A 110,853-nucleotide genomic window follows, 5' to 3' on the forward strand; every position below is an offset into this window, starting at 1 on the left:
TTCGACAACGGCGACCTGAATGCCGAAGGCAAGAAGGTTGTGGTGATCGGCGGCGGGGATACCGCGATGGACTGCGTGCGGACCTCGATCCGCCAGGGTGCGACATCGGTCAAATGCCTCTACCGCCGTGACCGTGCTAACATGCCTGGCTCGCAGCGCGAGACCCAGAACGCCGAGGAAGAAGGCGTGATCTTTGAGTGGCTGTCGGCGCCCAAGGGCTTTACCGATGAGGGCGGCAAGGTGGCCGGCGTGATGGTGCAGAAGATGCGCCTGGGCCAGCCGGATGCCTCGGGCCGCCAGGCGCCGGAAGTGATCGAAGGCGCGGACTACATTGAGGAGGCCGATCTGGTTATTAAGGCCTTGGGCTTTGAGCCGGAAGAGCTGCCCGTGCTGTGGAACCAGCCGGAGCTGCCGGTGACCCGCTGGGGCACCGTCAAGGCGGCGTTCAAGACCGGCGCCACCGAGCTGGGCGGCGTCTATGCAGTGGGTGACATCGTGCGTGGCGCGTCGCTGGTGGTCTGGGCGATCAAGGACGGCCGCGATTGCGCGGAAGCGATCCTGGAGAACTTCAACAGCAAGGCCGCGGTGGCGGCGGAATAACCCGGCACCCCCTGTACATCGTCTGTGCACCCCTTGTGCACCGGCGGAGCAGCGACGAACCGCAGCAAGGTCAGCATTGCTGACCCAGCCAGCAGAAGGAAGATGGACATGAGCGAATTGCAGGGACAATGCATGTGCGGCGCGGTGACTGTCACCGCCACGCCCGCGCGCGCCTCCATTTCCGCCTGCCACTGCGAGATGTGCCAGCGCTGGGCCAGCGGCCCGTTCCTGAGCTTTCAGGCGGCCAGCGGTTACGCCGCGCTGGGTCCGGTGCAGACCTATGAGTCCTCGGGCTGGGCTGAGCGGGCGTTCTGCGGCAAATGCGGATCGGCGCTGTGGTACCGGATGACCACAGGAGAACATAAGGGCCAGACGCAGATGTCGGCTGGCCTGTTTGAAAACGCAGGCGGCAATGAATTGCGCCTGGAACTTTACATCGACAAAAAGCCAGCGGGTTACGCCTTCGACAGCAGCAGCCGGAAGCTGACCGGCGCTGACGTGATCGAGATGTTTGCCCCCTCCGTAGAAGGAACCAGCCAATGACCAAATATGATGCCGATTGGGTGCGCGCCGAGGAAGCCAAGCGCAAGTGGATGGCTGAAAACGGCCTGTATTCCGAGGAGGAAGAGCATTCCTCTTGCGGTGTGGGACTGGTGGTCTCCGTTGACGGCAAGAAAAGCCGCAGGGTGGTTGAGGCCGGCATCGATGCGCTGAAGGCGATCTGGCACCGCGGCGCGGTGGATGCCGATGGCAAGACCGGCGATGGCGCCGGTATCCATGTGCAGATCCCGGTTCCGTTCTTTTACGACCAGATCCGCCGCACCGGCCACGAGCCGCGCCAGGATGAGCTGATGGCGGTGGGCCAGGTGTTTCTGCCGCGCACCGATTTCGGCGCCCAGGAACGCTGCCGGACCATCATGGAAACCGAAGTTCTGCGCATGGGGTATTCCATCTATGGCTGGCGTCATGTGCCTGTGGACGTGACCTGCCTGGGTGAAAAGGCCAACGCGACCCGCCCCGAGATCGAGCAGATCCTGATCTCCAACGCCAAGGGCGTGGACGAGGAAACCTTTGAGCGCGAGCTGTATGTGATCCGCCGCCGGGTTGAGAAGGCGGCCAATGCCGCAGCGATTTCGGGCCTGTATATTGCCTCGCTGTCCTGCCGGTCGATCATCTACAAGGGCATGATGCTGGCCGAGCAGGTGGCGGTATTCTACCCCGACCTGATGGATGCGCGGTTCGAGAGCGCCTTTGCGATCTATCACCAGCGCTATTCCACCAACACCTTCCCGCAGTGGTGGCTGGCGCAGCCATTCCGGATGCTGGCCCATAACGGTGAGATCAACACGCTGAAGGGCAACCTGAACTGGATGAAGAGCCATGAAATCCGCATGGCGTCGGCGACCTTTGGCGACCATGCCGAAGACATCAAGCCGATCGTGCCGGGCGGCGCGTCGGACTCGGCGGCTCTGGATGGTGTGTTCGAAGTTCTGGTGCGTGCGGGCCGGTCGGCGCCGATGGCAAAAACCATGCTGGTGCCGGAAAGCTGGTCCAAGCAGGCGGTGGAGCTGCCGCAGGCCTGGCGCGACATGTATTCCTACTGCAACTCGGTGATGGAACCCTGGGACGGACCCGCGGCGCTGGCGATGACCGATGGCCGCTGGGTCTGTGCCGGCCTGGACCGCAACGGTCTGCGCCCGATGCGCTATGTGGTGACCGGCGACGGGCTGGTGATTGCCGGCTCCGAAGCAGGCATGGTTCCGATCGACGAGGCAAACGTGGTCGAGAAGGGCGCGCTGGGTCCGGGCCAGATGCTGGCTGTCGACATGCAGAAGGGCAAGCTGTTCAACGACCAGCAGATCAAGGACAAACTATCCCGTGCGCTGCCGTTCGGCGATTGGGTCAAGCGGATTAACGATCTGGACACTACCCTGGCCAGCGCCACTGAGCAGCCGCTGTTCACCGGCGAAGAGCTGCGCCGCCGTCAGGTTGCCGCCGGCTATACCATCGAGGAGCTGGAGCAGATCCTGGCGCCGATGGCCGAGGACGGCAAGGAATCGCTGGCCTCGATGGGCGATGATACGCCGTCTGCGGTGCTGTCGAAGATGTACCGCCCGCTAAGCCACTTCTTCCGCCAGAACTTCAGCCAGGTGACCAACCCGCCGATCGACAGTTTGCGTGAATTCCGGGTGATGTCGCTGAAGACCCGCTTCGGCAACCTCAAGAACGTGCTGGACGAAGACAGCAGCCAGACCGAGATCATTGTGCTGGAGAGCCCCTTTGTCGGCAACGCCCAGTGGGACAAGCTGGTGGACCAGCTGAACGCGCCGCTGGCCGAGATCGACTGTTCCTTTGCGCCGGGCCGCGGGTCGCTGAGTGCAGCATTGGAGCGGATCCGGGCCGAGGCCGAAGAAGCCGTGCGCTCGGGCGCCGGCCATATCGTGCTGACCGACCAGTTTTCAGGCGCGGGCAAGGTGGCGATGCCGATGATCCTGGCGACCTCTGCCGTGCATTCGCATCTGACCCGCAAGGGGCTGCGTACCTTCTGTTCGCTGAATGTGCGGTCAGCTGAGTGCATTGACCCGCATTATTTTGCGGTGCTGATCGGCTGCGGTGCAACCGTGGTGAACGCCTATCTGGCCGAGGATTCGCTGGCTGACCGGATTGACCGCGGTCTGCTGGACGGCTCGCTGACCGAAAACGTTGCGCGTTACCGTGAAGCCATTGACCAGGGTCTGTTGAAGATCATGGCCAAGATGGGGATTTCGGTGGTGTCATCTTATCGCGGCGGTCTGAATTTTGAAGCCGTGGGCCTGTCGCGCGCCATGTGCGCCGAGTATTTCCCGGGCATGACCTCGCGCATTTCCGGCATCGGTGTGACCGGCATTCAGACCAAGGCGGAGGAGATCCACGCCAAGGCCTGGACCTCAGCCGAAGGCGTGCTGCCGATCGGTGGTTTCTACAAGGCGCGCAAGTCGGGTGAGACCCACGCCTGGGAAGCGACCTCGATGCATATGATGCAAATGGCCTGCAACAGAGCCTCATTCGAGCTGTGGAAACAGTATTCGGCCAAAATGCAGTCGAACCCGCCGATCCACCTGCGCGACTTGTTGCACATCAAACCGCTGGGCAATGCCGTACCGATTGAGGAGGTGGAATCGATCACCTCGATCCGCAAGCGGTTCGTGACACCTGGCATGTCGCTGGGGGCGCTGTCGCCCGAAGCGCATAAGACGCTGAACGTGGCGATGAACCGGATTGGCGCCAAGTCGGATTCGGGCGAGGGCGGCGAAGATCCGGCGCACTTCGTGCCGGAGCCAAACGGCGATAACCCCTCTGCGAAAATCAAGCAGGTGGCCTCGGGGCGCTTTGGTGTGACTGCTGAATACCTGAACCAGTGCGAAGAGCTGGAAATCAAAGTTGCCCAGGGTGCCAAGCCCGGCGAGGGCGGCCAGCTGCCGGGGATGAAGGTCACTGACCTTATTGCCCGCCTGCGCCACTCGACCAAGGGGGTGACTCTGATCTCGCCGCCGCCGCACCACGACATCTACTCGATCGAGGATCTGGCACAGCTGATCTACGACCTGAAGCAAATCAACCCGCGCTGCAAGGTGACGGTGAAGCTGGTGGCGTCCTCTGGCGTTGGCACAATTGCCGCCGGCGTGGCCAAGGCAAAGGCGGATGTGATTCTGATCTCGGGCCACAACGGCGGCACCGGGGCGTCGCCTGCGACCTCGATCAAATATGCGGGCCTGCCGTGGGAGATGGGCCTGACCGAAGCGCATCAGGTGCTGGCGATGAACAACCTGCGCGAGCGGGTGACGCTGCGCACCGACGGCGGATTGCGCACCGGGCGCGATATCGTGATGGCGGCAATGCTGGGGGCCGAGGAATACGGCATCGGCACCGCAGCGCTGATCGCGATGGGCTGCATCATGGTGCGCCAGTGCCAGTCCAACACCTGCCCTGTGGGGGTCTGCACCCAGGACGAAGCGCTGCGCGGCAAGTTCACCGGCAATGCCGACAAGGTGGTGAACCTGATCACCTTCTATGCGCAGGAAGTGCGGGAAATCCTTGCCTCCATCGGCGCGCGTAGCCTGGATGAGGTGATCGGTCGGGCGGATCTTCTGGCGCAGGTGTCGCGCGGTTCCGCCCATCTGGACGATCTGGATCTGAACCCGTTGCTGATCACCGTCGATGGCTCGGCCAACATCGTTTACAACCGCGACAAGGACCGCAATGCAGTGCCGGATACGCTGGATGCGGAGATTGTGCGCGACGCCGCCCGCTTCCTGCAGGATGGCGAGAAGATGCAGCTGTCTTATGCGGTGCAGAACACTCACCGCACCGTGGGCACCCGCACTTCCAGCCATATCGTGCGCAATTTCGGCATGCGGAACTCGTTCCAGCCGGATCATCTGACGGTGAAGCTGCAAGGTTCGGCCGGCCAGTCGCTGGGCGCATTTGCTGCACCGGGGCTGAAGCTGGAAGTGTCGGGTGATGCCAACGATTATGTAGGCAAGGGCTTGTCGGGCGGCACCATCGTGGTGCGCCCGCCGCAGGTCAGCCCGCTGAATGCGTCTGAAAACACCATTATCGGCAATACCGTTCTGTACGGCGCCACCGACGGCTACCTGTTTGCAGCCGGCCGCGCAGGCGAGCGGTTCGGCGTGCGGAACTCGGGTGCCTCGGTTGTGATCGAGGGCTGCGGTGCCTGCGGCTGTGAATACATGACCGGCGGTGTGGCCGTGATCTTGGGCACAATCGGCGCCAACTTTGGTGCGGGCATGACCGGCGGCATGGCCTATCTTTATGATCCCGACGGCAAGGCTGAAACCATGATGAACATGGAATCGCTGGTCACCTGCCCGGTCACCGTGGCGCATTGGGAGGGTGAGCTGAAAACCCTGATCGCCCGCCATCTGGAGGAAACCGGCAGCCGCAAGGCCGCAGAGATCCTGCAGCATTGGGACATCGAAAAGGCAAACTTTCTGCAGGTCTGCCCGAAAGAGATGCTTGGCAAGCTGGCACATCCGGTGATGCAGGAACAGGCGGCCGTTCCGGCGGAATAAGCCAAGTTAGAGGCTGGTAATTGGACCCCGCAGGCAAATGCTTGCGGGGTTTTCTTTTTGGCGGTTGGTTACCGGGGGCATGCTGGCCTATAGAGGGGCATGGCAAAGGCAGTTGCGAAAAAGAAGAAAGCCAAGAGCAGTAAGAAGGCGGTAAAGCTGAAGGTCCAGCCCCTTCGCTGGCTGCGGCGCTGGCTGTTGCGGGCGGTGCTGGCTGCGGCGGCGGGATTCGTCTTCCTCATCCTGTTGTTTTCGGTGGTGAACCCGCCGATCACCCACACCATCTGGGCAGAACAGCGCCGCTTGGGTGAGGTGGACCGGATTTGGGTGCCGCTGGAGGAGATCGCTCCGGTTCTGGCGCGCTCGGTGGTGGCCGCCGAGGATGCGCAGTTCTGCCGTCACTGGGGGTTCGATGCCCGCGCTATCCAGGCGGCGATTGAGGCAGGCGGTGCCCGCGGCGGTTCTACCATTTCGCAGCAGGTGGTCAAAAACGTGTTCCTGTGGCAAGGCCGCAGCTGGCCGCGCAAGGTGCTGGAGACGCTGCTGACTCCGGCGGTGGAGATTGTCTGGAGCAAACGGCGGATTCTTGAGGTTTACCTGAACGTCTCCGAAATGGACGAGGGCGTGTTTGGCGCCGAAGCTGCGGCGCGCAAATACTTCGGTGTTGGCCCGGATCAGTTGAGTGCACGTCAGGCAGCGCTGATTGCCGCTGTGCTGCCCAATCCCAAGGACCGCTCTGCCCGCCGGCCCAGCGGTTTCGTGCAGCGCCGTGCCGCACAGATCGCCGATGGGGCGGCCACCATTCGCGCAGACGGGCGGGCGGCCTGTTTCGAGGATTGAATCTTTCCTGCTGGCGGGGCATTGCTGGGCCATCCGCTGTAAGTTTTTTGGAGACCCTCTGTAGCCATGGCGCGCCTTTATCACGTTCCCCTGTCCCCGTTTTGCCGCAAGGTGCGGTTGTCATTGGCGGAAAAGAAAATTGAGGTGGAATTGGTCGAGGAGCGCTATTGGGAGCAGGATGCTGATTTCCTGCGCCGGAACCCGGCGGCAAAGATCCCGGTGATCCGCCTGGATGGCAAGATGATGGCCGAAAGCGCGGCGATCTGCGAATACCTGGAAGAAACCCGGCCTGAGCCATGCCTAATGCCCCGCGATGCCGAAGGCCGCTATGAGATGCGCCGGCTGGTCAGCTGGTTCGATGACAAATTCCACAGCGAAGTGACGTCGAAGCTGCTGTATGAGCGGGTGAACAAGAAGATCACCGGTGAGGGCTATCCTGACAGCCGCAATGTGAAAGCCGGCGCCAAGGCGATCAAATACCATCTGGATTACATGGCCTGGCTGCTGGACCACCGGCGCTGGCTGGCGGGCGATATGATGACGCTGGCGGATTTTGCCGCGGCTGCGCATCTGTCGTCGCTGGATTATATCTCGGATGTGGACTGGAACCGCTCGGCGGTGGTCAAGGACTGGTACGCCAAGATCAAGTCGCGGCCTGCTTTCCGGTCGATCCTGGCGGATCAGGTGCCGGGGTTCCGGCCGCCGCCGCATTACACTGATCTGGATTTCTGATATCAACGGGGCAAGGGGCGCTGCCCCTCTTGGGCCTTTGGCCCAATTCACCCCGGGGTATTTGGGACCAGAAAGAAGATGACTGCAGCGCTGAAAGAACGGCTGGTGGCACAGGCACTGGCCGAGGGGTTTGTCTCCTGCCGGGTCTGCCGTCCGTGGGACGTGCCGCAGGTGCCCGGGCGCCTGCGGGCGTTTTTGGACGCCGGGTATCACGGGCAGATGGGCTGGATGGCGGAGCGCAGCCATTGGCGGGGCGACCCGGCGCTGCTGTGGCCGGATGCGCGGTCGGTGATCATGCTGGCGGAGAGCTATACGCCGGACGAGGACCCGATGGCAGTGGTGGGCCAGGCCGACCGCGGAGCAGTCTCAGTCTATGCCCGTAACAAGGATTATCACGGCCTGGTCAAGAAACGGCTGAAGCGGCTGGCGCGCTGGCTGATTGCGGAGGCAGGGGAGGACTGCGAGGTCAAGGTTTTTGTTGATACCGCGCCAGTGCCTGAGAAGGCGCTGGGGATGGCGGCTGGACTGGGCTGGCAGGGAAAGCACAGCAATCTGGTGAGCCGCGATTGGGGGAATTGGGCTTTTCTAGGCTCTGTTTTCACCACAATTGAGCTGCCTGCCGATGACTCTGAGCGGGACCGCTGCGGGTCCTGCCGGGCCTGTTTGGACAGCTGTCCGACGGATGCTTTTCCGGCCCCCTATCAGGTTGATGCGCGGCGCTGCATTTCCTACCTCACCATTGAGCACAAGGGGCCGGTGGATGAAGAGCTGCGCGGAAAACTGGGCAACCGGATATATGGCTGCGATGACTGTCTGGCGGCCTGCCCCTGGAACAAGTTTGCGGTGGCGGCGAGTGACATGCGCTATGCTGCGCGCGATGAGCTGAAGGCGCCAAAACTGGCGGAGCTGGCGGTTCTGGACGACGCGGCTTTCCGGGCAGTGTTTTCCGGCTCACCGATTAAGCGGATTGGGCGGGACCGGTTTGTGCGCAATGTGCTCTATGCCATCGGCAATTCCGGCCAGCCGGACCTTCAGGACGTGGCACGCGGGCTGGCGGAGGACCCCGATCCGGCAGTTGCGGACGCGGCGCGATGGGCAGTTCAGCAGCTTTCGTGACGCAAACAGGATGGACGCGGCGCAAATAGGCGTTAGACCCTGTCCGGCGAACAGAAGCGGAGAGGACCGGGCATGACGCTGCTCTTGGGTGTGGATACGGGCGGAACCTATACCGATGCGGTGCTGATCCGCGACGAGAAAGAGGTAATCGCCTCGGCCAAGTCGCTGACTACGCGGCAGGATCTGGCGATTGGCGTTGGCGGTGCGATCCGGGCGGTGCTGGAACAGTCGGGAGTTCAGCCGGAGGAGGTGTCGCTGGCGGCGCTGTCCACCACCTTGGCCACCAATGCGCTGGTCGAGGGCCAGGGCGGCCGTGTGGCGCTGATCTATATTGGTTTTGCCGAGAGCGATCTGGACCGGCACGGATTGAAGGATGCCTTGAAAGGGGATCCGGCGCTTGTGCTTGCCGGCGGGCACACCCATGCGGGCAGCGAGGCGGCACCCTTGGACGTGGAGGCATTGGAGATGTTCCTGCGCACCGAGGGTCAGGGGGTAACCGGCTTTGCGGTTGCCGGGGTTTTTGCCACCCGCAATCCAGCGCATGAGATTGAGGCGGCGCGGATCATTCACGAGATGACCGGGGCGCCCGCCACCTGTTCGCACCAGCTATCGGCCAAGTTGAACGGGCCTAAGCGGGCGGTGACCGCGGTGCTGAACGCGCGGCTTATAGGGATGATCGACCGGCTGATCGGGCGGGCGCAGGACACGTTGCGCGATCTGGGTATCAAGGCGCCGATGATGGTCGTGCGCGGCGACGGCGCGCTGATGAGCGGCGGGCAGGCACGGGAGCGGCCGATTGAGACCATCCTGTCCGGCCCGGCGGCCTCAATCGTCGGCGCGCGCTGGATGACCGGGGCGGATCATGCGCTGGTGAGCGACATTGGCGGCACCACAACGGATGTGGCGCTGATCAAGGATGGCAAGCCGGCGATTGATCCGGCGGGGGCCCGGGTTGGCGAATTCCGCACCATGGTCGAGGCGGTGGCGATGCGCACCACCGGCCTGGGCGGCGACAGCCAGGTGCATTTGAACACCAGCGGCCTGGCGGGCGGGCTGACCTTGGGGCCGCGCCGGGTGGTGCCGGTGTCATTGATTGCCACGGATGCGCCTGAGGTGGTGCACGCCGCGCTGGATGAGCAGCTGCGCAACAGCACAGTGGGCGAGTATGACGGCCGGTTTGTGCGGGCGGTGCCGGGGGTGCCGGTTGCGGGTCTGAGCGAGCGCGAAGCCGGGCTGCTGGGACGCATCGGGATGCAGGTGCATCCTCTGGGCCAAATACTGCGTACCCGGATGGAGCACGGCTCCTTGAACCGGTTGGTGGACCGCGGGCTGGTGCAGGTCTCTGGCGTGTCTCCCTCGGATGCGAGCCACGTTCTGGGCCGGGTGCACGCCTGGGACCGCGAGGCGGCGGAGAAAGCGCTGACACTGTTTGCCCGCCGCAGGGTTGGCAGCGGTGATATGGTGGCACAGGATGCAGGAGCGTTGGCGCAGATGATCATTGCTCAGTTGACCGAGCAAACCGCTTTGACCTTGTTAGAGTCTGCTTTTGCCGAAGAAGCGGAAAGCTTTGGCCTGCCGGAGAAAGAGCTGGCCCGGCATGTGCTGCTGCAAAAGGGGCTGGCCCGGCACCGTGGCCTGTTGGCGCTTGATGCTGTGCTGAATGTGGATGTTGTCGGGCTTGGCGCCTCTGCCCCAAGCTATTACCCGGCGGTGGCGGAGCGGCTGCATTGCAATATGATCCTGCCGGAACATGCCGGGGTCGCCAATGCCATTGGTGCCGTGGTGGGCCGCGTCACTATGCGGCGCAGCGGCACCGTAACCTCGCCCGCTGAGGGCAAGTACCGGGTTCATTTGGAGAGCGGGCCGGCGGATTATCCGGAGTCCAGAGAAGCGCTGGAGGCGCTGGAGACGGCCCTGACGCAAGAGGCCCGCGGTGCGGCGGAAGAGGCCGGTGCCGAGGATATTCACGTGCATGTGGAGCGGGATATCCGCACAGCACAGGTGGAATCGCGGGAGGTCTTTGTTGAGGGTACGCTGACGGTGGAAGCCAGCGGACGGCCGCGGGTGGCGGCCGATTAGGCCAGCTTTAGAAATGCGGGTTTTCCATGAAAACCCGCTGCCGCCGGCGGGGATATTTTAGGCCAGAAGAAGCGCTGGGGCCTGGAATGGCCTCGATTTGAAAAGCCCCGCCGTACTGGGCGGGGCTGAATACTGGCTTGTTAGAGCCTATTCTGCGGCGGCGTTCCGTTTCGGGAGCACCCAATCGGGACGCGCGAAATGACAGGTGTAGCCGTTGGGCAGGCGCTGCAGGTAGTCCTGGTGCTCGGGCTCGGCTTCCCAGAAATCACCCGCGGGCTCGACTTCTGTCACCACCTTGCCGGGCCAGAGGCCGGAGGCGTTCACATCGGCGATGGTGTCCTCGGCCACGGCTTTTTGCGTCTCGTCGACGTAGTAGATGGCCGAGCGGTAGCTCATCCCCAAATCGTTGCCCTGGCGGTTCAGCGTGGTCGGGTCGTGGATCTGGAAGAAAAGCTCCAGCATCTCCCGGAAGGAGATGACGGCGGGGTCGAAGGTGATCTCGATCCCCTCGGCATGGGTGCCGTGATTGCGATAGGTAGCATTGGGCACATCGCCGCCGGTGTAGCCGACGCGGGTGCTGATGACGCCGGGGCGCTTGCGGATCAGTTCCTGCATGCCCCAGAAACAGCCGCCTGCCAGGACGGCGCGTTCGGTGGTGCTCAATTCACGACCTCCACTTGGTTGATGTAGGCGCCATAGCCCTCGGCCTCCATATCGTCCAGATGGACAAAGCGCAGCGAGGCGGAGTTGATGCAATAGCGCAGGCCGCCGCGGTCCATTGGGCCATCTGGGAAGACATGGCCAAGGTGGCTGTCGCCATGAGTGGAGCGGACTTCGGTGCGGATCATTCCGAGGGTGCGGTCCTCCAGTTCCTGCACATGTGCGGTCTCAATGGGTTTGGTGAAGCTGGGCCAGCCGCAGCCGCTCTCGTATTTATCCGAGGAGGCAAACAGCGGCTCGCCCGAGACGATGTCGACGTAAATGCCAGGCTCCTTGTTACTCAGCAGCTTGCCTGTGCCGGGGCGTTCTGTTCCCGCGTTCTGGGTCACATAGAACTCTTCCTCGGAGAGGGCGGCAATGGCGTCCGGATTTTTAGTGTATTTGGTCATGGTGTCCTCCCGCCTGTTTACTTGTCGCAGAACATGGGGTGTGAGGGCGCAAATGCAATGCCCTGTTACAGGCGGCTCGCAAAGCCGTGTGCGGCGGCGGGTTTGGTCAGGCGGTGAAGGCGCCGGCCAGATCTCCGGGCAGGTCGAACTCTGTCAGCACCCGGGCGCGGGCCTCAGGCGACATCTTGCGGGCGGTTTTTTCGACAATGCGCTGGACCTTGTCCGCCGGGTGTTTAGCGGCAAAGGGGGCAAAGTACCACTTCAGGAAGACAAAACAGATGATGTCCTCCAGAGCCTGCACCTGATCGTCGCGCTTGATGCCTTCCTTGCGCAGCATCCTTGCGGCGGCGTTTGCATCGTCTGCGCCATAACCTGCCTCCTGCATCAGGGCAGAGACCACCTGGGCGTGGTGTTCGGCTTCGGCTTTGCGCCAGGCGAGATAGCCGGCGCGGCCTTCAGGATAGCTGCTGCGCTGCAGCTTCCAGCGCTCCACATGCTGGCCGCGGGCGGCAATTTGCAGCGCGTCGGAGGCATCGGGGAACAGGCGCATCTGCTGTTCGCTCATACGCTGGCCATAAAGCAGCGCGGCAGGCTGGCCGTCCTCCAGGCTGGGATCCTGGGCATTGGCGGCGTCGATGGCGTCCAGAACCTGGGTCAATTGCGCGCTCATGCTGCGTCCTCCTGTTTAGTCATTGAGGGCCAGAATAATGCGGAAGCGCGGCGGGTTGCAACGGCCCGGCACGCCGTCAGGCGTGCCGGGCCCAAGGGGCAGCGACGGGCGTCAGCCCGGCTTTGCCGCGCGGGAGAGCGCCGATGGCGGCAGGGCGGGGCGGCGGGCAAGCTGAACCGCGAGAATGCCGCCGGTGACAATGGCCACCCCCAGCACATCGAGCGGGCCCAGTTTTTCACCCAGCAGCACGCTGGCGACGGCCACGCCGAACACCGGGTTGAGGAAGTGGAAGGTGGCAGCCCGCACCGCGCCGATGCGGTTCAGCAGCATAACCCAAATGAGGGTGGCCATCAGCCCCGGCACCACCGTGGTATAGGTAAAGGCCAGCGCCAGCCGCAGGGTGGGGCGGACGAAGATCTCCTCGGTCAGCGGGGCTGCTATAAACAGGATGACGGAGCCGATCAGCATCTGAAGCCCCACCACCATCATGAAATTGCCGCCTGAGGTGGCGCCGCGCAAAGCCAGCGTTGCAGTGGTCAGCGCCAGCACGCCGATCACGCAGAGGAACACTCCGAACAGGTCGACCCCGGCGCCAAGCCGCGTGCCCATGATCAGTGCCACGCCGAGGACGCCTGCCGCCAGCCCGGCATAGCCCAGGGGGCGCAGCCGTTCGCCGAACAGCGCCCAGCCCGCCAGCGCAACCAGCAGCGGCATGGTGGAGGCGATGATCGCGGCGAGCGAGGCCTCGATCCATTGCATGGCGACGAAATTCAAACCGAGGTACAGCGCGTTCTGGCAGATGCCGAAGATCACCGTGGCACGCCATTGGCCCGGCGTCAGCCGCCATGTCTGACCCATGGCGCGGGCGATGGCGACACCGATCAGGCCGGAGATCAGGAACCGCACGGCGAGGGAAAACAGCGGCGAGGCGTCTTGGACGATGATCCGGGCGGAGGTGAAAGCAGAGGACCACATCAAGGCAAAGGCCAGCCCCATGGCTATAGCGCGCGCATCCATTTTGAGTACCTTTCTCCCGGAGCGGACCTTCGGGGAATTGATAGAGGAGATCAAGCTGGGTTGAACCGGAATCAGCTGAGCTTGGCCATTAGGATCTGCCAGCTGGCGGCGCCAAAGGCGGCGGCAAAAAGGGCTTCAAACCCGCGGCGCAGGCGGATGTAGACCCGGCTGGCAGTGGTGCTGGAGAACAGAATGGCATAGCCGTGGAAGATCAGCGTACTTTGCACGGCGATGGCGGCGATTACCGTCAGCAGCGCTGATGGTTCAGTACCGGGCGGGATGCCGATGGCGTAAAGCGACCCAAAGAACAGCACCGCCTTGGGATTGGTCAGATGCAGGGCCAGCCCCTTTGCATAAGCCGCGCGCAAGGACCCGGCTGCAGAAACCTTGAGTTCCGGGTTTCCGGGGCGCAGCGCAGAACGGGCCGAGCGCAACGCGAGATACATCAGGTAGACTGCACCGAAATAGCGAACGCCCTCAAAAATCCAGGCATTGGCCAGCATCACTGCGCCGAGGCCAAAGGCTGCGGAAACGGACCAGATCAGCGAGCCGCTGCTGACGCCGGCGGCGACGGCCAGCCCGGCGGAGCGGCCGCGCTGCATGGCGGTGCCGGCGATGGTCAGCGTCGCGGGACCGGGGCTGGCACCGGCCAAGAGCGCGGCCCCTAGGATCAGGATAAGGTTCACGTCAGTCATGCAGCAGTCCTCCTCCGGTGTGACGGAAGGGTGCGCTTGACGGGGGCAATAGGCAAGCAACAACGCTGCGGCCGCGGGCGAAGCTTTTCCGCAGCCGGGAAACATCCGGGCAAAAGAAAAGGGCCGCCCGTGCGGGCAGCCCTGAAACCGTCCGGTTTGTCGCCGGTATCAGCCGTTCACGCTGTCTTTCAACGCCTTTGCGATGGTCATTTTCACAACCTTGTCAGCTTCTTTTGTGAACTTCTCGCCGGTGGCCGGGTTGCGCACTTCGCGCTCGGGGCGCTCGCGGCAATAGATCTTGCCGACGCCCGGCAGGGTCACGGCACCGCCGCCCGACACTTCGCGGGTGATCAGCGAGCAGACCGCTTCCAGAGCGGAACCTGCGACTTTTTTGTCGCTGCCCATTTCGTCAGCCAGAGCGGCAACAAGCTGGGTTTTGGTCATCGGTTTGGACATTCTTCGTCTCCTTAAACTGCCCGAACTCTAGGGCCTCATCGCCGGATATTATCGTTATGTTGTATGATAACACAACTTCTTGTGCGCGCCGGGCAGGCAAAAATAGGCATTTTTTCTAGGAAAACTGCAAAATTCAGCCTTAAAGGAAGGCCGTTTCATCGAACGAGCGCAACTTCCGGCTGTGCAGCCGCTCCAGAGGCATTCCGCGCAGCCGCTCCATTGCTCTTATGCCGATTTGCAGATGCCGTGCAACCTGTGTCCGGTAAAAGTCCGAGGCCATGCCCGGCAGCTTCAGCTCCCCATGCAGCGGTTTGTCGGAGACGCACAGAAGCGTGCCATAAGGCACCCGGAAGCGGTAGCCATTGGCGGCGATGGTGGCGCTTTCCATGTCCAGCGCGACGGCGCGGGACTGGGACAAGCGCTGCACCGGACCGGACTGGTCGCGCAATTCCCAGTTGCGGTTGTCGATGGTGGCGACGGTGCCGGTGCGCATGATCCGTTTGAGGTCAAAACCCTCGTATTCGGTGATCTCGGCCACGGCCTCTTCGAGTGCGACCTGGATTTCCGCCAGCGCCGGGATCGGTGTCCAGACCGGCAGATCGTCATCCAGCACGTGGTCTTCGCGCAAGTATCCATGCGCCAGCACAAAGTCTCCCAATGCCTGAGTGTTCCGAAGGCCTGCGCAATGGCCGACCATCAGCCAGGCATGCGGGCGCAGCACCGCGATATGATCGGTGGCGGTTTTGGCATTGGACGGGCCGACACCGATGTTGACCAAGGTGATGCCGCCTCCGTCTGCGCGTTTCAGGTGGTAGGTGGGCATCTGCGGCAGCTTGCCTATCACCGGTATTACGGCAGCGGGGTCAGTGATCTCGTGGTCGCCGGTGCTGACAAAGCTGGTATATCCGGAGTCCGGATCCGCCAGCTGGGCGCGGGCGTAGGCTTCAAATTCGGCGACATAGAATTGGTAATTGGTGAACAGCACGTGGTTCTGGAAATGCTCGGCGCTAGTGGCGGTGTAATGGCTGAGCCGGGCCAGCGAGTAGTCGATGCGCTGTGCGGTGAACAGCGCCAGCGGTCCGGTGCCATTAGGCGGCTGATAGGTGCCGTTGACGATATCGTCATTGGTGGTCGACAGATCCGGCACGTCAAATACGTCGCGCAGGGTGAACCCGGCTGCACCGTCCTGCGGCACTGTCAGGTCAGGACGCGAAGCAACTGCGAAATGCACTGGGATCGGAGTGTCAGAGACATCGATGGTCACTGGCTGGCCGTGGTTGCGAATGAGCAGGGTGATCTGCTGGATCAGGTAATTGCGGAACAGGTCCGGCCGCGTCACCGTGGTGGCATAGGTGCCGGGCGCAGAGACATGACCAAAGCTGAGGCGGCTGTCTACCTGGGCAAAACTCGTGGTGGAGAACCGGATCTCCGGGTAATAGGCGCGGATGCGCTGGTTGTCCGGCGCCCCGTCAGCCATCGCCCGGCTGAATTCCTCGCAGATGAAGCCGGTGGCCTGCCGGTAAAGCAACTCAAGCCGGTCCACCGCTTCGGTTGCGTCGTTGAACGTTTCGGTCGGCGGATGGCCGGGGTGTTTTGTTGTTATCATTGAGCAGGCTCGATTACCGGGATTTTCTGGAAAGTGCGCACATCGACTAGACCAAGGTCGGAAATTCTCAGCTCCGGGATCACGACCAGCGCCAGCAACGAGTGCTGCATATAGGCATTGTTCAGGCTGCAGCCGCAGGCCTCCATCGCTTCCATCATGACTTGCGCCTTGGCAGCCACCTCGGTTGCGGGGCTGTCGGACATCAGGCCGGCAATCGGCAGCTCGACCAGAGCCAGTTCCCTGCCGTCCTTGTAAAGGGTGATGCCGCCGCCCACTTGGGCCAGGCGGTTGGCCGCCAGCGCCATCTCGTGGCGGTCGGTGCCGACCACGATCATGTGGTGGCTGTCATGCGCCACGGTTGAGGCCATCGCCATCTTACCGGTGTAGCCGAAGCCCGAGACAAAGGCGTTGGTGACGCCGCCGGTGGCGCGGTGGCGTTCGACCAGCGCGATCTGGCAGACATCGCCCGCGCCCTCGACCAGCCCGTCCACAACCGGCAGTTCTGCCTGCAGCGCCTTGGTCGGGGCCTGGTTTTCGACCACGCCGATCACATTGGCGGTGACCGCATTGGCGCCCTCGGGTGCGGCAAGCTCAAAGTCTTTCGCCGTCAGTTCGTGACCCAGATGCACTGTGCCGCGGGCGCTGGCGGGCCAGGTGTAGTGCGGGCATTTGACCTTGATAGAGCCTGATTCCGCGACGATCTGCCCGCGCGCGACAACCAGTTCGATAGGCAATTCTCGCAAGTCGGAGGTCAGGATCACGTCAGCCCGGCGGCCAGGGGTGATCGAGCCGATCTCACGTTCCAGTCCGAAATGGGTGGCGGTATTGATGGTGGCCATCTGCAGCGCAATCACCGGATCGCAGCCGCAGGCAATCGCGTGGCGCACCACCCGGTTCATATGGCCGTCATTGACCAGGGTGCCGGAGTGGCAGTCGTCGGTGCAAAGGATGAAATTGCGCGGGTCCAGCCCCTTTTCCGTCACCGCAGTGATCTGGCTTTCTACGTCATACCAGGCCGAGCCCAGCCGCATCATCGACCGCATCCCCTGGCGGACACGTGCAATGGCGTCGGTCTCGCAGGTGCCCTCGTGGTCATCCGCCGGACCGCCTGCCACATAGGCGGCGAAATCAGGGCCGAGGTCTGGGGAGGCATAATGACCGCCCACTGTCTTGCCCGCGCGCTGAGTGGCGGCGATTTCAGCCAGCATCTTAGGGTCGGCATTGGCCACGCCGGGAAAATTCATCATCTCCCCCAGGCCGATGATGCCGGGCCAGTTCATTGCCTCCGCCACATCCTCGGCGGAGATTTCATAACCGGTGGTCTCCAGCCCAGGTGCCGAGGGCGCGCAGCTGGGCATCTGGGTGAAGATGCTAACGGGCTGCATCAGCGCCTCGTCATGCATATAGCGCACGCCGTCCAGACCCAGCACATTGGCAATCTCATGCGGGTCGGTGAACATCGAGGTGGTGCCGTGCGGGATCACCGCGCGGGCGAATTCCGCCGGGGTCAGCATACCGCTCTCGATATGCATATGGGCATCGCACAGGCCGGGGATCATGTAGCGGCCACGCGCCTCTATGATCTGCGTCTCCGGTCCGGTGCAATAAGAGGCATCCGGTCCGACATAGGCAATGCGGCCGGCCTTGATCGCAATATCATGGCCCGGCAGCTGCTCGCGGGTGTGGACATTGACCCAGATACCCTGCCGGATCACTGTATCCGCCGGCACGCGGCCGGCTGCGACGTCGATCAATTGAGGGGCGGAGTCGGGCCAGCTTGGAAAAATGTTTTCTGACATATTCCAATTGTTCCGATTGCGCGCGGGAAGGCAAGCGGATTGCTGGCTTTGCCATCAAAGCTTCATACGGGCGGTGGAAAGGCGCCGAGGGCTGACGGAATTGGCGTTGCCACCGGGCGGTTTGCGGGGAAGACTGGGCTCATGGATTATGAAACAATAGATGCGGACAGTTTCGGCCGCTCCCTGCGCGGGATCGGGATCAATCTGCTGGTGCGGGATGTTCCGGCAGAAATAACCTTTTTAGAGACTGTTTTTGATATGAGGGGCCATCAGGTAAGCAAGGATTTTGCTATCGTCACCTATGGCGGTCAGGTCTTTCAGCTGCACAGCGATGGCACCTATGCGGAAAATCCGCTGCTGGGGCTGCTGCCGGAAAACCCGCCGCGCGGGGCCGGGATTGAGATCCGCCTGTATGATACCGACCCGGATGAGGCTGTCGACCGGGCAGAGGCGGCGGGATTCACCATTCTGCAGGCGCCCGCGGACAAACCGCATGGCCTGCGGGAGGCCTATATCCTGTGTGAAAACGGCTACGCCTGGGTTCCAAGCCGGCCGAAAGGGTAAGCGGCGGGAATTCCTCCCCTTTCCACTGAAAGAACGCCGGTCCATGCTGGCGGTATCTTTTGGATGCCATGAGGGACCGCCGATGCACGCCATTGCCGACACAACCGCGCTGGTCGAGGAGGGAGTGCTAACCCCGGATCAGGCCCGCACCATCGAGGCGCGTTCACGCGAAGTGATGGTGTCACTGGCGGTGAATGCGATCCTGTGTTTCGGCATCATCGCCGCCACCGCCGGCTTTATCTTCTGGCTGGCCGATCCGCTGGCGGTGGCAGTGACCGGTATTCTGATGCTGGGCGGCGGGCTGGCGGTGCTGGCGCGCGGTCGCGAGATGCTGCGGATGTTTGGCAATTCCGCCACCCTGATCGGGGCAGGCATGCTGATGGGCGGCGCCGGGATTGAGCTGGTGGACAAATACGAGGATATCGCCGGTTGGCTGATGCTGCCTGCCGGCGCGCTGGTGGCAGCGATTTGTGTCTGGCGCTGGCGGCGCGGGGCCTGGTCGACGGGGTTTGTGCTGGGGGCGATCCTGCTGATGGGGTTGGCAATGCATCTGGCGGGTATTGAGCTGCTGCTGCAGCAATACGAGATCGGCTCGCCGCTGCGGAACCTGGCGCTGCTCTATTATGCCGCCGCGCTGGCCCTGGCTGGCTGGCAAGTGGATGTGCGCTTTGTCACTGCGCTGGCGATTGCGCCTTTTGCCCAGATGCTGGAGACCGGCACCGGCTATTTCCACGCGGCCTATGTGTTCTATTCGCCGGAATCGACGCTGACGATCCTGCAGATGGTGCTGCTGATCGTGCTTTGTGTCTGGGGCGCGTCCCGGCTGGCCGAGCGCGACGCCCGGCACCTGCGCATTCTGGCAATCCTGGGGTTTGTGGTGGCCAATCTCTGCGCACTGGTCGGCTCGCTTTGGGGCGACGTGGTGGGCGAAACTGTCTGGGGGCCGGGCCGTTACAGCGACGGTTACGAGGACTGGGAAGCCTATTCCGCGGCTCGCGATGCTTTCCGCGACAGCGCGCTGTTCATCTCCGAAAACGTCTATTCGGTGCTTTGGGCAGCGGTGCTGGCGGTGGTGATCTTCTGGGCGGCGCAGCGGCATCAGCGCGGACTGTTCAATGCGGCGCTGACCTTTGCTGCGATCCACGCCTATACCCAGATGTTCGAGTCCTTCGCGGATGAGCCGCTGGCCTATGTGATCGGCGGGCTGGCGGCGATTCCGCTGGCCTGGGGGTTGTGGCGTCTGAACCAATGGATGGCAGCCCAGCAGATCTAGCTGTTGCGAAGGCTGCGGGGCGTGGCGCCGAACTCGGCTTTGAAGGACCGGGTCAGGGCGCTGGGATCATTATACCCACTGCGCAGGGCAATCTCGGAGACACTCAAGTCAGTCTCCAATACAAGCTTTCTGGCTTGTATCAGCCGGAGCCGCCGGTAAACGGCCTGGGGAGTTGCACCAAGTTCCGCCTTCATCCTTGCCTCAAGGTCTTTTTGGCTGCGGCCAGCCTGGCGGGCGACCGCTGCAATTGGAAGCGGCGCCTCCAGGTTTGCTTGCATCATGGCAACTGCGCGGGCGACGGATTTGCTGCGGGCGAGGATCGGGTCCTGGGTTTCCGTGGCTTCGGGGCTCATGAACAGCATGGCCACTTCCAGCCGCAGCGCTGCCCCGTGATGCTCTCCGATCAGCTCCATCATGGTGTCAAAGGCTGCCAGGGCGCCGGTGCAGGTGATACGGTTGCCATCCATGACTTGCCGGGCACGCTCCGTCTGCACTTCGGGGAAAGTTTCGGTGAAACGGCTGAGTTCCTCCCAATGGATCGTTGCCCGTCGCCGGTCTAAAAGACCCGCCTCCGCCAGCAGCCAGGCGCCGGTGTCAAACCCTGCAATTACCTTATAGCGGTGCGCCGCAGATTTCAGCGCCCGGGCGGCAGTCACAGTGGCATGGCGCAGGAAGTCATAAGACGGCATCGCAATCAGCAGATCGCCGCTGCAATCACCCAATTTCCCATGCGCCCGCACCTCCATGCCCGAGGACGACACCGCAGGCCTGCCGTCCAGCGTGAGGAACCGCCAGGCATAGACCTGCCGCCCGGCAAAGGTATTGGCCGCGCGCAGCGGCTCAACCGTATTGGCCAGGCAATGGGCCGAAAAGGCGTCGAACAGCAGTACATCCAATTGCTGCGCCGCAGCGTTATCTTTTGCCCAACTTCGCATGATTTCTTCTAACTTTGCACGATGGGCGAGGGCAAGCCGCCTAATCTGGCTGGCAACAGATTTGCGAAGGGAGACCGCCATGCAGTTCGGGATGACTGAAGAACAGTCGATGATCGTCGAGACCACCCGCGCCTTTGTGGAAAAGGAGCTGTATCCGCATGAGGCAGAGATCGAGCGCACCGGTCATCTGGACATGGATGTGATCCGTGATGTGCAGAAAAAGGCGATGGAAGCGGGGCTTTATGCCGCCAACATGCCTGAGGAAGCAGGTGGTGCCGGCCTCGATACGCTGTCGTGGCTGATGTATGAAAAGGAACTGGGCCGCGCCAACTATGCGCTGCACTGGACCGGTGTTGCGCGCCCGTCAAACATCCTGCTGGCCGGTACGGATGAGCAGAAAGAGAAGTATCTCTACCCTTGCATGAAGGGAGAGAAATGGGATTGCCTGGCGATGACCGAGCCGGACGCGGGGTCCGACTTGCGCGGCATGAAAGCAACTGCGCGAAAGGACGGTGACGACTGGATCCTGAACGGTACCAAGCATTTCATTAGCCACGCCGATATTGCCGACTTTGCGATTTGCTTCATGGCAACCGGGGTGGAGGACACGTCGCGCGGGCCGAAGAAGAAAATCACCGCCTTCTTTGTCGACAAGGGCACGCCCGGTTTTGAGGTGCGCGACGGCTACGGCAACGTCAGCCACCGCGGCTACACCAATGCGGTGCTGGAATTCGACGACTGCCGCCTGCCGTCCTCGGCCATTCTGGGGGAGGTCGACAAGGGCTTTGAGGTGGCCAACACCTGGCTGGGCGCCACCCGCCTGCAAGTGGCCGCCACCTGCCTGGGGCGCGCCGAACGGGCGTTGCAGCACTCGATCGAATACGCCGCCGAGCGCAAGCAATTCGGTCAGCAGATCGGCAAGTTCCAGGGCATTTCCTTCAAGCTGGCCGACATGGCGCTGGAGCTGAAAGCGGCGAACCTGCTGACCTGGGAAGCCGGCTGGAAATTCGACCAGGGAACCGTCACCGAGAGCGACATGTCGATGGCCAAGCTGAAGGCGACCGAGATGCTGGCCATGGTTGCGGATGAAGCGATCCAGATCCACGGCGGCATGGGGCTGATGGACGAGCTGCCGCTGGAACGCATCTGGCGCGATGCGCGGGTCGAGCGTATCTGGGAAGGCACCAGTGAAATCCAACGGCACATTATCAGCCGCGAGATGCTGCGCGCCGTCGGAGGCTAATCCATGACCCAAGCCGGGAAACCTGTTGTGACCATTACCTACTGCACCGGCTGCAACTGGCTGCTGCGGGCAGGCTGGATGGCGCAGGAGCTGCTGCAGACCTTCCAGGACCGATTGGGCGGGGTGACACTGGTTCCCGGAGAAATGGGCGGGATCTTTGAGATCCATGTTGATAAGGAGCTGATCTGGGAACGCAAACGGGACGGCGGCTTTCCTGATGTGAAAGAGCTGAAGACCCGCGTGCGCGACCGGATTGACCCCGGCAGGGATCTGGGCCATCTCGACCGAAGCGCGGACGGGTAAGCCGGATGCCTCCGGCGGGGATATTTACGGCAAGAGGAAAAGGGCGGCCCGCAAGAGCCGCCCCGGTAAAGAGAGAGGCTCTCTTCCCCTTGCACGGCCATCGGCGTCCCCGCCTGTACCGCACAACTATTGAGTGTGATTCTGGTTAACCAAAGCTTACTTCCTCATGCGGGAAATATCCCCGCCGGAGGCTCCCGAACTCTCTACCAGCGGAACCGCTAGAAAATGACACGCGACCTTTCCCGCCTCTTCCGACCTAAAACCATTACTGTGATCGGCGGCGGCGCATGGTGCCGCCTGGTGATTGAGCAGTGTCAAAAGATGGGGTTTGAGGGCACCATCTGGCCCGTTCATCCCAAGGCCGAAGAGGTCGCGGGCCTGCCTGCGTTCAAGGACGTTGACAGCCTGCCGAAGGCGCCTGATGCGGCGTTCATCGGGGTGAACCGCTTTGCCACCATCGAGGTGGTGCGGGCGCTGTCGGCAAGCGGCGCGGGCGGTGCGGTCTGTTTTGCATCCGGCTTCTTGGAAGCCGCCGCTGAGGACGCCGAAGGGGCAGACTTGCAGGCGCAGCTGCTGGAAGCAGCTGGAGATATGCCTTTCCTTGGCCCCAACTGCTATGGTTTCATCAATTATCTGGACGGGGCGCTGCTGTGGCCGGACCAGCATGGCGGGGCGCGGGCAGAACGGGGTGTGGCGCTGGTCACTCAAAGCTCCAACATCGCCATCAACCTGACCATGCAGAAACGCGGCCTGCCGGTGGCCTATGTAGTGACGGCCGGCAACCAGGCACAGTCGGGCATCGCTGCCATCGGCGAAGCGCTGCTGGAAGACGACCGCGTCACAGCACTTGGCCTGCATATCGAAGGTTTTGGCGATTTGCGTGCGTTTGAGGCATTGGCGGCCAGAGCACGCGAATTGGGAAAGCCGATCGTTGCCCTTAAGGTCGGCAGATCCGCCGAGGCCCAGGCCGCGACTGTTTCTCATACCGCCTCGCTTGCGGGCGGTGACGCGGGTGCGGGGGCTTTGCTCTCACGCCTTGGCATTCCGCGTCTTTATGACTTGCCGTCCTTCCTGGAGACACTGAAATTGCTGCATGTGACGGGGCGGCTGCCTTCGAACCGCATTGCAACGATCAGCTGCTCCGGAGGGGAGGCTAGCCTGGCCGCGGACACCTGCCATGCGCGCAATGTCGTGTTCCCGCCCCTGAATGATCGCCAAAAGGCGGATTTGCGGGAAGCGCTGGGCCCGATGGTGGCGCTGGCAAACCCGCTCGACTACCACACTTATATCTGGCGGGATGCCGAGGCGATGACACAGGCATTCTCGGCAATGATGGATCCACAGCTGGCGATGACTATGCTGATCGTCGACTTCCCGCGCAATGACCGCTGCGATGCCTCGGATTGGGAATGCGCAATCCAAGCAGCGATTGGTTCGCGTGAGCGGACAGGAGCAAACGTTGGTCTGGTGGCGACGCTTCCCGAGTTGCTGCCGGAGGATGTTGCAACCCGTCTGATGGATGCTGGAGTGGTGCCTTTCGCTGGGCTTAGCGAGGCAATTGCTGCCTGCGAGGCCGCGAGCCTGCCATTGCAGGCAGCACCTTCACCGTTGTTGCTGCCAACCCCTGCGGTGGACCCTGATCTGGTGCCTGAAGTCGAGGCAAAGCGGCAGCTGGCAGACTATGGCCTGCGCATCCCGCGATCCAAACGGGCGGCCTCTGCCACCAATGCCCGCGCCGTTGCGGTGGATGTCGGCTTCCCGGTGGTGCTGAAGGGCGAAGGCGTTGCGCACAAGACCGAAGCAGGTGCTGTGGTGCTGAATCTGAACTCGGGGCAGGACGTGAGTGATGCCGCGTTCAACATGCCGGCCTCGTGCTTTCTGGTGGAAGAAATGGTAACCGGTGCGGTGGTTGAGCTTCTGATCGGGGTGGTCAAGGATCCAGCGCATGGGTTTGTCATGACTGTGGCGGCGGGCGGCACCCTGACCGAGTTGATGAAAGACAGTGCTTCCTTTCTGCTGCCAGCCTCGGATGCAGAGATCGAAGCTGCGCTCAACTCTTTGCGCATTGCCAAACTGCTGGACGGCTACCGGGGTGCCCCGGCAGCAGACAGGGAGGCGATTCTGCGCGCCATCCGCGCAGTCGAGGCCTATGTGATGGAAAACGCGCTGGGATTGGAAGAGATCGAGATCAACCCGCTTCTCTGCACGCCAGCTGATGCCGTTGCAGCAGATGCGCTGATGCGGCGGAAATACTGAGGCTTCGGCCTGAAACATGAGCGGTACTACCGTGCCAGGAGGAATTGATATGACCGACAGCCCCGTGAAAACCCGCCGTGATGGTGCCATACTGGAAGTGACACTGGACCGGCCAAAGGCAAATGCCATCGACCTTCAGACCAGCCGGGTGATGGGCGAGGTTTTCCGGGATTTCCGCGACGACCCTGACCTGCGGGTGGCGATCCTGACCGGCGGTGGAGAAAAGTTTTTCTGCCCGGGTTGGGACCTGAAAGCGGCGGCTGACGGCGATGCGGTGGATGGCGATTATGGCGTCGGCGGCTTTGGCGGCCTGCAGGAACTGCGCGACATGAACAAGCCGGTGATTGCCGCCGTGAATGGCATCGCCTGTGGCGGCGGGCTGGAGCTGGCGCTGTCAGCGGATGTGATCATCGCTGCCGATCACGCCACCTTTGCGTTGCCGGAAATCCGCTCCGGCACCGTCGCGGATGCGGCCAGTGTGAAACTGCCCAAACGCATTCCCTATCACATCGCAATGGAGCTGCTGCTTACGGGCCGTTGGTTTGACGCAGAAGAGGCCAACCGCTGGGGCCTGGTGAACGAGATCGTGACGGCGGACCAGCTGATGGACCGGGCCTGGGAGCTGGCGCGGCTGCTCGCCTCCGGCCCGCCGCTGGTCTATGCGGCAATCAAGGAGATCGTGCGCGACGCAGAAGATTCCAAATTCCAGGACGCGATGAACCGGGTTACGCAACGGCAGCTGAAGTCAGTGGATGTTCTCTATGGTTCCGAGGACAACCTGGAAGGCGCCCGCGCCTTTGCCGAAAAGCGCGATCCGGTCTGGAAGGGGCGCTGAGGCGGCGCCGCGCTTTGCGCGGCGTTTGGATCCCCGCCTGTCCAAAAGCAACATGGTAAAGGGGTGCTATACTTTTTGAAATCGCGCGATCAGGGCAGTGTCGTTCTTGTGCGCCCCCGTCGCGCGAGGTCCGTAGATGGGCAGTTCCGGCAGAGTAAGATTCTTGATCCAGTGCCCGCGCAGCAGCCGGCCGAAGGCTTCGGAAAACCCCGCCTTATCGTAGAACCGGGCATTCACCGACAAAGCAAACCAGGCATCGGGTGCGGCCACCCGCAACAGGGCGGGCAGGACTTCCGGGCCGAGGTGACCATGGGTGAAGGTGCCGGAAGAGACCACGCCGCGGTAGGACCCGCGCGGCACCGGGATGCCTTCCAGCAGATCGGCTTCGATCACGTCGCGGTAGGCATCCTTGCGCAAGGCTTCGGCCAGCATCGCGGCGCTTAGATCGGTGGCGTCGATAGGTTCTATTCCAATCGCCCGCAACGCTTGGCCGCACAGACCGGTGCCGGCACCGACGTCCAGCACCGGGCCGGCTCCGCCGGCGGCGGCAAAAACCTTGGCGGTCAACCCGGGCAGGAGGTAGCCCTGCCCGGCGGCGAAATCCTGGTCGTATGTGCTCGCCCAGTCCCTGTAAAGCCGTTTGGAATCGGCAGGTGTCTGCAGGGCGTAGGCGTTTGAAAGTCCCGGTTTCTGTTTATCCATGCGCGCCATGAAAAGGCTGATCGGGATTCGAATCAACCCTTGCACAGCAGGCGCGGTCAACGCATCTAGGAAGCATGAGGAAAACGCTGCTTTGTCTTGGATTTGGCTATACCGCCCGGGCGCTTGCGCCGCGCCTTCTGGTGCAGGGATGGCGGGTTATCGGCACTTCGCGCGAGGCTGTGGAGGCCGAAGGCGTGGAGATGATCACCTGGCCCGGGCAGGACGTTCCGCTGGACGGGGTCACCCATGTTCTAAGCTCGATAGGGCCGAACATGGCGGGTGACCCGGTGCTGGCCGCGATGGCTGGTCAAATCACTGCTGCACCCCGTCTGGAATGGGTGGGGTATCTGTCGACTACGGCAGTTTATGGCCACCACGACGGCGCCTGGGTGGATGAGGCCACGCCGGTGACGCCGTCAAGCGAGCGCGGCGACTGGCGCGCCCGGGCCGAGGCGCAATGGCAGGCCATCCCCGGTCTGCCGCTGCATATCTTCCGGCTGGCCGGTATCTATGGCCCCGGCCGCGGTCCCTTTGCCAAGCTGATGGCGGGCAAGGCGCGGCGGATCGTGAAGCAGGGCCAGGTGTTTTCCCGCATTCATGTCGATGACATCGCACGGGTTCTGGCGGCCTCCATCGCGCAGCCCAGCCCCGGCGCTATTTACAACGTCTGCGATGACGACCCCGCGCCGCCGCAGGATGTTTTGGGCCATGCGGCGGAGCTGCTGGGCCTGCCGGTGCCGGCCGAAGTGCCGTTTGACGAGGCCGGCATGACCCCTATGGCGCGCAGCTTTTATGGCGAGAACAAACGCGTCCGCAACCGCCGTATCAAGGAGGAGCTGGGGGTGGAGCTGTTCTACCCCACCTACCGCGAGGGTCTACGGGCGGTTCTGGAGGCCGAGGACATGGAGAGCTTTGTGCCGCCTGCGGAGCCGCCAGGGGTGTAGTTTTTTGCTTACCGCGGTTTCTCAAACACAAAAAGATATCCAGTTGAAAGTGTCCAAAGCCCAAGGGTTATGGCCAGAAGCAGCAGCCTAACTACATAAATAATCAGATTGGGTTGGTCTGTGATGGCTTCAATAAAGTTCCAGCCTTCAGAATTTTCGCTTTGAATGACAGACTGAACTTTTCCTTTAGAGCTGCCGAAAATCATCCCGAGTAAACCGCCGGCGAAGTTTACGCGGACAACCTTATTCACTTTCTGCATGTGAGAAATCCTTGAAATTTAACAAGAGCTTTCCTCGCATGGTTTAATTTGGCTTGCAACTTATGAATGCGCACATGGTGTAGTGTCCCGCATAAGTTTACGCCCGCTTCTCGCCAATTGTCGCGACGCCCAGCACCTCCAGCACTTTGGCCTCGATCTGCGGCGCGTTCATTGCGGCCACTTCATACATATCCGCAGGGCTGGCCTGGTCGATGAACGTATCGGGCAGCACCATCGAGCGGTACTTGAGGCCGCTGTCGAACACGCCTTCCTCGGCCAGAAGCTGTGCGACATGGGAGCCGAAACCGCCCACCGCGCCTTCCTCGATGGTGATCAGCGCCTCGTGGTCCGCGGCCAGCTGCAGGATCAGATTGCGGTCCAGCGGCTTGGCAAAGCGGGCGTCGGCAATTGTCGGGGTGATGCCCTTGGCAGAGAGTGCCTCGGCGGCTTTGCGGACCTCTCCCAGGCGGGTGCCAAAGGACAGGAGCGCCACGCGTTTGCCCTCCTGGATCATCCGGCCCTTGCCGATTTCCAGCACTTCCGGGGTCTCCGGCATCTCGACGCCTTCACCTTCGCCGCGAGGATAGCGGAAGGCGATGGGGCCGTCGTCATGGGCTGCTGCGGTGGCAACCATGTGCACCAGTTCCGCCTCGTCGGCGGCGGCCATCACCACCATGCCGGGCAGGTTGGCCATGAAGCCGATGTCGAAAGAGCCGGCGTGGGTTGCACCGTCGGCACCGACCAGCCCGGCGCGGTCGATGGCAAAGCGCACCGGCAGGCGCTGGATCGCCACGTCATGCACCACCTGGTCATAGCCGCGCTGCAGGAAGGTGGAATACATCGCGCAGAACGGCTTCATGCCGCCGGCGGCCAGTGCGGCGGCAAAGGTCACGCCGTGCTGTTCGGCGATGCCCACATCAAAAGTGCGCGAGGGGTAGCGTTCTGCCATCAGATTCAGACCGGTGCCGTCGGGCATCGCCGCGGTCACGGCGCAGATCTTGTCGTCCGCGGCTGCGAGCTTCACTAGTTCATTGCCGAACACCGAAGTATAGGAGGGCGCGTTGGAGGGCGCCTTTTTCTGCTCCCCCGTCACCATGTCGAATTTTGCGGTGGCGTGGCCCTTGTCGCGGGCAGCCTCGGCCGGGGCGTAACCCTTGCCCTTTTTGGTCAGCACATGGATCAGGATCGGGCCGGTGGCGCGGGCCTTGACCGTGCGCAGTACCGGCAGCAGCTGGTCCATGTCATGCCCGTCGATGGGACCGAGGTAGGAAAACCCCAAGGCTTCGAACAGAGTGCCGCCGACGGCCATGCCCTTGAGCATGTCCTTGGCCCGTTTGGCACCTTCGCGGAAGGGTTCGGGCAGCAGCGAGACGGCCCCCTTGGCCGCCGCTTTCAGCTCCTGGAAAGGCTCGCCGGCATAAAGCCGCGACAGGTAGGAGGACAGCGCGCCGACCGGCGGGGCGATCGACATTTCGTTGTCGTTCAGGATGACGATCAGCCGCTTGCCCAAATGGCCTGCGTTGTTCATCGCCTCAAACGCCATGCCGGCCGACATCGAGCCGTCGCCGATCACCGCGATGGCGTCGCCGTTGCCCTCGGGGATTACACCGCCCAGATCGCGCGCCACGGCAAAACCAAGCGCGGCGCTGATCGAGGTGGAGCTGTGGGCGGCACCAAACGGGTCATAGGGCGACTCGGAACGTTTGGTGAAACCGCTGAGGCCGTCCTTCATCCGCAGGGTGCGTATACGGTCGCGGCGCCCGGTCAGGATCTTATGCGGGTAGCACTGATGGGAGACGTCCCAGATCACCTTGTCGCGCGGGGTGTCAAAGACTGCGTGCAGGGCGGTGGTCAGCTCCACCACACCCAGGCCTGCGCCCAGATGGCCGCCGGTGACGGAAACCGCAGCAATGGTTTCCTGCCGCAGTTCCTGCGCCACTTGCACCAGTTGCGCATCCGTCAGCCCCTTCAGATCCGCGGGGCGGGTAATCTGGTCCAGAAGCGGGGTCTTGGGCCGGTCGGACATGGTGTCTCCTTGGGCTGCGCCGGGCAGGGGTGCCGGGGCGTGGCGCGCGGGGTTAGCTGTCGCGCGCAATAACGAAACGCGCGGCTTCCTTCAAGGTTGCTGCATCCTCACCATAAGGCGACAGCGCGGTGCAGGCCTCGTCGCACAAGGACTGTGCGCGGGCTTTTGCCTCTGCCAGACCAAGCAGCGAGACAAAGGTTGCCTTGCCGGCATCGGCATCCTTGCGCACGGCCTTGCCGACCTTGGCGGCATCGCCTTCCACATCCAGGATGTCGTCGGCGATTTGGAAGGCAAGGCCAAGGGCGCGTGCGAATTGCCGCAACGGCGCAGGGTCTTCGCCCGCCAGCACCGCGCCGGCAGTGGCGGACCATTCGATCAGGCAGCCGGTCTTGCGGCTCTGCAGCCTGGTGATCTGCTCCAGCGTCAGCGGCGCGTCGGCGGTCTCTGCCGCAATGTCCAGCATCTGGCCCGACACCATGCCGTCTTTGCCAGAGGACTGCGCCAGGCCGCGGATCAGGGTCAGGGCGTGGGAGCCAGCCTTGGGATCTGCCAGCAGCTCAAAGGCAAAGGCCTGCAGGCTGTCGCCGGCAAGAACTGCCATCGCCTCATCCCATTTCTTGTGCACAGTAGGCTGACCGCGGCGCAGACCGTCATCGTCCATGCATGGCAGGTCGTCATGTACCAGCGAATAAGCGTGGATGCATTCAATAGCGAGCGCTGCCTCAAGGGCAGCTTCAGCCGGGACGCCGTGCAGACGGCTGCTTTCCAGCACCAGAAAGCCGCGCAGCATCTTGCCGCCGGTGATGGCGTAGCGCATCGCGGCGTGCAGCTCGTCGCTGCCTGCCAGCCGCATTTCCATATGTGCGGTGATGCTGGCCTGTGCGTTCTTCAATGCATCTGCAAAGGGGCGCGTTCGGGCGTCTGCTGCGACGGTCATGGCTTAGCCGGCATCCAGCGGCTGGGTGCCCTTGGGGGTGCCGTTGGCGTCCAGAGTGATCGCGGCGACCTTTTCCTCGGCGCGTTTCAGCTCATCCTCGCAGCGTTTCTTCAGCGCGGCACCGCGTTCGTAAAGCGCGATCGAGGCATCCAGCGCCACGTCGCCGCGCTCAAGCTGGTCCACCACGCCTTCCAGCTCACGCATTGCCTGTTCAAAGCTCATCTGGTCTACGGGGGTCTCAGTCATGCCGGTGCCTTTATCAATTCTTCCACATGCGCGCGCGTTGCGGCGGCCAGCGCGTTCAGATCATATCCGCCTTCCAAAGTCGAGACGATACGGCCCTGGCACAGCTCACTTGCCAGTTTGCACAGCTCGGCGGTGATCCAGGCGAAATCTTCTGTTGCCCAGTTCAGGCTGGCAAGCGGATCGTCCTGATGGGCGTCAAAGCCTGCCGAGATGATGATCAACTCTGGCTTGAAGGCACGCAGGCGCGGGAAGGCCTGGCCTTCATAGGCTGCCTGCATTTCAGCGCGGCCCGAACCCGGTGCCAGCGGCATGTTGAGGATATTGCCATGCGCACCGTCCTCCTCCGGGCGGCCCGAGCCGGGCCACAGCGGCATCTGCTGGCTGGTGACCGCCAGCGCACGCGCCTCGTCCCACAGCAGATCCTGTGTGCCGTTGCCGTGATGGACGTCGAAATCCACCACCGCGACGCGTTTCAGCCCGTGATGATCCAGCGCGTGCTTTGCAGCCAGTGCTGCGTTGCCGAACAGGCAGAAACCCATCGCGGTATCTGTTTCGGCATGATGCCCCGGCGGGCGCACCGCAGCAAAAGCATTCTGCACCTCACCGCCCAGCACCATATCGACACCGCGCACCACCGCGCCTGCAGCCCGGAAGGCAGCATCCAGCGAGCCAGGGGAAAGGAAGGTATCCCCGTCGATCTGAGCCCAGCCCTCTGCCGGAGAGGCCTTGCGCAAGTCTGACAGGTAGCCGGCCGGGTGAATGCGCAGGATGTCGTCCTCGGCAGCCATCGGCGCGGTTACGCGTTTCAGGTCCAAGGGTTCCAGCGCGTGCAGGATATGCTCAAGACGGGCAACTTGTTCCGGGTGACCGTCCGGCGTCACATGAGACAAGCAGTCTGCGTGGGTAATCAGCGCGGTTGCCATAAAGATCCCCTGTTCATCCGGCTAAAAATATCCCCGCCGGAGGCCTGAAAACGCTGCGCAGCGGCTTCCGGTCTCTCAGCTCAGTCCGGTGCCAGCATATAGCCAGCGCCACGCACCGTCTGCAGGTATTGCGGCTGTTTCGGGTTCGGCTCGATCTTGCGGCGCAGGCGGGTGATCTGCACGTCCACCGCGCGTTCCTGCGCCTGGCCGCGGTCGCGGCCCAGATCCTCGACCAGCTTGGTGCGGGAGACCGGCTCGCCGGGCTGGGCCGAGAAGATCTTCATCAACTGGCTTTCGGTGCCGGTGAGGCGGATCAGCTCATCCCCCTGCCACATTTCACCGCGTTCGATGTCATAGCGGATGGCACCCAGATGCAGCACTTTGGGCGCACTTTCCTGTGCAACCGTGTCCGGCATCCGCCGCAGGATTGCGTTGACACGCAGCAGCAGCTCTTTGGGTTCAAAGGGTTTCGGCAGGTAGTCATCCGCGCCAGCTTCCAGCCCCGCAATCCTGTCCTCAGTTTCGCCCTTGGCGGTCAGCAGCAGGATCGGTGTGGACATGGTTTCGCGCAAGGAAGTTGTCAGCGAGATACCGTCCTCGCCGGGCATCATCACATCCATGACGATCAGGTCGAAATCCAAGCCCGCCAGCACCCGGCGGGCATGGGCCGCGTCGCGCGCTGCGGTGACCAGAAAGCCGGAGCGCATCAGGAATTTCTTCAACAGCCCGCGGATGCGTTCGTCGTCGTCAATGATCAGCAGATGGGCGTCATGCATGCTCATACGCCTTAATCCCGCAACTTGGCATAGGCACGGCGCATATCCGCATCCATCATTGCCTCAAGCACCTTTTTGAAGCCTTGCACCGCCTCGGGGCCGGCATCTTTGTAGGCGGCGCGCATCCGGGCGCGCTGCGCGTCTGATAGCGTGGCCTCCAGCGCCGCGCCCTGTTCGGTCAGATACAGATGCCGCTCGCGCTTATCCAGCTCACCCACCTTGCTGATCACCAAACCGTCGCCGATCAATGTGCGCAGCACCCGGTTCAGCGACTGTTTGGTCACGCCCAGAATGCTGAGAAGGTTGTTCACCGTCGTTCCCGGTGAGCGGTTGATAAAGTGGACCGCCCGGTGATGCGCCCGGCCATAGGACAATTCCGCCAGAATCCGGTCCGGATCGGCGGTAAAGCCGCGGTAGGCAAAAAACATTGCCTCGATCCCCTGGCGCAGCTGCTCATCCGTCAGAAACAGCAGGCTTTCGCCGCCGTATCCCTGCCCTGTCCGGCCTTCAGGCATTCGGTGCCCCCTCGTCTGTATTGCAATGCAGTTTATGTCAGTGTTGTTGACATTCCAAGGGTGAAGATGTATCGAATCTCAGCTTTGACGCAAGATTATGTTCCGTTCGGACATAATGTGCGCAATAAATGGAAATCCCGCAGAATTTTAGGAGAGTGCGGCATGGCAGGTTATGACGACCGCGACGGTGTGATCTGGATGGATGGGGGGCTGGTCGACTGGCGGGATGCAAAGGTGCATATCCTGACCCATGCGATGCATTATGCCTCCTCGGTGTTTGAAGGGGAGCGCGCCTACAACGGCAAGATCTTCAAAAGCCGTGAACATTCCGAGCGCCTGATAGCTTCCGCCGAGGCGCTGGACATGCCGATGCCCTATACCGTCGATCAGATCGAGGCGGCCAAGGATGAGGCGCTCAAGGCTTCCGGCCTGCAGGACGCCTATGTGCGGGCGCTGGTCTGGCGCGGTTCCGGCGATGATATGGGTGTGGCCTCGGCTGCCAACCCGGTGCGGATGGCGATCGCGGTCTGGGGCTGGGGCGCCTACTATGGCGATGCCAAGATGCAGGGCGCCAAGCTGGCGATTGCCGAATGGAAACGCCCGTCGCCCGAAACCATCCCGGTTCATGCCAAGGCGGCAGGTCTTTACATGATCTGCACCATTTCCAAACACAAAGCGACCGCGCAGGGTTGCTCGGACGCGCTGTTCATGGACTGGCGCGGTTATGTGGCCGAGGCAACCGGCGCCAACATCTTTTTCGTGAAAGATGGCGAAGTGCACACGCCGCTCGCGGATTGCTTCCTTAACGGCATTACCCGCCAGACCGTGATCGGCATGCTCAAAGATAAGGGCATCACCGTGCATGAACGCCGGATCATGCCGGAGGAGATGGAAGAATTCGAACAGTGCTGGCTGACCGGCACCGCCGCCGAGGTGACTCCGGTCGGCGAGATCGGCCCGTATAAATTCGAGGTCGGCGCCCTCACCCGCGAGATTGCCGAGGATTACGAGAAACTGGTCCGCGCGTAAACGTACCTCACTTCCGGACTGAAAACCCCCGCCTGCGAGCGGGGGTTTGTTTTGCCGCCGCTGAGCCGACCTGAAAACAGCAGCTGGAAGAGGCGGCCCCCATTGATGCGCACCCGCGGCAGTCAGAACCGGCCGGAAATCCGCGATTGATCATGAACAGTTAAAATACTGCCTTCACGGCGGCATAACGGTTCCGGATATGGTGACAATTGTCCGCGACCCTAGCAGGGATGCCGTGGACAAGGTGTTTCAAAGTGCTGAATACCACACCTTGAGGGAGATCCGGGAACGGATGTTTTTTAAACTATCAAATCGGTATTGTTGAAACCTAGCATCTGATCCGTGGCCACTGGGCAGGCGGCGGACCTGCTGGCCGTGCCTGTGCTGTGGCTTGGCGATCCGTTCAATTTTCCTTGCAGTTCGTCCTGAACCGTGGACGCCGGATGCCGTGTGCTTATCATAGGCGGCATGTTGGACCTGCTCAGCGATATCCTCACCCGGCTTTCCCTCAAAGGGACGCTCTATTTCCGTACCTCTTTTACACCGCCTTTCGGGATCCAAGTGCCGCCGTTCGAAAACGTGGCACGGTTCCATTTTGTGCAACGCGGAGAGTTGAAGCTGCATGTGCCCGCCACCGGCGAAACTCTGCGGTTGAAACAGGGCGATTTGGTGCTGATCCCGCATGGTGCGGCCCATATGCTTTTGTGCAACGAAGTGCAGCCGTTGGACGCCCTGCCGCTTGACCGGGTGCTGGAGGACGCCGGTTATGACGGTGGCGGGGTGCTGGTTTACGGCGGTGCTGATGAAGGGCGCGATACCCAGCTGATCTGCGGCCATTTTTCGTTCGCGGGTGTGCCGGCGCGGCGCGGCACCGGGCATATGCTGATCGACCGGTTGCCGCCCTTTATTGTGATCGAGAACTACGGCGAGGAAGCCGGCGCCTGGATTGAGGCGACCCTGCGGATGATCGGATCCGAGGTGCATGGCGCCCGCATAGGCGGCGACCTGATTGCGCTGAAACTGTCAGAGGTGCTGTTTGCCCAGGCGATCCGCGCTTATCTGGAGCATCAAAGCCCCAGCGGCTCGGCGCTGGCGGGCTTTGCCGATCCGCGGATTTCGCGGGCGCTGACTGCGTTTCACCAGTCCCCGGCACAGGAGTGGAGCGTCGAAGGCCTGGCCCGCGAGGCCGGCATGTCGCGCACCGCCTTTGCCCAGGAGTTCACCGCCAAGATGGAGGTGACACCGATGCAGTATCTGACCGGTTGGCGGATGCAGATCGCCTGCCAGGGGTTGACGGAACAAGGGTTGAGTGTTGCCGATGCTGCTGAGGTTGCCGGCTATGCCTCCGAGGCAGCGTTTTCCCGTGTGTTCCGCAAGCAGGTGGGGATTTCGCCGGCGGCCTACCGGCAGCAGCATGCAGCCGCTTGAATGACATCCAAGGCCGGATCTCTGAACGATCTGCAAGATATGCGAGATTATCTGAAATTCACCGTTCGATCTGTGTAAGGCAACCTGGGGTCAGAGCCGCCAAGGACGCGGCTAGGATTTTCTCAGTAACAAGGATCTGACCCATGCCTTTGCGTTTCGTGACCCGTACCATCCATGCCTATCTCGATTACCCTGTGGCCATTGCCCTGATGGGGCTGCCGTTCCTGCTGGGCCTCGGCGAAAGCAACCCGCTGGCGTTGTGGCTGTCGGTGGCAACTGGCATCGCTGCCTTTGTCCTGACGGTGCTGACCGACCACCACCTGGGTTTGATTCGGGTGCTGCCCTACAAGTTGCATCTGACGGTTGATCTGATTGTCGGTCTCACCTTTCTGGCGGCACCGTTTCTCTTTGGTTTTGCCGGGCTGGACGCAGCCTTCTATCTGTTGAACGGGGCTGCGGTTCTGGCAGTGATCTCGCTCAGCGCGCCGGAAGGGGCTGAGACGGCCTCGGCCTGAGATCTACTGGCGCAGCAGCCAGTCGACAACTGCTTTGGCCCGGCCCTTTTGGCTGGGCCAAAGCACATAGAACCCTTGGTCCCCCTGGCGTGGGGCTTGCCACAGGATCCGGAGCGGCTGGGTGCCCAGGAAAATCCGTGGCACCAGCGCAATGCCCTGGCCATTCATCGCGGCATCCATCGCCAGCGCGGTTTGATTGAAATGCAGAATCCGCCCCGTTGCCGCCAGGCCTTCTTGCCGCAGCAGCAGGTCCCAGTGCCGGTGCCCGTCCTGGATCAGGGTTTGTGTCGCAAAACTGGCAAGTTCGGGCTGTTTATCGTTAGTTAGAGCCACATCTTCATTGGCCACCGCCACCAGATCCACCAGCGAAAGGAGGGCGGAATTCAGTCCGCTTTCCTGCGGTTTGCCGCCCTGGCGGATGGCGATGTCGATGCCGTCCCGATTGAAATCGGTCAGGTTTTCCTCCGCCACCACCCGCAGTTCGATGTCCGGATGCGCGGCCTCGAACTCCGGCAGCCGCGGCACCAGCCATTTCGACGCAAAGGACGGCGGCACCGAAAGCGTCACACGCTGCACCGCCGGTGCCAGCTTGTCGGTGGCATCGTGAATCAGTTCCAGAGCCTGCCTGACCGGCGCGTGATAGCTGCGCCCGGTATCGGTCAGGTTCAGCCCGCGCGCGTGGCGGCGGAACAGCTTGTGGCCCAGGTCCGCCTCCAGCCTGCGCACCTGCTGGGCCACAGCGCCCTGGGTCAAGTGCAGTTCTTCAGCCGCCCGGCCGAAATTCAGGTGTCGGGCGGCGGCGTCAAACATCCGCAGGGCATTGAGGTTAGGCAGGCGCATCCGGGTCAGCCAGTAGTTTTCCTACAGTCTGGCGCGATGAGACATGATTGGTCAAGCGGCGATTGAACCGACATCCTTGGGGCCAAGCAAAGGAGTTCTAAAATGACCAAAGTTGCACTTTTCACCGCTGCAGGCAGCGGCATGGGCGCAGACGCTGCCCGCCATCTTCACGAGCAGGGATATGAGGTCGCGATCCTGTCTTCATCCGGCAAGGGCGAGGCCTTGGCAAAGGAGCTGGGCGGGATTGGGCATACAGGCTCTAATCGGGAGCAAAGCGACCTTCAGGCGCTGGTGGACAAGGCGATGGATCGCTGGGGCCGCATCGATGTGCTGGTAAATTCAGCGGGCCACGGCCCTAAGGGCGACATCATGGAAATCAGCGATGACGACTGGCATCTGGGGATGGAATTCTACCTGATGAACGTGATCCGCCCGGCGCGTCTGGTGGCACCCATCATGGTGGCACAGGGCGAGGGATCGATCATCAACATATCGACTTTTGCGGTGTTTGAACCCGATCCGCTGTTCCCGACCTCCGGTGTGTTCCGGGCCGGTCTGGCGAGCTTTACCAAACTGTTTGCCGACAAATTCGCCGCCCAAGGCGTGCGGATGAACAATGTGCTGCCGGGTTTCATCAACAGCCTGGCCGAAACCGAGGATCGCAAGGCCCGCATTCCGATGGGCCGTTACGGCACCTCGCGTGAGATTTCTGCGCTGATTGCCTATCTGGCTTCGGAAGATGCCGCTTATACAACTGGCCAGAACATCCGCGTCGACGGGGGATTGACCCGTGCAGTCTAACGCTCAGGTCCTGCCCGGAAATACCGAGGTCAATCCGGCCTTTTTATTGAAATGGGCCGCGTCCATCGTACAGATCCTTGGCTATTCTGCCACCGCTTGGGGGCTTCACCCCTGGAACATCTATCTGTTCCTGGCCGGGCTAACAGGATGGTTCCTGGTTGGCGTTTTGTGGAATGACAGGGCAATTATGCTGATCCATGCTGTAGCGCTTGGCGCGATGATTGCAGGTATTTGGTCAAGTTAGAGCCAATTATCCGCCCTTGGGATCAATCATCGGCTTAGCCTTGCCGCGCTGCAGGCCAAGCCGGTGCTCGCGCCAGATCACCAGAACATTGCCGGCAATGACCAGCGCTGCACCGGCAAGCATCACCAGCGTCGGCCATTCTTCGAACCAGACATAGCCAATGACGATTGCAAAAATCATTGAGGCATAGTCATAGGGCGCCAGCATCGACGCAGGCGCAAAGCGGTAAGATGAGGTGACCAGGATTTGCGCCACCCCGCCAACTATCCCGGCGCCGACCAGCAGTGCGGCAGTTTGTGCATCCGGCATGACCCAGCCGAACGGCGCGGTGAGCAGCGCCAGAGCAGAGGCGGTCAGCGAGAAATAGAACACGATCGCCGCGGTGTGTTCCGATTGCACCATGCGGCGGATGTGGATCTGCACAAAGCCGCGGGCCACCGTCGCCCCGACCACCAGCAGCACGCCCAGCATGGCGCCGTCGCTCATATCCCCGCCAAGCCGCGGCCAGATCATGATCATCACGCCCAGCAAACCGAGCGCCACTGCGGAAATCCGCACCAACCGGATCGTCTCTCCCAATAACAGCGCCGCCAGAATCAGGGTGAAGATCGGCGTGGCATAGCCGATGGCGGTGACCTCGGGCAGCGGCAACAGTGCCAGTCCCATGAAGGTCATCCCCATTGCCGACGTTCCAACAAGGCCGCGCCACACGTGAAACATCGGCTTTTGGGTGATCAGCCCGTGCCGCAATTCTCCGCGCATGGACAGCCAGACCACAATCACTGGAATTGCAAAAAACGACCGGAAAAACACCGCTTCCCCTGCTGGCACATGCTCTGATGTCGCCTTGATGATCCCGGACAGAGCGGTGAACAGGGCAATTGCTGTCACCTTCAGGAGGATCGCCAGCATAGGCCGATGCGATGTTAAGGATTTTGCCATGGCGTGAACCTGCGCCCATGCGCCGCAAAGATCAATGGTTTGATTTCAGGTGAGGAGAAGGCGCAAATGGCGCCAGTTTAGACGGGAGCCGCCGATACACGATGCCAACCACCTGATCCGTCAGGTCACTGCCTATACCGCTCCAATTGCCTTCCCATAAGGCACGAGAACGTGAGGCAGACCGCCGTAGTGAGGAAATGGGCGGGTGGTTGGCCCGCGTAGCGGCTAAGTGTGAAGCGGTGCATGCAGTTTCCCCCGCCCATGAAGCCGCCGGTCGTATTCAGCGTTGAAAAGGTGTCCGATCTGCTAAAAGGCCGCACCGGGGCCGGAGCTCTCGTTCCGCGCAGTACTCAATTCAGGCGGCAGCCTTAAAGAGTTAGCGCTGATCCTTCGCGCAAAACGTTCAGCACCGATGGAATGCCTGAGATCGCGTGCGCTTCTATCATCTTAGACACGGGTTCCTGATAGAGCGCGTATGTCGAGTGGTGAGCAGGCAAAATCAGGCCCGCCTTGAGGAATTCCGCGAATTCGACAGCCTGATGACCAGTCATCGACAACTGGCCCAATGTCCCATTTGTACCAACTGCCCCTATATGAGGTATCAACAGATCAGGCGCCGGAAACTGTTGAACTGCTGACTGCACCGGCTCTGCCATGAAAGTGTCTCCGGCCCAGTAGATATGGCTCGTCTTGCCGCGAATTGTCGCTTGCAGCCAGTAACCATTGCCAAGCCCGAGAATGCCGGAAATGCCTGTGTTCAGCGAGTGGACTGCAGGAATAGATGTAATCGAAACCTCTGTATCGCCCCGTCTGAAGGCGCGGTTTTCTCCGTGGTTCAGTGCCTGAGCTGCAAAGCCCTTTTTGGTGAGGGCGTTCACATCTTGAGCGGAACAGAGGACGGGGCCGTTGGCGCCAAGCCATGCCTGCGCTTTCTGGTCGAAATGGTCCTCGTGCGCATGGCTGAGCAGCACAACATCGTACTCCCGCACCGCCATGCCTGGAAATGATGTAAGCCGTTCGTGCATCTTGATGTTGGGACCTGTGGACAGATCGAACATTTCATTCGGGTCCCCCATCTCAAATGCCTCGGTCCCCTCACCCAGGCATGGGTCAGTGAGAACACATATATCGCCGATGCGGAGTTCCAGCATCGCGCCTCCAAGCCAGCGGACGGTAATATCAGATGCAGAAATGCCAGCTACGGAGGAAAGTGGCGTGAGAGCGGCACTTGCTGTGGCGACGGTGCCAAGTTTGAGCAGATCTCTTCTGTGCATTGTCATCTCCTTGTGTTTCTCCGTTGACCTATTCCAGTTTCTCACCACACATAACCAACGAAATATTGAATTCATTAAACGGATAATCTGAATGGTGTCGGATCTGCGAACCCTGGAAACTTTTGTAGAAGTAGCTGACTGCCTCAGTTTCGCGGATGCAGGACGCCGCCTCGGGCTGCCTGCCGCGACGGTGACTACAAGAATCAAATCACTTGAAGCCCAGCTCGGTGTGCGCCTGTTCGACCGCTCGACACGAACAGTCGCCGTGACCGCAGAAGGTCAGATATTTTTGACGCATAGCCAGATAGCTTTGCACGAACTTATGCTGGCACACCAAGCCGTTGGCGCGGCACAAGAGGCCACCGGGCAGGTACGTGTGTCAATCCCTGCAGCTTTTCCGATGGCACAGTTTGCTGGGATCACCGGCAGGTTCCGCTCCACCTATCCAGACATCTCAATCAAAGTCTACGTGGATGACCGGCCGGCGTCCTTCATAGAAGACGGGGTCGATTTGGCGTTGCGGGGCGGGGCGCCTGGAGGCGACGGCCTAATAGCGCGGCATTTGAACGACACGGAAGTCATCTTTGTCGGCCCGCCAGGGCGTCTCGGGGACGACAGCCTTCCGGTGTTGCGGCCCTTAGAAAAACGTCTTGGAGCTAAGGACAAGCTGAACGGACTTTCCACGCGCTCCTTGCAGCTTTCTCTCGCATTTGTTGCAAGCGGCCAAGCTCGAGCGTACCTTCCCCGATCGATGTGCGAAGCGGCGTTGGCTGCAGAACAAATGGAAGAAGGGGACGGACCAGACGGGCCGCATGCTCCGCTGCCGCTGTTTCTTGTTTATCATCACAAGCAACACCAGCCCAAAAGGGTTCAGCTCTTCAAAGATATTCTCATTCAGGAATTATCTACACCGACGCACGAAATCTGAGTTTTTGAGCGCCCCTCAAACTGGCGCAAGCCCTGTCATTCAGGTAATTTTGAACCGTTCCACGCCTCCCAAATGGTGCAGGACGATTTCGAAGGAACTGCTGGACATTCGAAATCGTCAAAGCAAATTGTTTGGATTAGGTCATGTTGACTGACCTGCTCTCCAGAAATGTCCGCGTTTTGACGTTAGCCTGTTCTTCACACGAGGAGACAGACAATGCGGAAAAGCCGATTCAGCGAAGAGCAAGATCATTGGCATCCTGAAGGAACCCCAAGTCGGCATCGGGGCCAGGGAATTGTGCCGCAAGTACGGCATCCACTGCCCGGCAGGGCAGTGCGCAGCAATGTCCCGAGAGGGGCGATGGCACGTTCTACAAGTTGCGCTCGAAGGATGGCGGCATGGAGGTGTCAGTGGTCAAACGGCTGACGGCTCTGGAGGCTGAGAACGCACAGCTCAAGAAGTTTCTGGCTGAGCACATGCTGGATGTGGCCACGCTCAAGGAGATGCTGGGAAAAAACTTCTGAAGCCCGGTGCAAGGTGAAGAGCGGTGGACTGGGCCATGACAGAGAAGAACTGCAACCAGCGGCGGGCCTGTGCCCTCGCCGGGATTGATCCGCGCGTCTACAGGCGTCGGCCGACCAGGCCTTCGGACACGGAGTTGCGAGAGAGGCTGAAGGAACTGTCCGGTGAACGGCGGCGGTTCGGTTACCGGCGGCAGCACCTGTTGCTTGGGCGAGAGGGCTGGTAGGTGAACTGGAAGAAACTCTATCGGATCTAACGTGAAGATGGCCTGGCTGTGCGCAAGCGTGGCGGCCGGAAACGGGCGATTGGCACCCGTGCGCTCATCACTGCCCGGCAGGCGCATGCACAGCATGCTGCCAAAAGGGGCAATCCCGCAAGGCCCGAACCAAAGATGGTCGTTGGGCTTCGTGTCTGACAGTCTGCCAGACGGGCGCCGTTTCCGGGTTCTGTGCGCCATCGATAACTTCGGCCGGGAGTGCCTGACCTGCCTGGTCGACACATCGCTATCCGGTCAGCGGGTTGCGCGGGAGCTCGACAAAAACGCCCAGGCGCGCGGCTACCATTTTCCTGTCACGACCGGCCTGACGTTTCAGTTTGCGTTGATCGCGTTTGATTGCCGTGGGCAGTTCACAACCCATACCTTATCCAGACCATTGGCAGGGTTCAGGGGTAATAGCTGCGTACCAGAGCGGTGGCGATCAGGCTCCAGCCGTCTGCAACCACAAAAAATGCCAGTTTGAAGGGCAGGGACACGATAGCAGGCGGCACCATCATCATCCCCATGGACATAAGGACTGCAGCAACAACAAGATCAATGACCAGGAAAGGCAGGAAGACGAGAAACCCGATTTGAAAAGCGCGCGAAATTTCCGACAGCAGGAAGCTAGGGACCAGCGCCGATAACGGAGCTTCGGGCACGGGATCCATGCCCTGGGTTTCCGGTCTGAGATCGGCAATCGCATAAAATGTGTCCGGATCTAGCCGGTTCGCCATGAAGGCACGGAAGGGCTCCAAGCTGCGGGTGATGGCCACGCCCGGTTCCAGCCTTTCTTCCAGCAGCGGATTGATGCCAGTGGTCCAGGCCTCGGTAAAGACGGGTTCCATCACAAAATAGGTCAGAAACAGCGCCAGACTGATGATCAGCATGTTGGGCGGTGCTTGCTGCAGCCCGATGCCTTGGCGCAGAATCGATAGGACTGTCACCAGGAATGGAAAACAGGTGATCATGATCAGCAGGCCCGGAGCCAGGCTGAGCACAGTAATCAGCAGGATCAGCTGGATCGAGCGGGCCGAGATCGATTCGCCGTCTGCCAGCGAAAGGCTCAGTTCTTGAGCCAGGGCGGTGTGCGGCATGGCCAGCAGGATTGCTGCAGCCAGGGCCGCCCGCACAAAAGTCTTGTGTGTCATCCCAAACCGCTTTGAAGATCAGCAATTTCTGTCAGGCGCACGGCCAGCTGGCCAGCCTGATCTCCCTCCAGCTCTTCGAGCTGGCCACGGGCGACCAGCCGGTCGCCGACGTAAAGATCCACGGGGTCTTCAACCCGTTTATCCAAAGTGAGAATCGCATTTTCGCCAAGGCTGACCAGGTCACGGATCAGCGGCCGGGCTTTGCCGACCGAGACAACCACTTCTACGGGAACCGAAACAAAGGGATTGTTTGCATCAGCGGATTTCATATTCAGGTCGGCAGCATCATCCATACTGGCTGTCCTCTTTCGCGTGATAGGTGAAGGCCTCTATCGAGTCCTGGATCGATTCTAGCAGGGCGTCGCAATTGATTTCGCATTCGGTGCTGCCAATGCGCAGATAGGCTTGGCCTGGAGACAGCACACTGTCTTCCTGCACTGTGACCGGAACGGAGAAATTGTCCGGCAACAGGCTGCGCACTGGTGCTGCCTCCCCGGGAGCGACCACGATCTGCATCGGCTGGTCGGTCTGGCCTTTGGCCATATCAGCAAGCTGATCGACGATATGATGCCCGAAAGAGGCAGCCATGGCATCTGGCAGCACTGCACTGGTCAGCACCTTGAACATCGGGTCCAGCGAATCGAGCAGCTGACTTTGGGCTTCGTGATAAGTGAAGCTGAGATCTTCCAGAGAATTGGCCAGCTCGGTCGAAATCCGGCTGCTTTCCTGGTCTTTGGCCGTTACGGCATCATCCCACCCGGCGCTGTAGCCGTTCTCAAAGGAAGCCAGCCGCTGCTCTTCTATGAGTTCCTCGGAAACTGCGGGCAGGGCAGGCTCTGCCGAGGTGTTCATTGCGAAGTCTTCGAGCAAATGTGCAATCGTCATTAGGCTTGCTCCTTGTTTTCTTCCAGCCAGCCGCGCAGGATCTGGACGGTTTCTTCCTGCCGCTCGCCAATCAAGTTGCGCAGACGGTCGACCGGGTCATCCATGCTGCCGCCCAGTGCCGGGAAGCCGGCCGCTCCCATCATGTCACCGCCAGTACCCATTGCCGGCAGGTCGCCCAATGGCTCGAACTGTCCGGTTTCGTTGTTTTCAATTTCACCCTCAAGTGCGAGTCCCGAACCAAGATCCGAGGCAGTCATGAAACCGTCGCCGCCAACACCTGGCAGCCCGGGCAGCCCGCCACCATCCGGACCAGTCAGCGCCGCCACCGGAGCTGCCTGATTCGACAGGATCGGGCGTACAACGAACAGGCCCAGGATCAGGCTGACCAGGGCCAGAGCCGCAAGCTGGATCAGCGACATTGCATCAAAGTATAGGTTGTCCATGAACCCTGCGGTGGCCACGGAACCCTGCGGTTCCACTGTCGGCAATTCCATGGACTTGAGCGTAATCACATCCCCGCGGTCCGCGTCAAAACCGACAGCGGCGGAAATCAACTCCCGCAAGGCGGCCAATTCGTCTTCCGGCCGGGGCTGGAAGACAGTTTCACCTGCGTCATTTGTCACTGCAGAGCCATTGACCAGCACTGCAACAGTCAGGCGTTTGATGGCCCCAGGACCACGGAGGATCTCTTTCTCGGTTTCCGAAATTTCATAGTTGATTCGCTCCCGGGTGGCGCTGGTATTGGCTTTTGACCCCTGGCCAGAGGCCGCGTCACCGTCGGGAATGTTGGAGGCAACCGTGACCTCTCCGGATTGGTTGGTAGAGGAGTCGGCGCGTTCCTCGACGTCAGTGCTGACGGCGACACGGCTTTTCGGGTCTACCCGCTTTTCCCGGATTGATTCGGTGTCGGTGACGGTCGCGACACTCACTTCGACCACCGCATTTCCCTGGCCGACGCGTGCCTCTACCAATCGCATGACACGTTCGCGCAGCGTCTGGGACCGGTCATCGGTTCCGGCACCGGCGGCTGCAGTGGCATCCGAAGACCCGATCAACGCGCCGTTGGCATCAATCACTGCAACGTTTTCAACGGCGAGGCCGCTCACCGCAGACGAAATGAGGAAGCGGATCGCGTTGGCTTGTGCAGGTGTTACTGGGGATCCCATCGGCACGACTGAAACCGACGCGGTGGGTTCTACGGTGCGTTGAAAGGGGTTCGAGCCGGCATTTGCGATATGCACCCGTGCCTGGCTTACATGCGGGCTGCCAACAATAGTGCGGGCCAGCTCGCCTTCCTTTGCGCGCCAATAAGCGGCGTCAAACATCTGCGAGGTGGTGCCAAAGCCACTGAGCGAATCGAGCAGCTCGTACCCTTTGCCACCATTGGCGGGCAGGCCTTCGCTGGCCAGTGTCATCCGGAATTCGTCACGCTGCGTTGACGGCACGTAGATTGAGCTGCCACGCACTTCATATTGGGCACCGCGCTGTTCAAGCGCCCGCACCACATCTCCGGCCGAGCCGCTTTCCAGCCCGGCATAGAGCAGTGTCATTGTTGGCTTGCTTGCCACATGGGACATCGCGATCACACTGAGAATCATGATTACCGTGGCACCCACGGCTATCAGACGCTTTCGCATGTCCATTTCAGCCCAGACATTCTTGATCTGCTGCACATTAACCTCCGTCGCACCGGCGTTCTCTCCGGCGTGCAACCCTTTTGACGGATCGGCCTTAACATTCGGTTAGTTCCTCGCAGGTTATGAAGATGCTGCACGACGTTTTAGGGATAGCCATGACAGATGCTGCAGTAGATACGGAAGCAGAAGCCCCGGCCAAGAAAAGCAAACTGCCCCTGATTATCGGGGTGGTGCTGGCATTGGCTGGCGGCGGCGGCGGATTCTTTGCCGTACAGTCAGGCCTTCTTCCCTTTGGTCAGAAAGCAGCGCCAGAACCGGCGCATGCGGCCGAAGAGGCGCCAGAAGGCGTGGACAGTGGTGAGACGGCGGAGGATATCGCCAATCTTGCTTTTATCGAAATGGACCCGATTGTGATTACCCTGCGTAAAGCCAGCGGTATCAAGCATTTGCGGTTCCGCGCGCAACTTGAGGTCGATCTGGCTCATCAGGCCGAGGTCGAGAAAATCCTCCCGCGGGTTATCGATGTCCTGAACAGCTACCTGAGAGCACTGGAGCTAGAGGATCTGACTGATCCGATGGCGCTGCCGAAACTGAGGGCGCAGATGCTGCGGCGGATCAATATTGCAACCGGTCAGGGCCGGGTGCGTGATCTGCTGATTATGGATTTCGTACTGAATTAGGAGGACAGGATGGAAATTATTGCTGATATCCTGCTTGCGGCCGGTGCGCTGGGTGCCGGATTCTATTGTCTGGTGCTGTCGCGCAGGCTGAAGCGGTTCAATGATTTGGAAAAGGGCGTGGGCGGTGCAGTTGCTGTCCTGTCTGCCCAGGTCGATGATCTGAACAAGTCACTGCAATCGGCGCAACAGGTGTCCGACGGCTCCAGCAAGGCGCTGCAGCAACTGACGGGCCGGGCTGAAACAGTGGCTCAGCGGCTGGAACTGATGATGGCATCCATGCATGACATCCCCGAGGCCGGACCTGCGGCTCCGGCAGGCAAACCTCCGGCCGAGGACGACGCGATGGCTGCCGCATACGAGGCCGATTCACAGCCGTCTGGTGAAGAACAGGACGAGGCAAAGCCTTCCGGCTTGATGTTTGTCCGGCATAACCGCAGCCAGAACCGGGTGGCGTGATGGCAAAGGCAGCAAAGAAAACCGGGCGGTTCCGGCGCAGCGGCACCTTGATGATGCTGGCGGTGCTGCTGATGGGATCCGCCGCGGTCCGGCTGGCTCTTGAGGCGGGGCCTGCAATTGCCCGTGAAGTGGCCAGCCTGCAGGAACCCGGCGGCGACGCGCAGCCTCACAAGGGCGAGCCGCAGCGCGAATCGATGCCCACTTCTGCAGAGCTGCAAACAATGCTGGCAGCCTTCAAGGAGCGGGAACAGGCTCTGGCCGCCCGCGAAGCGGAAATTCAGGACCGGATGAAAGCCCTGGAAATTGCCGATCAGGCAATCGACAAGAAACTGGCTTCGCTGGAACAGGCCGAAGAGAATTTACGGGCAACTCTCGCGTTGGCGGATGGTGCGACCGAAGCGGATGTGACGCGCCTGACGTCGGTCTATGAACAGATGAAACCCAAGGAAGCTGCGGCTTTGTTTGAGGAAATGGATCCTGCCTTTGCGGCTGGTTTCCTCGCCCGGATGCAGCCCGAGGCTGCCGCGGGAATCATGGCAGGGCTGAGCCCGGAAGCCGCCTATACTATCAGCGTTGTTCTGGCTGGCCGCAACGGAGCAGTGCCGAAGGAATAATTCGGCCGCCGCCGCTTAGTCTTTCCTTAGGAAGACTCGCCTAAGCTAATAAAAACCAATGGAATTCGGAGTGGACCCATGATCGGGATTGTAGGCATAGTGGTGATCTTTGTCATGGTGTTCGGCGGCTATCTCCTGGCCGGCGGCAAGATGGCGATCATTATTAAGGCCATGCCCTTTGAGTTGATGATGATCGGTGGTGCCGGAGCCGGTGCTTTTCTGATCGGCAACGACATGGGCGGCATCAAGCATACGTTGAAGGACGTCGGTAAGGTCTTCAAGGGCCCTAAGTGGAAGCCGGACGACTACCGCGACCTGCTGTGCCTTCTGTTTGCCCTGATTCGGATCGCACGGGCGAATCCGGTTGAAGTGGAGCAACACATTGAAGACCCTGAAAACTCCTCTGTCTTCAATAAATACCCCAAGATTCTGGCAGACAAGGAAACAGTGAACCTGATTTGCGACACCATGCGGTCGGCCTCGATGAACTATGACGATCCGCATCAGGTGGAAGAAGTGCTGGAAAAGCGCATGGAGGCTAACCTGCACCATGCAATGCACTCCAGCCACGCTTTGCAAACCCTGGCGGACGGGCTGCCGGCGCTGGGAATTGTTGCGGCGGTGCTTGGTATCATCAAAACTATGGGCTCTATCGATCAGCCCCCGGAAGTTCTGGGTAAACTGATCGGCGGCGCTCTGGTCGGTACCTTTCTTGGCGTGTTCCTGGCTTATGGCCTCGTGGGTCCCTTTGCGACCAAGGTAAAAGCGGTAACCGAGGAAGATGCGCATTTTTATCAACTTATCCGTGAGGTTCTGGTGGCCAATCTGCACAATCATGCAGCGGCAATCTGCATCGAAGTCGGGCGCCAGAACACACCTTCGCATTTCCGTCCCGGCTTTGCTGAACTTGAAGAAGCCCTCAAATCGGTGAAACAGGACGCAGCATGATTTGGCGAGCACTTGCCACTGCAGCCGCGCTTCTGACGGCAGGAGCTGTCCAGGCGCAGACAATTGTGACCCGGTCAGGAGAGCACAACGGCTTTACCCGCCTGGTGATGCGCCTGCCGGATGGCGCGGATTGGTCGCTGGCTCAAAGCGGCACGACGGCGACAGTGAACATTGACGCGCCACAGGCAGTTTTCGATACTTCACGTGTCTTCAACCTGATCCCTCGCACCCGCCTGCAATCACTCGTGCAGAACGGGCCAGGTCAGCCGCTTCGATTGCAGCTAGGCTGTGACTGCACGGTCACGTCCTATGTTCAGGAGAATGGCTATCTGGTGCTTGATATACGTGATGGCGGTAAACCGGAAACACAGCGGCAGTATTCTGCTACCAGCAGTATTCTGCCACTCACTCCGCAGGCCACACAGAGCGGTTACAGGTTCAGTTTCTCTCAATCGGCCGCAGCAGACGCGCGGATGGCTCTGGAATTGGCAGCGGCTGTTGCGGGGCGAGCGGATCCGGCGCAAACAGTCCGGCCGCAGGACACTGAAGAAGCTCCGGACCTGAGTGCAACCAAACAGCAAGAAGAAGCTGTAGAAGTAATTTTGCCGTTGGATGGCAACAGCTTTCCGGTTCAGACAGAAACCGCCGAAGCCAATGCGGCTTCCGGGCTCCCTGAGACCAGAGTGCTGCTCAACCTGGAAGAAACTGAGCGCGCGGCAGCGGTCCAAGATTCCGAGCAACGGTTGCTGCAACAGATCGGACGGGCTGCAAATCAAGGACTTCTGAGTGTTGCAGCAAATGGGCTTCCTGGTGCCGATAGCGCCGCTGTATTGGACCCTTTGGGCCGTACAGACAGGCCGTTGAATCCTTTGGATCACATTTCCGTGACCTCTGCAATCGATCGTGAAACCGGGCTGAAGGCTGCCCTGACTGGTGGCAGCGGAGAAGCAGAGCATTGTTTGAAAAACCGTGACGTTGCCATCCATTCCTGGGGCAATGAAAGCCCGTTTGCGGATCAGCTGGCACCGGTTCGCAGCGCATTGGTCCGGGAATTTGATGATGTGAATCCAGCGAGTGTATTTGCGCTCGCACGGATGTATCTCTATTTCGGCTTTGGCGCCGAAGCTCGCTCCATTTTGACTATTCTCCCGCCAGAAAATCAGGATGCGCCGGACATAGCCTTTCTTGAGGCAATGGCGATGCTGATGGATGGAGCTGTTCTGCCGGTTAATCACCCGTTCTCAGGACAGCAAGGCTGCGAAGGCGACAGTGCCCTGTGGGGCGCTTTGGCGGATGGTCTGGTCAAGAAGAGCGCCAACACCGACGCCATTCAGCAAGCGTTTTCCAAAATGCCGACTCACCTGCGGGTGCACCTGGGGCCTCGGATCAGCAAGATGTTTGCCGAAGCCGGAGATAACCATATCGCCGAGGCAGTGCTGAGAGCGGTTGACCGGACCGGGGTTGAGGACGTTCCGGAAATCAACCTTGCTGAGGCGGCGATTGCCGAATTGGCAGGCGATACCGAAAAGGTGGCCGAAGAGCTGACCAGCGAGGTTGCAGAACGGAACGGAAATGCACCGGCAGCACTGATCGATCTGGTTGCTCTCAGCGTCAAGGAGCGCAAGGCGCTGTCTCCTGACGTGCCGGATTTGATTGCCTCTTATGAACTTGAAAACCGCGAAACAGAGCTCGGAGCCGAGTTGCGTCAGGCGCAGGTCGCTTCTCTTGCCTTGATGGGGCAGTTTCAGGATGCATTTCAAGAACTGAACAACCTGTCTGAGCAGGACGGCCCGAATGCCCGGTCAGCGGCGCTGGAGCCGTTGATGCTGCTGTTGGCAGAACGTGCAGATGACGTGACTTTTTTGCAGTACTCACTGGTTTTCTCCGGCCAGGCCAGCGCGACTGAAGCTGCATCGGTAGCTCCGGCCGTCGCCCGCAGGCTGCTGGACCTTGGATTTGCCGAACAAGCACAGGGCCTGCTTACCAAGCTTGCGCTGGAGCCGGAAAACGAAGCCCGCCGCCTGATGATGGCCGAGGCCGCGTTGGAGTTGGACAAGCCGCATCGGGCCCTTGTCGAGCTGATGGGGCTAGAAAGTTCTGAAGCCAACAAAATGCGTGCGGCAGCCTTGTGGCGCAATGGCGAATATGACCGGGCCGGAGAGTATCTTCTTGCTGAAGATGAGGCCAACGCAGCCGCCCGCGGGTTCTGGCATTCCGAAAACCTGAGCGCCATCGAAGCGATGGAGACTGGAGATGACGCGCAATTCGGTGCCGTTGCCTCTGTCACCACGCAAATTGGCGAAACTGCGCAAGATCCAGAGGGCTTGTCTCCGCTGGCTCACGCACGGGCCTTGGTTGAAAGCAGTGCGGGCACACGTGGCGGCATTGCTGATCTGTTGAACAAAGTTGGCACAGACTTGGAGAGTCCTTAGAGTTTTCAGTGATCTGACAGAATGTTCACACAAACAAAGGCCGCCCGGATCAAGGGCGGCCTTTGTTTGTGCTGATAACACTTTGTCAACGGGCTGCCGGTAACGTGATGATCGGGTGAATCCTGATTTGGACGGGCAGAATGCCGGAAAACTATTTAGTACTTTGCCTGAAAGGGCTGTTTCTGCGCGCAATAGGCGCAGAATTCTGGACGCGCTCAGTAATGAGTTCCGTTCTGAAATCTCACTTGATTAAGACTGACAGGCACCGATTGCCGGCAGCCGGTATCGCAAAGTCTGATCGTCGGCACCGGTTGGGTGGCAGACGGCTGTTTGCGCGGCAACCGCAGGTGCTGACAAAGCCCCGGAAAACGGACATGCGCTTTAGATTGGATCCTTGGGCACCAATCCAGGCATTCCATCAGCTTGAATCTAGCAATTTGCGGGGCCTGACCTGTGCCTAAGCTTACCACTGAACAACTATTCAGTCCGACCGTCCTGCTGGCGCTGGCGCTTATGGCGATCATTGTGATGATGATCCTGCCGATGCCGGCCTGGGTGCTGGATGTTGGCCTGGCGGCGTCCTTTGGGCTCGCCATTCTGATCTTCACCATCACTCTGTTCATAGAACGGCCGCTGGATTTTTCCTCATTCCCGACAATCCTTCTGGCCTCGCTGATGCTTCGGCTGTCACTGAACATATCCTCCACCAAACTGATCATCGGCCAGGGGCATTCCGGCACCGACGCGGCCGGCAATGTGATCGAAGGTTTTGCCCAGTTTGTGATGGGGGGCAGCGTATTCCTGGGTCTTGTGGTGTTCGGGGTGCTGTTGATCGTCAATTTCATGGTGATCACCAAGGGCGCTGCCAGGATGGCAGAAGTGGGCGCCCGGTTTGCACTGGATGGTATGCCAGGCAAACAGCTGGCGATCGACGCCGACATGTCAGCCGGCGCCATCGACCACCAGACCGCCAAGGAGCGCCGTGAGCGGGATCAGCAGGAAACCACATTCTTTGGCTCACTCGACGGTGCGTCGAAGTTTGTCAAAGGCGACGCCATTGCCGGGCTTTTGATCACCTTACTGAACTTGGTCATGGGGCTGATCATGGGCGTTCTGGTCCATGGCATGCCTGTTGGCAGCGCGTTTGAAACCTACGCTATCCTGACCGTGGGCGATGGTCTGGTGTCGCAGATCCCATCTGTGATCATTTCCATTGCAGCAGCTCTGCTGCTGGCCCGCGGCGGCACCACCGGCGCCACAGATACCGCCCTGTTCGAGCAATTCGGCCGCCATCCCGCCGCACTGACAACTGTTTCTGTGCTGATGATCCTGTTTGCATTGGTTCCCGGTCTGCCATTTCTGCCCTTCGTGACCGGTGGCAGTGTGCTGGGCTACGCAGCTTTCCGGATGGCAAAGAAGAAGCAGGACGAAGCAGAGGCGGAGATCGAGGAAAAAATCGAAGAAGCTGCAGACCCTACGGCAACCCGGCCGCTTGGTGATATTCTGGATCTGGATGATCTGCACCTGGAGTTTTCCCCCGATCTGGTCAGCATGGTTCTTGATGCCGGCACCGGGCTTGATGCCCGCATTGCCAACATGCGGTCCCATATTGCCACCACCTTTGGTCTGATCCTGCCGGAAATCCGGCTGACTGATCAGCATGAGCTGGAAAGAGGCACCTATGTGGTCAAAGTGCAGGGGGTTGAACAGGTGCGCGGCACTTTGCATCCCGACATGGTTCTGGCCTTGATGCCGGACAATCATGACGCGCTGCCACCCGGCACTGATGTGACTGAGCCGGTCTACGGCGCGCCGGCCCGCTGGATTTCTGCCAAGTCGCAGGAACAGGCCGCCCTGGCCGGGGCTACCGTGGTCACACCGCCGGAAATCCTGGCGACCCACCTGCTGGAGATCATCAAACAGAATTTCTCCCGCTTGCTGACACTCAAATCTTTGCGCCGCCTGTTGGATGAGATGACACAGCTTTCCGATAACTTCCGGTCCGAAGCGAACCGCAAGCTGCTGGATGCGCTGGTGCCGGACAAGGTTCCGATGGATACGCTTCACTCGGTGTTGCGTCTGCTGCTGGAGGAGCGGGTTTCCATCCGCAATATGCCGTTGATCTTGGAATCGATTGCCGAAGCCCGACAGCACACCACCCAGCCCGAGCTGATCTGTGAACATGTGCGCCAGCGGCTGGGCTTCCAGCTGGTGGCCGAGATGAAACGCGAGGACGGGACCATTCCGTTGATCCAGCTGGCACCGGAATGGGAAGACAAGTTCTCTACGTATCAAGTGGATGCGCAGGGTGCCGGGTTGGACATTGCCTTGCCGCCCGACTTGTTCAATATGCTTGCGGACGGGCTGACCGAGAAGCTGTCGGCAATCACCGACCAAGGTGTGTTTGCGGCTGTTGTGACCTCGACCCGCCGCCGCCGTTACCTGAAGACCATTCTGAAATCACGGGGCATCAGCAACCCGGTTCTATCGTTCGAAGAAATCGGCCTTGAGGCGCGGCCTGCCCTGGTTGGAATGGTGCAAGCATGAACCTGAGCTTTCTGCCGCCAGAGCTTATAGCGCTGCTGGGGGCAGGGTTCTGGCATGCTGCACTCGTATTTCTGCGGGTGTCGGCCATGGTATCGGTCCTGCCTGCGGTGGGTGAGCTGTATGTTCCCACCCGGGTCAAACTTGCAGTTGCTGCGGCCTTTACTTTTGTGGTTGCGCCTGCACTTCCGGCCCTCCCTGAGCCGGATGGTGCCATAGAATTTGCCCGGATTGCTGTTGCCGAAGCGATCATCGGCCTGGCAATGGGTATTGGTGTCCGGATCTTTGTATTGGCGCTGCAGACGGCCGGTACAATGGCGGCGCAAAGCACGTCGTTGTCACAGGTTCTGGGCGGCATCGGAGCAGAGCCGATGCCGGCTCTGGGTGCCGTTCTGATGATTTCCGGTGTGACCCTTGCTGTCATGATGGGTCTGCATATCCGGGCGGCGGAACTGCTCATTGGCTCTTACCAGCTGTTTCCTGTTGGTCAGTTCCCCGCGGCTTCCGGGTTGGCGGAATGGGGTGTGTACCGGGTTTCGCAAAGCTTTTCCCTGGCGTTCACACTGGCGGCGCCTTTTGTCATTACAGCGGTGATCTACAACTTGGCGCTGGGCGTGATTAACCGGGCTATGCCGCAGCTGATGGTGGCCATGGTCGGCGCGCCGGCGATTACCTTCGGCGGTCTGTTTATCCTGATGGTCGGCAGTCCGATGATCCTGGATGTTTGGTCCAGGGCTCTGATGACCTTTATGTCGAATCCTGGAGGCGGCATGCCATGAGCGGTCAGGACGACGATTCAGACAAATCATTCGAGCCGACGGAACAGAAACTCCGCAAGGCCCGGGAGAAAGGTGAAGTTGCCAAATCTACGGATCTGTCCGTCGCCGCCGCCTATCTGGGTCTGATCATCGCAGTCTACACTGCCGGCAGCAGCAGCGTTGAGGGGATAGGCACCGCTCTGATGGCCTTTCTGGACCAGCCGGACAAGCTGGCCCCGCTGTTCTTTGAAGGGCCGGCTGCGGCACCTGTGGGCGGGTTCATCGGAAGTGCGGTGCGCCCTGCTCTGCCATGGTTTCTGGTTCCCTTTGCATTGGTTCTGCTGTCGATTGTCGGACAGCGTGCGCTGGTTTTTGCGCCCAGTAAGCTGGAGCCGAAGCTGTCTCGTATTTCTCTCATCTCGGGAGCCAAGAATAAATTTGGCAGATCCGGGCTGTTCGAGTTTTTCAAAAGTTTTGTGAAGCTGGTGCTCTATTCGATCTGTCTGGGCGTCTACCTGTCTTACCGGCTTCCGGACATGATCGCTTCGTCCGGCACTGGCCCGCAGTCAGTTGTCTTGATGCTGGCGCAGTTGGCGATGGAGTTTTTGTTTTTGGCGCTGCTCATCGCGCTATCGATCGGTATTGTGGATGCTGCCTTTCAACATGCGGAACACCACCGCAAGAACATGATGTCCCGGAAGGAGATCCAGGACGAAATGAAGGAATCCGAAGGCGATCCCCATATGAAAAGCCAGCGCCGTCAGCGCGGCCAGCAGATCGCGATGGGGCAAATGATGGCCGATGTGCCCAAAGCCGACGTAGTGGTTGTCAACCCGACCCATTATGCGGTGGCGCTGCAATGGAGCCGCGAAAAGGGTTCCGCGCCTGTCTGCGTTGCCAAGGGGGTTGATGAAGTTGCCGCGGCGATCCGGCGTGTTGCCAATGAAAACGGCGTTCCGATTCACAGTGATCCGCCGACGGCGCGGGCATTGCATGCCACGATTGAGATCGGCGGCGAAATTCTGGAAGAGCATTATGCACCGGTGGCGGCGGCCATCCGGTTTGCCGAAGAGATGCGCAAGCGTGCTAAAGGAAAGATCACATGAAGCAGAAGATGCTGGATCAGATGGCGGCAGTGACTGCGGCGCAGTATATGCAGGAACATGCGAAAATACAGCCGGCTCTGGCCCGGGAAGCACAGCTTCGCGGCCAGTTGGCCAAATTGAACAGCCAAGTGCAGGCCGCCCGGGAACCGGCAGACAGCGATCACACAATGAAGGCTTTGGGGGCAGATCTGTTATGGCAAGGCTGGCATACCCGCACCCGGCGCCAATTGAACCTGGAGCTGGCGCAGGCCACGGCACAAAAGCTGCGGATGATGGATCAGCTGCGCAAAGCCTTTGGGCGCAAACACGCGGTGGAAACCATGGCGGCCTCCGAACGCAAGCGGCACAAGGCGGAGCAGGCAAAAACCTTCATGGACCGGCTGTTAGACAGCTGAAATACCTTGAGTATTGCCTGAGCAAAAAAAGGCCGGTCCCTTACGGGTCCGGCCTTTTCTATATTGGATCTACTGCTCGCCGGTCAGACGTCCTGCCGCGATATTTCCATGATCAAAACGTCATAGACGCCTTTGCCGATATGTTTCTGTGCCGCCTCGCGCAGCGCTGTGCGCAGGGGCTCCAAGACATCTGAGCGGGTAAACGCCCCGCGGAAACCGCCCATATTGGCGTGGTCGAAAAGAACTTGCAGGAAAACATCCCGCAATTTGGGCGCGTAGGAATGCACCTTTTCGGCAATACCTTTCTTTACCTCAAGGCTGAGCGAGATCACCACCAGGGATGTCATCTGGTCGCGCTCCACAATCGGCACTACAAACTGGTCGCCGACTTTGATGTATTCGCGCTGGTTTTCTTCGGTTTCCTCTGCGGCCTCTTTCGGGGCTGGGGCGACCTCGCCGCCGGCAGCGGCTTGATTTTCTTCAGGCGGAGGCGCCAGCATGATGCCGGCGCCAATGCCGCCTCCGGTCCCGATGATCAGCAGGATGACTGGAAGGAGTTTAGACAGCATGGCAATCCTCAGAACGGCAGAATGGCGTCGAGCAGCTGCTGGCCGTAGCGCGGCTGCTGAACGTCAGTGATTTGGCCACGGCCGCCATAGGACACACGGGCCGAAGCGATCTTGTCATAGGTGATCTCGTTCTGGCGGCTGATGTCTTGCGGCCGGACATAGCCGGTCACCAAAAGTTCGCGCAGCTCGAAATTCACCCGCAGTTCCTGGGTGCCGCTGATCGCCAGCACGCCGTTGGGCAGAACGTCGACAACAGTCGCCGCAACTCGCAATTCCAGCTTTTCGCTGCGCTTGACGGATCCTTTGCCGCCGGAAGAACTGGAACTGCCCAGTTCCACGGCGTCGGCGGAGGTGGCACCTTCCGGCAGCTTCCTGTCAAGACGCTGCGGCAGGCCAAGGAGATGCGGCATGTTCAGGCTTTCAGCCCCCGAGCGTGAGCGCTGGGTGTCGTTGGAAATTTCGGCCTCTTCATCGATCTCGATCACCACTGTCAGAATATCGCCGCGCTTGATCGCGCGGCGGTCGCCCAGCAGCGATTGCTGCGAGCCGCTCCACAGGGATGCACCATCAACGGTGCGCCGGTTCTGTGTCTGTGCAGGCAATCCCTGGTACAGCATCGCAACATGTTCAGAGCTTTCATTGGACGGGGTGAAAGAGGGCGGTTTGCCCATATGATCCATCCGGCCGCAGGCACCCAGCAGGGAGAGCCCGAACAGCAGCGGTTTGACGGGAGAAAGTTTCTTTTTCATCAGTTTACCTCAACGGAACCGTCTGCCGCGATCCGCCCGGTTACGGTGGTGCGGGAATTAAGATTCATGACCCGGACGGCCTCACCAGCAGCGCCGCGTCCCAAGGCGCGGCCTTCGGCCGCTATGGTCAGGACACCCTGGCGGAAGGTCAAAGTGACCAGGTCATTGCGTTCGATGATGGCCGGCGGACCGATGTCGCCAGCCCGCAACGGCCGACCTGCGTACAAGGCGACGCGCGCCTCCTGACCGACAACCGCAGCCGGGTCCGACAGTGCACCAAGGATCTCGCCTTTTTTCAGGGCCAGGTCCTCGGCATTGACGATCGCCTTTGCGCGTATCGTGCGCAGCGGGATCAGATATTCCGCCCAGGCGGGCGGCGCGCAAAGCGCCGCGGCGGTCAGACAGGCAAGAGCAAGTTTCATCAGCGCACCTGTGTTGTTGCACCCATCATCTGGTCGACAGCCGAGATGACCTTGGCATTCATTTCATAGCCCCGCTGGGCTTCGATCAGCTCGGTGACCTCGCGCACCGCATCCACGGAACTGGCCTCCAGATATCCTTGGCGCAGGGTGCCAAGCCCGTCTTCACCGGCCGTAGACACAGTGGCAGCACCAGAGGCTTCTGTTTCGGTGAACAGGTTGCTGCCGATCGCCTCAAGCCCTTTGGGGTTGGTGAAACCCGCCAGAGTGAACTGGCCCAACAGCTGGCCTGCAGAGGTTTCATCAAAGTACCCGTAGACTTCGCCCTCAGCGTTGATCGAGATGCTGACAGCATCATCAGGAATGGTGACTTCGGGAGAAACTGCAAAACCGTCCGACGTCACGATCAGTCCCTCGGCTGAGCGTTTCAAAGCGCCGTCGCGGGTATAGGCGGACTGGCCGGAGGGCAGTGTGACCTCAAGGTAGCCCTTGCCGTCGATGGCGAGATCCAGATCATTGTTGGTCTGCTGCAGCGCGCCTTGCGACAAATGCACCGAGACGGCGGCGGGGCGCACACCCAGGCCAACCTGCACACCGGTCGGCAGCACCGTGCCATCCGATGCGTTGACACTACCGGCCCGCGAGATCTGCTGATAGTGCAGATCGGCAAACTCGGCGCGCCGGGCGTTGTAGGCTGTGGTGTTCATATTGGCGAGGTTGTTGGAGATAGTCTCCACCCGCAATTGCTGAGCGCTCATGCCGGTCGCTGCGATTTTCAAGGCACGCATCTGGATTCTCCTAGGTCTTGATCAGGTTTTTGATGGCATTGCGGATGCGTTCGTCTTCCGCCTGCAGAAAGCTTTGGCCCATTTCATAGGCGCGCTGGACTTCGATCATCCGGGTCACTTCGGAAATCGCATTCACGTTGGAACCTTCGAGAAAGCCTTGCAGCACCTTCGCCTCAAAACTGTCCTCAATCTCGCCGTCGACGCGGAACATCACTCCGTCCTCGCGCACCAGCGTGTGCTGCTCCATCGGCTTGAACAGGCCAAGCTGCCCCAGCAGCCGCCCGTTTGCACTGAGCGAACCATCCGCCCCGACTTCGATCTTGCCGGCATCCGGCGGAACAAAGACCGGCGCGCGGCCGGCATCCAGCACCCGGTATCCATCCATGGTCACCAGATCGCCATCGGCATTGGGGGAGAATGCACCCGAACGGGTCAGCCTTTCGCCTTGCGGCGTTTCCACCATAAAGAAGGCGTCGCCCTCGATTGCAAAGTCAAAGGAGCCGCCGGTTTTGGTCAGCTGACCCTGCTCCATCGAGGTATTGAAGATATTCGCGCGCGACATTGACAGCGACTGCTGACCGGGCGAGGACTGCACAAATTCTGAGAAGATCAGGCCCTCCTGGCGGTAGCCAGTGGTGGCCGAGTTCGCGATATTGTTGGCAATGACGCGCATTTCCCGCATCAGGCCCGTTTGGCGTGAAAGGGTTGCGTAGCCTGCATTTTCCATTACGAACCTCCGGCAATCATCGGGACAACGTGGCCGTGGAAGAAGGCCACCAGCGTTTGTGTCATGAAGCCCATTGTCATCCAGAACACGACCAGGATCGCTGTCAGTTTGGGCACGAAGGTCAGGGTCATTTCCTGCACCGACGTCAGAGCCTGAAACAGGCCGATGGCCAGACCGACAACCAGTGCAACAACCAGGATCGGCGTCGACATGGTGACGGCGGCCCACAGCGCTTGGCGCAGCGTGTCATAGAAGAGGCTTTCGCTCATCATGGCTTAGACCGGCATCCTCAGGATTTCCTGGTAAGCTTCGACGACCTTGTTGCGCACGGTAACCGCAGTTTCGACTGCCAGTTCGGTCTGCGCCAGGGCCTGCACCAGAGCGTGGGGGTCTGCGCCTGAGGTCATCGCCTGCATTGAGACCTGTTCACTTTGCTGCAAAGTCGCCGCGAAGTTCTCAAAGCTTTCTTTCATGCGGGCGCCTGCGCCGGCTCCCGCATGTTCGGGGTCGGCTTTGGTGGCGGGGCGGGCAGCGGCATAGCCGGTTGCGGCGGAAAGACTGCGAATATCCATTCTGGATCTCCAAATGTGTTGATTAACGTCTCAATAGGTCCATGAGTGATGCCGACATCGTGCGTGTCTGCTCGAACATCTTCAGGTTAGCTTCGTAGCTGCGCTGGGCTTCACGGGCGTCGGCGATCTCGATCATCAGATCGACATTGGAGCCGTCGTAATGTCCGCTTTCATCAGCCATTGGATGCGAAGGGTCGTAGACTTCTTCCAGATCGCTGCGGTCCAGCGTGACCCGGCCGGTGCGCACATGCTCCACATCGGTTTGCAGTTCGCGCACCGCTTCAAACGGCACCGTTTTGCGCCGGTAGCCCGGGGTGTCAGCGTTGGAGATGTTTTCCGACACGTGGCGCAGACGCGAGGCTTGCGCCTTGAGGCCGCTGGCAGTGACGGAAAGGGCTCTGGAAAATTCACTCATCTCTCATCCTCCCTTAGGTTTTGCCAAGGCTTGCGCGCAGGATATTCATCGAGGATTTGTAGATGGCCAAGGCCCGCTTGTGCTGCCGGGAAACTTCAACACCTTTCAGAAGTTCGGTTTCGACAGACACTGAGTTGTCATTGGGATCGCTGCCGTCCTCGCTTGAAGTAACAGCCCAGTCCATACCGTTGCCGGCGGTGCCGTTCAGATGGCTGCCGCGGGTTGCGATCATGCTGCTCGGGCGGGCCCCGGCTGCAAAGACTTCCTTGAATGGCTTGATGTCCTTGGCGTGGTAACCAGGCGTATCGGCGTTGGCGATATTCTGGGATACCAATGCCTGGCGCGTCCCGGCATGAACTGCCATGGCGTGAGAAATTTTGAATACGTTCAGTTCTGTGAACACCAGGGCTTCTCCCTTGATCGATTTCAATCAAGGCTTAACCCCGATTCCTTTAGAAATTGTTTTCAGGACATCAATGGAGGCCGCTGCAATGAAAGCAGAGCTGCAAGCACTGACCCGTCAAATAGCCGGAAAACGCCTGGCAACACAGATGGGCAGGGTTACCGCGATCTCTGGCGGGGAAATCGAAGTCAGCGGGTTGGCTGCTGCCGCGCGGATCGGTGACCGGCTGGTGCTGCGGCGCAGCCCGCAGGACGAGTTGCATGGCGAAGTTCTGAAAATTAATGGAAATAATATCAGTATGTTGCCTGATAGGGCGCCTGATGGCGCCGCTATCGGTGACCCGGTGGTGCTGCACCCCTCGCCTGAGTTTTTGCCCAGCGATCACTGGATTGGCAGGGTGATTGATCCCTTTGGGGAGCCGCTGGATGGCCGCCCCTTGTTGCCGGGATCCGCGCCGCGGGATCTGATGGCGTCCCCGCCCAAAGCCGCCGGCAGGCGGCCGATGGGAGAGCGTTTGGCGACCGGGCAGGCGGTATTGAACACGATTCTCCCAATTGTGCGCGGCCAAAGGGTGGGTCTTTTTGCGGGCTCCGGCGTCGGAAAATCGTCGCTGTTGGCAAAACTGGCCAAATGCATGGAAGCGGATGTGGTGGTCATGGCGTTGATCGGGGAGCGCGGCCGGGAAGTGAATCACTTTGTCGAACAGGTCCTGGGACCCGATGGCATGAGCCGGGCGGTTGTGGTGGCTGCCACGTCCGATCAGTCCGCGCTGGTCCGGCGCCGCTGCGCCTGGGCCGCCATGACAGTTGCCGAGCATTTTCGCGATCAGGGTAAGAATGTACTGTTCCTTGCCGACTCGGTTACCCGTTTCGCCGAGGCGCACCGGGAGATTTCAGCCGCTTCGGGCGAAGCACCTGCCTTGCGCGGATACCCACCATCGGTAACACCGCTGATCACCGGCCTGTGCGAGCGGGCTGGACCTGGCGCAGACGGGCAGGGTGATATCACCGCCATATTCAGCGTCCTGGTGGCCGGTTCCGACATGGATGAGCCGATTGCAGATATTCTTCGCGGTGTTCTGGACGGTCATATTGTATTGAACCGGGAAATCGCCGAACGCGGCAGGTTCCCGGCGATTGACGTCTCACGCTCAGTCTCCCGCAGTCTGCCTGCTGCGGCCACTGCCGATGAAAACACGGCAATCCAGGATGTGCGCAAATTCCTGGGCGCTTATGAACAATCGGAAGTGATGATCAGGGCCGGTCTCTATGCTGAGGGGAATGATGCGGTGCTGGACAAGGCAGTGAAACTGTGGCCGGAACTGGACGGTTTTTTCGGCCGCGAAGATCCGGAAGGAATCACCAGCAGTTTCAACCGGCTGCTTCTGTTGCTGCGCCGGGCCAAGGCGGGACGGTGAGCGGCGTGTTGGCTCCACTTACCGTCTGATCATTCTACCGTCTGATCATTTGACCGGCGAGTAACTGCGGCGATGGATTTTCTCACAGGGATGCTCCAAATATGCGCTTACTGTGGTATTTACATACTTCTGTGTTGTAACGGGTCCGCGCGGACATCTGCGTAGGCCTGATAATCTGAAGGCGCTGATTGTTTCTGAGACACTGGAACCTGAAGCGACCGTAAGTAGCGTGCCTTGGTATAAAAACAGGCGTCCAATCCTTTGCAGGCGTAGCGTCGGGCGGCGCGCTGGGAGCCTTTGCGGTGTTCTGCATGTCCGTCCTGAAGGGCATGAAGTGGGCCGGGCTGAACTCGGCGTTGCTGGAAACGGCGAAACTGACGGTGATGATCTTCACCATCATCTGGGGCGTGCTGATCTATGTGCGCTTCCTTGGCTTTGCTGATCTGCCAGGGGCGTTCTCCGACTGGATCACCGCGCTGGAAATGCCGCCGATAGTGATCCTGATCTGCATCCTGCTGGCCTATGCGGTTCTGGGCGTGTTCATGGATGCAATCGGGATGCTGCTGCTGACGCTGCCGGTGGTCTACCCTGCCGGGATGGCGTTGAACGGTGGCGAGAGCGTTGCCGCGGCCAACAGTGCATTCGGCATGAGCGGCACCATGTGCGCGATCTGGTTCGGCATCCTGGTGGTAAAGATGGCCGAATTCTGCCTGATCACCCCGCCGATTGGCCTCAATTGCTTTGTGGTGGCCGGCGTACGCGATGATCTGAGCGTGCAAGATGTGTTCAAGGGCGCGACCCCGTTTTTCATCGCCGACGCCGTGACAATTGCACTGCTGGTCGCCTTCCTGGGAATTGTGCCCTACCTGCCGACCGAGGCGGTAGAGGCCAGCTTCATTGTCAGAAAATTCTCGGATAACCTGCCGCATTATCGGCAGGTGCCTATTCTATGCACGACTGGGCGTCGAACTGGGCTGCACCATGTTGGCGGCATGGGTGGGCAGGGGCACAGTTACGGGCGGCACCGCGTGCGGCGGCTGATGCGGATCATGTGTCTTGTGCCGATCTGCAAGGCGCCAAAGACCAGCCGGAAACACCCGGAACACAAGATTCACCCATGTTTGCTCAAAGGCTTGGCGATCACCCGCCCCAATCAGGCCTGGTGCACTGATACAACCTGCATTCCCATGCGCCGGGGGCCTTTTTTCGGCCGCAGCCATGGGCTGGCACAGCCGGAAAGTGCTGATCTGGGGGCTATCCGGCACGAGGAACACCGGGTTCTGCATCGAGGCCTTGAAGAAAGCGCTGGCCCGGCGCTGCCCGACCGGGATATTCAACTCTGATCAGGGTCCACGTCTTGAACCTTCGTGATCTGAATTGTTGGCGGCGGCCAGCGCGCCAGTCTTTGTGTGCAGGGACTGCACTGCCTGCTCGTCAACATTCTCTGCGTCGCCTGCAAGTATCAGATGCACGCTATTTCCGACGGCCAATTTTAAGACTGTGCACCGATCCTGTACATTGCTGAAAGCTGCTTTCCAGGTTCAGCCGAATGGGAGTTCCAGCCCGCAATTCTTGTAGCAGGCTGGAGGAGCTGGAAGCTATCAGGATGGTCTGACAGCAAACAGCCGGTCTTCGCGCGGCAGCAGGGTGCGCAGCGCCTTCAGGCAGCGGTAGTGGTTGTTGCCGATCACTGCTTCTGTTGCCTCGGCAATGGATGCGCGGCTGTCAGGATCAGTGAAGACTTGGCTCAGCTCTTCGATCCGGCGCAGCATTGGCAGGCGCTCTTCCTCGGGGTCGGCATCACCGGACAGGATCAATTGTGCAGCATAGCAGACCCGGCGCACCGGCGTATTGGCTTCTTCCGGATGGATCGCATCGCGCAGGCGCAGGATGTTGGCATCAGGGGTGACAATGGACAGGCGGCTTCGGCGGTCGCCGTTTTCTATCACCGCGCCATTTACAAGGACACGCTCCTTGGGGGCAAGTTTCAGGACAAGTCCGCTCATATTCAGGATGCTCCGCCACGTAGACCACGCATGATGGCCGTATTAATTTCTACCAGCGGCCGGACATCGGCCTTGCGCTGAAGCACTTGGCTGGTGTGCTGTCTCGTGAATTCCGCCAGCTCAAACAGGCTGAGTTTGAGTTCATCCGGCAGGGGGTTGCCCTTTGACGCGAGATCAGCGGAGAAGATTGACCAGAGCTTGCGGTTATCGTTCAATGCTGCTGCAAGTTCGGTAAACCCATTGCGGCCTTTCTGCGCGGCTGCGATCAGCCGACGGGTGACGCGGGCGATCACTTCATATTCGAAATTCTTTGCTGTCCGGGTCGGGGCCTTTGCCGCCGAATAGGCACTCTTCGCCTTCAGAAGGGCATTCACGTGTTTTCCTAACGTATTATTCTTCAGGTTCTCTGAAAGGGGAAGACCGGGGCGCCATCAGCGCCCCGGTTAGGGCTGTTAACGGAACAGCTGCTGCAGGGTCGACGGCGACTGGTTCGCGATGGTCAGCGACTGAACTGCCAGCTGCTGCTGGGTCTGCAGCGCTTTCAGGCGGGCCGAGGCTTCTTCCATATTGGTGTCGGTCATGGCACTGACACCGGATTTGAGCGAGTCAGTCAGTTTCGAAACAAAGTCGTTCTGATCCGACAGGCGGTTTGATGCCGAACCAAAGGTGGCTGCGTGCCCAATGGCGGCGGCCAGTGCCGTGTCAATTTCAGTAGTGATGGCAGCAGCGTTGGTGTCATCAAGACCAAGGTTCAACGCGCCGATGATGTCCGTGTTAGAATCGACGCCCAGAACCGAGATAGTATCTGCAGCGGGATCCAACCCGCCCAGTACATCAAGCTGGGTAGTGGTACCGCTGTCCAGCAGGTTCGCGCCATTGAAAGCAGCCGAGTCGATGATGGATTGAATAGTTGCCTTTTTCTGTTCCAAATCCGCGTCAATTTGGTCGTGGTCAACGTTCTGCGACACACCGGCAACAACCAGCTCGCGCATTTCCTTCAGGGTTTCAACGATCTGCTCCATACCAGAAGACGCAACAGCAACAGTGGCCTCACCGAAGTCCAGAGCGTCCTGGACGGCTTCATAAGCCCCGATATCAGATTCCATGGACTTGGAGATCGCCCAGACAGCGGAGTTGTCCTTGGCCATGCCGACCTCTTTACCGGTCGAGATTTGGTTCTGGGTTTCGTCCAGGCTGTTATTCACCGAACGCAGAGTCTGCAGAGCAACCATTGCGCCGTTGTTGGTCAGAATGCTGGTCATAGCTTTTTCCTTTAACTGCGGGGCACTTTAGCCCCAATATTACTTGCCCCGAGGGGCGCTGTGTGACGTCTTTCTGACTGTGCGTTCCGCCGTCCGGCTTCCGCGCCACCCTTCATAAGGTGCAAGGCGACATTGGCGCAGGAGTTGCTAAGGGAGTGCTAATGCCGGGATTTGGTATTTCTAGAATTTTCCCAAAATTGCACTCAGGCCCGTTTTTCAAGCTTGCCGCCGCCTCGGGTGCTATGACGGGCCCGCTTGCCGGCCTGGTCATAGACATCCAATCCCTTGCGGATGCGGCGAGTCTCGGCCATTCGGGCGGCGACGGCACGGATACCGTCCATGGCGCTGTCCAGAAGCTGCTGGTTGCGCGAGACTTTGGTTTGGACTTGCGCCAGAGACTCGCGTTCAAGCTCTGACACGGAATTCAGCTTGCCGATGACTTTCTCTTTCTTGGTCAGAAGATCTTCCAGTTTGCCAAGATCGCCGGCCATCAGCGCCTTGCGCTCGCGGTCCAGGATCTGATCAAGTTCATCAATGAGCTGCTGAGGTTTCGGGTCACTCATCTTGGGTCTCCTTTAGTGCGTGATAAAGTGATTCAGCCAAGCCGATCCCGCCAGAGCGGGCGATCTGCGTGGCCTGTTCGCGAATTAGAAAGCTGGAGAACTGCTCTTCTCCAGCGCCGCCGCCGAAGCCTTCGCTGGCTTCACCGAGCCCTGCGGATTTCAGCATTTCTGCAAGGAAGGAGGCTTCGAGTTCAATTGCGGCCTCGCGCAGGGGGTCGCTAATTGCAGGACGCACCGGGGTAGTTGAAGGTGCGGCCTGAAGCAGGTTTGGCAATAGATCTGACATGTCCGGTTCTCCGGTTGAAAGTCGAATTTCATCGATTTTTCTAAGACTGCGCAGGAACCGGTTAAAATTGCCGTAACCGCTTTGGGGTATGTCTGTCCGGGTCGAGATAGAATGTCTGGAAAACGATCATGAATATGAATTCGATCCTTGGCTTGGAAGCCGGTCCTGCTGGTAAGTCACCGTCCGTTTCTCCGGATGGTTCAAAAAAATCAAACACTTCCAGGGACTTTTCAGATGTTTTGTCTGCTCAGTCCGGCCCTGGCGAGGCGGCGGCCGAACAACAATCAGCTACGGGCGAATCGGTCGAGGCCGAATCTGAACACAGGATGCAGGAGAGTACGGACAAGGGCAGCAAGGAAGGCCAAGGCACACGCATTGCGACAGGGCAGGACGTACCCGAGGGCGGACCGGTTCAGGCAAGCCAAGGCACGCGCGTTGCATCAGGGCAGGACGTACCTGAGGGCGTACCGGTTCAGGCAAGCCAAGGAACTCGCATTGCGACAGGGCAGGACGTACCCGAGGACGTACCGGTTCAGGCAAGCCGAAGCACACTTTTTGAGGTGGAGCGGCAAACACCGGCAAGGAAACCCTTTGGGGTTGAACCAGTACTTTCCGATGCGGAAATGGCTTCAGGGTTGCAAAGTAGTGGAACTTCCTCCGCTGAAGAGGCCGCTGCCGCAGAGACTAAGGTTAAATCCCCGCACGGCGTCAGTACAGCAACAGGAGAAAGAGTTGTGTCACGGGCCGCTGAGCAGCGAAGCGGACTGCCTATTGTGAAGGACCCAGGGGCCGGCACCGGTATTAAGCCCGAAGAAGGTGCACCTGTCGGTGAAAATGATCAGCCAGGCGCCATGCCCAAAGCAGCCTCCAGCGCAAGTCCCACTGATCAGGGTGCGGGCCTTAAAGCAAGGGCAGTGATTCATCACGGTTCGTCCGTTGAGGGCAATGTGCAACCTGCTGAGAAGGCAGGGGAAGTTGGAAACACAGAGAAAACGCAGCCTTCAGTGCGCTCAGCAACACAGGCAGCAGCAAAAACGCCCGCAGCTGCGCCAGAGAACTCAGCCACAAAGCTACAAGGGGATAGTACTGAACCCGCTGCCCGCAAGGTTGATGCCAGGGAAACTGGAAATCGCCCGGAAAACACTGCCCGCGTTTCGCCTGAGACTGCTGCTCAAACAGCTGTCCCAGCCAATGAACGGGCTCTGGCGGAAAGGGCACAAGTTACCGATGGCACGGGGCAAAGCAAAAACGGAAATGCAATCAGTGCGGCACAGTCGAAATCCCTCGAGACTGGTTCAAGTTCAAGTACCCATACGGTGCCTCAGTCGATGGGTGAAAAGTCTGATAGCATAGCGAAGGCGGGCAATCCGGCTGCGCAAGGAGAAAATCCGGGCATTGCGGTCAACCAGGTGGCTGTGAAGGGGCCGGGTCAGAGGCGTGATCTAACTTCCAAACCTGTTTCGAACGGAAATGGAGCGCAGATTAAAGCGGAACCAGCCGGAATTGAGAGTCCGTTAGCCGATCCGTTTAAAGGCAGTGATGTCCGGACGGCTACAGTGCCTGCAGCGCCGCAAGTCATTCAGTCGGCAGCTTCTCAGCTGCAGCCTTTGCTTGCTGGCGGGATGACTGCTGGAAAAACATCGGCAGAGCTGTTGTCCAGAACTGATGAGGCGCTGGCCGGATCACTGGCCGGAACACTGGGATTATCCAGCGAAGCGCCCGGATTGACGCAGCTGCTGACGGAAGCCTCAATTGGCTCACATGGGGCGCACCGGCCTGAAACGCCGCGCATGATTGCGGCCCAGATGGCTGAGGCATTTGCTGCCAAAGGCGAGCAAAAGGTTGAGGTGAGTTTGAACCCTCAGGAGTTGGGCCATGTGAAAATGCGCGTGATGGCCAGCGAAACAGGAATCACCATGATCATTCAGACGGAACGTCCGGAAACCGGTGATTTGATGCGCCGGCACATCCATGAACTGGCCGAGGAATTCCGCCGCATGGGATATGAAGATGTCTCATTTGAATTCAGCGGCGGACAGGCCGGCACCGGTCACCCGGGCGATGACGCGGACGGCGGTTCCGGCCTGTCCGGCGGAACCGCAGAGACACGCGGCGCCGATGCAAAGGACGCCGGCGAAGCAGCAACACAAAACCTCCGGCTCGGAACAGCCGGTGTGGACATGAGGGTTTGAACAGATGACAACACCAGTTACTTCTACGGGATTCAACTCAGGGCAATCCAATTCGTCGAAGCCGTCGTCGCAGCAGACCTCCGGTCTGACCTCGGATTTTGATACTTTTGTGAAAATGCTGACCGCGCAGGCGAAAAACCAGGATCCATTGGAACCGATGGATTCGACTGAATATGCCGCGCAGCTGGCGCAGTTCTCGATGGTCGAGCAACAGACCAAGAGCAACAACCTGCTGGAAGGGCTGCAATCACAGCTTGGCCTGGCGAATATGGCGGCACTTTCAGGCTGGGTCGGGATGGAAGCACGGGCCGTGGCTCCGGGCTACTTTGATGGCAGCAATGAAATCACTATTGCGCCTAACCCGGCGGCTGCCGCGGATTCGGTGACACTGGTCGTACAGGACAAAAACGGCACCGAAGTGCAGCGCGTCGCCCTGCCGGTCTCGGCTGAGCCTTTCCAGTGGAACGGTCTGGATGATGACGGCAACCCGCTAGAGGCGGGGGAATACGCCTTTGTGATCGAAAGCAGCAAAGGCGACGAGTTGCTGCTGCAGGAATATGCCGAGATTTATTTCAAGGTGAACGAAACCCGGATGCAGGGCGGCGAAGTGGGGTTGATCACCGAAGGGGGGTCCGTGGTCCTGGCTTCGTCGGTGAACGCGCTGCGTGATCCTGAGGCTTGATCCAGCTGTATGCGACGACGGGAAAACTGTCTAAGAACAGGGCGGCATAATATCGGAGACCGCCCTGCAACCGCTTCCTGACCAGTTCGAACCCCGCTTTTTTGCGCATTTGTCTGCGTTGGGTCTTCATGTGCCCGCTCCTAGACGGCTGGCAGGAGGGCGGTCCAATCATGTCTGGCGGGCCGGTGCGCTGGTGATCAAGCTTTATGCAGCCGAAGGCGCCAACCCGTTGTTTGCCAATGATCCGGCCCGCGAGGTTGCTGTGCTGACGGCACTGTCAGGCACCGGCATGGTGCCGCCGCTGGTCCAGACCGGTGAATTTGAAAGCAGGAAGTGGCTGGGCTATGCGCATGTCAACGGCAGTCCCTGGCAGCAGGACACTGGCCATGTGGCACAGCTATTGGGGCGTTTGCACGACCTGGCGCCACCGCCGGGCCTGCCTTGCGGGGTGAATGGCAGCGCGGCGCTGGAACGGCAAACCGTTGAAATTCTGAGCAGCTGCCGCGATCGCGATCAGCTGGCGGCGCTTCGCCCGTTGGGCCGGGTTCCGCCGTTGTCCCAGCTGGTGCTGATTCATGGCGACCCGGTGCCTGGCAACCTGCTGGCACATGATGGCACGCTGACGCTGATAGATTGGCAATGCCCGCAAATCGGCGACCCGGCAGAGGACCTGGCGTTGTTCCTGTCGCCTGCGATGCAGCTGATGTACCGGGGGGCGCCGCTGTCCAAGGATGAAGAAGACGCATTTTTGCGCGCCTATCCCGATCCGCGGATTGCCGGGCGGGCCTTGGCGCTGAAGCCTTGGTTCCACTGGCGCATGGCAGCCTATTGCCAGTGGCGGGCCGAACGCGGGGGCGCGCAGGACTTGCAGGCCTCGGGACTGGAGCGCGCGGCGCTTCAGTCCATCAGGCCCAGAACCGCATAAGCCGGAGGCATCAGCATCCGGCGGGCGCGGCCAAACGGAAAGCGTGCCATTTTCTGCACTATGGGTGAGTAGGGCAGTTTGGGCGTGTTCCCCTGAACCAGATCACTCAGCAGCCGTCCGGCATAGCTGCCCATCGCCACGCCATTGCCATGATAGCACAGCCCGGCAAACATGCCGGGGCGCTCCGGCACAGGGCCAATGAAGGGAACTAAGTTGCGCGACAGGCAAACCATGCCTGACCAGCAATGCGTGGATTCCACTTCACGCCATGCCGGGAACATCGCCTCAAAATCCTGCCGCAGGTTACGGCGTATCCCTGCTTCAGCCCGGGCAGAAGCCAGCAGCCCGCCGCGCATTCCAAACAGGAACCGGTTGTCCGGCATCAGCCGGAAGTAATGCAGCAGATTGCGGGTGTCGTAGGCCATTTGATGCGAGAACCAGCCCTGCGCGTCCAGTTCCGCCCGGGTCAGCGGCCGGGTCACCATGACGGTGGATTGTGCAGGCATGTAACGCCCGGCGAGCCAGCCGGGCAGGTCCTCCGAAGAATACCCATTGGTTGCGATGATGACCTTCGATGCCCTCAGGCCCCCTTGTTTAGTCTCTATTATATAGCCTCTGCCTGCCTGTTGTACCGACTGCGCTTCGCTGCGCTGGTACAATTGGGCACCGGCATCCTGCGCGGCCTTGGATAGGCCGAACAGGTATTTGCGCGGATTGAGCGCAAACCCCACCGGTGTTGTCAGCGCCGCATGGAAGCTGCCATTCAGCCCTTTGTCCGCGAGCTGGCCGCGGGTCAGAAATTCCGGTTCCTCTCCCGCCTGACGCAGTGCATCCGCTTCTGCTTGCAGGCGGCGCACTGCCTTTTCGTTGTGCGCCAGCTGGGTTTCGCCACGTGAATGAGTGTCGGCATCGATGCCATGGGTCTGCAGCAGATCGCGAACCAGATGCACCGCGGCTTCCTCGCTGGCGTGATACGTATCAGCCGCAGATATGCCAAAAACCCGCCGCATCGTGTTGCCTGAAAGCTTTGATCCGCCCAAACAGCAGAAACCGCCATTGCGCCCTGATGCGCCCCAACCCGGTGTCTCGGCCTCCAGTACCGCAACGGACGCGCCGCTTTCTGCCAGATGCAGAGCGGCTGACATGCCGGTGAACCCGCCGCCGATGACGGCCACATCGGCGGAGACTTCGCCCTGCAGCACCGGCCAGTCCGGTGCTGCATTGGTTTCATCCCACCAGCAGTTCGTGCGGGGGCCGGGACCGTAGGCGTATTCGGAAAATACCCGGCGCATCAGATACGCTCCGCGGCCTGTTCCTCCCGCTTCTGGCGGGTCATCTGATGTTTGGTCACCAGCGAGGCAGTGATGACTCCAACGGTCACAATGCTGATCATGATCGTCGACAGCGCGTTGATCTCGGGGCTGACGCCTAGACGCACGGCGGAGAAAATCTTGATCGGCAAGGTGGTGGCCGAGGGGCCGGAGGTGAAGGAGGCGATCACCAGATCATCCAGCGACAGGGTAAAGGCCAAGAGCCAGCCGGATATCACCGCGGGTGCGATGATCGGCAGGGTCACCAGCCGGAACGCCTCTGCCGGGGAGCAGCCCAGATCCAGCGCGGCTTCTTCCAGCGACTGGTCGAAGGTCACCAGCCGCGAGGACACCACAACCGAGACATAGCACATGGAGAACGTGGTATGCGCCAGGACGATGGTCAGCACCCCGCGGTCCAGTCCGATGCCGATAAACAAAAGGAGCAGCGACAGGCCGGTGATTACTTCGGGCATCACCAGCGGTGCATAGATCATGCCGGAAAACAGCGTCCGCCCCATGAACCGCCCGCCGCGCACCATCACATAGGCGGCGATAGTGCCCAGCACGGTGGCGATAGTAGAGGAGAACACGGCGACCTTGATGGTCACCCAGGCGGCATTCAGGAACGCCTCGTTCTGCATCAGCTCGCCGTACCACTTGGTCGAAAACCCGGCCCAGACTGTTACCAGCTTGCTTTCGTTGAAACTGAAGATGATCAGGATCACCATTGGGATGTAAAGGAATGCAAAGCCAAGGGTCAGCGATACGGCATTAAACCAGCTCATACGGTTCATTGCTCTGCCTCCTGCTGTTTCTGCTGGTTGCGCTGGAACAGCACAATCGGGATGACGAGAAGGAGCAGCAGAACCACCGCCACCGCGGATGCCACCGGCCAGTCGCGATTGGAGAAAAACTCCTCCCACAGCACCTTGCCGATCATCAGCGTGTCTGATCCGCCCAGCAGTGAGGGAATGACAAATTCACCCAGCACCGGGATGAAGACCAGGAAACTGCCGGCAATAATGCCGGTTTTCGACAAGGGAATTGTCACCAGCCAGAACGCAGACAGACGCGAGCAGCCCAGATCTTCGGCGGCTTCTATCAACGATCCGTCCAGCCGCTCCAGTGCCGAATAGACCGGCAGGATCATGAACGGCAGATAGGTGTAGACGATGCCGATGTAGACCGCGGTATTTGTGTTGAGGATGGTAAGCGGCTCGGAGATCAGCCCGGTCCACAGCAGGAATTGGTTGAGGAAGCCTTCGTTCGACAGGATCCCCATCCACGCATAAACGCGGATCAGGAACGATGTCCAGAACGGCAGGATCACCAGCATCATCAAGGTGGGCCGCCACTCCGCTGGCGCGCGTGCCATGGCGTAGGCGATCGGATAACCTGCCAGCAGGGTGAAGAAAGTTGAGATTACCGCGATCTTCAGCGAGCTGAGGTAAGCCTTCCAGTACAGGTCATCTTCGGTCAGCCAGATGAAGTTTTCAAAGTCCAGCGCGTCGATCAGTGCTTTGATACCGGTTTCCGGATCAAATTGCGGCACATAGGGCGGGATCGAAATCGCGTAATCCGACAGCGAGATTTTCAGGACGATGGCAAAGGGCACCAGGAACAGCGCCAACAGCCAGGCATAGGGGATGGCAATCAGGACAAAGCGGCGCATCAGTCTGCCAAAAGAACGCCTGCCGTGGCGGTCCATGACAGCCAGACAGTGTCTTCCCAAGTAAAGGCGCGGCGGGCGATGCGGCGGGTGTTTGCGGTCTGCGCCTTGATCACCGCGCCGGTTGGCAGTTCCACGTGGTAGGTAGAGATATTGCCCAGATAAGCGATATCCAGGATCCGGCCTTGAACAGTATTGTCCGCCTTTTCTGGTTTTTCGGCGCTGATCGATACCTTTTCCGGCCGAATTGCCAGCTGACAATTTTGCCCGTCGGAAAGCGGATTCGGGGACTGCACGGTCAGCGGCGCGTGGCCCTCGTGCCAGGACATTGCATAGGTGTCGCTGCCATTGGGTTTTGCAGTGCCTGCAATCAAGTTCACATCGCCAATGAAATCAGCCACATAGACCGAGTTCGGGCTTTCATAGATCCGGTCCGGCGTGGCCACTTGGATGATTTTGCCGTGATCCATCACTGCCACGCGGGAAGCCACAGTCATTGCCTCTTCCTGGTCGTGGGTCACGATCACAAATGTGGTGCCGGTCTTCTCCTGAATATCCATCAGTTCAAACTGGGTTTCCTGGCGCAGCTTCTTGTCGAGCGCGCCCAGCGGCTCATCCAGCAGAAGAAGTTTCGGATGTTTCGCCAGCGACCGCGCCAGGGCGACCCGCTGCCGCTGACCGCCGGAGATCTGATGCGGTTTGCGGCGGGCGAATTGCTCCAGGCGTGTCAGCCGCAGCATCTCGTCGACCCGGTCGTTGATGTCGTGCTTGGGCATCTTTTCGCGCTTCAGGCCAAAGGCGATGTTTTCCCAGACCGACAAATGCGGGAACAGCGCGTAGGACTGGAACATCATGTTCACGGCGCGTTTGTTCGGCGGCACCGGCGCAATATCCTGCCCGGCCAGCCGGATGGTGCCCTCAGACGGGGTTTCAAACCCGGCCAGCATCCGCATCAGCGTGGTCTTGCCGCAACCCGAAGGGCCCAGCAGCGCATAGAACTCTTTTTCGTAGATGCCGATGGTCAAATCGTCGATGGCGGTGAACTCGCCATAGCGTTTGGTGACGTTCTGAAAGTGGATCAAGGGCTTTGCCTCGGGATCATTCCAGGGTTCAAATACGGAAGCAGTCAAGCCGGGCCTCTTCTGCGAAGTGTCGCGCGAATGTCTCGGATGGCCGCGCGTGGGGCATCCCAGGCGCGTCAGGAAATGCGGGGCGGCGGATGCGCCCCGCGGGTCAGGTACGGCTGATCAAGTGCCGGATTTGACCTTGGTCCACATGCGGGTGGCCTTGCGCTGCACTTTCGGCGGGTAGCCTTCTTTGATGTACAGGTTTTTGACGGTCTCGGGGCCAGGATAGATCGCCGGATCGCCGATCACATCCTGTTCCAGAAACTCCTGGCTCGCCTTGTTGCCGTTGGCGTAATAGACATAGTTGGACGCCGCCGCCATGTTATGCGCGTCCATGATGAAATTCAGGAACTTATGGGCACCTTCGGGGTTCGGGGCGTCGACCGGAATTGCCATCTGGTCGAACCACATCAGCGCGCCTTCCTTGGGGGCGTTGAACGCGATCTCGACACCATTTTCCGCCTCGGCCGCGCGGTCGCGCGCCTGCAGAATGTCGCCGGACCAGCCGAAGGCCACGCAGATATCGCCGTTGGCCAGTGCGTTGATGTATTCAGAGCTGTGGAACTTGGTGATATAAGGGCGGATCGCCTGCAGCACCGGTTCCGCCTTGGCGACCACATCGGCGTCCATGCTGTTGGGGTCTTCACCAATGTATTTCAGCGCCGCCGGGATCATCTCATCCGGGGCGTCCAGGAAATGCACGCCGCAACCGGCCAGCTTTTCCATGTTGGCCGGGTTGAACACCAGCTCCAGCGAGTCGATCGGGGCATCTTCGCCCAGGGCTTCCTTGACCTTGGCGATGTTCACGCCGATGCCGGTGGTGCCCCACATATAGTTGATGGAATACTCATTGCCGGGATCATAGAGGGCGGTGCGTTCTTCGATCGCGTCCCACATGTTGCCGGCATTGGCCAGTTTCGACGGGTCCAGCTTCTGAAAGGCGCCGGCCTGGATCTGGCGCGCCATGAACGATCCGGTCGGCACAACAACGTCATAGCCCGATCCGCCGGCCAGCATCTTGGTTTCCAGAACCTCGTTGCTGTCAAAGACATCATAGATCAGGTCAATGCCGGTATCGGCTTCGAATTTTTTCAGCAGGCTTTCGTCAATATAGTCCGACCAATTGTAGACGCGTACCTCTTCCGCAGTGGCAGCGGCGGCCGTGCCAAGGGCAACGACGGCGGTCATGGTCATCGTTTTCAGTGTCATGAATTTCTCCCTGTGCATGCCGGCTTCCGGGTCCGGCTGTGAAAGGATTTGATCAAGTTTTGTCGCGTTCGGCAATACTCTTTATGTTTTCACTTGGCTCCGGATGGTGCAAGCTGGCCAAAACCGAGGAGGAAAACCCCAGGTGACCGAGACCACTTCACCACCCGTTGCGGCACAGGAAAGCCCTGCAAAACCGCCCGCGCATGAGATCGTCTATCAGACACTCAGGTCGCAGATTCTATTCGGCGAACTGGTGCCCGGCCAAGCGGTGACAATCCAGGGGCTGGTGGAGACGCTGGGGGCCGGCATGACACCGGTCCGAGAGGCAATCCGGCGGCTGATATCGGACGGGGCGCTGGTGTTCCAGGGCAACCGCCGCGTATCGGTGCCCTTGTTGGGGCCCGGTGACCTTGAGGAGCTTATTTTTGCCAGAAAAACAATAGAATGCGAACTTGCGCGCCGGGCAACACTGCGCATTGCCGCAGCGAGCATCGCACAGCTGGTGGCCATCGACACTGCGCTGGACAAGGCCATATCGACAGGCGATGTGGCGGGGTACCTGGTGCAAAACTACAGCTTTCATACGGCGCTTTATTCCCATGCGGATGCACCTATTCTCAGTGACATTGCCGACCGGCTGTGGTTGCGCTTCGGCCCCTCGCTGCGGGTGGTCAGCGGGCGTCTCGGCACGCAAAGCTTCCCGGACCGTCACAAGGACATACTGGAGGCGCTGCAGCGGCAGGACCCGGAAATGGCCGCATTGGCGATGGAGCGGGACGTCTACGAGGGTATGGAGCATGTGGTTCAGGGGCTGCAGGCTGCAAACTGATTCGATTGACACCTGGGAATTTGATCATATTCTGGTGCCAATCAGTCATTCTCAGGAGCGAGTCCCATGACCGTTATCACCAACCACATGCCGACGGCCGAGCTGCAGGCGCTGGACGCCGCCCATCACATGCACCCGTTCACCGCTAATGGCGAACTGTCGCAGAAGGGCGCCCGCATTATCACCCGCGCCGATGGCGTGCATCTGACCGACAGCGAGGGGAACCGGATCCTGGATGCGATGGCGGGCCTGTGGTGCGTCAACATCGGTTATGGCCGGGACGAGCTGGCCGAGGTCGCCGCCCGTCAGATGCGTGAACTGCCGTATTACAACACCTTCTTTCAAACCACTCATGTTCCGGCCATCGCGCTGGCCGCCAAGATTGCCGAACTGGCGCCGGGTGATCTGAACAATGTGTTCTTTGCCGGTTCCGGCTCCGAAGCCAATGACACCAACATCCGCATGGTGCGTCATTATTGGGCGCTGAAGGGCAAGCCTGCGAAATCGGTCATCATCAGCCGCAAGAATGGCTACCACGGCTCCTCGGTCGGCAGCGGTTCCTTGGGCGGGATGAGCGGTATGCATGCCCAGGGCGGTATGCCGATCCCGGATATCCACCATATCAACCAACCGCATTGGTGGGCTGAGGGCGGCGACATGCCGGAGGAAGAATTCGGCCTGCAGCGTGCGCGCGAACTGGAAGAGGCGATCCTGGAATTGGGTGAAGACCGCGTTGCCGCCTTTATTGCGGAGCCGGTGCAGGGGGCAGGCGGGGTGATCGTGCCGCCGGACAGCTACTGGCCGGAAATCCAGCGCATCTGCGACAAATACGAGATCCTGCTGATTGCAGATGAAGTCATCTGCGGTTTCGGCCGCACCGGCAATTGGTTCGGCAGTGAGACCCTGAACATCCGTCCTGACATCATGACAATCGCCAAGGGGCTTAGCTCCGGCTACGCGCCGATCGGCGGCTCGATTGTCAGCGACGAAGTTGCCTCGGTGATTGCGGGAGATGAGTTCAACCACGGCTACACCTATTCCGGCCATCCGGTGGCGGCGGCTGTTGCGCTGGAAAACCTGCGCATCATGGAGGAGGAGAACATCCTTGGCCATGTGCGCGATGTGGCCGCGCCGTATCTCAAACAAAAATGGGAAGCGCTGGCGGATCATCCGCTGGTGGGAGAGGCCAGGATCGCCGGCATGATGGGTTCCATCGCGCTGACCCCGGACAAAGCGACCCGCGCGGGTTTTGCCGCGGAGGCGGGCACTGTCGGCTATATCTGCCGCGAGCGCTGCTTTGCCAACAACCTGGTGATGCGTCATGTCGGGGACCGGATGATCATTTCGCCGCCGCTTGTGATCACGCCCGCGGAAATCGACGTTCTGATCGAACGCGCCTCCAAATCCTTGGATGAATGCTATGCGGAACTGAAGGCGCAGGACTTGCTGCACAGCGCCTGATTCCCCTCCCGGGTACCGCAATGGTGCCGTTTCCATCCGCGACTCATCCCGGCCCGGCAGCAGTGTTGCCGGGCCGTTTTCTTCGGTAGGGGAATTGAAAAGGTCGTTTTCAGGCTGGTGTTTTGCAGAGTGTGGCGCAAAATGTCCGAGCTGCGTCGCAAAAAGTCCGATGTCGCATGCCGGAACAGGACTAGGGTTCCCTAAGGATGTTCATTTCTTCTTGGGGAGCGGCCGAAGTACGAATTTCGTACACTCGCCATGGAAAGAATATTTTTTTCATACCTAGCGCTTGATAGCTTCGGTGTGATTAACTTCGAATAAGTGCAGAGCAAATCTGCCAGAATGACAAAACTACGGGGAGCCTGCTTTGGCTGATGCGTCAAACGTCGATGCGTTCGTTGAATTCGAACGTGTCCAAAAGAGCTATGATGGCGAAAATCTCGTTGTCAAAGACCTCAACCTCACCATGCCCAAGGGCGAGTTTCTGACAATGCTTGGCCCGTCCGGTTCGGGCAAGACAACCTGCCTGATGATGCTGGCAGGATTTGAAACCGCTACCCATGGCGACATTCGCCTGGGCGGAACGTCAATCAACAACATCCCGCCGCATAAGCGGGGCATCGGCATGGTGTTCCAGAACTATGCGCTGTTCCCGCACATGACGATTGCAGAGAATCTTTCGTTTCCGCTGGAAGTCCGCAAGATCGGCAAGTCCGAGCGCGAAGCCAAGGTGAAGCGTGCGCTGGACATGGTGGAAATGGGCGCTTTTGGCGGCCGCCGCCCGTCGCAGCTTTCGGGCGGTCAGCAGCAGCGGGTCGCCTTGTCCCGCGCGCTGGTGTTTGAACCGGAACTGGTTCTGATGGACGAGCCGCTTGGCGCGCTTGATAAGCAGCTGCGCGAAAAAATGCAGTTCGAAATCACCCATCTGGCGCACAGCCTGGGGATCACCGTGGTCTACGTGACCCACGACCAGACCGAAGCGCTGACAATGTCCGACCGTGTCGCCGTGTTCGATGATGGCCGGATCCAGCAGATCGCGCCGCCGGACCAGCTGTATGAAAGCCCGGACAACAGCTTTGTTGCCCAGTTCATTGGTGAAAACAACACGCTGGAAGGCACCGTCAAGGAAATCAACAACGGTATTGCCCTGGTGCAGCTGGACGATGGTGAACTGATTGACTGCAAACCGGTCAACGTGTCCCGCCCTGGCGAGCGCACCCGCGTGTCGATCCGCCCCGAACGGGTGGAATACAACAAGGAACGCCTGCAGGAAGGTGTTCATACACTTAAGGCGGAAGTGCTGGAGTTCATTTATATGGGCGACATCTTCCGCACCCGTCTGCGGGTGGCCGGCAATGATGAGTTCATCATCAAGACCCGGAACGCCCCGGACCAAGTCCGTCTTCAGCCCGGTCAGCAGATCGAAATCGGCTGGCTGCCGGAAGACTGCCGCGCGCTGGACGCCTGATCCGCACGCGCAAACCCCCGGCAGACGAATGACCGGGGGGATTCTCACATCTGTGAATTTCAACAAGGAGAGACTCTCTATGAAACTCAGCAAAATGTCTGCACTGGCGGTGACCACCGCCCTTTGCGCCCCTTCGGCCTTTGCCGAAGAAATGGCCAATGAGCTGACACTGGTATCCTGGGGCGGCGCCTACCAGGCCAGCCAGCAGAAAGCCTATGTGGAACCCTATCTGGCCGCTAACCCCGGCGTTAAGGTGATCTGGGACGAAAGCTCGGCTGAGGCCGTGGCGAAGATCCGCGCCATGAACGAAGCCGGCAATGTGACCTGGGATCTGGTGGATGCTGTGGCGTCCGACTCCATGCGTCTGTGCGACGAAGGCCTGGCCGAAGAAATCAACCATGACGAAGATCTGGCAGCGGCGCCCGACGGCTCCTTGGCCTCCGAAGATTTCGGCGACCTGATTGTCAGTGACTGCTTTGTGCCGCAGATCGTTTATTCGACCACATTCGGCTACCGCACCGACCTGATCGACAAGCCGGAAACCGTCTGCGCGATCTTTGATACCGAAAAATACCCGGGCAAGCGCTCGCTGCAGAAGCGCCCGATCGACAACATGGAATGGTCGCTTTACTGCGACGGCGTCGCCAAGGATGAGATCTACGACGTTCTGGGCACCGACGAAGGTGTGGAGCGTGCGTTGGCCAAGCTCGACACCATCAAGGACCAGGTCGTCTGGTGGACTGCCGGTGCGGAAACCCCGCAGCTGCTGGCCGACGGCGAAGTTGTCATGGGCTCGACCTTTAACGGCCGCCTGTTCTCGGCAATCGCAGAACAGAACCAGCCGATTGGCATGCTTTGGGACATGCAGTCCTTTGACCTGGACGGCTGGGTTGTTCCGGCTGGACTGCCTGCAGACCGCAAGGCGCGCGTGATGGACTTCCTGAAGTTCGCCACCGACACACAGCGTCTGGCCGATCAGGCCGCTTACATCTCCTATGGTCCGGCCCGTGCCTCCTCGGCGCCGCTGGTTGGCAAGCACGCCGAACTGGGTATCGACATGGCCCCGCATATGCCGACTGATCCGGCCAATGCAGGCAACGTGCATGTCTATGACTACGAATGGTGGGCAGATAACCGCGATGACCTGAACGGCAAGTTCCAGGCGTGGCTGGCCAAGTAATCTGACCGTTTCCGAGATACTGCAGGGGGCCTGAACGAAACAGGCCCCCTGCCCAAAAAAATAAAGACCCGACGGGGAACCCAATGAGTGATATTACCCAATCCGGCCCGGTGCTGGCGGCCGACGGCAGGCCGCTGAAGCGCAGCCTGGCGCGCGCACTGCGCATGCAGAAGCTGCGCGCACTGCTGCTGATCGCGCCGCTCTTGCTGTTCATCCTTATAACATTCATCCTCCCGGTTGCGGACATGCTGTTCCGGTCGGTAGAGAACCGGATTGTCGAGGATACACTGCCCCGCACGGTTGAAGTTCTGGCAGACTGGGACCCTGCATCGGGTCAACTGCCGGAGGAGGCTGCTTTTGCCGCTCTGGCCGCCGACCTTAAAGAGGCGGCAAACGTGAAGACCCACACCAAAGTTGCCAAGCGTCTGAACTATGAAAACCCGGGCCTCTCGTCTGTGTTCCGCAAGTCCGGCCGCAAGGTCAAGAATTGGGATATCGCAAACGACGGCCCCTACCGCGAAAAACTTATAGAACTGAACGACGGCTGGGGCGATCTTGAGCTTTGGCGGACGATTAAGACCTATTCCGGCACTTTCACTTCAGGCTATTTTCTGAACGCAGTTGATATGCGTCTGGGGGCTGAAGGCGCTGAGATCCGCCCGGAGAACGAACGGATCTACAACACCATGCTGATCCGCACCATGCGGATGTCCCTGATCATCACCTTCAGCTGCATCATGCTGGGGTACCCGGTTGCCTGGATCCTGGCGAACCTGCCCACACGCCAGGCAAACCTGCTGATGATCCTGGTGTTGCTGCCGTTCTGGACATCGCTTCTGGTGCGGACCTCCGCCTGGAAAATCCTGCTGCAGCAGCAGGGGGTGATCAACGACACGCTGGTCTGGATCGGACTGGTGGATGACGCTAACCGATTGGTTCTTATCAACAACGAGCTGGGCACCATCATTGCGATGACCCATATCCTGCTGCCGTTTATGATCCTGCCGATGTATTCGGTGATGCAAACAATCAACCCGTCTTACTTGCGCGCCGCCAAATCCCTCGGGGCAACCGACTGGACCGCATTCTGGCGCGTCTACTTCCCGCAGACCGTGCCGGGCATCGGCGCCGGGTCGATCCTCGTCTTCATCCTGGCTGTTGGCTACTACATCACTCCGGCTCTGGTCGGCGGCACCAAAGGCACCTTTATTTCGAACCTGATCGCCTACCACATCTCGACGTCGGGCAACTGGGGTTTGGGCGCAGCACTGGGCGCAATCCTTCTGGCGGTCGTTCTGGCCCTCTACTGGGTCTACGACAAGATCGTCGGCATCGATAACGTGAAGCTGGGATAACGGACATGAGCGCACTTCCTCCTTATGCAACCACCGGCCAGCGTGCCTGGTACTATTCCTTCCGGGTCATCTGCGGATTGGTGTTCTTCTTCCTGATCGCGCCGATCGTGGTGATCATCCCGCTCAGCTTCAACGCGCAGGACTTCTTCACGTTCACGCCGGAAATGCTGCGGCTGGATCCCGAAGGATATTCGCTGAAACACTACCGCGACTTCTTCAGCAATGACTCCTGGCAGTCCGCGATGTGGAACTCGCTGAAGATCGCGCCGATGGCGACCATTGTCTCGGTCACTTTCGGCACGCTCGCCGCCATCGGTCTCAGCCAGCCGCATGTGCCCTTCCGCCGGGCAATCATGGCGATCCTGATCTCGCCGATGATCGTGCCGCTGATCATCTCCGCGGCAGGCATGTATTTCTTCTACAGCCGTATTGGCCTGCAGGGGACCTACATTGGTGTGGTGCTGGCGCACGCGGCGCTGGGCATTCCGTTTGTGATCATCACGGTGACCGCAACCCTGGTCGGCTTTGACCGTTCCCTGACCCGCGCCGCGGCCAATATGGGTGCGGATCCGGTCACCACCTTCTTCCGGGTGCAAATGCCGCTGATCCTGCCCGGGGTTATTTCGGGCGGCCTGTTTGCCTTCATCACCTCTTTTGACGAGGTTGTCGTGGTGCTCTTTGTTGGTTCAGCCGGGCAGAAGACATTGCCTTGGCAGATGTTCATCGGCTTGCGTGAGCAGATTTCGCCAACCATTCTGGCTGTGGCAACCCTGCTGGTTGCGATCTCCATCATGCTGCTGGCTGCGGTAGAGATGCTGCGCCGCCGTTCCGAGCGCCTGCGCGGCATGTCCCCCGGCTGATCTGATTGCCTGACCTTCAAACCAGCAAAGGCCCCGCCAAGCGGGGCCTTTCCCTTGTTCATCTGGCGAAAAATATCCCGGGAGTGAATTGGCCGTAAGGCCAAGAGGGGGCTGGCCCCCTCCTGCTACCGCAGGTCTTCCAGCAGCCTTGGTGAGGCATATCCGTCCGGCGTCAGGCCTTTGGCGACCTGATAGGCACGCACCGCGCCAATAGTTTTTGGCCCGATCTTGCCATCAATGCCCTCGGTGTCAAAACCCGCCCGGGTCAGCCGCTGCTGCATCTCTTCCCGTTCGGACAGGGTCAGCGCCCGGTCGTTGCGCGGCCAGCTGCCCTGGATCGGCGCGCCGCCCTTGATCCGGTCGGCCAGATGACCGACACCGATCACATAGGCGTCGGCAGTGTTGTAGCGCTCCAGTACCGCAAAGTTTCCAAAGATCATGAAGGCTGTACCGGTACTGCCCGCCGGCAACAGGATTGCGGCGGGGCCGTGATCAGCGACCGGGTGTCCATCCAACCCTTTGACGCCAAGTGCTGCCCAGTCCGAGGCGTTTTTTTCAATCTCCCGATCCGCCAGAGTGTAGTCAAACCCCTTAGGCAACGCCACTTCCACACCCCAGGGCTGGCCTTTCACCCAGCCGAATTTCTTGAGGTAAGCCGCGGTTGAGGCCAGCGCATCAGCCGGATTGTCCGACCAGATGTCGCGCTTGCCGTCGCCGGTGAAATCCACTGCATAATCCAGGTACGATGTCGGGATGAACTGGGTGTGCCCCATGGCACCGGCCCAGCTGCCGGTCATTTTGCGGGCTGCGACATCTCCGGCCTGCAAGATCTTCAGTGCGGCCACCAGCTGACCCTCGAAAAACGTCCCGCGCCGCCCGTCAAAGGCCAGCGTTGCCAAGGAACGGATCACATCCATCTTGCCGCGGAACGTGCCATAGCTGCTTTCCAATCCCCAGACCGCCACCACGATCTCTTTTTCGACGCCATAGGTTGCTTCGATTTGATCCAGCCGGGCGCGCTGTGCCTGCAGTGCCGCCTTGCCGTTCTTCACCCGCAGCTCCGAGGCGGCGCTGTCCAGATAGTCCCAGATCGTCTTGGTGAATTCCGACTGGTTGCGGTCGCGGCGGATCACCTCAGCATCATAACTGACCCCGGAAAAGGCACTGTCCAGCACCGGTGCGCTGACGCCCTGCGCTTTGGCACGGCTGCGGAACGCCTTGATCCAGCCTTGGAAATTCAGGTCAGCAGCGGCAAGCACAGGCTCTTGGATGGCGGCCGCTGGCCTTGCCGCAGGTCGCAGAGCTGTGGCTGCAGCCAATTGAATGGCTTCGCCCTGTACCTCTTGTTCATGAAGCCCTGGCCGCTGGGCGGGCCTCAGGGAACTGTCTGGTGCGGCCTCTGCCGCCATGGCGCCGCCTGCTACCAGGGACGCTGCAACCCATTTGCGCATGTTGCACCTCATTATCACTGCTCCCCTCCAGTCTAGCGGCGGTGCCGTCCGGGTAAAGAGGTCAGTCATTGCATGTGCGGCGGGCCGCCTGCCGGTGCTCCTGGCGGAACTGCTCCAGCGCGTCCCGCAGCATCGGCACCCGGTGCGGGCGGAAGCTTTGCCCTGTGACTTCCAACGTCTGCATCCGGTCCAGACGGAACACGCGTATCGCCTCGCGCAGGCAGCACCAGGCAATCAGCACCGTTGAGCGGTCGAAATAAACCACGCTCAGCGGCTTCACCTGCCGCTCGGTCACTGCGCCATGCCCGTCAGTATAGCCAAAGCGCACCTCCACCTCGTCCCAGGTGGCCTGACGCAACTCCTGTGCCGAAATCGCGGGCGGAATGGGCCGGTCGAAGCGGTAGGGCGCCAGCACGGCGTGACGCAGCCGGTGCGCCTGCCGCGGCGGCAGCCGCGCCTGCAGCTTGCGCAGCGCTTCCGAGGCCGCGGTGGCCAGCTCGGGATCGCCGATCTGTTCAACTTCGCGCAGGCCGAGGACCAGCGCCTCCAGCTCGGTGTCGCGAAACCCCATCGGCGGCAGCGCGTTGTCCTCGATCAGGGTAAACCCATAACCCGCCTCGCCGTCGATCACGGCACCCATCTCACGCAGGGTGGCGATGTCACGGTGAATGCTGCGGGCAGATACCCCAAGTTCCTCGCCCAGCCGTGCCGCAGTATGCGGTCCAGGTCCAAGGCGCAGGGCCTGCATCAGCTGGAAGAGGCGGTGGGTTCGGGACATGGCCCATTCTCTCTACGACTGATGACAGTTTTTGTCACCATGCTGATTTAGGTTGTCAGCAACCCGAGATGACAGGAGCCCGGAATGCTGACCCTTCTTACCTATCCCCGAAATGGCACCGTTTTCAGCCTCAGCCCGTTTTGCGTCAAGGCAGCCTTGCTGCTGGCCTATGCTGGCCAAACCTGGACCCGTGAAGACCTGAACGACCCCCGTAAGATGCCGCACCGCAAGCTGCCGGTGCTGCGCACGCCAGGCGGGCTGGTGCCGGACAGCAATGCAATCCGCGCTTGGCTGGAACAGCAGGGCACGGATTTTGATGCTGCGCTCGGAACACGGGACCGGGCCCAGGCGCAAGTGCTGATCCGCATGTCCGAGGATACGCTTTATTTCCACGTGGTGCGTGACCGCTGGGACAATGATACAGTCTGGCCGACGATCCGCGACAGCTACTTTCATGAAATCCCTGCGCTGATCCGCCGCCCGGTGACCAGCTCAATCCGCAAGTCGGTCCATAACGGGCTGATGTTCCAGGGCACTGCCCGGTTCAGCGAGACCGAACGCAGTCAGCGTCTGGACCAGGATCTGCGGGCGCTCGCCGATTTGCTGAAAGGGCAGGATTTCCTGTTTGGCGCCCAGATCTCCAGTGCCGATTTCAGCGTCGCTTCCATGCTGCAGGCGATGGGGACAACACCTGTCCGCACCCCGCTGGTCAGCCGTATCCTCGACGATGCGGTCCTGCAGCCCTATGTTGATCGTGTGTTTGAAACGGTGCCGTTGCCATGACCCCGCCCTTTGCCAATCCCGGAATTGAGGCCGCATTTGATGTGCTGGACCCGCAGGCCCGCGCCGGCCTGCTGGCGCTGCGCAGATTGATCTTCGACATCGCGGCGCAAACGCCAGAGGCCGGGCGGATCGAGGAAGTCCTGCGCTGGGGCCAGCCCTCCTATCTCACCGCCGAGCGCAAAACCGGCACCACCCTCAGGCTGGGGGTGCCCAAGGGCGCGCGCTTTGCGCTGTTTGTGCATTGCCAAAGTCGGCTGATCCCGGAGTTTGCCGCCGCCTTCCCGGCCTGGGACCGGTTCGAGGGCACCCGTGCAGTTCTGTTCAACGATCCCGCCGAAGTCGAACCCCTTCGCCATGGCTGGCTGATCAAGCGCGCGCTGACCTACCGAATCCGGGCACCGCTGAAAATTCCGGCCTGACAAAATACCAGGCTGTCCCCACGGGGACAGCTGCTTAATCCCGCCGTTTGCGCTCAACTTTGCGTTTTACTTTGGCGGCCTTGTGCTTGGACTTTGCTGCCTTGCGCTTGACGGTCCGGCCCGCCGGGCTGCGCCGTCCGCCTTTGCGGGATCCGCCGCCCTTGGGCAGTTCCAGGTTTGCAATTGCCAGCAACTCCAGCTCCAGCCCGCCGGTCACCGGTGCCGCCTGCACCAGCCTCACGGTGACCCGTTGGCCGATGGCCAGTGTCATGCCCGTATCGGCCCCCATCAGCGTGTCGGCCTGGGCGTCGAAATGGAAAAACTCCCGCCCGATTGAGCGCACCGGCACCAATCCGTCGGCGCCGGTCTCATCCAGTTTCACAAAGGCCCCGAACCGGGCAATACCGCTGATCCGCCCTTCGAATTCATTGCCCACCCGTTCGCTGAGGTAGGACGCCAGATAACGGTCGGTGGTGTCCCGTTCAGCAATCATCGACCGCCGTTCGGTGTCAGAGATATGGGTGGCGGTGTCCTCCAGCCGTTCGATCTGGGCTTCGTCCAGCCCATCGTTGCCCCAGCCATGCGAGGAGACCAGCGAGCGGTGCACGATCAGGTCCGCATAGCGGCGGATCGGCGAGGTGAAATGCGCGTAGTTCTTAAGTGCCAGGCCGAAGTGGCCAAAGTTCTCCGGGTTGTAATAGGCCTGCTGCATCGACCGCAGGGTGGAGATGTTGATCAGCTCCGCCTCATCGGTTCCCGCCGCGTGGTTCAGCAGCGCATTCAGATGCCGGGTTTGCAGCACCTGGCCCTTGGCCAGATTCAACCCCGCCGCACGGGCGGTTTCGCGCAATGCTTCCAGCTTTTCCTGCGCCGGTTCCTCATGCACCCGGAACAGCAGCGGCGAGCGTTTCTTGATCAGCGTCTCTGCCGCGGCGACATTGGCAAGGATCATGAACTCCTCGATCAGCTTGTGCGCATCCAGCCGGTCGCGGAAGGCAACCGAGGTGACCTGACCGGCGTCATCCAGGATGATTTTGCGTTCCGGCAGGTCCAAGTCCAGGGGTTCCCGCACCGCACGCGCTCTTTTTAGAGCCTGATACGCGGCAAAAAGCGGCTTGATCACATCTTCCACAAAAGGCGTGGTTTTTTCATTCGGAGTGCCATCAATGGCCTCCTGCACCTCGGCGTAATGCAGCGAGGCGGCAGAGCGCATCAGCCCGCGCACAAACCGGTGTCCGATCTTGTTGCCATCGGCGTCCACCTGCATCCGCACCGCAATACAGGCGCGCGGCACCCCTTCATGCAAGGAACACAGATCGCCCGACAGCCGGTCCGGCAGCATCGGCACAACGCGGTCCGGGAAATAGCTGGAGTTGCCGCGTTTGCGCGCCTCGCGGTCCAGCGCAGAGCCGGGGCGCACGTAAGCGGCCACATCGGCAATCGCCACCCAGATCACATGGCCGCCGGGGTTTTGGGGGTCGTCATCGGCCTGGGCAAAGCAGGCGTCGTCATGATCGCGCGCATCCGCCGGGTCGATGGTGACCAGCGGCAGCTCGCGCAGGTCTTCGCGGTCCTTGAGGCCCATCGGTTTGGCGGCATCAGCCTCGGCCATGACCGGGTCGGGGAAGTGATCGGGGATACCATGCTGATGAATGGCAATCAGCGACACCGCCTTGGGCGCTGCCGGGTCGCCCAGCCGTTCCACGATCCGCGCGCGCGGCAGGCCCATGCGGCCCTTGGGTCCTGCCTGTTCGGCCTCAATCAGCTCGCCGTCTTTGGCGCCGTTGACGGCGTCCGGGGCCACCATCCATTCGCTGGAGGCGGCCTTGTCGATCGGCACAATCCGCCCGCCTTCGGAACCGGCGCGGAAGATACCCAGCACCCGTTTCGGGTTGCTGCCGATGCGGCGGATCAGCCGGGCCTCATAGTTGTGGTCCTGATCCGGCACCAGCTGCAGCTTGGCCAGGATCTTGTCGCCTTCGCCCAGGGCCGGATCTGAGGCGCGGGGGAGGACCAGAATAACCGGCTCCACCCCTTCGCCATGCCATTCCAGCGGCCGACCATACAGGTCGCCATCCGCATCTGGCGCCTTTACCTGCAGCACGGTCACCGGCGGCAGCTGGTCCGGGTCGCGGTAGGTCTTCTTGCGCTTTTGCAAATGGCCCTCACCCTCCAGCTCCTTGAGGATGCGCTTGAGGTCGATGCGGTCGGCGCCCTTGATGCCAAAGGCCTTGGCGATGTCGCGCTTGGAGGTATGGGTCGGGTTGGCGGAGATCCAGTCGAGGATTTCGGCCTTGGAGGGAATACGGCTCATACTTCCCGCGTAGCATGGCGCGGGGGCGGCGTCATGGTGAAAAGCGCAGCTTAGCGGCGGGGCAGATCGGCAGCGGTGTCGACGTCGCGCAGAGTATCGGTCAGGGCGATGCGGCATCCGGGCAGGGTCTGCAGGGTATCAGCCAGCGCGTGTTCCGTTGACCAGCGGGTGTTTTGAAACAGACCGTGGGGCAGGCGGGCCGGGTGTTTGGCGCCCACCAGCCAGTAACCGCCATCCTCCGCGGGGCCGAAGACGGCGTCGTGTTCACCAAGGACTGCAAAGGCGCGGGCGATATGGGGGCGGGTGACGCCGGGGATGTCAGCGCCGATCAGGCAGGCAGGACCAGGCACAGATTGCAGCATCCGTTTCATCCGCTGACCCAAGTCGCCGCTGCCTTGCGGCAGGCGGGGCAGATCAGCGGGCCAGACCTTTGAATTCACCGCGATGTCGGGAGCTGCCGCCAGCACAATCTGCCAGCGCGGATCGCGCAATCGCCGTATCAGCCGGGCGGATTGGTGGCGGAACCACCAGGTTGCCGGAATCACGCCGATACCCCGGCCCAGACGGGTCTTGACCCGGCCCGGGCGCGGCTCCTTGACCATGATGATCAGGGTGCGTTTCACGTGAAATCGCGCAGCATGTCCCGGTGATCGATACCGGCATCGTCATAGACCGGGCCAAAGGCGGTGAACCCGAGCTTTTCATAGAACCCGATGGCATGGAGCTGCGCGCCCAGCTTGGCTTTGGATATGCCCGGTTTGGTCCGCGCGGTTTCCACCGCCGCTTCAATCAGCTTGGCGCCCAGCCCGGTGCCGCGGGTAGACTGCAGCACGCAGACCCGGCCGATCTTGGCGGTGTCGCCTTTGAAGACAATCCGCGCGGTTCCCACCGGATCACCGTCCTGAACGGCCAGCAGGTGGGTGGCAGAGGCATCCAGCGTGTCCTGTTCCTCTTCCACCGGCACGCCTTGCTCTACCACAAACACCTGGTGGCGCAGAGCAAAGCAGGTCTCAAGGTCGTCGGTGACAGCCATGCTCAGGCTCATGCAAAGAAATCCTGCAGAATGCGGGTGTAGATGGATTTCAGCTGGTGGATCTGGGCGACCTCCACCCGTTCATCCACCTGATGCATGGTTTTGCCGACCAGGCCGAATTCTACCACTGGGCAGTGGTTTTTCACAAACCGCGCGTCCGACGTGCCGCCAGTGGTCGAGAGGTCAGGTTTGCGGCCCGTTTCCGCCTCTACCGCCGCTGAAACCAGATCTGACAGCGCACCCGGCGGGGTGATGAAGCTTTCGCCGGAGACTTTCACCTTAATCCCGATTTCAACACCGAATTCGGCTGCCACTTTGCCGGCCTCGCCTTGCAGCCACGCGCTCAGGCTGGCGCCGCTATGAGAATCGTTGAAGCGGATGTTGACGGTTGAGGCCGCCTGTGCCGGGATCACATTGGTGGCCGGGTTGCCGGTGTCGATGGTAACGACCGCCAGCGTCGAGGCATCAAAATGATCGGTTCCCTGGTCCAGCTCATGGCTGGCCAGGCGGTCCATCAGCCGCGCCATCGCGTTCAGCGGGTTGTTGGCGCGGTGCGGATAGGCCGAATGCCCCTGTACGCCGGTGACTGTGAACCATGCTGTGAGAGAGCCGCGGCGGCCGATCTTGATCATCTCGCCCATCTCATCGGGGCAGGTGGGTTCCCCCACCAGGCAGACCGACATCTGCTCGCCTTCGCGGTCCATGTAGTCCAGCAGCGCGGTGGTGCCGTCCACCGCGTCGCCTTCCTCGTCGCCGGTGATGGTCAGGATGATGGCACCGTCCGGCGGTGTATCCCGCACAAAATCAATGGCTGCGGCAGCAAAGGCGGCAACACCTGACTTCATGTCGGTGGAGCCGCGCCCGTACATGAAACCGTCTTTCTCCTCGGCGCCAAAAGGTGGCATGGTCCAGGCGGCCTCATCCCCCAGCGGCACCACATCGGTGTGGCCGTTGAAGCCAAATGTTTTGTCATGGCTCTTGGCGCCCCAGCGGGCAAACAGGTTGGAAACGTCACCGCGGTCCGTTCGGGTGCAGGTGAAACCGGCATTGCTCAGCAGTTTCTCCAGCAGCACCAGCGCGCCGCCTTCCTCGGGCGTCACCGACGGGCAGCGGATCAGGTCGGCAGTCAGGCGGGCGGGATCGGTTTGCGGCATCGGCGGGCTCCTGAATTACGAGTGCACACAGGCCTAGCGCGGATCGGGGCGCGGTGCAATTCGCCGCTGCAGCAGAGAATGTGGCGCAAAAGCTGCGGTTTTGCAGATGCGCCCAGGCCAATCTGACTCAGGTAAAATTTTATGTTAAGGCTTTGTTAATAATGACCCGAGGCAGGGCAACCAAACGAGCAACAAGGGCCGCAAAGGCCAAGCAGGAGCAAGCTGTGCGCAGCCGCGGCGCGCCTGTAATTGACAGCAGGTGCAGGCCTGTGTCTCTCGTTTGTCCGGCCTCTGACAGGCAAGAGGTGGGCAAATCATGGCAACAGGCGCTGAACTCAATTATCAGACGAACGCCTCTGCAACGCAGATGGCGCAAACAATTTTTGGCGATGGAGCCACTGTTGTCGGCGCTTCCTATTCGGGGTGGAGCCAGTCCTCGGCGATCTATTCAAATGGCGATACCCTGGCGCCGGGCGCAACACCCAGCGATTCAGGTGTCATTCTGTCGACCGGGCGGGCCAGCCATTTCACCCGCTCCGGCGGCGACCCTAACCGGTCCACCCAAACCTCGACCAACACACCTGGCGAAAGCAATAACGCTGATTTTAATGCCGCAGCGGGCACCAATACTTATGATGCTTCCTATCTGGATGTGAGCTTCATTCCCGATTCGGATGTGATGACGATGCAATTCGTCTTTTCCTCCGAAGAATTTCCGGAATTCCAAAATTCGGTCTATCAGGACGTGGTGGCGGTCTGGGTCAATGGTGAACAGGTGTTGATGGAAATCGGCAACGGCCAGGCCAATCCCAGCAACATCAGTTCCTCTATCAACGAGAATCTGTATCTCGATAACGCCGGCGACGATTTCAACACCGAGATGGACGGGCTTACCCTGACCATGACGCTGACGATGCGTGTCAACCCCGGTGAGGTGAACGACATCCGCATCGGCATCGCCGATGTGAGCGACAGCCGCTACGACAGTAACCTGCTGATCGCCGCAGATTCGGTGCAGACCGATCTGGTGGCAATGACCGACAAGGTTTTTGTTGCACCGGACAGCAGTAAGACAATCGACGTTCTGGCCAATGATGTGAACAATTCCGGCAGCAGCCTGACCATCACCCATATCAACGGCACCGCGGTGACAGCCGGGTCGGTGGTGACGCTTAATACCGGGCAAGAGGTGCAGCTGAACGCGGATGGCACGCTGACCCTGATCGGTGATGGCGATGTTGAGGACTTCAACTTTACCTATAGCGTGACCAATGGCGTCAATTCCGATACCGGCTTTGTCAATGCCAGCTCGATCCCCTGTTTCGTGGCGGGCACCCGGATCCGGACCCCCTATGGCGAGGTGCCGGTGGAGGATCTGATGCCCGGTGATCTGGTGGAGACCCGCGACGATGGTGCGCAGGTGCTGTGCTGGACCGGCGGGCGATCGGTGGCGGCAGAAGATGATTTTGCGCCGATCCGAATTGCCGCGGATACGTTTGGCCGTCATGGCGAACTGATGGTTTCTCCGCAGCACCGGGTGCTGGTGCGCGGCGCCCATGCTGAATTGTTCTTTGGCGAGGAAGAGGTGCTGGTGGCAGCCAAGGATCTGGTCAATGGGCGCAGTGTGGCACGTTGTCCGGGCGGCGAAGTCACCTATGTGCATCTGATGTTCGACCGTCATCAAGTGATTTACTCCGAAGGTCTTGCTACTGAGAGTTTTTTGCCCGGCCCGCAGATCGTCAACCTGTTCGACCGGCCGGTGGCAGAGGAGATCTGCGCGCTGTTCCCGGAGCTTGATCCGGAAACAGGCGCGGGTTACAGCGCCGCAGCGCGGCCTGCGCTTAAAGCCTATGAAGGACGGCTGCTGGCCGCGATCCAGGCGGCCTGACGCCGGTGGGCTGGTTTGCGGTCTTTGGCAGCGGCCACAGCTGGAGCGATCCGCAGGTGCTGCTGACAGCGGGGGGATCTGGCAGCGACGGCCTGTTGGTGCGCGGCACAATCATGCTGGAATTCCAGCTGCCGGAAAGCGCACGGCCAGAGCCGCTTCTTCTCTACTCTCAAGGCGGCGATTGGCCGTTGCGGCTGGCATTGCAAGCGGTGCCGGGCGGCGGCCTAAGTTTTGTGCTGGAGCAAAGCGGTTCCGTGCTGCACCAGACGCTTAATCCAACCTGCCTGGGCCGCACCGGCCGGCTGCGGCTGCTTTATGCCTGGGATGCACCTGCCCGCACAGGGCGGCTGACGCTGGAACAGCCGGACGGCAGCCAGATGCAGATTGCTGCACTGGCTGGACCCAAACCCTGGCGGCTGCGGGATCTGCAGGCGCTGACCGGACCGTTGGGTTATGTGGCGCCGGCAGTAGAATACGTGGCGTTCTCCAGCTGCATGGAGCCGGCCGGTCCGGCCCCGGCGCTGCTGCCGTCCACCCCGATTGCCACACCTGAAGGCTACCGTGCGCTGATGGTCTGCAACGGGGCGACCTGGTTCTGACCAGCAGCGGTGAGGCGGTGCCGGTCTTGCATGTGATCGAACGGCAGGTGCCGGCGCTAGGCTCCTTTGCGCCGGTGCGGCTCAGGGCGCCCTATTTCGGGCTGCAGCGGGATATTCACGTGGCACCGTTTCAGCGGCTGGTGCTGTCAGGATCCGAGGTGGAGTATTTGTTCGGCCAGCCCGCGGTTCTGGTGCCGGCGGGCAATCTGCTGGGGACCGGCACCGCCTTGCCGGGCGCGCCAGGCAGCAGCCCGCTGATCACTTACTGCCAGGCGGTGCTGCCGGATCATGAGCCGCTGCTGGCGGCCGGCGCCATGACTGAAAGCCTGTTTCTGGGCCGTCTGCGCCGCGATCCCCAGCGGCTGGCTGCCAGCCTTTTGGCACCGCTGGGCGCCGCAGCCCTGCCCCAGCACCGGCAGCCGAAATTCCCGGTGCTGCGGGCCTTTGACGCCGCAGTGCTGGCCGAACGGCGGACCGCCTGACACATCCGCAGCTTCGATTCAGGTCTCTGCTGCCAAGGTGCTTGCGTGAAAAAGGGGAACCGCCTAAGGACGTTAAAACCATCCCAGAGGCCTGACCCGAGCGTTTCCGTGCTGTATCTTCGCCTGACCACCGCCGCCCTGTTCCTGCTTTGGGGGCAATTGCTGTCTGCGCAGGTGCTGACGGTAAACACGGTTACCCGGCCGCCCTTTTCCATGCTGGAGGAGGGGCGCGACACCGGCTTTTCCCTGGAACTCCTGAAAATTCTGGCGGCGCGGCTGGACTGGGACTACCAGATTAACCGCACGAACAGCTTTGCGGAGATGCTGGAGGGGGTGCGCAGCGGCGAGGCGGATCTGGCCGCAGCCAATATCTCCATCACCGCATCGCGCGAAATTGCGATGGATTTCAGCCATCCGATTTTTGAAAGCGGGCTGCAGATCTTGGTGCAGGCCGATGAAATCCGCCAGCCGTCCCTGATGCGGGCATTATTGTCCTGGGATCTGGTTGCCGCCATCGGCATTGCCTTCCTGCTGCTGTTCGGCGGCGGCATGCTGATGTGGGTTTTCGAGCGCCGCGCCCAGCCCTATTTCGACCGCCCCTTGAAAGAGGCCTGGTTTCCGTCCTTCTGGTGGGCGCTGAATCTGGTGGTGAACGGCGGATTTGAGGAACGGGTGCCGCGTACGCCGGTAGGGCGGATGTTCGGCGTGGTGCTGGTTGTGTCGTCGCTGTTCGTCGTCTCGGTCTTTGTCGCCAAGATCACTGCTGTGATGACGGTAGAGGCGATCAGCGGCTCGGTGAACTCGGTCAACGATCTTTATGGAAGATCGGTTGCAACCATTGGCGGGTCGACGGCAGCCGGGTTCCTTGACCGGCGCGAGATCGACTATTCCGCCTTTAGCGGTCTGGAAGAGATGCTGGCCGCCTTTGAAGCCGGTGAGGTGAAGTCATTGGTTTTTGATGCGCCGGTGCTGAATTTCTATGTACAGCAAGGCGGGCATCAATACGGCCAAACCATCGGCCAGCCCTTCCTGCGCGAGAATTACGGGCTGGTGTTCCCGGCCGGCTCGCCGCTGGTGGAAGATGCCAACCGGGTGTTGCTGGCGATGCAGGAAGACGGCAGTTATGACGCCCTTTACCGTAAATGGTTCGGCAGCCAGAACTGACCTGCGAAGTTAGTGGAAAACCGGCTCCTCGCCGTCAAAGAACGGGGTCATCTGGGCAACGATCACGGCGTTTTCCTCCAGTGCCCGCTGCATCAGCGCGCGTTCTTCATCACCGATCTCATGGCCTTCGGCCTCACGTTCTTCCAGGGTGCCGTATCCGGTCACATCCAGCGGCGCGGTGTCGGCCTGTTTCAGAATCGCCACGGTTTCGCGCACCGCCTCGGCCTCGTCCACGCCGGAGGCATAGATCATCAGCGCCGCGCCAGTGGCGCCATCAGGCAGGCCGTCGCCGTCCTTGCGTCCGATCTGGACAAGCAGGGTATAGACTTGCTGGCGGGAGGGTTTCTTCTTTTCCATGCCGCCGCCATAGCGCCGGGGCGGGGGGGTGGTCAATCAAATAGCGGCAGCGGGGAAACTGTCCGGGCTGGTGAAAGGCTTGCAAGCAGGCGTGATCAGGATTTATGTCTACGCTTAATCAGTTTCCAAAGGACCCGCCGATGCGCATCTCCGCTTTGACTGCCCAGCCGGTGCCTTGGAAAAACGGCGGCGGTGTGACCCGCGAATTGGCCTTGCATCAAGAAGGCGGCCAGTTGATCTGGCGTCTCAGCCTGGCGGAAATTTCGCGCAGCGGCCCGTTTTCCGCCTTTCCGGGCCTTGCCCGCATCCATTGCATCGTGGAGGGCGCGGGCCACACACTGTCAAATAACGATACACAGCTGCAAGCGTGGCCGCTGAAACCGCTGCGTTTCGATGGCGGCTTGGATTTGGAAAGCCGTCTGCGCGAAGGGTCCTGCAAGGCTTTCAACGTGATCTACGATCCGGTGCGGGTCACGGCAGACGCCGCAATTTTGCGAGACGGCGCGCTGCCCGATGCAGCAGGCAGCCAAGTGTTCTTTGTTGTATCCGGCAGCCTGAATCTTGCAGGCCAGGGGCACTTTGCCCCAGGCGAAGGGATCGTCCTGGAAAGCACCGCCAGCGGAAGGATCTCCGATGGCGGCGTGGTTATCCAGTTGCGGTTTTTGCCTGTTTAGAGACTGTTCAGCAGATCCCTGATCGCGGTCCGGTATCCCGCAACCACACTGTCGCGGGCGATATGGCGGCCCTGTTGCACAACATGGCGGCCGGCGCTCCAGACATCCGTCACAGTGTCGTCGCCTGCCGCAAAACACAGCCCGTCCAGCATCTGCTCCGGCTTCAGCGCGCAGAGCGCCGGGACGCTGCTGTCGATGGCCACTAGATCCGCCAGCGCGCCTTCCTTGATCCGGCCGGCATCCCGGCCCAAGGCTTGCGCGCCGCCTTTGGCTGCGCCCAAATACAGCGTTTCCCCTACCGAGCCTGCTCCCGGCACCAGCACATTGCGGGCCAGGTCGCGCAAACGTTGGGAATACTCTAGCGTGCGCAACTCTTCGGGCAGCGAAATCCGCACGTTAGAGTCTGAACCAACCCCGAACGCGCCATCATTCGCCAGATACTCTCCCCCGTTGAACGGGCCGTCGCCCAAGTTTGCCTCTGTAATCGGGCACAGCCCTGCGACCGCTCCCGAACGCGCCATGCCGGCGGTCTCAGCGCTTGTCATGTGGGTGGCATGGATCAAGCACCATTTACCATCGACGGATGCGTTGTCCAGCAGCCATTCGACAGGACGTGCAGCCAGCCAATCACTGATGTCGGCGACTTCTTTTGGCTGCTCGGAGATATGGATATGCACCGGCAGCCCGTCCTGGATCTGCAGCACTGCTGCCAGGTCCTCGGGGCAGGTGGCGCGCAGCGAGTGCGGTGCGATGCCGACGCAGGCGTCCTGCGGCAGATCCCGCGCAGCAATTTTGCGGGCCCGGGCGACCAATTCAGAGAATTCCGCAACCGAATTGCCAAACCGCTGCTGGCCCCCATTCAGAGCCTGTTTTCCCGCCCCGCCGTAGGTATAGAGCACAGGCAGATGGGTGAGACCGATACCGGTCTGGCTGGCGGCGGCAAACACCCGCTCGCTAAGCTCGGTCAGTGATGCAAAATGCGCACCGCCCGGCTGGTGATGGACATAGTGGAACTCGCCCGCGGAGGCATAGCCGGCTTCCAGCATCTCCATGAAAACCAGCGCAGCGATAGCCTCGTATTGCTCCGGGGTGATGCGGTCCACGAACCGGTACATCAACTCGCGCCAGGTCCAGAAGCTGTCCTTGCCCGCGGCGCGGTATTCGGTCATTCCCGCCATCGCGCGCTGAAAGCTGTGGGAATGCAGATTGCCCAGCGACGGCAGCAGCACATCTGCCCGCGCGTCGCCCGGCTGCGGCTGGGCACCGGATTCCAATGAGCAAATCCGGCCGCTCTCAATCGTCAGCCGGAGGTTCTCTGCCCATCCTTGGGGCAGGCGGGCGTGCTGGGCGAAAATGGTCTGCATCTAACCCTCTTATGTGTAGATGTAATACTATTAGCGGCATGTTTTTTGTGCTGCAAGAGTATTGCGCTGGAGGGGCGCTGCCCCTCGGCCTCGCGGCCTCACCCCGGGATATTTCCGGCAAGAGGAATAGCGGACCCCTGTTTCTTTCTCTTGCTCGAAATATCCTGGGGTTTGGGGCAAAGCCCCAATAAAAAACGCGCCCGGATGGGGCGCGCTCTATTGTTTCTGCGATGCGGCCCGGATCAGTCGCGCAGCAGCTCGTTGATGCCGGTTTTGGAGCGGGTCTTTTCGTCCACCCGCTTCACGATGACCGCGCAGTAGAGGCTGATGTTGTTCTTCGACGGCATCGAGCCTGCGACCACAACCGAGTAAGGCGGTACTTCGCCATAGGTCACTTCGCCGGTTTCGCGGTCGACGATCTTGGTCGATTTGCCGATGAACACGCCCATGCCCAGAACCGAGCCTTCGCGCACGATGCAGCCTTCGACCACCTCGGAACGGGCGCCGATGAAACAGTTGTCCTCGATGATGGTGGGCCCCGCCTGCATCGGTTCCAGCACGCCGCCGATGCCGACGCCGCCCGACAGGTGCACGTTCTTGCCGATCTGGGCGCAGGAGCCGACGGTGGCCCAGGTGTCGACCATGGTGCCTTCGCCGACATAGGCGCCGAGGTTCACGAAAGACGGCATCAGCACCGCGCCCGGCGCGATGTAGGCGGATTTGCGGACCACGCAATTGGGCACCGCGCGGAAGCCAGCAGATTTCCACTGATCTTCACCCCAGCCGGCAAATTTGCTGTCGACCTTGTCCCACCAGCCGCCGGCCTGCGGGCCGCCTTCGTGGATTTCCATGTCCTTGATCCGGAAGCCCAAAAGCACCGCCTTCTTCGCCCATTGGTTCACGTGCCAGTCGCCGCTGTCCAGCTTTTCGGCCACACGCAGGGAACCGGAGTCCAGCGCATTCAGGGTGTCTTCAATGGCTTCACGCTGCTCGCCGGTGGTGGCGGGGGTGATGGTGTCGCGCGCCTCCCAGGCGGCTTCGATCGCTGCTTCCAGCTGGGCGTTGGACATGGGGGTTCCTCCGGCATTCGTTAGATTCGGGGTTACATAACGGCAATCTGCCCGCAGGTCATGTCCGGATTGCGTCCAAATTGCCGCCCCCGACGGCGTTTTGCCGGCAGTCAGCGCACCCGGCGCAGGTGCCGGCGCAGAATTTCGCAAGCCGCAGCGGGATCGCGGCGCTCCATCGCCTGCACGATCGCGGCATGATCACTGTCTGTCCGGCGGGTCCATTGATGCTGCCAGTTGGCAAACAGATGCCGGGCAGCGGCGATATGCAGATCGTCAATCGAGGCCAAGAGCCGGGGCATCGCGCAAGGAGCAAGGATCGTCTTGTGAAAGGCACGGTTAAGCCGTTCCCAACCGGCCATGTCCTGTGCCGCATCACAGGCGAGACGGGCGGCCTCGGCGGCTTCGATATCCTTTGGTGTCAGGCGGGCAAAGGCGTGGGTCAGGGCCAGAACCTCCAGCGCCACCCGCATCTCGATCACCTCACGGATTTCGGAAGGGTCCAGGGCGCTGACCCGGGTGCCGCGGCGGGGTTCGGACACCGCCAGCCCATGTGCCTCAAGCCGCAGGAGCGCCTCCCGCACGGGCACATGGCTGGCGTCAAATTCGCGCGCGATATGATCCTGGCGCAGCTTTTCCCCCGCAGGCAGGCTGCCGGTAATGATGCGCTCGCTCAGGCTGCGGTAGATGGTATCTGCGATGGTTGCCGACATATCTTGGCGATACCGGGGCTGATGGAAGGCCGCAAGGATTATCCCAGCGGGTCCGGGGCTATGTTGCCGCCGCAGATCAGCACCGCCACACGCTCGCCGGGCGCAGGGCGGTAGGCTCCGCACAACAGTGCAGCCAGGGCGGTGGCGCCTGCGGGTTCGACCAGGATCCGCCGTTCGCGCCACAGCGCGGTCTGGGCCCTGGTGATGGCGCTGTCCGGTACGGTCACCGAAGTCAGGCCCGGTGCCGAGGCGAGTTCGAAACAGATAGCACCTATGCGTTTGGCGCCAAGAGCGTTGGCCGCGACGCCGGAGACGTCCACATCCACCGGTTGGCGGGCCAGCAATGCCGCATTCAGCGCGCAAGAAGTTTCGGGCTCCACCGCCACGATCTTCTTTGCCCCCTGGAACCAGGCCAGCGCGCCGGCAATCAGCCCGCCGCCGCCCACCGCGATCAGAAGGGTATCCGCCTCAAGGCCTTGGGCCTGCCATTCGGCAAAGCAGGTGCCCTGGCCCGCAACAGTGGCTGGGGCGTCGTAGGCGTGGACCTGCATGGCGCCGGTCTCTGCCTCGTAGGCCTGGGCCTGCTCCAGTGCGTTGGCATAGGCGCCGGGCACCACCTGCAGATCAGCCCCGGTGCGTTCGATCAGAGAAATCTTGGCCGGGCCGGCCATCTCGGGCACATAAATCCGGGCCTTGTGGCCCAGCTGGTGCGCGGCATAGGCCGCGGCGGCGCCGTGGTTGCCGCCAGAAGCTGCCACCAGTCCCGCCGGCGGCACTGGCTGGCTCAGCAATGTGTTAAAGGCACCGCGGGCCTTAAAGCTGCCGGTGTGCTGCATGTGCTCCAGCTTCAGCTCCACCGGGAAATCCAGCCCGAAGCCCTGTGTCTGCATCACCGGGGTCTGCTGCACATGAGGGCCAACGCGTTCTGCGGCTTTCCTGATTTCATCCTGCCAGTTCATGCGCCGATCTCCCTGCCTGCTGCGCCGGAACCTTAGCCGCGCTACCGCCGGGCGCAAGCGGGCAGTGGCTTTTCCTGCATTCTTGATTGGCGCTAACGGCCAAGGGCGGCTACAAAGGGAGTCCTGTTGATTAATCTGGGATTTTCTATGACCGAAGACCGCCACAGCCGTTTCCGCGATGCCCATTCCGACCGGGACCGGGCCGAACATGTGCCCGCTACGCCGCAGACCCAGGCGCCTGCCTACCGGCTTGCCTTTGCCGATGAAGAGTTTCTGTGCCGCGAGGAACTGCGCCCGGTGCGGCTGCAGCTGGAGCTGCTGAAGCCGGAGCTGATGCTGAACGAGCATGGCATCGAAAGCACCATCGTGATGTTCGGCGGCGCCCGGATCCCGGATCCCAAGCATAAGGATCAGGCGCGGACACAGACGCTGGCGGATCTGTCGCATTTCTATGATGAGGCGCGCGAGTTTGCCCGGCTGATGACCGAAAAATCGAAAGAGAGCGGCGGCCGTCAGAACGTGATCGTAACCGGCGGCGGCCCCGGTGTGATGGAGGCGGGCAACCGCGGCGCGCTGGACGCGGGCGGCCAGTCCATTGGCCTGTCGATCGTGCTGCCGCATGAGCAAGCGCCCAACGGGTACGTGACGCCGGACCTCAGCTTCAATTTCCACTACTTCGCGATCCGCAAGATGCATTTCCTGATGCGGGCGCGGGCGATCACCGTATTCCCCGGCGGTTTTGGCACCCTGGACGAGCTGTTCGAGAGCCTGACGCTGATCCAGACCGGCCGGATGGAGCGGGTGCCGTTCCTGCTGTTCGGCAAGGCGTTCTGGGACAAGATCATCAATTGGGAGGCGCTGGGTGACGCCGGAACCATATCGGATCAGGATCTGGACCTGTTCCGCGTGGTCGACACCGCACAGGAGGCGGTGGAAATCATCGACAACTGGGAGCCTGCGCCGCCGCGCGACAGCCTGCCCGGACGCGAGCGCTAAGCGCCGTTAACAAATACAGCTGCTGCCGGGATCAGGCGAATTCCGGCGGCAGCCTGCCAATTTCGTCGCCGGTGGTCAGCCGGGTGAGGATCTGGGCACCTTCCACAGTTTTTACTGAATAGCCGTAACCGCGCAGGCGGAACTGCCATTCCCGCGGACTAAGGGCCTTTTCCCGTTCGCTGCGGATCAGGTCCAGCACGCTGGGGTCAATCGGGGCAGTCTTGCGTTCCATTGGAGCCATCTGTGAGTCCTTCTGAAAATGAATTGTCTGCGTTTTGGAAATTGTTCCCGGCAAAGGGCGGAATTTTAGCTGTATTGTGAAAAGAGTACGGCAGGCTGGCCTGTGTCCCTGAGTGCGGCTCTTGCGCAACAGTTCTCAGGCGTGGTGATGCCGCGGCAATGCGGGCGGTAGGACCGGCGGGAAACCGGACTTCATCAGACGGTTTTCGCGCAGGAATTTGCCAATTGCAGAAAATTGTCATTTCTTCGCTCGGCTTGAGGCCGGAAACGGGCCAAACTTGGCCACATTTACAAACAAAAACTTACCGTTGACAGGATAGTGGAGACCGTTGATGCCCGAAGTTTCAGATTACACGGCGCTATTAGCCTATACATCGAACAGCAGCCTCCGCTGGAACAGCTTGGCTGATCCCGGCACTCAAACTGTGGTGACATACAGCTTTGTCGATAGCGGCGACTTGGGGGATGCGGCTGACGACCCTTATGGCGCCAGCAGCTATTGGTCCTTCAATAGCACGCAGCGCGACTATTTCCGCCTGGCTCTTGCGGAGTTTGAAGAGGCGTCCGGCGTGCTGTTTGTCGAAACGGACGGCCCGGCGATGATCAACGCCTTTGGCTACAACGGCGGCTCTGCTGCGGGCTGGGCGGATCTTGCCTGGTCCACCTCATATTCCACCAATGAGGGGGAACTGGCGATTAAAAGCAGCAATATGGCGCCGGGATCCTATGGCTATGAAACGGTGCTGCACGAGATCGGCCATGCGCTGGGCCTTGAACATCCGCATGACGGTGACACTACGCTGGCGGACCACCTGGACGACCAGGAACACACCGTGATGACCTATAACTATGCCGGGTACAACGTCACGGAACTGGGCACATTTGATGTGCAAGCTCTGACCCATCTTTATGGCGAAACCGGCAGCACCGCAGGATGGAGAGCTTACGCCAATACGGCGGGCGACGTTGTGATCAAGGCCAGCAGCCGTGCAGAAACTGTATTGGCGACCGGGCAGGATACCAAGATTTATGCCAGGGGAGGCGAAGATACCGTCATTGGGCGCGAAGCGGATGACCGCCTGTTCGGCGGCGGCGGCGCTGACACTCTGACCGGTGGCTATGGCGAAGACAGGCTGGCGGGCGGTAAGGGGTCGGACGTTCTGATCGGCGGATTGGATGAGACCGACTATTCAGGCGCCTACGGTGAAGACGACTTTCTGAAAGGTAATGGCGGCAGGGACACGCTGTTTGGCGGCCAGGGGGATGACAGGCTGATCGGCGGCAACGGTAAAGACCGCCTAGTCGGCGGTGAAGGGTCTGACGTCTTGACAGGAGGCAAACACGCGGATGTTTTTGTGTTCGTGTCTGCCGATTATTGGGAAGACGAAGTCATCACGGATTTCGGCAGAGGCGATGACCGGATCGAATTCTCTGACACTTCAGTGGAAGAATTCGGCGATCTGACCATCACACAGGTAAATGGCAACACCCTGATCGGATTTTTCGGCAGTCACGAGATCGAGTTGACCGGCTACACCGGCACACTCACCGAGGACCACTTCCTGTTTACCTGATACGGCAGCCGGGGACCCTGCCGCGCCGGGGCCGGAGCCGGGTTACTTTACCCCGGTTTCGGCCTCAATCTGCTTACGGCTTTTGCGGGCGCGCTCGGTCGCCGATTTCAGCTGGCCGCAGGCAGCCATGATGTCATCGCCGCGGGTCTTGCGGATCGGCGAGGCATAGCCGGCCTGATAGACGATATTGGCAAAGGCATGAATTCGGTTGTTCGAGGACCGCTTGTACGGGCTGCCCGGCCATTCATTGAATGGGATCAGGTTTATCTTGGCCGGGATTTTGTAGCGCTTGATGTGCTCAATCAAACGGTGCGCGTCCGCGTCGGTGTCGTTCACCCCGTCTAGCATCACATATTCAAACGTGATCCGCTCGGAATTTGACACTTTGGGGTAATCCGCCAGCGCCTGCAGTAGCGTGTCGATGTTCCAGCGCTTGTTGATCGGCACCAGCTTGTCGCGGATCTCGTTTGTCGTAGCATGGAACGAAATCGCCAGCAGGCAGCCGATTTCTTCGGCGGTGCGGGCAATCTCCGGCACCACGCCTGAGGTCGACAGGGTAATCCGGCGGCGGGACAGCGAGATGCCCTCGGGGTCCATCGCAATCTTCATCGCGTCGCGGACGTTGTCGAAATTATACAGCGGCTCGCCCATGCCCATCAGCACGATGTTCGACAGCAGGCGGGTTTCGTCCTTGGGCGCGCCCGGCACCGGCCATTCCTCCAGATCGTCGCGCGCCATCATCACCTGGCCGACAATCTCGGCCGGGGTCAGGTTGCGCACCAGCTTCTGGGTGCCGGTGTGGCAGAAAGAGCAGGTCAGAGTGCAGCCCACCTGAGATGAGATGCACAGCGTGCCGCGGCCGTCTTCGGGGATATAGACCACTTCGACCTCGTGGCCGCCATTGATGCGCACCAGATACTTGCGGGTGCCGTCGGTGGAGACCAGTTTGCTCACCACTTCCGGGATGCGGACTTCGAAGGTGTCCGCCAGTTCCGCACGATAAGCTTTGGCCAGGTTAGTCATTTCCGCGAAATCGCGCTTGCCCCACTGGTAGATCCACTGCCAGATCTGCCCGACCCGCATCTTGGCCTGCTTTTCCGGGGTGCCATGTTCGATCAGCACCTCGCGCATGCGCTCGCGGGTGAGGCCGACAAGATTGACCTTGCCGCCCTCGGGATCCTTGCGGGGCAGGGTCAATACGTCCTGGGTGATCGGCGCGCTGGCGGTCATTGGCTTTAGCCTCGGTGCTGGTGGGCGGATGCGGCTCTATATAGGATTCCCGCGGAAGATCAAAAGGAATCCTTGAACACAAGTTTCAGACCGCAGATTTGACCAGTGCCTATTTGGCAAACCGCACCAGTTCCTCGACCCGGGCGCGGCCCAGGGTCGTCCAGCACGCCCGCGTTGCAATTCCGGCGTCTTCACGCACCGGATGGGCTTCGCCGGCAAAGGCGCAATGCGCGCTCCGGAACCCTTCCCAGGCTGTTTGGCTCTGCATCAGTGCAGCTTCAACCGCAGTCCCGCCATTGGAGTTGTCACGCTCTGCGGCGGCGACCATTGCGGCTTCCAGCGCGTTGAGCAATGCGGCTTCCACTCCTTCTTCATCGTCCGCCACACAGGATCCGATTTCCTCACGGCTTCCCGCGCCGCATTCCAGCGCCGGATTGGCAAAAGCGGGCGGGAAAAGCAGCGCAACTGCAAGGCAAGCGCACGGAAGACTGGCTGAGTTCGGCATGGCAAGCACCTCCTGCGTCCCATGCTACGCCGCTTGCGGGCCTCAAACAAGAAAACCCCGGCACAGGCCAGGGTTTGGTGTGTTTCCGCTAGGCAGCCGAAATTACTTGCTGCAGCGTTTTTCCGCGTCATCCAAGGCGGCCGTAAAGCCCAGCAGCGAGAAGCTGTCCTTGGTTTGGGTGCCCCGGGCGGACCGCGCGGTCAGCACCGCATTTGCGCCGCGTTTCATAGCGGTAACGATCTTGGCATCATCCGCAGGTGTCGCCGGCCAGGCCCATTCGCCCTCGGTGAACAGTTCAAACTCGGACTCGCCGATGGCCATGTTCACGGTGGAACCCGGCGCAAAGGGGTAGCCGCCGGTAAAGCTGACTTCGCCTTTGGGGGCATCGCTGCTGCGGAAGGTGACAAACAGCTGGATCTCGCTGCGGCGCACCGCCACGACGCGGCCGTCGCGGGTGTTCACGGTTTCCTTTGGTGCGGAAACCCCCCAGCACTCGTTGGGATTGTCGCCTTCAAAGACGCTCCAGTCCACTTTGGCTGCAACGCGGTTGTTCGACGTTGCTTGCGCAGATGCGGTGGTTGCCAATGCTGCCAGACACAGGCCCGCAGCCACGCGGGCAAGTTTCAATGCCATTTGTCCCGACTCCAAGACTGTTCTCTAAACCTCAAATACCAAACAAAGGGTCCGCAGCGTTTCAACCGCCGTCTGGTCCCGATCCCCTCGCTTGCGCTACACAAGCACACTAACGTAACTAGCACCACGGGCGAAAGTGCGTTTTGGCAGGTTTTCGCCCAGAAAACCGCACGGAAACACAAGGGGAGATATCATGCCGAAACCTGTGCCCATGGCCGAAGTCTGGCGCGGCCCGCTGCTGGAGAGCCTGCATCTGGGTCATGCCGTCATTTGTGATGACACGGGCAAGGTGGTGCGCAGCTGGGGGGATCCGGGTGCGGTGATTTACCCGCGCAGCTCGGCCAAGATGATCCAGGCGCTGCCGTTGATCACCTCCGGCGCTGCCGCGCGCTATGGTTTGACGTCCGAACAGCTGGCGCTTGCCTGTGCGTCCCACAACGGTGCGCATATCCACACCGAGCGGGTGAATGCCTGGCTGGATCAGCTGGGCCTTGGCGATGACGACTTCCGCTGCGGCACGCAATTGCCAGACGACATTCCGGCCCGCAATGAGCTGATCAAGACCGACAACAGCCCCTGCCAGGTTCACAACAACTGCTCTGGTAAACACGCGGGCTTTCTGACCCTGACCCAATATCTGGGGGCAGGGGCCGAGTACATCGAAGTCGATCACCCTGTGCAGCAGGCCTGTCTGGCGGCGTTTGAGGAAACCACCGGGCAGGATAGTCCCGGCTATGGCATCGACGGCTGCTCAGCGCCGAATTTTGCCACCACCGTATCTGGCCTTGCACGGTCCATGGCTTGGTTTGCCAGTGCTGCAGACCGCTCTGACCGCGCATCGCAAGCGGCGCAGCAGCTGGTGGCGGCGATGACGGCGCATCCCGAATTGGTCGCAGGCGAAAGCCGCTGCTGCACCAACCTGATGCGGGCGATGGGCGGCAAAGTAGCGATCAAGACCGGCGCCGAGGCGGTGTTCATCGCGATCCTGCCTGAACAGAAAATGGGCGTAGCCGTGAAGATCACCGACGGCGCCACCCGCGCCAGCGAATGCGCAATTGCCGCGCTGATGGTCAGCCTTGGTGTGCTGGAGGCCGAGCACCCGGAAACCCGAAAATTCATGAACAAGACGCTTTACAGCCGCCGCGGGCTGGAGTGCGGATCCATCCGCCCGGCAGCCGAGCTGCTGTTTTGAAAATAACTGCCCCGGGCCGGCCCCGGGGCATGCAGCCTACATTTCCATGTCGATGATCTCGGCCACTTCGACTGAACCGTTGCCGCTCACCACCATCGGGCAGCCTTTGGCCATTTCGCAGGCAGCATCCTGGTCGGCCGCTTCGACCACCGTGTAGCCCGAAAGCGGATTGGCGCCGCCATTGTCCACGACCCCTCCGGCGCTGACGGTTTTGGACATGCCAACCGGCGCGCCGGGTATCTTCAGTGCGTCGCCCATCGACCCCATCCAGTTCTTCCAGGCCTCCATTTCCTTGGCGCCTTCTGCTTCGCTCTCGGGCTTCTTGCCGCCGTGATAGGCAAAAATGAACTGTGGCATTGGTCTTCTCCCTTGGTTGCAGTGGACGTGATTCAGATTTGTTCGGCCAGTTGCGCCTCAAGCTTGCGCAGGGTCGAAGTCCAGCCCTGTTCGTGGCGCGATGCGGTCTCGGTGCCGTCCAGATCACGGTGGTCAATCAGCAGCATGGCGCCGTTCTCGGTGGCAGCGATGGTGAAGGTCACATGGCTTTCAGCGCCGCGGCTGCCGTCCTCGTCATGCCAGGCCCAGGTGAAGCCGACGGATTTCGGCCCATCCACATGGGTCACTTGGCCCGAGACATGAAACCGCTGGCCGTCACTGTTTTGCATGACAGAATACCAAGGGCCGGTGCGGCTCAGATCCAGATTATGTTCCGGGATATGCACCCCCTCCGGGCCCCACCACTTCAGCAGCTTGTCCGGGGTGGTCACCCAGGCGAACAGTTTTTCCGGACTGACGGGAAAAACCCTTTGCAGCTGCAGATCACTCATGCGGCTTCCTCCATCAGGTGTCATCTGCCATCAAAGCTGCCTCCAGCCGGTTCAGGCCGCCCTCCCAGAAGGCGCGCCGGGACTGGGTCCACTCGGCAATCATCCGCAGGCCTTCGGGCCGGGCGGAATACAGCCGCCTGGTGCCATCGGCGCGCTGGGTGACCAGCCCGGCCTCGCGCAGCACCTTCAGATGGCGCGAGATCGCAGGCGCCGAAATGCCCGCACCCGGTGCCAGATCGCCTGCAGGCAGCTCGCCTTTTGCAATCAGCTGGTCGACGATCGACATACGGGTTTCATCCGACAGCGCAGCAAATAATTTCAGAATCGGTATCATATCCATTATTATCACTTTTGTTAATTAAGTGTCATGTTAAAAAATGGCAGTAAACATGTGGGTGCAATTGACCGGTATTCAGCAAGACAAAACCGCGCGGCCCAAAGCCCGGCACCGGCAGGTGCGGGTCAGGAGATCACCGCATGTCCCAAAGAAGCTTCGCCGCCAGCGTTATTGAAGTCAGCACCAGCAGCGGCTTGATCAGCTTCGCGCCCTGCTTGTTTGCAAGCCCGGCTCCTGCACGCGCGCCGGCAATCTGGGCCAATCCCATCAGCAGGCCGGTGATCCACCAGGGGGTGGCAAAAAAGGAAAAGGCAACAAGCCCGCCCGCATTGGAGGCAAAGTTCAGCAGTTTGGTATGGGCCGTGGATTTGAGGATGCCATAACCGGCAAGGGAGACAAAGGCGAGCATGTAGAAACTGCCTGCCCCCGGCCCCAGCAGCCCGTCATAAGCGCCGCACAAGGGAACCATTGTTGCGGCAAACAGGGCAGGCGATAGGCGGCGCCGGCGGTCCAGATCATCCAACCCTTTCTTGACCGCAAAGAAGATGGCTATGGCAATCAGCAGTACTGGCAGGAACAGGCGGATCCACTCGGTGGGCAGGAAGGTCACCAGAAAGGCGCCTGCAACCGATGCGGCAAAGGCAATCAGCGCAGGTTTGCACTGCGATTTCAGATCAACATGGCCGGCCCGGGCATAGGTGGCCGCCGCGGTGGCGGCTCCGAACAGCCCCTGGATCTTGTTCGTTGCCAAGGCTGTGACCGGGCTGGCCCCCGCCAGCAGCAGAACAGGCAAGGTGACCAGGCCGCCGCCGCCGGCAAGCGCGTCGATGAAGCCCGCAACAAACCCGGCTGCCAGCAGCAGCATCAGGGTCTCGATCCCCACTTCCAGCATGTGATTGATCAGCCTTTGAAATCGTCGCGACCGTAGCCCTGGATGTACAGCAGCGCAGTCAGGTCGCCGTGGTTGATGCGGATGTCGCATTCTGCTGCGACTGAAGGTTTGGCATGCAGCGCCACCCCGGCGCCTGCGCGTTTCAGCATCCCCAGATCATTGGCGCCGTCACCTACCGCAATGACATCCGCCACTCCAATCCCCAACCGGGCGGTGATCTGCTTCAGCGCCTCCACCTTGGCTTCCCGGCCCAGGATCGGCCTGCCTGCTTCTCCGGTCAGCTTGCCGTCTTCCACGGTCAGGGTGTTGGCGCGGTTTTCGTCAAATCCCAGCTCTGCCGCCACCTGTGCGGTGAACGCCGTGAACCCGCCCGACACCAGCGCCGCATAAGCGCCCTCTGCCTTCATCGTGGCCAGCAGATGCCTGCCGCCGGGCATGTAAGTGATGCGCTCGGCCAGCACCTTGCCGATCACCGTTTCCGGCAGCCCTTTCAGCAGTCCCACCCGCGCGGTCAGCGCGCCTTCAAAATCCAGCTCGCCGTTCATTGCCCGTGCGGTAATGTCCTTGACCCGTGCGCCAACGCCCGCTTCTTCTGCCAGCTCGTCAATGCACTCCTGCTGGATCATGGTGGAGTCCATATCGGCCAGCAGCATCTTCTTCTTGCGCCCGGCATAGGGCTGAATGACCAGATCCACGCCCAGCTTCTGCAGATCCTCCCAGACGTTCCACCGGTTGTCCGGCATTTGCTTCAGCGAAAACTCAGCTGCGGCACCTGGCGCCAGCCAGACAGCCTCGCCACCGCCCCAGGCATTGCGCAGCGATTCGATCAGCGGAGGCTCCAGAACCGGGCTGGCAGGGTTGCAAAGCAGGGTGGCAGCAAACATCGGCAGGCTCCGTTTCATCGGGGTTCGCCTTGTCATAACGGTCCGCCGCTGGATCGGCCAGCCTGCTCGATGCTGTGGAAAACAGGGGGCGTTATAAGGCAGGCCGCCAGCAGCGAATTCAGGACGCCTGTTTCCGATGGTGGAAAAACGTGTCGCAAAAAGAGTGTGTATGGCCGTATTTTCCCGACTTTCCTGTTGCATGCCGCGCTGCAGCGCCCTAGCTCTGGTGGCGGGACACCCCTCCCCAACGAGGGGCGCTTATCTGGAAGGGTAGCATTCATGGCTATTGCACAACCGGCATCGCGGCCGGTAAATCCGCGTTTTTCTTCTGGCCCTTGCGCCAAACCTCCTGTTTTTGACGTCGCCAAACTGGCCAACGCGCCGCTGGGCCGTTCGCACCGCGCTGCGGTTGGCAAGGAGCGTCTGAAGGCGGCGATCGAAGGCACCCGCGAAATTCTGAACATCCCTGCTGATTACAAGATCGGCATTGTCCCTGCGTCGGATACCGGCGCGGTGGAAATGGCAATGTGGAACCTGCTGGGGGCCCGCGGCGTCGAGATGCTGGCCTGGGAAAGCTTCGGCTCTGGCTGGGTGACCGACGCGGTGAAGCAGCTGAAACTGGACGCCACCGTCAAGACCGCCGATTACGGACAGATCGTGGACCTCGCCTCTGTCGATTTCTCCAATGACGTCGTCTTCACCTGGAACGGCACGACCTCCGGCGTGCGGGTTCCCAACGGCAACTGGATCCCGGCGGACCGCGAAGGGCTGACCATCTGCGATGCCACTTCGGCAGCCTTTGCGCAACGGTTGCCTTGGGACAAGCTGGATGTGACCACCTTCTCCTGGCAGAAGGTGCTGGGCGGCGAAGCTGCACATGGCATGATCATCCTTTCCCCCCGTGCCGTCGAACGGCTGGAAAGCTACACCCCCGCCTGGCCGCTGCCGAAAATTTTCCGCCTGACCAAGGGCGGCAAGCTGATCGACGGCATTTTCCAGGGTGCAACTATCAACACGCCCTCGATGCTGGCGGTTGAGGATTACCTGCTGGCGCTGGACTGGGCGCGCTCGGTTGGCGGCATGGAAGGCCTGCGCGAACGCGCCTACGCCAACCTCGCCGCAGTGCAAAGCTTTGTGCAGGACAATCCCTGGATCGCGTTCCTGGCTGAACAGCCGGAGTACCGTTCCAACACTTCTGTCTGCCTTAAGTTTACGGATGAGCGCATTCAGGACGGCGCAGTGTTTGCCAAGGCAGTGGCCAAACGGCTGGAAAATGAAGGCGTAGCCTATGACATCGGCGCCTACCGCGACGCGCCTGCGGGCCTGCGGATCTGGTGCGGCGGCACGGTTGAAACCACTGATGTGGCTGCCCTGATGCCTTGGATCAAATGGGCCTTCGAGGCTGAGATCGCTCTCCAGACTGAAGCCGCCTGAATTCGGCTCTGCTCCGGGGCGCTGCCCCGGAACTCCCTTCCAGGGGACCCTTCACAATATCAGGCCGCACAGGCCCCCGTATGAAAAGGACCACCAACATGGCTCCCAAAGTTCTCATCTCCGACAAGCTGTCCGAAGCTGCCGTCCAGATCTTCCGCGACCGGGGCATCGACGTCGATTTCCTGCCTGATGTGGGCAAGGACAAGGACAAGCTGGCGGAAATCATCGGCCAGTACGACGGCCTGGCGATCCGCTCGGCGACCAAAGTGACCGAAAAGATCCTGGAGAGTGCCGCAAACCTCAAGGTGATCGGCCGCGCTGGCATCGGCACCGACAACATCGACAAAGAAGCCGCCTCCAAGCGCGGCGTCATTGTGATGAACACCCCCTTCGGCAACATGATCACCACCGCCGAACACGCCATCGCCATGATGTTCGCAACCGCCCGTCAGCTGCCCGAGGCCTCGGCGTCCACCCATGCGGGCAAATGGGAGAAGTCCAAGTTCATGGGCACCGAACTGACCGCCAAGACCCTGGGTGTGATCGGTGCCGGCAACATCGGTGGCATCGTCTGCGACCGCGCCCGCGGCCTCAAGATGAAGGTGGTGGCCTATGACCCGTACCTGAGCACTGAGAAGGCCGACAAGATGGGCGTCGAAAAGGTTGAGCTGGACGAGCTGCTGGCCCGTGCCGACTTCATCACCTTGCATGTGCCGCTGACCGACCAGACCCGCAACATCCTGTCCAAGGAAAACCTGGAGAAGACCAAGAAGGGCGTGCGCATCATCAACTGCGCCCGCGGCGGCCTGGTGGATGAGGGCGCGCTGGCGGAATTGCTGACCTCTGGCCATGTGGCAGGTGCGGCCTTCGACGTGTTCTCGGTCGAGCCGGCCAAGGAAAACGCCCTCTTCGGCCTGCCCAATGTGGTCTGCACCCCGCATTTGGGTGCCGCCACCACCGAGGCGCAGGAAAACGTCGCTCTGCAGGTGGCTGAGCAGATGTCCAACTACCTGCTGACCGGCGCTGTGGAAAACGCGCTCAACATGCCCTCGGTGACGGCGGAAGAAGCCAAGGTCATGGGCCCCTGGATCAAATTGGCCGACCACTTGGGCAGCTTCGTGGGGCAGATGACGGATGAACCGATCAAGGCGATCAACATCCTTTATGATGGTGCCGCTTCGGAGATGAACCTGGACGCGCTGAACTGTGCGGTGATTGCCGGAATCATGAAACGCGCCAACCCCGAGGTGAACATGGTTTCCGCCCCGGTGGTCGCCAAGGAGCGCGGCATCCAGATATCGACCACGAACCAAGACAAATCCGGCACCTTCGACGGCTATGTCAAGGTGACCGCAGTGACCTCCAAGCGCGAACGCTCGGTGGCTGGAACCGTGTTCTCCGACGGCAAGCCGCGGTTCATCCAGATCAAGGGTATCAACATCGAGGCCGAGGTCGGCGCGCATATGCTGTACACCACCAACGAGGACGTGCCCGGCATCATCGGCACCCTGGGCCATACCCTGGGCGAAAGCGATGTGAATATCGCCAATTTC

General features: G+C 60.8%; 113 protein-coding genes and 3 pseudogenes (2 of these 116 cut by a window edge). 53 read left to right on the top strand and 63 right to left on the bottom strand.

Annotation, left to right across the window (positions count from 1 at the left end):
- The 7 genes from K3724_RS20485 to K3724_RS20515 form a co-directional block, all read left to right on the top strand.
- Positions 1-600, top strand: partial view of an NAD(P)-dependent oxidoreductase gene (locus K3724_RS20485; protein ID WP_259988733.1) — the final stretch only. It extends 840 nt beyond the left edge of the window; only the last 600 of its 1,440 coding nucleotides appear in the window; its start codon lies beyond the left edge, outside the window; its stop codon occupies positions 598-600.
- Between the two features lie 108 nt (positions 601-708).
- The gene (locus K3724_RS20490; RefSeq protein WP_259988735.1) at positions 709-1,143 is read left to right on the top strand and encodes a GFA family protein; all 435 of its coding nucleotides are present in this window, start codon (positions 709-711) and stop codon (positions 1,141-1,143) included.
- Positions 1,140-5,672 carry a glutamate synthase large subunit gene (gene gltB, locus K3724_RS20495; protein ID WP_259988737.1) on the top strand — a complete coding sequence of 1,511 codons (4,533 nt, stop codon included), beginning with the start codon at positions 1,140-1,142 and terminating at the stop codon, positions 5,670-5,672. The genes K3724_RS20490 and gltB overlap by 4 nt, the downstream gene beginning before the upstream one ends.
- A 99-nt stretch (positions 5,673-5,771) precedes the next feature.
- Positions 5,772-6,509: a monofunctional biosynthetic peptidoglycan transglycosylase gene (gene mtgA / locus K3724_RS20500; protein ID WP_259988739.1), complete on the top strand. Its 738-nt coding sequence runs from the start codon at positions 5,772-5,774 to the stop codon at positions 6,507-6,509.
- Between the two features lie 66 nt (positions 6,510-6,575).
- Complete coding sequence (locus K3724_RS20505) at positions 6,576-7,241, top strand: glutathione S-transferase family protein (RefSeq protein ID WP_129372581.1); 666 nt, start codon at positions 6,576-6,578, stop codon at positions 7,239-7,241.
- A 78-nt stretch (positions 7,242-7,319) separates the two neighbouring features.
- Positions 7,320-8,357, top strand: coding sequence for a tRNA epoxyqueuosine(34) reductase QueG (queG, locus tag K3724_RS20510; protein ID WP_259988741.1), 1,038 nt, complete (start codon positions 7,320-7,322; stop codon positions 8,355-8,357).
- A 72-nt stretch (positions 8,358-8,429) separates the two neighbouring features.
- Positions 8,430-10,436: a hydantoinase/oxoprolinase family protein gene (locus K3724_RS20515; RefSeq protein WP_259988744.1), complete on the top strand. Its 2,007-nt coding sequence runs from the start codon at positions 8,430-8,432 to the stop codon at positions 10,434-10,436.
- Positions 10,437-10,583: 147 nt separating this feature from the next.
- Here K3724_RS20515 and msrA read toward each other — a convergent pair whose 3' ends face one another.
- The 8 genes from msrA to ade all read right to left on the bottom strand — a co-directional run bounded on the left by msrA (position 10,584) and on the right by ade (position 17,788).
- Positions 10,584-11,099, bottom strand: coding sequence for a peptide-methionine (S)-S-oxide reductase MsrA (msrA, locus tag K3724_RS20520; RefSeq protein WP_259988746.1), 516 nt, complete (start codon positions 11,097-11,099; stop codon positions 10,584-10,586).
- Positions 11,096-11,545, bottom strand: coding sequence for a peptide-methionine (R)-S-oxide reductase MsrB (msrB, locus tag K3724_RS20525; RefSeq protein WP_259988748.1), 450 nt, complete (start codon positions 11,543-11,545; stop codon positions 11,096-11,098). The genes msrA and msrB overlap by 4 nt, the downstream gene beginning before the upstream one ends.
- Before the next feature lie 106 nt (positions 11,546-11,651).
- Positions 11,652-12,215 carry a DUF4202 domain-containing protein gene (locus K3724_RS20530; RefSeq protein WP_259988750.1) on the bottom strand — a complete coding sequence of 188 codons (564 nt, stop codon included), beginning with the start codon at positions 12,213-12,215 and terminating at the stop codon, positions 11,652-11,654.
- A gap of 111 nt (positions 12,216-12,326) precedes the next feature.
- Positions 12,327-13,232: a DMT family transporter gene (locus tag K3724_RS20535; protein WP_259988752.1), complete on the bottom strand. Its 906-nt coding sequence runs from the start codon at positions 13,230-13,232 to the stop codon at positions 12,327-12,329.
- A gap of 71 nt (positions 13,233-13,303) precedes the next feature.
- Positions 13,304-13,927, bottom strand: coding sequence for a LysE family translocator (locus tag K3724_RS20540; protein WP_259988754.1), 624 nt, complete (start codon positions 13,925-13,927; stop codon positions 13,304-13,306).
- A gap of 168 nt (positions 13,928-14,095) precedes the next feature.
- The gene (locus K3724_RS20545) at positions 14,096-14,383 is read right to left on the bottom strand and encodes an HU family DNA-binding protein (protein WP_027256921.1); all 288 of its coding nucleotides are present in this window, start codon (positions 14,381-14,383) and stop codon (positions 14,096-14,098) included.
- Positions 14,384-14,522: 139 nt separating this feature from the next.
- Positions 14,523-15,989 carry an AMP nucleosidase gene (locus K3724_RS20550; protein WP_259988756.1) on the bottom strand — a complete coding sequence of 489 codons (1,467 nt, stop codon included), beginning with the start codon at positions 15,987-15,989 and terminating at the stop codon, positions 14,523-14,525.
- Entirely contained in the window at positions 15,986-17,788 is a 1,803-nt protein-coding gene (ade, locus tag K3724_RS20555; RefSeq protein WP_259988758.1) for an adenine deaminase, read from the bottom strand. Before ade ends, K3724_RS20550 begins: the two co-directional genes overlap by 4 nt.
- Before the next feature lie 141 nt (positions 17,789-17,929).
- Here ade and K3724_RS20560 point away from each other — a divergent pair, with 141 nt between their 5' ends.
- A complete protein-coding gene (locus K3724_RS20560; RefSeq protein ID WP_259988760.1) occupies positions 17,930-18,352 on the top strand; it encodes a glyoxalase/bleomycin resistance/extradiol dioxygenase family protein in 423 nt (140 codons plus the stop codon).
- A gap of 82 nt (positions 18,353-18,434) precedes the next feature.
- Positions 18,435-19,625 carry a hypothetical protein gene (locus K3724_RS20565; RefSeq protein ID WP_259992710.1) on the top strand — a complete coding sequence of 397 codons (1,191 nt, stop codon included), beginning with the start codon at positions 18,435-18,437 and terminating at the stop codon, positions 19,623-19,625.
- Here the strand turns inward: K3724_RS20565 and K3724_RS20570 are convergent.
- Positions 19,622-20,560, bottom strand: coding sequence for a GlxA family transcriptional regulator (locus tag K3724_RS20570; RefSeq protein ID WP_259988762.1), 939 nt, complete (start codon positions 20,558-20,560; stop codon positions 19,622-19,624). The two genes, K3724_RS20565 and K3724_RS20570, sit on opposite strands and share 4 nt — an antisense overlap.
- Positions 20,561-20,639: 79 nt before the next feature.
- On the opposite strand from K3724_RS20570, the gene K3724_RS20575 reads away from it, so the two are divergent.
- From K3724_RS20575 to K3724_RS20590, 4 genes are all read left to right on the top strand, one after another.
- Positions 20,640-21,803, top strand: a complete 1,164-nt coding sequence (locus K3724_RS20575) for an acyl-CoA dehydrogenase family protein (RefSeq protein ID WP_259988763.1) — start codon at positions 20,640-20,642, stop codon at positions 21,801-21,803.
- 3 nt (positions 21,804-21,806) lie between these two features.
- On the top strand, positions 21,807-22,106 hold the full coding sequence (locus tag K3724_RS20580) for a SelT/SelW/SelH family protein (protein ID WP_259988765.1): 300 nt from the start codon (positions 21,807-21,809) through the stop codon (positions 22,104-22,106).
- A 225-nt stretch (positions 22,107-22,331) separates the two neighbouring features.
- A complete protein-coding gene (locus K3724_RS20585) occupies positions 22,332-24,362 on the top strand; it encodes an acetate--CoA ligase family protein (RefSeq protein ID WP_259988767.1) in 2,031 nt (676 codons plus the stop codon).
- A 49-nt stretch (positions 24,363-24,411) separates the two neighbouring features.
- Positions 24,412-25,197, top strand: a complete 786-nt coding sequence (locus tag K3724_RS20590; protein WP_259988769.1) for a carnitinyl-CoA dehydratase — start codon at positions 24,412-24,414, stop codon at positions 25,195-25,197.
- A gap of 66 nt (positions 25,198-25,263) precedes the next feature.
- Here K3724_RS20590 and K3724_RS20595 read toward each other — a convergent pair whose 3' ends face one another.
- Positions 25,264-25,899 (bottom strand): class I SAM-dependent methyltransferase, encoded by a 636-nt coding sequence (locus K3724_RS20595; RefSeq protein ID WP_259992712.1) that lies wholly within the window; start codon positions 25,897-25,899, stop codon positions 25,264-25,266.
- Between the two features lie 74 nt (positions 25,900-25,973).
- Between K3724_RS20595 and K3724_RS20600 the strand changes: the two genes are divergently transcribed.
- Complete coding sequence (locus K3724_RS20600) at positions 25,974-26,843, top strand: SDR family oxidoreductase (protein ID WP_259988771.1); 870 nt, start codon at positions 25,974-25,976, stop codon at positions 26,841-26,843.
- Positions 26,844-26,851: 8 nt separating this feature from the next.
- Here the strand turns inward: K3724_RS20600 and K3724_RS20605 are convergent, their stop codons facing one another.
- The 7 genes from K3724_RS20605 to K3724_RS20635 form a co-directional block, all read right to left on the bottom strand.
- Entirely contained in the window at positions 26,852-27,103 is a 252-nt protein-coding gene (locus K3724_RS20605; protein WP_259988773.1) for a hypothetical protein, read from the bottom strand.
- Positions 27,104-27,200: 97 nt separating this feature from the next.
- Entirely contained in the window at positions 27,201-29,129 is a 1,929-nt protein-coding gene (gene dxs, locus K3724_RS20610; protein WP_259988775.1) for a 1-deoxy-D-xylulose-5-phosphate synthase, read from the bottom strand.
- A gap of 52 nt (positions 29,130-29,181) precedes the next feature.
- A complete protein-coding gene (locus K3724_RS20615; protein ID WP_259988777.1) occupies positions 29,182-30,066 on the bottom strand; it encodes a polyprenyl synthetase family protein in 885 nt (294 codons plus the stop codon).
- A gap of 3 nt (positions 30,067-30,069) precedes the next feature.
- Complete coding sequence (locus tag K3724_RS20620) at positions 30,070-30,312, bottom strand: exodeoxyribonuclease VII small subunit (RefSeq protein WP_019297546.1); 243 nt, start codon at positions 30,310-30,312, stop codon at positions 30,070-30,072.
- Positions 30,309-31,235, bottom strand: a complete 927-nt coding sequence (locus tag K3724_RS20625; RefSeq protein WP_259988778.1) for a histone deacetylase family protein — start codon at positions 31,233-31,235, stop codon at positions 30,309-30,311. Before K3724_RS20625 ends, K3724_RS20620 begins: the two co-directional genes overlap by 4 nt.
- Positions 31,236-31,315: 80 nt before the next feature.
- Positions 31,316-32,017: a response regulator gene (locus tag K3724_RS20630; RefSeq protein WP_259988780.1), complete on the bottom strand. Its 702-nt coding sequence runs from the start codon at positions 32,015-32,017 to the stop codon at positions 31,316-31,318.
- Between the two features lie 5 nt (positions 32,018-32,022).
- Positions 32,023-32,526, bottom strand: a complete 504-nt coding sequence (locus K3724_RS20635; RefSeq protein ID WP_129372557.1) for a MarR family winged helix-turn-helix transcriptional regulator — start codon at positions 32,524-32,526, stop codon at positions 32,023-32,025.
- Positions 32,527-32,688: 162 nt separating this feature from the next.
- Here K3724_RS20635 and K3724_RS20640 point away from each other — a divergent pair, with 162 nt between their 5' ends.
- From K3724_RS20640 to K3724_RS20650, 3 genes are all read left to right on the top strand, one after another.
- Entirely contained in the window at positions 32,689-33,555 is an 867-nt protein-coding gene (locus K3724_RS20640; RefSeq protein WP_259988783.1) for a branched-chain amino acid aminotransferase, read from the top strand.
- Between the two features lie 468 nt (positions 33,556-34,023).
- Positions 34,024-34,983 (top strand): AraC family transcriptional regulator, encoded by a 960-nt coding sequence (locus K3724_RS20645; protein WP_259988786.1) that lies wholly within the window; start codon positions 34,024-34,026, stop codon positions 34,981-34,983.
- 143 nt (positions 34,984-35,126) lie between these two features.
- Entirely contained in the window at positions 35,127-35,498 is a 372-nt protein-coding gene (locus tag K3724_RS20650) for a hypothetical protein (protein ID WP_259988787.1), read from the top strand.
- Positions 35,499-35,501: 3 nt separating this feature from the next.
- Here the strand turns inward: K3724_RS20650 and K3724_RS20655 are convergent, their stop codons facing one another.
- On the bottom strand, positions 35,502-36,338 hold the full coding sequence (locus K3724_RS20655) for a LysR substrate-binding domain-containing protein (RefSeq protein ID WP_259988789.1): 837 nt from the start codon (positions 36,336-36,338) through the stop codon (positions 35,502-35,504).
- 102 nt (positions 36,339-36,440) lie between these two features.
- Between K3724_RS20655 and K3724_RS20660 the strand changes: the two genes are divergently transcribed.
- Both K3724_RS20660 and K3724_RS20665 read left to right on the top strand, forming a co-directional pair.
- Entirely contained in the window at positions 36,441-37,139 is a 699-nt protein-coding gene (locus K3724_RS20660; RefSeq protein ID WP_259988791.1) for an SDR family oxidoreductase, read from the top strand.
- Positions 37,129-37,383 carry a DUF6552 family protein gene (locus K3724_RS20665; protein WP_259988792.1) on the top strand — a complete coding sequence of 85 codons (255 nt, stop codon included), beginning with the start codon at positions 37,129-37,131 and terminating at the stop codon, positions 37,381-37,383. The genes K3724_RS20660 and K3724_RS20665 overlap by 11 nt, the downstream gene beginning before the upstream one ends.
- 6 nt (positions 37,384-37,389) lie before the next feature.
- Here K3724_RS20665 and K3724_RS20670 read toward each other — a convergent pair whose 3' ends face one another.
- Both K3724_RS20670 and K3724_RS20675 read right to left on the bottom strand, forming a co-directional pair.
- The gene (locus K3724_RS20670; protein ID WP_259988794.1) at positions 37,390-38,325 is read right to left on the bottom strand and encodes a DMT family transporter; all 936 of its coding nucleotides are present in this window, start codon (positions 38,323-38,325) and stop codon (positions 37,390-37,392) included.
- A 368-nt stretch (positions 38,326-38,693) separates the two neighbouring features.
- Positions 38,694-39,599: an MBL fold metallo-hydrolase gene (locus K3724_RS20675; protein WP_259988796.1), complete on the bottom strand. Its 906-nt coding sequence runs from the start codon at positions 39,597-39,599 to the stop codon at positions 38,694-38,696.
- A gap of 91 nt (positions 39,600-39,690) precedes the next feature.
- Between K3724_RS20675 and K3724_RS20680 the strand changes: the two genes are divergently transcribed.
- Complete coding sequence (locus K3724_RS20680) at positions 39,691-40,527, top strand: LysR family transcriptional regulator (RefSeq protein WP_259988798.1); 837 nt, start codon at positions 39,691-39,693, stop codon at positions 40,525-40,527.
- 216 nt (positions 40,528-40,743) lie between these two features.
- A pseudogene (locus K3724_RS20685) lies at positions 40,744-41,609 on the top strand (IS3 family transposase); the annotation flags it as partial.
- A gap of 103 nt (positions 41,610-41,712) precedes the next feature.
- Here K3724_RS20685 and fliP read toward each other — a convergent pair.
- The 4 genes from fliP to fliF are packed head-to-tail and all read right to left on the bottom strand — an operon-like array spanning position 41,713 to position 45,014.
- Positions 41,713-42,456, bottom strand: coding sequence for a flagellar type III secretion system pore protein FliP (gene fliP, locus K3724_RS20690; protein WP_259988800.1), 744 nt, complete (start codon positions 42,454-42,456; stop codon positions 41,713-41,715).
- On the bottom strand, positions 42,453-42,749 hold the full coding sequence (locus K3724_RS20695; protein ID WP_027257075.1) for a FliM/FliN family flagellar motor C-terminal domain-containing protein: 297 nt from the start codon (positions 42,747-42,749) through the stop codon (positions 42,453-42,455). Before K3724_RS20695 ends, fliP begins: the two co-directional genes overlap by 4 nt.
- Positions 42,742-43,341: an ABC transporter ATP-binding protein gene (locus tag K3724_RS20700; protein ID WP_237456773.1), complete on the bottom strand. Its 600-nt coding sequence runs from the start codon at positions 43,339-43,341 to the stop codon at positions 42,742-42,744. The genes K3724_RS20695 and K3724_RS20700 overlap by 8 nt, the downstream gene beginning before the upstream one ends.
- Positions 43,341-45,014, bottom strand: coding sequence for a flagellar basal-body MS-ring/collar protein FliF (gene fliF, locus K3724_RS20705; protein WP_259988805.1), 1,674 nt, complete (start codon positions 45,012-45,014; stop codon positions 43,341-43,343). Before fliF ends, K3724_RS20700 begins: the two co-directional genes overlap by 1 nt.
- A gap of 119 nt (positions 45,015-45,133) precedes the next feature.
- On the opposite strand from fliF, the gene fliL reads away from it, so the two are divergent.
- From fliL to K3724_RS20750, 9 genes are all read left to right on the top strand, one after another.
- Positions 45,134-45,658, top strand: coding sequence for a flagellar basal body-associated protein FliL (gene fliL, locus K3724_RS20710; RefSeq protein WP_259992713.1), 525 nt, complete (start codon positions 45,134-45,136; stop codon positions 45,656-45,658).
- 9 nt (positions 45,659-45,667) lie between these two features.
- Positions 45,668-46,114: a hypothetical protein gene (locus K3724_RS20715; RefSeq protein WP_259988807.1), complete on the top strand. Its 447-nt coding sequence runs from the start codon at positions 45,668-45,670 to the stop codon at positions 46,112-46,114.
- Positions 46,114-46,728 (top strand): MotE family protein, encoded by a 615-nt coding sequence (locus tag K3724_RS20720; RefSeq protein ID WP_259988809.1) that lies wholly within the window; start codon positions 46,114-46,116, stop codon positions 46,726-46,728. The genes K3724_RS20715 and K3724_RS20720 overlap by 1 nt, the downstream gene beginning before the upstream one ends.
- A 78-nt stretch (positions 46,729-46,806) precedes the next feature.
- Complete coding sequence (gene motA / locus K3724_RS20725) at positions 46,807-47,676, top strand: flagellar motor stator protein MotA (RefSeq protein ID WP_027257081.1); 870 nt, start codon at positions 46,807-46,809, stop codon at positions 47,674-47,676.
- Positions 47,673-50,108 carry a hypothetical protein gene (locus tag K3724_RS20730; RefSeq protein ID WP_259988812.1) on the top strand — a complete coding sequence of 812 codons (2,436 nt, stop codon included), beginning with the start codon at positions 47,673-47,675 and terminating at the stop codon, positions 50,106-50,108. Before motA ends, K3724_RS20730 begins: the two co-directional genes overlap by 4 nt.
- Positions 50,109-50,621: 513 nt before the next feature.
- Positions 50,622-52,655, top strand: a complete 2,034-nt coding sequence (gene flhA, locus K3724_RS20735) for a flagellar biosynthesis protein FlhA (RefSeq protein ID WP_409201223.1) — start codon at positions 50,622-50,624, stop codon at positions 52,653-52,655.
- Positions 52,652-53,431 (top strand): flagellar biosynthetic protein FliR, encoded by a 780-nt coding sequence (locus K3724_RS20740; RefSeq protein WP_259988816.1) that lies wholly within the window; start codon positions 52,652-52,654, stop codon positions 53,429-53,431. Before flhA ends, K3724_RS20740 begins: the two co-directional genes overlap by 4 nt.
- On the top strand, positions 53,428-54,516 hold the full coding sequence (flhB, locus tag K3724_RS20745; RefSeq protein ID WP_259988817.1) for a flagellar type III secretion system protein FlhB: 1,089 nt from the start codon (positions 53,428-53,430) through the stop codon (positions 54,514-54,516). The genes K3724_RS20740 and flhB overlap by 4 nt, the downstream gene beginning before the upstream one ends.
- Positions 54,513-54,911, top strand: coding sequence for a hypothetical protein (locus K3724_RS20750; protein WP_259988819.1), 399 nt, complete (start codon positions 54,513-54,515; stop codon positions 54,909-54,911). Before flhB ends, K3724_RS20750 begins: the two co-directional genes overlap by 4 nt.
- 83 nt (positions 54,912-54,994) lie before the next feature.
- Here the strand turns inward: K3724_RS20750 and K3724_RS20755 are convergent, their stop codons facing one another.
- From K3724_RS20755 to K3724_RS20795, 9 genes are read right to left on the bottom strand one after another with little or no spacing between them, the layout of a single operon-like run.
- Positions 54,995-55,480, bottom strand: coding sequence for a flagellar basal body-associated FliL family protein (locus K3724_RS20755; RefSeq protein ID WP_259988821.1), 486 nt, complete (start codon positions 55,478-55,480; stop codon positions 54,995-54,997).
- Between the two features lie 8 nt (positions 55,481-55,488).
- The gene (flgH, locus tag K3724_RS20760) at positions 55,489-56,229 is read right to left on the bottom strand and encodes a flagellar basal body L-ring protein FlgH (RefSeq protein WP_259988823.1); all 741 of its coding nucleotides are present in this window, start codon (positions 56,227-56,229) and stop codon (positions 55,489-55,491) included.
- On the bottom strand, positions 56,229-56,651 hold the full coding sequence (gene flgA, locus K3724_RS20765) for a flagellar basal body P-ring formation chaperone FlgA (RefSeq protein ID WP_129372534.1): 423 nt from the start codon (positions 56,649-56,651) through the stop codon (positions 56,229-56,231). Before flgA ends, flgH begins: the two co-directional genes overlap by 1 nt.
- Positions 56,651-57,436, bottom strand: coding sequence for a flagellar basal-body rod protein FlgG (gene flgG / locus K3724_RS20770; protein WP_259988827.1), 786 nt, complete (start codon positions 57,434-57,436; stop codon positions 56,651-56,653). Before flgG ends, flgA begins: the two co-directional genes overlap by 1 nt.
- 10 nt (positions 57,437-57,446) lie before the next feature.
- Positions 57,447-58,163, bottom strand: a complete 717-nt coding sequence (locus K3724_RS20775) for a flagellar hook-basal body complex protein (protein ID WP_259988829.1) — start codon at positions 58,161-58,163, stop codon at positions 57,447-57,449.
- Entirely contained in the window at positions 58,163-58,435 is a 273-nt protein-coding gene (locus K3724_RS20780; RefSeq protein WP_027257092.1) for a flagellar biosynthetic protein FliQ, read from the bottom strand. Before K3724_RS20780 ends, K3724_RS20775 begins: the two co-directional genes overlap by 1 nt.
- Before the next feature lie 3 nt (positions 58,436-58,438).
- Positions 58,439-58,735: a flagellar hook-basal body complex protein FliE gene (gene fliE / locus K3724_RS20785; RefSeq protein ID WP_259988831.1), complete on the bottom strand. Its 297-nt coding sequence runs from the start codon at positions 58,733-58,735 to the stop codon at positions 58,439-58,441.
- A 22-nt stretch (positions 58,736-58,757) separates the two neighbouring features.
- Entirely contained in the window at positions 58,758-59,150 is a 393-nt protein-coding gene (gene flgC / locus K3724_RS20790) for a flagellar basal body rod protein FlgC (protein WP_024092263.1), read from the bottom strand.
- A 13-nt stretch (positions 59,151-59,163) separates the two neighbouring features.
- A complete protein-coding gene (locus K3724_RS20795) occupies positions 59,164-59,553 on the bottom strand; it encodes a FlgB family protein (protein ID WP_259992714.1) in 390 nt (129 codons plus the stop codon).
- 88 nt (positions 59,554-59,641) lie between these two features.
- On the opposite strand from K3724_RS20795, the gene K3724_RS20800 reads away from it, so the two are divergent.
- Positions 59,642-60,970 (top strand): FliI/YscN family ATPase, encoded by a 1,329-nt coding sequence (locus K3724_RS20800; protein ID WP_259988833.1) that lies wholly within the window; start codon positions 59,642-59,644, stop codon positions 60,968-60,970.
- A 275-nt stretch (positions 60,971-61,245) separates the two neighbouring features.
- A pseudogene (locus K3724_RS20805) lies at positions 61,246-61,851 on the top strand (TRAP transporter large permease subunit); the annotation flags it as partial.
- A 720-nt stretch (positions 61,852-62,571) separates the two neighbouring features.
- On the opposite strand, the gene flbT reads toward K3724_RS20805, so the two are convergent.
- The 5 genes from flbT to K3724_RS20830 form a co-directional block, all read right to left on the bottom strand.
- Positions 62,572-62,976 (bottom strand): flagellar biosynthesis repressor FlbT, encoded by a 405-nt coding sequence (gene flbT, locus K3724_RS20810; RefSeq protein ID WP_211038059.1) that lies wholly within the window; start codon positions 62,974-62,976, stop codon positions 62,572-62,574.
- A 2-nt stretch (positions 62,977-62,978) separates the two neighbouring features.
- Positions 62,979-63,350, bottom strand: a complete 372-nt coding sequence (gene flaF, locus K3724_RS20815) for a flagellar biosynthesis regulator FlaF (RefSeq protein WP_259988839.1) — start codon at positions 63,348-63,350, stop codon at positions 62,979-62,981.
- 78 nt (positions 63,351-63,428) lie between these two features.
- The gene (locus tag K3724_RS20820) at positions 63,429-64,238 is read right to left on the bottom strand and encodes a flagellin (RefSeq protein ID WP_259988841.1); all 810 of its coding nucleotides are present in this window, start codon (positions 64,236-64,238) and stop codon (positions 63,429-63,431) included.
- A gap of 203 nt (positions 64,239-64,441) precedes the next feature.
- A complete protein-coding gene (locus K3724_RS20825) occupies positions 64,442-64,801 on the bottom strand; it encodes a flagellar export chaperone FlgN (protein WP_134830985.1) in 360 nt (119 codons plus the stop codon).
- Complete coding sequence (locus K3724_RS20830) at positions 64,794-65,087, bottom strand: rod-binding protein (protein ID WP_259988844.1); 294 nt, start codon at positions 65,085-65,087, stop codon at positions 64,794-64,796. The genes K3724_RS20825 and K3724_RS20830 overlap by 8 nt, the downstream gene beginning before the upstream one ends.
- Before the next feature lie 128 nt (positions 65,088-65,215).
- Between K3724_RS20830 and K3724_RS20835 the strand changes: the two genes are divergently transcribed.
- The 3 genes from K3724_RS20835 (at position 65,216) to K3724_RS20845 (ending at position 68,886) form a co-directional block, all read left to right on the top strand.
- Complete coding sequence (locus K3724_RS20835) at positions 65,216-67,279, top strand: flagellar hook-length control protein FliK (protein ID WP_259988846.1); 2,064 nt, start codon at positions 65,216-65,218, stop codon at positions 67,277-67,279.
- 4 nt (positions 67,280-67,283) lie between these two features.
- Positions 67,284-67,961 carry a flagellar hook capping FlgD N-terminal domain-containing protein gene (locus tag K3724_RS20840; RefSeq protein WP_259988848.1) on the top strand — a complete coding sequence of 226 codons (678 nt, stop codon included), beginning with the start codon at positions 67,284-67,286 and terminating at the stop codon, positions 67,959-67,961.
- Positions 67,962-68,154: 193 nt separating this feature from the next.
- On the top strand, positions 68,155-68,886 hold the full coding sequence (locus tag K3724_RS20845) for a phosphotransferase (RefSeq protein ID WP_409201425.1): 732 nt from the start codon (positions 68,155-68,157) through the stop codon (positions 68,884-68,886).
- Here the strand turns inward: K3724_RS20845 and K3724_RS20850 are convergent.
- The 5 genes from K3724_RS20850 to K3724_RS20870 all read right to left on the bottom strand — a co-directional run bounded on the left by K3724_RS20850 (position 68,859) and on the right by K3724_RS20870 (position 74,204).
- Complete coding sequence (locus tag K3724_RS20850; RefSeq protein ID WP_259988851.1) at positions 68,859-70,178, bottom strand: FAD-binding oxidoreductase; 1,320 nt, start codon at positions 70,176-70,178, stop codon at positions 68,859-68,861. The genes K3724_RS20845 and K3724_RS20850 overlap by 28 nt on opposite strands.
- On the bottom strand, positions 70,178-70,993 hold the full coding sequence (locus K3724_RS20855) for an ABC transporter permease (protein ID WP_134830980.1): 816 nt from the start codon (positions 70,991-70,993) through the stop codon (positions 70,178-70,180). Before K3724_RS20855 ends, K3724_RS20850 begins: the two co-directional genes overlap by 1 nt.
- Positions 70,990-71,871: an ABC transporter permease subunit gene (locus tag K3724_RS20860; RefSeq protein WP_259988854.1), complete on the bottom strand. Its 882-nt coding sequence runs from the start codon at positions 71,869-71,871 to the stop codon at positions 70,990-70,992. The genes K3724_RS20855 and K3724_RS20860 overlap by 4 nt, the downstream gene beginning before the upstream one ends.
- Positions 71,871-72,998, bottom strand: coding sequence for an ABC transporter ATP-binding protein (locus K3724_RS20865; protein ID WP_259988856.1), 1,128 nt, complete (start codon positions 72,996-72,998; stop codon positions 71,871-71,873). Before K3724_RS20865 ends, K3724_RS20860 begins: the two co-directional genes overlap by 1 nt.
- Before the next feature lie 117 nt (positions 72,999-73,115).
- Positions 73,116-74,204, bottom strand: a complete 1,089-nt coding sequence (locus tag K3724_RS20870) for a polyamine ABC transporter substrate-binding protein (protein WP_259988858.1) — start codon at positions 74,202-74,204, stop codon at positions 73,116-73,118.
- Positions 74,205-74,346: 142 nt separating this feature from the next.
- Here K3724_RS20870 and K3724_RS20875 point away from each other — a divergent pair, with 142 nt between their 5' ends.
- The 6 genes and pseudogenes from K3724_RS20875 to K3724_RS20900 form a co-directional block, all read left to right on the top strand.
- Positions 74,347-75,033, top strand: coding sequence for a GntR family transcriptional regulator (locus tag K3724_RS20875; protein WP_259988860.1), 687 nt, complete (start codon positions 74,347-74,349; stop codon positions 75,031-75,033).
- 66 nt (positions 75,034-75,099) lie between these two features.
- Positions 75,100-76,494, top strand: coding sequence for an aspartate aminotransferase family protein (locus tag K3724_RS20880; RefSeq protein ID WP_129372743.1), 1,395 nt, complete (start codon positions 75,100-75,102; stop codon positions 76,492-76,494).
- 367 nt (positions 76,495-76,861) lie between these two features.
- Positions 76,862-77,962 (top strand): ABC transporter ATP-binding protein, encoded by a 1,101-nt coding sequence (locus tag K3724_RS20885; RefSeq protein WP_259988863.1) that lies wholly within the window; start codon positions 76,862-76,864, stop codon positions 77,960-77,962.
- A 79-nt stretch (positions 77,963-78,041) separates the two neighbouring features.
- On the top strand, positions 78,042-79,142 hold the full coding sequence (locus K3724_RS20890) for an extracellular solute-binding protein (RefSeq protein ID WP_259988865.1): 1,101 nt from the start codon (positions 78,042-78,044) through the stop codon (positions 79,140-79,142).
- Positions 79,143-79,225: 83 nt separating this feature from the next.
- Positions 79,226-80,497 (top strand): ABC transporter permease, encoded by a 1,272-nt coding sequence (locus K3724_RS20895; protein ID WP_259988867.1) that lies wholly within the window; start codon positions 79,226-79,228, stop codon positions 80,495-80,497.
- Positions 80,498-80,511: 14 nt separating this feature from the next.
- A pseudogene (locus tag K3724_RS20900) lies at positions 80,512-81,357 on the top strand (ABC transporter permease); the annotation flags it as partial.
- A gap of 125 nt (positions 81,358-81,482) precedes the next feature.
- Here K3724_RS20900 and K3724_RS20905 read toward each other — a convergent pair.
- The gene (locus tag K3724_RS20905) at positions 81,483-82,808 is read right to left on the bottom strand and encodes a lytic murein transglycosylase (RefSeq protein ID WP_409201393.1); all 1,326 of its coding nucleotides are present in this window, start codon (positions 82,806-82,808) and stop codon (positions 81,483-81,485) included.
- A 61-nt stretch (positions 82,809-82,869) separates the two neighbouring features.
- Entirely contained in the window at positions 82,870-83,586 is a 717-nt protein-coding gene (locus K3724_RS20910) for a YafY family protein (RefSeq protein ID WP_259988871.1), read from the bottom strand.
- A gap of 84 nt (positions 83,587-83,670) precedes the next feature.
- On the opposite strand from K3724_RS20910, the gene K3724_RS20915 reads away from it, so the two are divergent.
- Both K3724_RS20915 and K3724_RS20920 read left to right on the top strand, forming a co-directional pair.
- A complete protein-coding gene (locus K3724_RS20915; RefSeq protein ID WP_259988873.1) occupies positions 83,671-84,369 on the top strand; it encodes a glutathione S-transferase family protein in 699 nt (232 codons plus the stop codon).
- Positions 84,366-84,788 (top strand): DUF1801 domain-containing protein, encoded by a 423-nt coding sequence (locus tag K3724_RS20920; protein ID WP_259988875.1) that lies wholly within the window; start codon positions 84,366-84,368, stop codon positions 84,786-84,788. Before K3724_RS20915 ends, K3724_RS20920 begins: the two co-directional genes overlap by 4 nt.
- A 34-nt stretch (positions 84,789-84,822) precedes the next feature.
- On the opposite strand, the gene rnr is transcribed toward K3724_RS20920, so the two are convergent.
- Genes rnr through dapE form a run of 4 tightly spaced genes read right to left on the bottom strand, consistent with a single transcriptional unit; the run spans position 84,823 to position 89,289 of the window.
- The gene (gene rnr / locus K3724_RS20925; RefSeq protein ID WP_259988877.1) at positions 84,823-87,102 is read right to left on the bottom strand and encodes a ribonuclease R; all 2,280 of its coding nucleotides are present in this window, start codon (positions 87,100-87,102) and stop codon (positions 84,823-84,825) included.
- 50 nt (positions 87,103-87,152) lie between these two features.
- On the bottom strand, positions 87,153-87,725 hold the full coding sequence (locus K3724_RS20930; protein WP_259988879.1) for a TIGR04282 family arsenosugar biosynthesis glycosyltransferase: 573 nt from the start codon (positions 87,723-87,725) through the stop codon (positions 87,153-87,155).
- The gene (locus K3724_RS20935) at positions 87,722-88,147 is read right to left on the bottom strand and encodes a GNAT family N-acetyltransferase (protein WP_259988881.1); all 426 of its coding nucleotides are present in this window, start codon (positions 88,145-88,147) and stop codon (positions 87,722-87,724) included. The genes K3724_RS20930 and K3724_RS20935 overlap by 4 nt, the downstream gene beginning before the upstream one ends.
- Positions 88,144-89,289 (bottom strand): succinyl-diaminopimelate desuccinylase, encoded by a 1,146-nt coding sequence (gene dapE / locus K3724_RS20940; RefSeq protein ID WP_259988883.1) that lies wholly within the window; start codon positions 89,287-89,289, stop codon positions 88,144-88,146. Before dapE ends, K3724_RS20935 begins: the two co-directional genes overlap by 4 nt.
- Positions 89,290-89,605: 316 nt before the next feature.
- Between dapE and K3724_RS20945 the strand changes: the two genes are divergently transcribed.
- The 4 genes from K3724_RS20945 to K3724_RS20960 all read left to right on the top strand — a co-directional run bounded on the left by K3724_RS20945 (position 89,606) and on the right by K3724_RS20960 (position 93,422).
- Positions 89,606-91,177, top strand: a complete 1,572-nt coding sequence (locus K3724_RS20945) for a Hint domain-containing protein (RefSeq protein WP_259988885.1) — start codon at positions 89,606-89,608, stop codon at positions 91,175-91,177.
- 5 nt (positions 91,178-91,182) lie between these two features.
- On the top strand, positions 91,183-91,776 hold the full coding sequence (locus tag K3724_RS20950; RefSeq protein WP_259988887.1) for a hypothetical protein: 594 nt from the start codon (positions 91,183-91,185) through the stop codon (positions 91,774-91,776).
- A gap of 32 nt (positions 91,777-91,808) precedes the next feature.
- A complete protein-coding gene (locus K3724_RS20955) occupies positions 91,809-92,258 on the top strand; it encodes a Hint domain-containing protein (protein ID WP_259988888.1) in 450 nt (149 codons plus the stop codon).
- 108 nt (positions 92,259-92,366) lie between these two features.
- Complete coding sequence (locus tag K3724_RS20960) at positions 92,367-93,422, top strand: transporter substrate-binding domain-containing protein (protein WP_259988890.1); 1,056 nt, start codon at positions 92,367-92,369, stop codon at positions 93,420-93,422.
- A 9-nt stretch (positions 93,423-93,431) separates the two neighbouring features.
- Here K3724_RS20960 and K3724_RS20965 read toward each other — a convergent pair whose 3' ends face one another.
- Positions 93,432-93,779, bottom strand: a complete 348-nt coding sequence (locus K3724_RS20965) for a hypothetical protein (protein WP_024092300.1) — start codon at positions 93,777-93,779, stop codon at positions 93,432-93,434.
- 104 nt (positions 93,780-93,883) lie between these two features.
- Between K3724_RS20965 and K3724_RS20970 the strand changes: the two genes are divergently transcribed.
- Positions 93,884-94,453: a HutD family protein gene (locus tag K3724_RS20970; RefSeq protein WP_259988892.1), complete on the top strand. Its 570-nt coding sequence runs from the start codon at positions 93,884-93,886 to the stop codon at positions 94,451-94,453.
- Here K3724_RS20970 and K3724_RS20975 read toward each other — a convergent pair.
- From K3724_RS20975 to K3724_RS20990, 4 genes are all read right to left on the bottom strand, one after another.
- Positions 94,450-95,817, bottom strand: a complete 1,368-nt coding sequence (locus K3724_RS20975) for a formimidoylglutamate deiminase (protein WP_259988894.1) — start codon at positions 95,815-95,817, stop codon at positions 94,450-94,452. The two genes, K3724_RS20970 and K3724_RS20975, sit on opposite strands and share 4 nt — an antisense overlap.
- A gap of 242 nt (positions 95,818-96,059) precedes the next feature.
- On the bottom strand, positions 96,060-96,887 hold the full coding sequence (dapD, locus tag K3724_RS20980; protein WP_259988896.1) for a 2,3,4,5-tetrahydropyridine-2,6-dicarboxylate N-succinyltransferase: 828 nt from the start codon (positions 96,885-96,887) through the stop codon (positions 96,060-96,062).
- A 110-nt stretch (positions 96,888-96,997) separates the two neighbouring features.
- Positions 96,998-97,597 carry a GntR family transcriptional regulator gene (locus tag K3724_RS20985; RefSeq protein WP_259988898.1) on the bottom strand — a complete coding sequence of 200 codons (600 nt, stop codon included), beginning with the start codon at positions 97,595-97,597 and terminating at the stop codon, positions 96,998-97,000.
- A gap of 38 nt (positions 97,598-97,635) precedes the next feature.
- Positions 97,636-98,556, bottom strand: coding sequence for a threonine/serine dehydratase (locus K3724_RS20990; RefSeq protein ID WP_259988899.1), 921 nt, complete (start codon positions 98,554-98,556; stop codon positions 97,636-97,638).
- A gap of 147 nt (positions 98,557-98,703) precedes the next feature.
- Between K3724_RS20990 and K3724_RS20995 the strand changes: the two genes are divergently transcribed.
- Positions 98,704-99,552, top strand: coding sequence for a TIGR00730 family Rossman fold protein (locus K3724_RS20995; protein ID WP_259988901.1), 849 nt, complete (start codon positions 98,704-98,706; stop codon positions 99,550-99,552).
- Positions 99,553-99,583: 31 nt separating this feature from the next.
- On the opposite strand, the gene K3724_RS21000 is transcribed toward K3724_RS20995, so the two are convergent.
- Entirely contained in the window at positions 99,584-99,784 is a 201-nt protein-coding gene (locus K3724_RS21000) for a hypothetical protein (protein WP_409201190.1), read from the bottom strand.
- A gap of 340 nt (positions 99,785-100,124) precedes the next feature.
- Between K3724_RS21000 and K3724_RS21005 the strand changes: the two genes are divergently transcribed.
- A complete protein-coding gene (locus K3724_RS21005) occupies positions 100,125-101,366 on the top strand; it encodes a reprolysin-like metallopeptidase (protein WP_259988905.1) in 1,242 nt (413 codons plus the stop codon).
- A 42-nt stretch (positions 101,367-101,408) separates the two neighbouring features.
- Here the strand turns inward: K3724_RS21005 and rlmN are convergent, their stop codons facing one another.
- From rlmN to K3724_RS21020, 3 genes are all read right to left on the bottom strand, one after another.
- Entirely contained in the window at positions 101,409-102,596 is a 1,188-nt protein-coding gene (gene rlmN, locus K3724_RS21010; protein WP_259988907.1) for a 23S rRNA (adenine(2503)-C(2))-methyltransferase RlmN, read from the bottom strand.
- 109 nt (positions 102,597-102,705) lie between these two features.
- Complete coding sequence (locus tag K3724_RS21015) at positions 102,706-103,101, bottom strand: lysozyme inhibitor LprI family protein (protein ID WP_259988909.1); 396 nt, start codon at positions 103,099-103,101, stop codon at positions 102,706-102,708.
- 102 nt (positions 103,102-103,203) lie between these two features.
- Positions 103,204-103,734, bottom strand: coding sequence for an invasion associated locus B family protein (locus tag K3724_RS21020; RefSeq protein WP_259988911.1), 531 nt, complete (start codon positions 103,732-103,734; stop codon positions 103,204-103,206).
- A gap of 193 nt (positions 103,735-103,927) precedes the next feature.
- Here K3724_RS21020 and K3724_RS21025 point away from each other — a divergent pair, with 193 nt between their 5' ends.
- Positions 103,928-104,926, top strand: coding sequence for an asparaginase (locus K3724_RS21025; RefSeq protein WP_259988914.1), 999 nt, complete (start codon positions 103,928-103,930; stop codon positions 104,924-104,926).
- Positions 104,927-104,962: 36 nt separating this feature from the next.
- Here K3724_RS21025 and K3724_RS21030 read toward each other — a convergent pair whose 3' ends face one another.
- The 5 genes from K3724_RS21030 to serB all read right to left on the bottom strand — a co-directional run bounded on the left by K3724_RS21030 (position 104,963) and on the right by serB (position 107,866).
- Positions 104,963-105,283: a YciI family protein gene (locus K3724_RS21030; protein WP_259988916.1), complete on the bottom strand. Its 321-nt coding sequence runs from the start codon at positions 105,281-105,283 to the stop codon at positions 104,963-104,965.
- 32 nt (positions 105,284-105,315) lie between these two features.
- Complete coding sequence (locus K3724_RS21035) at positions 105,316-105,753, bottom strand: SRPBCC domain-containing protein (protein ID WP_259988918.1); 438 nt, start codon at positions 105,751-105,753, stop codon at positions 105,316-105,318.
- 13 nt (positions 105,754-105,766) lie between these two features.
- Complete coding sequence (locus K3724_RS21040; RefSeq protein ID WP_259992716.1) at positions 105,767-106,087, bottom strand: helix-turn-helix transcriptional regulator; 321 nt, start codon at positions 106,085-106,087, stop codon at positions 105,767-105,769.
- A gap of 136 nt (positions 106,088-106,223) precedes the next feature.
- Positions 106,224-106,982 carry a TSUP family transporter gene (locus K3724_RS21045; RefSeq protein WP_259988920.1) on the bottom strand — a complete coding sequence of 253 codons (759 nt, stop codon included), beginning with the start codon at positions 106,980-106,982 and terminating at the stop codon, positions 106,224-106,226.
- An 8-nt stretch (positions 106,983-106,990) separates the two neighbouring features.
- A complete protein-coding gene (serB, locus tag K3724_RS21050) occupies positions 106,991-107,866 on the bottom strand; it encodes a phosphoserine phosphatase SerB (protein ID WP_259992717.1) in 876 nt (291 codons plus the stop codon).
- 279 nt (positions 107,867-108,145) lie between these two features.
- Here serB and K3724_RS21055 point away from each other — a divergent pair, with 279 nt between their 5' ends.
- Both K3724_RS21055 and serA read left to right on the top strand, forming a co-directional pair.
- A complete protein-coding gene (locus tag K3724_RS21055) occupies positions 108,146-109,300 on the top strand; it encodes a phosphoserine transaminase (protein ID WP_259988922.1) in 1,155 nt (384 codons plus the stop codon).
- Positions 109,301-109,398: 98 nt separating this feature from the next.
- On the top strand, positions 109,399-110,853 hold the 5' portion of the coding sequence (gene serA, locus K3724_RS21060) for a phosphoglycerate dehydrogenase (protein ID WP_259988924.1). The gene runs 141 nt beyond the window's last position; only the first 1,455 of its 1,596 coding nucleotides appear in the window; the start codon lies at positions 109,399-109,401; its stop codon lies beyond the right edge, outside the window.

It is taken from the genome of Leisingera sp. M658, assembly GCF_025144145.1.
Lineage (GTDB): Bacteria > Pseudomonadota > Alphaproteobacteria > Rhodobacterales > Rhodobacteraceae > Leisingera.

Bases quoted from the DNA above. Each gene is read 5' to 3' on its own strand.
- K3724_RS20740 (WP_259988816.1), top strand. From the start codon at position 52,652: ATGAACCTGAGCTTTCTGCCGCCAGAGCTTATAGCGCTGCTGGGGGCA.
- K3724_RS20505 (WP_129372581.1), top strand. From the start codon at position 6,576: ATGGCGCGCCTTTATCACGTTCCCCTGTCCCCGTTTTGCCGCAAGGTG.
- K3724_RS20830 (WP_259988844.1), bottom strand. From the start codon at position 65,087: ATGTCAGATCTATTGCCAAACCTGCTTCAGGCCGCACCTTCAACTACC.
- K3724_RS20640 (WP_259988783.1), top strand. From the start codon at position 32,689: ATGGCAGGTTATGACGACCGCGACGGTGTGATCTGGATGGATGGGGGG.
- K3724_RS20995 (WP_259988901.1), top strand. From the start codon at position 98,704: ATGACCGAAGACCGCCACAGCCGTTTCCGCGATGCCCATTCCGACCGG.
- K3724_RS20585 (WP_259988767.1), top strand. From the start codon at position 22,332: ATGACACGCGACCTTTCCCGCCTCTTCCGACCTAAAACCATTACTGTG.
- K3724_RS21015 (WP_259988909.1), bottom strand. From the start codon at position 103,101: ATGCCGAACTCAGCCAGTCTTCCGTGCGCTTGCCTTGCAGTTGCGCTG.
- fliP (WP_259988800.1), bottom strand. From the start codon at position 42,456: ATGACACACAAGACTTTTGTGCGGGCGGCCCTGGCTGCAGCAATCCTG.
- fliL (WP_259992713.1), top strand. From the start codon at position 45,134: ATGACAGATGCTGCAGTAGATACGGAAGCAGAAGCCCCGGCCAAGAAA.
- flgC (WP_024092263.1), bottom strand. From the start codon at position 59,150: ATGAGTGAATTTTCCAGAGCCCTTTCCGTCACTGCCAGCGGCCTCAAG.
- K3724_RS20570 (WP_259988762.1), bottom strand. From the start codon at position 20,560: ATGCGAAGTTGGGCAAAAGATAACGCTGCGGCGCAGCAATTGGATGTA.
- K3724_RS21000 (WP_409201190.1), bottom strand. From the start codon at position 99,784: ATGGAACGCAAGACTGCCCCGATTGACCCCAGCGTGCTGGACCTGATC.
- K3724_RS20985 (WP_259988898.1), bottom strand. From the start codon at position 97,597: ATGTCGGCAACCATCGCAGATACCATCTACCGCAGCCTGAGCGAGCGC.
- K3724_RS20650 (WP_259988787.1), top strand. From the start codon at position 35,127: ATGCCTTTGCGTTTCGTGACCCGTACCATCCATGCCTATCTCGATTAC.
- K3724_RS20910 (WP_259988871.1), bottom strand. From the start codon at position 83,586: ATGTCCCGAACCCACCGCCTCTTCCAGCTGATGCAGGCCCTGCGCCTT.
- K3724_RS20545 (WP_027256921.1), bottom strand. From the start codon at position 14,383: ATGTCCAAACCGATGACCAAAACCCAGCTTGTTGCCGCTCTGGCTGAC.
- K3724_RS20775 (WP_259988829.1), bottom strand. From the start codon at position 58,163: ATGGAAAATGCAGGCTACGCAACCCTTTCACGCCAAACGGGCCTGATG.
- K3724_RS20880 (WP_129372743.1), top strand. From the start codon at position 75,100: ATGACCGTTATCACCAACCACATGCCGACGGCCGAGCTGCAGGCGCTG.
- K3724_RS20540 (WP_259988754.1), bottom strand. From the start codon at position 13,927: ATGACTGACGTGAACCTTATCCTGATCCTAGGGGCCGCGCTCTTGGCC.
- K3724_RS20535 (WP_259988752.1), bottom strand. From the start codon at position 13,232: ATGGATGCGCGCGCTATAGCCATGGGGCTGGCCTTTGCCTTGATGTGG.
- K3724_RS20890 (WP_259988865.1), top strand. From the start codon at position 78,042: ATGAAACTCAGCAAAATGTCTGCACTGGCGGTGACCACCGCCCTTTGC.
- K3724_RS20620 (WP_019297546.1), bottom strand. From the start codon at position 30,312: ATGACTGAGACCCCCGTAGACCAGATGAGCTTTGAACAGGCAATGCGT.
- K3724_RS20625 (WP_259988778.1), bottom strand. From the start codon at position 31,235: ATGGCAACCGCGCTGATTACCCACGCAGACTGCTTGTCTCATGTGACG.
- rlmN (WP_259988907.1), bottom strand. From the start codon at position 102,596: ATGACCGCCAGCGCGCCGATCACCCAGGACGTATTGACCCTGCCCCGC.
- flgG (WP_259988827.1), bottom strand. From the start codon at position 57,436: ATGCGTGCCTTGAAAATCGCAGCGACCGGCATGAGCGCTCAGCAATTG.
- queG (WP_259988741.1), top strand. From the start codon at position 7,320: ATGACTGCAGCGCTGAAAGAACGGCTGGTGGCACAGGCACTGGCCGAG.
- K3724_RS20975 (WP_259988894.1), bottom strand. From the start codon at position 95,817: ATGCAGACCATTTTCGCCCAGCACGCCCGCCTGCCCCAAGGATGGGCA.
- K3724_RS20560 (WP_259988760.1), top strand. From the start codon at position 17,930: ATGGATTATGAAACAATAGATGCGGACAGTTTCGGCCGCTCCCTGCGC.
- K3724_RS20695 (WP_027257075.1), bottom strand. From the start codon at position 42,749: ATGGATGATGCTGCCGACCTGAATATGAAATCCGCTGATGCAAACAAT.
- K3724_RS20825 (WP_134830985.1), bottom strand. From the start codon at position 64,801: ATGAGTGACCCGAAACCTCAGCAGCTCATTGATGAACTTGATCAGATC.
- dapE (WP_259988883.1), bottom strand. From the start codon at position 89,289: ATGCCGCAAACCGATCCCGCCCGCCTGACTGCCGACCTGATCCGCTGC.
- K3724_RS20590 (WP_259988769.1), top strand. From the start codon at position 24,412: ATGACCGACAGCCCCGTGAAAACCCGCCGTGATGGTGCCATACTGGAA.
- K3724_RS21045 (WP_259988920.1), bottom strand. From the start codon at position 106,982: ATGCTGGAAGTGGGGATCGAGACCCTGATGCTGCTGCTGGCAGCCGGG.
- K3724_RS20490 (WP_259988735.1), top strand. From the start codon at position 709: ATGAGCGAATTGCAGGGACAATGCATGTGCGGCGCGGTGACTGTCACC.
- K3724_RS20615 (WP_259988777.1), bottom strand. From the start codon at position 30,066: ATGACCGTCGCAGCAGACGCCCGAACGCGCCCCTTTGCAGATGCATTG.
- K3724_RS20755 (WP_259988821.1), bottom strand. From the start codon at position 55,480: ATGCTGTCTAAACTCCTTCCAGTCATCCTGCTGATCATCGGGACCGGA.
- K3724_RS20915 (WP_259988873.1), top strand. From the start codon at position 83,671: ATGCTGACCCTTCTTACCTATCCCCGAAATGGCACCGTTTTCAGCCTC.
- K3724_RS20575 (WP_259988763.1), top strand. From the start codon at position 20,640: ATGCAGTTCGGGATGACTGAAGAACAGTCGATGATCGTCGAGACCACC.
- flhA (WP_409201223.1), top strand. From the start codon at position 50,622: ATGGCGATCATTGTGATGATGATCCTGCCGATGCCGGCCTGGGTGCTG.
- dxs (WP_259988775.1), bottom strand. From the start codon at position 29,129: ATGTCCGACCGGCCCAAGACCCCGCTTCTGGACCAGATTACCCGCCCC.
- K3724_RS20600 (WP_259988771.1), top strand. From the start codon at position 25,974: ATGAGGAAAACGCTGCTTTGTCTTGGATTTGGCTATACCGCCCGGGCG.
- K3724_RS20630 (WP_259988780.1), bottom strand. From the start codon at position 32,017: ATGAGCATGCATGACGCCCATCTGCTGATCATTGACGACGACGAACGC.
- K3724_RS20835 (WP_259988846.1), top strand. From the start codon at position 65,216: ATGAATATGAATTCGATCCTTGGCTTGGAAGCCGGTCCTGCTGGTAAG.
- K3724_RS20850 (WP_259988851.1), bottom strand. From the start codon at position 70,178: ATGCGCCGGGTATTTTCCGAATACGCCTACGGTCCCGGCCCCCGCACG.
- gltB (WP_259988737.1), top strand. From the start codon at position 1,140: ATGACCAAATATGATGCCGATTGGGTGCGCGCCGAGGAAGCCAAGCGC.
- flgH (WP_259988823.1), bottom strand. From the start codon at position 56,229: ATGAAAAAGAAACTTTCTCCCGTCAAACCGCTGCTGTTCGGGCTCTCC.
- motA (WP_027257081.1), top strand. From the start codon at position 46,807: ATGATCGGGATTGTAGGCATAGTGGTGATCTTTGTCATGGTGTTCGGC.
- K3724_RS20820 (WP_259988841.1), bottom strand. From the start codon at position 64,238: ATGACCAGCATTCTGACCAACAACGGCGCAATGGTTGCTCTGCAGACT.
- flhB (WP_259988817.1), top strand. From the start codon at position 53,428: ATGAGCGGTCAGGACGACGATTCAGACAAATCATTCGAGCCGACGGAA.
- K3724_RS20870 (WP_259988858.1), bottom strand. From the start codon at position 74,204: ATGACACTGAAAACGATGACCATGACCGCCGTCGTTGCCCTTGGCACG.
- K3724_RS20660 (WP_259988791.1), top strand. From the start codon at position 36,441: ATGACCAAAGTTGCACTTTTCACCGCTGCAGGCAGCGGCATGGGCGCA.
- K3724_RS20580 (WP_259988765.1), top strand. From the start codon at position 21,807: ATGACCCAAGCCGGGAAACCTGTTGTGACCATTACCTACTGCACCGGC.
- K3724_RS20945 (WP_259988885.1), top strand. From the start codon at position 89,606: ATGGCAACAGGCGCTGAACTCAATTATCAGACGAACGCCTCTGCAACG.
- K3724_RS20680 (WP_259988798.1), top strand. From the start codon at position 39,691: ATGGTGTCGGATCTGCGAACCCTGGAAACTTTTGTAGAAGTAGCTGAC.
- K3724_RS20970 (WP_259988892.1), top strand. From the start codon at position 93,884: ATGTCTACGCTTAATCAGTTTCCAAAGGACCCGCCGATGCGCATCTCC.
- K3724_RS20595 (WP_259992712.1), bottom strand. From the start codon at position 25,899: ATGGATAAACAGAAACCGGGACTTTCAAACGCCTACGCCCTGCAGACA.
- K3724_RS20605 (WP_259988773.1), bottom strand. From the start codon at position 27,103: ATGCAGAAAGTGAATAAGGTTGTCCGCGTAAACTTCGCCGGCGGTTTA.
- dapD (WP_259988896.1), bottom strand. From the start codon at position 96,887: ATGTCCAACGCCCAGCTGGAAGCAGCGATCGAAGCCGCCTGGGAGGCG.
- K3724_RS20780 (WP_027257092.1), bottom strand. From the start codon at position 58,435: ATGATGAGCGAAAGCCTCTTCTATGACACGCTGCGCCAAGCGCTGTGG.
- K3724_RS21030 (WP_259988916.1), bottom strand. From the start codon at position 105,283: ATGCCACAGTTCATTTTTGCCTATCACGGCGGCAAGAAGCCCGAGAGC.
- K3724_RS20530 (WP_259988750.1), bottom strand. From the start codon at position 12,215: ATGAGCGCGCAATTGACCCAGGTTCTGGACGCCATCGACGCCGCCAAT.
- K3724_RS20730 (WP_259988812.1), top strand. From the start codon at position 47,673: ATGATTTGGCGAGCACTTGCCACTGCAGCCGCGCTTCTGACGGCAGGA.
- K3724_RS20860 (WP_259988854.1), bottom strand. From the start codon at position 71,871: ATGCGCCGCTTTGTCCTGATTGCCATCCCCTATGCCTGGCTGTTGGCG.
- K3724_RS20990 (WP_259988899.1), bottom strand. From the start codon at position 98,556: ATGAACTGGCAGGATGAAATCAGGAAAGCCGCAGAACGCGTTGGCCCT.
- K3724_RS20635 (WP_129372557.1), bottom strand. From the start codon at position 32,526: ATGCCTGAAGGCCGGACAGGGCAGGGATACGGCGGCGAAAGCCTGCTG.
- K3724_RS20920 (WP_259988875.1), top strand. From the start codon at position 84,366: ATGACCCCGCCCTTTGCCAATCCCGGAATTGAGGCCGCATTTGATGTG.
- K3724_RS20935 (WP_259988881.1), bottom strand. From the start codon at position 88,147: ATGAGCCTGAGCATGGCTGTCACCGACGACCTTGAGACCTGCTTTGCT.
- K3724_RS20550 (WP_259988756.1), bottom strand. From the start codon at position 15,989: ATGATAACAACAAAACACCCCGGCCATCCGCCGACCGAAACGTTCAAC.
- K3724_RS20965 (WP_024092300.1), bottom strand. From the start codon at position 93,779: ATGGAAAAGAAGAAACCCTCCCGCCAGCAAGTCTATACCCTGCTTGTC.
- K3724_RS21020 (WP_259988911.1), bottom strand. From the start codon at position 103,734: ATGGCATTGAAACTTGCCCGCGTGGCTGCGGGCCTGTGTCTGGCAGCA.
- K3724_RS20645 (WP_259988786.1), top strand. From the start codon at position 34,024: ATGTTGGACCTGCTCAGCGATATCCTCACCCGGCTTTCCCTCAAAGGG.
- K3724_RS20800 (WP_259988833.1), top strand. From the start codon at position 59,642: ATGAAAGCAGAGCTGCAAGCACTGACCCGTCAAATAGCCGGAAAACGC.
- K3724_RS20905 (WP_409201393.1), bottom strand. From the start codon at position 82,808: ATGCGCAAATGGGTTGCAGCGTCCCTGGTAGCAGGCGGCGCCATGGCG.
- K3724_RS20700 (WP_237456773.1), bottom strand. From the start codon at position 43,341: ATGACGATTGCACATTTGCTCGAAGACTTCGCAATGAACACCTCGGCA.
- K3724_RS20565 (WP_259992710.1), top strand. From the start codon at position 18,435: ATGCACGCCATTGCCGACACAACCGCGCTGGTCGAGGAGGGAGTGCTA.
- K3724_RS20895 (WP_259988867.1), top strand. From the start codon at position 79,226: ATGAGTGATATTACCCAATCCGGCCCGGTGCTGGCGGCCGACGGCAGG.
- K3724_RS20840 (WP_259988848.1), top strand. From the start codon at position 67,284: ATGACAACACCAGTTACTTCTACGGGATTCAACTCAGGGCAATCCAAT.
- K3724_RS21035 (WP_259988918.1), bottom strand. From the start codon at position 105,753: ATGAGTGATCTGCAGCTGCAAAGGGTTTTTCCCGTCAGTCCGGAAAAA.
- fliE (WP_259988831.1), bottom strand. From the start codon at position 58,735: ATGGATATTCGCAGTCTTTCCGCCGCAACCGGCTATGCCGCTGCCCGC.
- K3724_RS21055 (WP_259988922.1), top strand. From the start codon at position 108,146: ATGGCTATTGCACAACCGGCATCGCGGCCGGTAAATCCGCGTTTTTCT.
- K3724_RS20670 (WP_259988794.1), bottom strand. From the start codon at position 38,325: ATGGCAAAATCCTTAACATCGCATCGGCCTATGCTGGCGATCCTCCTG.
- K3724_RS20515 (WP_259988744.1), top strand. From the start codon at position 8,430: ATGACGCTGCTCTTGGGTGTGGATACGGGCGGAACCTATACCGATGCG.
- K3724_RS21005 (WP_259988905.1), top strand. From the start codon at position 100,125: ATGCCCGAAGTTTCAGATTACACGGCGCTATTAGCCTATACATCGAAC.
- K3724_RS21040 (WP_259992716.1), bottom strand. From the start codon at position 106,087: ATGATACCGATTCTGAAATTATTTGCTGCGCTGTCGGATGAAACCCGT.
- K3724_RS20715 (WP_259988807.1), top strand. From the start codon at position 45,668: ATGGAAATTATTGCTGATATCCTGCTTGCGGCCGGTGCGCTGGGTGCC.
- K3724_RS20750 (WP_259988819.1), top strand. From the start codon at position 54,513: ATGAAGCAGAAGATGCTGGATCAGATGGCGGCAGTGACTGCGGCGCAG.
- K3724_RS20655 (WP_259988789.1), bottom strand. From the start codon at position 36,338: ATGCGCCTGCCTAACCTCAATGCCCTGCGGATGTTTGACGCCGCCGCC.
- K3724_RS20675 (WP_259988796.1), bottom strand. From the start codon at position 39,599: ATGCACAGAAGAGATCTGCTCAAACTTGGCACCGTCGCCACAGCAAGT.
- mtgA (WP_259988739.1), top strand. From the start codon at position 5,772: ATGGCAAAGGCAGTTGCGAAAAAGAAGAAAGCCAAGAGCAGTAAGAAG.
- msrB (WP_259988748.1), bottom strand. From the start codon at position 11,545: ATGACCAAATACACTAAAAATCCGGACGCCATTGCCGCCCTCTCCGAG.
- ade (WP_259988758.1), bottom strand. From the start codon at position 17,788: ATGTCAGAAAACATTTTTCCAAGCTGGCCCGACTCCGCCCCTCAATTG.
- serB (WP_259992717.1), bottom strand. From the start codon at position 107,866: ATGTTTGCTGCCACCCTGCTTTGCAACCCTGCCAGCCCGGTTCTGGAG.
- K3724_RS20855 (WP_134830980.1), bottom strand. From the start codon at position 70,993: ATGAACCGTATGAGCTGGTTTAATGCCGTATCGCTGACCCTTGGCTTT.
- K3724_RS21025 (WP_259988914.1), top strand. From the start codon at position 103,928: ATGCCGAAACCTGTGCCCATGGCCGAAGTCTGGCGCGGCCCGCTGCTG.
- rnr (WP_259988877.1), bottom strand. From the start codon at position 87,102: ATGAGCCGTATTCCCTCCAAGGCCGAAATCCTCGACTGGATCTCCGCC.
- K3724_RS20720 (WP_259988809.1), top strand. From the start codon at position 46,114: ATGGCAAAGGCAGCAAAGAAAACCGGGCGGTTCCGGCGCAGCGGCACC.
- flgA (WP_129372534.1), bottom strand. From the start codon at position 56,651: ATGAAACTTGCTCTTGCCTGTCTGACCGCCGCGGCGCTTTGCGCGCCG.
- flbT (WP_211038059.1), bottom strand. From the start codon at position 62,976: ATGAGCGGACTTGTCCTGAAACTTGCCCCCAAGGAGCGTGTCCTTGTA.